Here is a 109,819-nt window from a genome sequence, read left to right as displayed (position 1 = left end):
AATCAGCGGCGATCACACGGACTTTTCGATCGTCGCGTGCCGCACAGCTGATAACGGTTTGATAGTCGATAGCGCAGGGCAGAACGAAGCCGTCGTTATAATCGGTATGTTCACCGATCAGGTTCACACGACCCGGTGCCTGAATAGTATGGGTGGCAGGGTAGCCAAATGTTTCAGCAAACAGAGATTGTGTTTTTTCTTTCAGACTCATTATTTAAACTCCGGATTCGCGAAAATGGATGTCGCTGACCGCACGCAGTCGTTCAGCCGCTTGTTCTGCCGTCAGGTCGCGCTGGGTTTCTGCCAGCATTTCATAACCGACCATAAATTTACGCACAGTCGCGGAACGCAGCAGCGGCGGGTAAAAGTGTGCGTGCAACTGCCAGTGTTGGTTTTCTTCACCGTTAAACGGTGCGCCGTGCCAGCCCATAGAATAGGGGAATGAGCACTGGAACAGGTTGTCATAACGACTGGTCAGTTTTTTCAACGCCAGCGCCAGGTCAGCACGCTGTTCGTCGGTCAAATCGGTAATTCGCAACACGTGCGCTTTCGGCAGCAGCAGCGTTTCGAACGGCCACGCGGCCCAGTAAGGGACAACTGCCAGCCAGTGCTCGGTTTCAACGACCGTACGGCTGCCGTCCGCCAGCTCACGCTGGACGTAATCAACGAGCATCGGCGCGCCTTGTTCGGCGAAGTACGCTTTCTGCAGGCGATCTTCACGTTCGGCTTCGTTAGGCAAAAAGCTGTTGGCCCAAATTTGTCCGTGTGGGTGCGGGTTTGAGCACCCCATCGCTGCGCCTTTATTCTCAAATACCTGCACCCAGGGATAGGTTTTGCCTAAGTCTTCAGTCTGTTCCTGCCACGTTTTCACAATTTCTGTTAGCGCAGGGACGCTGAGTTCCGGCAGCGTTTTGCTGTGATCGGGCGAGAAGCAAATTACACGGCTGGTACCGCGCGCGCTCTGGCATCGCATTAACGGATCGTGACTGTCCGGCGCGTCCGGGGTATCGGACATCAGCGCCGCAAAGTCATTGGTAAAGACATAGGTCCCGGTGTAATCCGGGTTTTTGTCGCCGGTAACGCGCGTATTGCCAGCGCACAGGAAGCAGTCCGGGTCATGTGCAGGCAGTACCTGCTTAGACGGAGTTTCCTGCGCCCCTTGCCACGGGCGTTTGGCGCGATGTGGTGATACGAGGATCCACTGCCCGGTGAGCGGGTTAAAACGGCGATGTGGATGATCGACAGGATTGAATTGCGTCATGATTGGTCCTTAATCCGAATATCCCTGCGGGTGGCGTGACTGCCAGTGCCAGGTATCTTGTGCCATTTCATCCAGTGTGCGGGTCACGCGCCAGTTGAGCTCGCGATCGGCTTTGCTGGCGTCAGCCCAGTAGGCCGGAAGATCGCCATCACGGCGCGGGGCGAAATGGTAATTCACCGGTTTACCGCAAGCTTTGCTGAAGGCGTTGACCACGTCCAGCACGCTGCTGCCGATGCCTGCACCGAGGTTGTAAATATGTACGCCCTGTTTGCCCGCCAGTTTTTCCATGGCAGCAACATGGCCGTCGGCGAGATCCATCACGTGGATGTAGTCGCGTACGCCGGTGCCATCTTCAGTAGGGTAGTCATTGCCAAATATGGCAAGAGATTCGCGACGGCCAACGGCAACCTGCGCGATGTAAGGCATCAGGTTGTTTGGAATACCTTGCGGATCTTCCCCCATATCTCCCGATGGATGAGCGCCAACCGGGTTAAAGTAGCGCAGCAGGGCAATGCTCCAGTCGGGCTGTGCTTTTTGCAGATCGGTCAGGATCTGTTCCACCATCAGCTTGCTTTTGCCGTACGGACTTTGCGGCGTGCCGGTGGGGAAGCTTTCAACGTAAGGAATTTGCGGCTGATCGCCATAGACGGTCGCGGAGGAGCTGAAAATGAAGTTTTTCACGTTGGCAGCGCGCATTGCATTCACCAGACGCAGAGTGCCGTTGACGTTGTTGTCATAGTACTCCAGCGGCTTGGCAACGGATTCTCCAACGGCTTTTAAACCGGCAAAATGGATGACCGTATCAATGGCATGATCGTGCAGAATTTCGGTTATCAGCGCTTCGTTACGGATGTCTCCTTCCACGAAGGTCGGATGCTTGCCGCCTAAACGCTCAATGACGGGCAGTACGCTGCGCTTGCTGTTGCAGAGATTGTCCAGGATCACCACTTCGTGACCATTTTTCAGCAACTGCACGCAAGTGTGGCTTCCAATGTAACCGCTACCACCTGTAACCAATACTCTCATAATTCGCTCCGTTAAGCCTATGGTATGCAATAACCATAGCATAACAAAGATGCGAAAAGTGTGACACGGAATAAATTAGTGGAATCGTTTACACTCCGGTGTTTTCACTCGATGCTGCCAGTTACTTTATTATAAATCATTATGTTAGGTTGTTATTTCAGCACTTGTCTGAAAAAAAAGCAGAAAAAAGGGCGTGATAAACGCCCTGGCATGAAAATTAACGCAGAGAGGTTTGTCGATAGGCGTAGATATCACCCTCGGGTACAAACTCTAGCCGATGGGTAATGCAGGCCGGGGCATCTTCGGCGTGATGAGAGACAAACAAAAGCTGGGTTTCACCTTCACCGATCAGGACATCCACAAACCGACGGATCAGTTGACGGTTGAGCGGATCTAATCCTTGCAACGGTTCATCGAGGATCAGCAACGTAGGATGTTTCACCAGTGCACGAACAATCAATGCCAGCCGCTGCTGCCCCCAGGAAAGACTATGAAATGGCGCATCCGCGGTACGTTTATCGATGCCCAGAATATCCAGCCACTGTTGTACCAGCTTGTGCTGCCTGTCGGAGACGGCCTGATAAATGCCGATTGAATCGAAATAACCGGAGAGAATAACGTTGCGAACTGTCGTACTTACCCGGTAATCCAGATGCAGGCTGCTGCTGACATAGCCAATATGTTTTTTGATATCCCAGATAGTTTCACCGCTGCCCCGGCGGCGGCCAAACAGGGTCAGGTCGTTGCTATATCCTTGGGGATGATCGCCGGTGATTAAACTGAGCAGGGTTGATTTCCCCGCACCGTTGGGGCCGATGATTTGCCAGTGTTCCCCCGGATTTACCCGCCAGCTCAGATGATGCAGGATAGGGCGATCGTTATACGAGACGGTGCCGTCGTTAAGCACAATGCGCGGCTCGTTATCTGACAGCGTGTGGCGCACCGAAGGCTCATCCGGTTCGGGTAACTGGATGCCTTCCAGCCGTTCGCTATGGGCAAGCTGAGCGATTAATGCCTGTTGCAGAAGGTCGGGTTTTGCACCGGTTTCCGTCAGCGTGCAGTCGGCAAGTACGCCAGCAAACTGCACGAATTCGGGAATTTCATCAAAGCGATTAAGCACCAGTACCAACGTTAAACCGGCCTGGTGCAACTCAGCGAGCAACTCTGCTAACTGGCGACGGGACGCCACGTCCAGCCCGTCAAAGGGTTCATCAAGGATCAGCAAATCCGGTGTGGACATTAATGCCTGGCAGAGCAGGGTTTTGCGCGTTTCACCGGTGGAAAGGTATTTGAAACGCCTGTTAAGTAGGGATGAAATGCCAAACTGCTGCGCCAGCGCAGCGCAGCGGGCGGGGTCGTGAACTTCGTCCTGAATGATTTCTGCGGTAGTGCGCCCGGTGTCGTCTTCACCGGGACTAAGAAGATCGGTGTTGTTTCGCTGCCATTCGTCGCTGACCAGCTTTTGGAGCTGCTCAAAGGAGAGTCGGGTAATACGTGTGAACTGGCTGCGGCGTTCGCCTTTCAGGAGCGGCAACTCGCCCGCCAGCGCGCGGGCCAGCGCAGATTTCCCGCTGCCGTTAGAGCCAACAAACGCCCAGCTATCGCCCGCGTTTAACGTCAACGCATCTAACTGGAGCGTTTTTGTGTCGCTAAGACGAAACGTGCCTTGCGAAATTTGCAACGATGACATTTTGTATCCCATTATTTGCAGCGATGAATAACAGGGATACGTGTTCTTCAGGCTGATGTCAATTAACTCAGCACAGTGTGGCGATAATCACCCTGTCCGCATTAAAATATGCTGTGACGTTAGCGCCTTCCGTTAATGTGTGGGTCTGCTCTATCGGCAAAGTCGCGCACAGCGTCTGGCCGTCTGGCAAGGTCATCAATACTTCACACTGCTCCGCTCCGCGTTCGATATGGCTAATCGTGCCCTGCAACTGGTTATCGGCGGCCTGAGCGATGGCGTCGTCCTGAGTGATTCCTACCCACGGTGCTTTCAACAGAATCAGTACTTCTTTGCCTTCCTCAAGCCCGAGACGCTCGCCGCTTTGTGCAGTGATTGCCACTTTCAGGCGCGTTTCGCCATCCGCCAGCAGCACGTCGACATGCTGTTGAACCTGATCGTGGTCGCGGGCGGTAATGGTGCCAAACCACTGGTTACGGGCGCTGGTTTGCAGCGAAAAGCGAGAGATCGCCGCCAGCAGGCTATTGAGCGGCAGTGCGTCGTCATCGCTCAAAACATCGAAGGCTTTCTGTTGGATTTGCGCTAATAAATCATACAGCTGGATTAAGCGTTGGCCGTAGCGCGTTAACACCGCGCCGCCGCCGCCTTTGCCGCCAGTGGCGCGCTCAACCAGCGTCTGCTCGCTGAGCTGATTCATTTCGTTAATCGCATCCCAGGCGCTTTTATAGCTGATACCTGCATCCTTCGCGCCCTGACTGATGGAGCCGGAAAGCGCAATGTGCTTAAGCAGAGAAATGCGACGGGGATCGGCAAACAGTTTTTGCTGAAGTTTCAGCGTAAGAAGGATTTCGGCCTGCATCACAAGCTCCTGGCAAAAGGGGTATTGTGACGGAAAACCGCGCGCGCGCAAAGCCAACCGCACAAAAGGGGAGTGCTTTTCTGTGTTATGTGGTTAGAATACAATTAAGGACTATATCTGGAGTTGACCATGTTAGAGTTATTGAAAAGTCTGGTATTCGCCGTAATTATGGTTCCTGTGGTGATGGCTGTCATCCTGGGGCTGATTTACGGACTGGGTGAAGTGTTCAACATCTTCTCCTCTATCGGTCAGAAAGACCAATCCAGACAGAATCATTGATTCCCCAAACGCCCGCTCAGTCGGGCGTTTATATTTTTTGCCTGCCAACTCGTTTTCTCAAGATCTTGCTTTCCCTGCCGATATTTTCTTTGTGTAACCTCTAATTGGTATCAATAACCACTGGGAAAATCCTGGTTTACTCGTTATATTTGCGCCTACATAACGAAACGCAAAGGAGTTACAGATGGCACGTACATGGTTACGCTTGTTTGCAGGGGCAACACTTTCTCTTACCGTTGCCGGGCATGCGCTGGCGGATGAAGGAAAGATTACCGTTTTTGCAGCGGCTTCGCTGACCAACGCGATGCAGGACATTGCAACGCAATATAAAAAAGAGAAGAACGTTGATGTTGTCTCCTCTTTTGCTTCTTCTTCCACGCTGGCGCGTCAGATTGAAGCAGGCGCACCGGCCGATCTGTTTATTTCTGCCGATCAGAAATGGATGGACTACGCGGTAGACAAGAAGTCGATTGATACCGCATCGCGTGAAACGCTGTTGGGTAACAGTCTGGTGGTGGTTGCGCCGAAAGCCAGCGCGCAGAAAGACTTCACCATTGACAGCAAAACCAACTGGACCAGTCTGTTGAATGGTGGACGCCTGGCTGTTGGCGATCCAGAACATGTTCCGGCGGGCATTTATGCCAAAGAAGCGCTGCAAAAACTGGGTGCATGGGATACCCTGGCCCCGAAACTGGCTCCTGCTGAAGATGTGCGCGGTGCGCTGGCGCTGGTAGAGCGTAACGAAGCGCCGCTGGGGATCGTCTATGGTTCCGATGCTGTCGCCAGTAAGGGCGTAAAAGTTGTTGCGACTTTCCCGGAAGATTCGCACAAAAAAGTGGAATACCCTATCGCGATTGTTGATGGGCACAAAAACGCAACGGTTAGCGCGTTCTATGATTACCTGAAAGGACCGCAAGCTGCTGAAATCTTTAAACGTTATGGATTTACGACCAAGTAATGATACTGACCGATCCTGAATGGCAGGCCGTCATCCTGAGCCTGAAAGTTTCTTCCCTGGCTGTGTTGTTTAGTTTGCCGTTTGGGATCTTCTTTGCCTGGCTGCTTGTGCGATGCAAGTTCCCGGGCAAAGCGCTGCTCGACAGCGTTCTGCATTTGCCGCTGGTTCTGCCGCCGGTCGTGGTAGGCTATCTGCTGTTGGTCGCCATGGGGCGGCGCGGATTCATTGGCGAATGGTTGTACGACTGGTTTGGCATTACCTTTGCCTTTAGCTGGCGCGGAGCTGTGCTGGCTGCGGCGGTGATGTCTTTTCCTCTGATGGTACGGGCAATTCGTCTGGCGCTGGAAGGTGTCGACGTCAAGCTGGAGCAGGCGGCCCGCACGCTGGGAGCCGGACGCTGGCGTGTATTCATGACCATTACGCTACCGCTGATGTTGCCCGGCATTATTGTCGGTACGGTGCTGGCGTTCGCGCGTTCCCTCGGGGAATTCGGCGCAACCATTACTTTTGTTTCCAACATTCCTGGCGAAACTCGCACCATTCCTTCGGCGATGTATACCCTGATCCAGACTCCCGGCGGCGAAAGCGCGGCGGCGAGGTTGTGTATCATTTCTATTGTGTTGGCGCTGATTTCGCTGCTGATTTCTGAATGGCTGGCGCGTATTAGCCGTGAGCGGACGGGGCGATAATTATGCTGGAACTCAATTTCTCCCAGACGCTGGGGACGCATTGCCTGACGCTCAACGAAACGCTGCCAGCCAGCGGCATCACCGCTATTTTTGGCGTTTCCGGCGCGGGCAAAACCTCACTGATTAACGCCATCAGCGGCCTGACGCAGCCGCAGTCAGGACGCATCGTGCTCAACGGTCGGGTCTTAAACGACGTCGAGAACGGTATCTGTTTAACGCCGGAAAAACGACGGGTGGGCTATGTTTTCCAGGATGCGCGCCTGTTCCCGCACTATAAAGTGCGCGGCAACCTGCGTTACGGAATGGCGAAAAGCATGGCCGGACAGTTTGATAAGCTGGTGTCGCTGTTGGGCATTGAACCGCTGCTTGACCGTTTGCCCGGCGGTCTTTCTGGCGGTGAAAAGCAGCGTGTCGCCATCGGTCGGGCGCTGCTGACCGCGCCTGAGTTATTGCTGCTTGATGAGCCGTTAGCCTCACTGGATATACCGCGTAAACGCGAACTGCTGCCTTACCTGCAACGCCTTGCACGTGAAATCAATATTCCGATGCTGTATGTCAGCCACTCGCTTGATGAGATTTTGCACCTGGCGGATAAAGTGATGGTGCTGGAGAACGGGCAGGTCAAAGCGTTTGGTTCGCTGGAAGATGTCTGGGGTAGCAGCGTGATGCACCCCTGGCTGCCTAAGGAACAGCAAAGCAGTATTCTGAAAGTCAGCGTGCTGGAACATCATCCACACTATGCGATGACCGCGCTGGCGCTCGGCGATCAGCATCTGTGGGTCAATAAGCTGGAGCAACCGCTGCAAACCGCGCTGCGTATTCGTATTCAGGCCTCTGATGTTTCACTGGTGCTCCAACCCCCCCAGCAGACCAGTATTCGTAACGTTCTCCGGGCAAAAGTCGCGCAATGTTATGACGATAACGGTCAGGTGGAAGTTCAGCTTGAGGTGGGCGGTAAGACGCTGTGGGCGAGGATTAGCCCATGGGCCAGGGATGAACTGGGTATCAAACCTGGCCTGTGGCTGTACGCGCAAATTAAGAGCGTATCGATTACCGCCTGATTACAGCAGGTGGGAGTAGATAAATTTCGCGATGCTGTCTGTGGTGTTGTCACCAATCACGATGTTGGCGCGGGCTTTGACCGCGTCATCCGCGTTGCCCATCGCCACACCGGTACCTGCGGCTTCCAGCATGCTGATATCGTTAAAGTTATCACCAAAGGCAATCACGTTTTCCATTGACCCGCCCTGTGCTTCAATCCACTGGGTAAGGCGTCGTCCTTTGCTGTTGCCTTTACGAGCAATGTCGACCTGATCATGCCAGGACCATTCACACTCCAGTCCCAGCTGTTGCTCAACGTACTGGCCAAACTGCTGCAGTTTCGGAATATCTTCGTCGGTCAGGGCAAATTTCCAAACGGCGTTGACGTCATGTGCGGCCTGCGCCAGCGAAGGAACCTGGGTGAAGGTCGGGCGCTGTTCCGGCGGCAGAGTTTGCGCCCAGTTAGCGGTACGCACCACATGCCCGGTTGGGCGCTCATACAGCATGGCCTCATCCACATACATCAGCCCGTGGATCTGATGTTCATCCAGCATTTCGATCAGCTGTAATGCCTGGTCTACCGGGAGGGGATCGGATTCCAGTACCTTTTTTGCCTGATAATCATACAAGTAGGTACCGTTACAGCAAATTGCAGGTGTATCCAGCGCCAGTGCCTGATAAAAAGGATGAATAGCAACGTGATGGCGACCTGTGACAATGATAAGTTGGTAGCCTGCTTCTCTGGCGCGCGAGAGCGCTTCGAGGGAGGATGGCAGCAAGGTTTTTTTCGGGGTCAACAGGGTACCGTCTAAATCCAGGGCAATCACGCGTGCGGTCATAGTTTTTTCCAGATTAAGGTTGAGAATTTTGTCTGCTGGAATGGTACACCGAGACGGGAGCCGGACAAAATTCTGAGCCTTAATTAAGCATTCACCGTTAAAAGCGTCTACCTTAGGCGTGTGTCAGGCAATTGCAGCCACCTGCCAAAAAGCAAAGGAGTATTCATGAAGCAAACCGTTTATACCGCCAGCCCTGAAAGTCAGCAAATCCACGTCTGGAGCCTGAATCACGATGGTTCTCTGACGCTGACGCAGGTGGTTGATGTACCGGGTCCGGTACAGCCGATGGTCGTCAGCCCGGATAAGCGTTACCTCTATGTTGGTGTGCGCCCGGAGTTTCGCGTGTTGGCTTATCGTATTGCGCCTGATGACGGAGCGCTGACCTTCGCGGCAGAGTCTGCGCTGCCGGGTAGCCCGACGCATATTTCTACCGATCATCAGGGACGTTTCGTGTTCGTAGGCTCTTATAACGCGGGTAGCGTGAGCGTCACGCGTCTGGAAGATGGCCTGCCGGTGGAACTGGTTGACGTGGTAGAAGGTCTGGATGGTTGCCACTCAGCCAACATCTCTCCGGATAACCGTACCCTGTGGGTTCCGGCGTTGAAACAGGATCGTATCTGCCTGTTTGACGTTAGCGATGATGGCCATCTGGTTGCTCAGGAACCAGCTGAAGTGACCACCGTTGAAGGCGCGGGCCCGCGTCATATGGCGTTCCATCCGAATAAGCAATATGCCTACTGCGTGAACGAGCTGAACAGCTCTGTTGATGTCTGGGAGCTGAAAGATCCGTACGGCAAAATTGAGTGTGTGCAGACGCTGGATATGATGCCTGCTGATTTTGCGGATACCCGTTGGGCAGCAGATATTCACATCACACCGGATGGTCGTCATCTGTATGCCTGTGATCGCACCGCCAGCCTGATTACGGTCTTTAGCGTCTCTGAGGATGGCAGCGTGTTGACCAAAGAAGGTTTCCAACCTACCGAAACTCAGCCACGCGGTTTTAATATCGATAACAGAGGTAAATACCTGATTGCAGCCGGACAAAAATCGCACCATATCGCGGTATACGAGATTGCTGGCGAACAAGGACTGTTGACGGAGAAAGGTCGTTACGCGGTAGGACAAGGCCCGATGTGGGTGGTTGTTAACGCGTACTAATATTGCGTCTAATGCCGGATGAGTATCCGGCACATTGCCCGGCAGAGCATGAATCTGCCGGGTTTACATCAGAGAATGACGTTTACTGCTTAGGTTCAGCAACCACTTTGCTACCGATACCGCGGTTGTTGTATTCCCACATACGGTTGAAGTTGGTGTCGTTCAGGTTACGCTGGATTTCACCTTTGTCATCTTCCGCACCGGTATTACCGGCAAACGGGCGTTTTGCGATAACGCTGTCAGCCCATGGTTTTGCCATGTTAAAGCCTTCGTTAATCACGCTGTCACGAATCACGACCTGACCGTTAGTGTTGGAATCGACATCCAGCGAGCGGCCTAACTGCGCCACGCCATCGCCACTTGCCGTGAAGCGGCTATTAATCGCCAGGAAACCGTAGTAGATGTTTGACAGGGTAGCCGGTGCGAACACATAGGCTTCCTGCTGGGTACGGGAGTTCACTACGCGGAAATCGGTGTTATCGAACACTACGGCACCGCGACCGGAAACGATATCCACATCGCCTTCAATGTAGCTGTTGGTAACCAGCGTACGCGGTTGACGATCGTTTTCCAGACGGTTTTGTACGCCGCTATTGGTCACGAAGAAGGTATTCTGGCGGCCAAGGATATTGACCTTGTTGATCTGTACTTTATCGCCATCGGTACGCAGTGCAACGGCTGGGTGGTTACCCGCATCAACGCTGTCACCCAGGTTGTTTTCGATGGTCAGGTTCTGCAATTGCAGACCGTTATTTTGCGACCAGACGACAGCAGAACACATCACGCCAATATTCGTGCCGCGTTTGTTCTGGCAATTATCAAACATATACCACGCAGGTTTACCCGGCATGTATTTACCGGCTGGGTTCACCGTACGACGCCAGTCCGCGGTGCTCATGTCACCGTCAATGGCCTGGCCAATTTTCACATCAAGCGGTTTTTCGCCCATGCCGTACAGCGTCAGGCTACCTGTTGCTGCCGGGATATATACCGTGCCCTGGTACTCGCCTGGCATAATCGCGATGTACTGACGTTTGTTAGTACGTTTGATGATTGCTGCATCAACAGCGGCCTGAATGCTGGTATGGGTGACGCCCTGAGTCCCTGCCGGGCCAACGACGAAGTCAGGCTGTGCAGGCAGAGAAATAGAAGAAGGGCTCCACGGCGCGGTGTTTGGCGTCAGCGCGGAAAAATAGTGCGCAGTAACGAAGTTTTTCGCTTCATTGGCCGACAAAATTGGGCGCGAAGAGGTTCCTGGCGCGGTTTGATCGGAAGGAATTTGATCGGGCGGCGTAGAGCTACAGGCGGTCAGCGTCACGCCAAAAGCCATTGCCAGCGCCAGACGGGAAACTGATGATATGTTCACAGGTTGCTCCGGGCTTTGAAAGTTATCCATTAAAGCCTGCTTTTTTATACTAAGTTGAACCTGAAAAAAAGCAAGCTACATCAAGTTGTTACAGTTGCAAGGTCACTATCAGTCAAAATTAAATCATTAACGTATTTCAATTTTGTCCCACTCCCTGCCTCTGTCATTGCGATACTGTGATGCCATGCTGTCCGACTTATGTCCGAGAAGGTGCTGAGCAAATTCCTTGCTGATCTGCTTCTCATAGAGCCTGGCTGACAAACTACGCAATTCATGAAAAGTCGGCGGCTCTCCATTGAACAGGAGCCCTGAAGCTTTTCGTGCGCGCATAAAATACCGTGATATCGTTCCCGATGAAAGAGATTCGCAACGTGTTGATGCGATAATGGTTTCACCTTTCAGTGATTCTTTGCATTTTTTAAGGGTTTCATCAAGAGATATCCCCAGCGATTCGGCATGTAACCCTACCGGAATGGCAAGTCTTGAACCCGTTTTCTCCTGTTCAACATAAATGTATCCATCCCTGATATCTTCCCATTTCATCCTGCACAAATCACCGACCCTTTGACCGGTTACCACCGCCAAATCCATAGCCAGAGTAACCCACGCTGGCAGAGACTTTGCCGCGTTGCGTATCTGTCGATACTCTTCAGTAGTGATTCGCGTTCGTTTAACTTCTGATTTAGCCGCCCGCGTTGCTGTGACAGGGTTAGTGCTAATGTGTCCCTCTGCTATTGCCTCTCTGAAAATGTCGCTCAGAGTTGACCTGATTAGCTTTGCTGTCGCATTTTTACCTTCTTCAACATAGCCGTTCAGAACCTCAGCTATGGTTTTTGTTGTGATTCCAGATACCGGAACATCACGCATCTTTTCTCGTATTGCCTTCAGCTTGCTGCCGTAATCGATGAGCGTCTTTTGCTTGAGACCTCTGGTTGAAAGAATGACCTCGTAACGATCGAGCCAGGAATGCAGTGTTACAACATTTTCAGCGTTGATTCGTACTGACAATGAGTTGCGTTCCTGACAAGAAAACAAGTCCATGTTAGCCTGTATTGCTTCAGATATAGCTATCCTCCTGTCTCTACCAAGCCCGTACTCCTTGCCCGTTTGCGGGTTTCTGAAGCAATAGTATCCATTGTTTCTGATGTACAGGTTTGGTGGTAAATCTCTCCGGCTATGGCTTCTGCGCCTTCCCATTCTTTATCCTCTTAACAAGACTTCCTGTTGCAACTTTATTGCGGTTAATTTTCACAGCCTTCTCATGGAACAAGTATTCTCTTCCATCCTTTTCAGGTGGTGGGTAGATAAGGCAATCGCGAACCCATCGGCGAACTGTTTCAAGGCTTCTTGGCCTGCGTTGTCTGGCGTTCCATTCAGGTAGGGTTAAGTACATAGCTTTTCCTTGTAAACATCACGCAACAAAAAATAATGCCCTCACACTGGAGGGCAAATGGGGGATAACGTGGCAGTGCATTCGCACCCAATAGCCAGCTCATAACTGGCTATCAGTTGCGTCAATCGTCTTCATCTTCGTCCCAGTCCTCGTCGTAATATGGCGAGGCGAGAAGTGGGTTGGTTGCTGAGAGAATCTCTCCGGCGGCGCCCTGCCGCTGAAGTCGACGAAGTGCTTCGTATAGCTCAAAGGCCTCGGTTCGCTCGTCACCTATATCGAGGGCGCATGCAACCTTGTGCGCCTCGGTGACTAGGGTTGATAGCTGGTTTCGGATGTCCTGAATGGTGCTCATAGTTCTCCTCATGCCGCACGCTGGGCGCGGAGCGATTTAATGTGCTCGCTCGTCTCCAGTTCGACGCGTATCTGTGCCGCCTCACGGTGATCGAGATGCTCAAAATCATTGTTGAATCGGTCGATTGAAGCGGTGTTGATCCGGCCCTGTCGCCAGTAGCGGACAACTTATGATGTGGTGGAATGAATAATTACGGGCCAGCCTGCTGAGTCAGCGAATATCTGACCCCGTTGAATTAGCTGGAACATTGGCAGTCTCCATGTAAGCACCAATGAAAGCGGCTGCCGCCTGTGCGTTTATGGCGTTACCGTAACCCTTAAGTCGGCCTGTGCGGTTGCTGCTTGCCACTCTTGCCACCCCGGACTCGACTCGTCCCAGGCGTGCGGCAGCCCCATCAACCAGCGGGAATGTGCCGGGTTCAACTGGACGCCATTGCCCATCTCGACAAAAGAGCCAGTCTGCATCACGCCAAAAACCGTTAACCTCAAGGGGCCGCATGTGTACGCCTGACGCGGCAACTGATCCAGCCTGTCCTTTCCGTCCCGCTGCGCCGTCATTCCCGAAGTGTCTTTCCAGTCGCGAGTTGTTGGCGTAATCCATCCCGCCAACGCCGCTGCCCACCCGATTTTGTTCGGAGTTGCTCGACCATCCCCGCTCATTTGCACGGTCGTCGCGTTGGTGATATTGCTCACCTGCGGAGTTGGCCAGCCCGACAGCCGCGCAGCTCCGGAGACATGTTGCAGGCCCCGTTTCGTCTCCGGTTGTGGATTCGTATTCGCCACTGGCGTTGGCCACCCAATAGGCCCGCTCTCTGATGTGCGGCGCACCGATGCTCGCTGACGTAAACGGCACAATCCCGAAGGCGTAGTCCATTCCTTCCAGGTCAGCTTGTACAAGGTCGAACCATGCGTTTGCGTTACCTGCTGCAACCTGTTCGCCAAAGATGTGCTGAGGTCTGCGCTCGCTGATGAGGTGGAAGAAGGCTGGCCATAAGTGCCGCTCGTCAGCAAACCCATCGCCTTTGCCTGCCGCGCTGAAAGGCTGGCACGGGCAGGAACCAGTCCAGGCTGGCTTATCGTCTGGCCAGCCTGCGAGGCGGAGGGAGTGGGACCAGACACCAACTCCGGCGAAAAAGTGGCATTGGGTAAATCCTCTGAGGTCGTCAGGTGTGACATCTTCAATACTCCGTTCGTCAACTTCGCCTGGGGCGATATGTCCGCCAGCGATCAGATTCCTCAGCCACTGCGCAGCGAAAGAATCAATTTCGTTGTAGTAAGCCGCCATCACCCGCCCCTCTGCTTATTCCGTAACTCGAAAATCTGAAGGCATGCCACGCACATCGTGCATCCCGGATACGCTTTCCGTCGCGCATCAAGTAACTTGTCGCCGCACTCAACACAGTGCGTTGCTGATACTGCTGAGTGGTTGAGTCTGTGCATGCTCAGTGCCGCGTCACGCTGCAAATCTTCAAGCTGTGATGCGTTATCAATAATGTCAGCCATGGTCAGTGCTCCCGAAACTGTTTGTTGATCATCCCAATGGTGTAAACGAACAATAAAAAAGGGACTCCAAGTCCCTTTATCTTCTCGTAATGTTTCGCCAGAAGTGGCCGGCTGACAGAGTCAAACTTCGGCTTAGGCTTCTGTGACATCGCTGCTTTCAGTTCGTCGTTGCAGCGCTTGGCAGTAGCTCGCAATGCGTTCTCCTGTTCGATAGTCATCTTCTTCATGCTGCGTCCCGGCGAGCGAGAAGTTTCGCTCCGAAAGTCATCAGTTCGTCCCGCTCCACAGTTGCGAAGTGGCAGTGTGTACGCGGGTACGGATGCCAGATAATGAGCATCGACCCTTTGTTGTTGCCGCTTACAGGCTTACCGGTGACCGGGTTGATAAATGCCAGTCGCCCGGCGGTGATAAAGCGAACCTCGCTGGCAGTCTGGATTGCCTCCCTGAACCAGCCGACAGACGTATCAGCCGGAACAAGCATTACGGTGCCGATCTGGTTCTTGCTCTCCGCTGCAGCTTTCTTCACGAACGGTGTGATATCGCTGTATGGCGGGTTCAGCCAGACGTAGCCGGGAATGATCAGGTAATCAGCCCATGGCGTTTCCAGCGTGTTTTGCTCGTCTGTGATGAACTTGCGGCACAGTGCATTGTGCGGTGCGGCGGCTGCGTCCAGTTGAAAGCAGAACTCAGCATCCAATGCGGCGAAGAGAGCAGGTGGTGTGCGCCACAAATCACGCTGATCCGCTGGAGTGTTGCTGCCGGTGTAATCGGTCATGAATCCTCCCGTTCAGGATTTCTCGCATCCCATCCATTCCGCTCGATATTCACAGCCAGCCGCTTATCTCCGACCTCTTCGATACTCCGACCGGTAATCTCTGCTACTTCTGCGTTGGTGTAGCGCATGAGTACAGCCAACTCACCTGCAGTCCATTCACGCATAGTTAATCCTCCGGAGCGGGCCAGTGCGTTACGCTTGCTTCTGACTGAGTAAATGGAGCGACCGGTTGCCGCGGCTATCTCTTCCTCTGAGAACCGGCCAAAGAGATGAAGCTCAGCTGGCGTCCATGGTCTGCCGGTCATTCGAGATGGTAGTGGTGCGCCAATGCGCGATGCCTGAGTGACTATGGCGCGTTCCGTGCGCTCAAGCTTTTCGGCGATAATAGGCAGAGGCATTGTTCTGCCAACTTCATGCAGGAACAGGTTTTCCCACGGTTGCCAAAGTTCGCTCATCGCTACCTCCACTGCTCTCCAAACGTGAAACCGATCTCCGCCAGCGCTTCGTCCATCTTCTCAATGAACTCCGGCACCATTTCGTCGAAGTCGGTCATGTACTGAGGATCCCGCTCAACGACGACATGGTGAATGCCTTCGCGTTTCATGCGCGGGTCGTAGTTTGCGAAATACCAGGCATCTTTACCTGTCACCCACATGCTGTACTGCACCTGGGCCATGTACTCTGACTTAATGGCTTCGAAGCCGCCGAGACGGAATTTCATGAAGTCGCGGGAGGTGAACGGGCATTTCAGCTCGAGGCCAAAATTGTTACTACAAAGGCCGTCAGGGGAGCACGCGGTGCGCATGCTCTCGTCACGGAACAGGATTGGAGACTCCGTGACTTTCACGTCGGTGGTGAACTCGAAGAGGGTGCGAGCGTCTTCCTCGTACTGCTTGCCCCAGGCCAGCGCCTTAGCATTAACCTCTGGCGCTACGCCGGTACATACCTCGGCGAGCAAGGTGTGGAAGTAGGACATCTTCATGCCAGTCCATTTGGTACCGGAGCGCGGTTTTGAGATGACGTTGTGTACTTCAGAAGCTGTTATGACTCCGAGGCGCAGCCGATGCCACGCCTCATCACCTTGCTCTATGGTGTTAACGTCAATACCGGTACGGGCCAGGATAATTTCTGGTGTCATAGTTTTACCCTGTATACGTTCTGTTTATTTGAACGGGTGCCATCGTGAAACCATATCGCACACCTGGTGACTTCTATCCATTTACGCCGCTCAAGCTCGGCGATGAACCATGAAACGCGAGACCTTGTAATGCCTAAAATCTTTGCCATGTCGCGAATGCTGTGTTTTCCGCTTCGCAACAATGAAAGTAGGGAAGGTGTCATGCTGCCGCCTTTTGCCTGAGGAACCCGAGAGCCTTAACACCTTCCAGCTCTGCCAGGTCGGCCGGCTGCGTGATAGGGCGTTTGAAGATTCGTGAGCAGAGAGGGAGAAGATCGGCGTCCCATGTCTTATCCAAAGAGACGAGCAGGTCGTTAATCTCTTTCTGCGTTGTTTCGCTAAGCGGCGTTATATCGCGCTCAGACTGGCGCTCTGCTGCAAAGTTGATACCTTCTTCGCCCTCGGTATTAACGTGGTCGATGGCGGCATCCAAGCGCTCACGGCGCGGCCAATACTTGGCAGCTTGCTTAACGACCGTCTTGAGGATCATCTGTTCTTCATCAGTGACCCACGGACATTTTTTGCTGCTGTCCTGTTTGTACTTCTTCCAGGCCTCAGAGCGGTCACGGATTGAGTAGATGGCATCGATGCGCATCGTATGGGTAAGGTAATCACCGTCGTCAGTTTTTACCGTTACATACGCGCCTACGATATCCCCGCGCTGCTCTTCAGTATCAAAGTCGTTGTAGATGTGGATCGGCGGCTTATCGAGACCTTCCCGGCGGAACTGGTCGTTTCTGCGAACAATTGCCGACTGACACCACTTAATGGCGCCAGACTGCTGCGCAATGTGCATCAGGCCCATGTAACTGATGTCGAGGCAAATAGCCCCTTTACGCGGGACCAGATAAGCCAGCTTCTGCGCAGGGTTTAGAGAAATTCCGATAGCAGCAACGTTGACGATCGCGTTCTGCGTACTGGTCTGGTTCTGGAATGCAACTTTGGCGAGGTAGTCGTTGTTCTGAAATAGCTGGATGGCGAACTGGCTTTCCTTTGCCCACACCATCCGCTCATCAGTGGCCGCCTTAATGAAAAGCGGCTCCTGTTGTTTGACGAAATCAACAAGAGTTAAGCTCATAATCCCTCCTTAGAACGGGCAGCCGGTACGGTGTTCCCAGTCGTGTTCCGCCTGGGCGTAAGCAACTGCCGAAATGAAGTCGTTGTAGGCCTCGCCAGCTTTATCGCTGCGAAGCCCATCGTATGGGCTGGAGTCAATCGGTACGGAGAAGTGAAAGAGGCCGGACGGCTCTTTTGGCATCATGTCGATGATTTGCTGCGCCCGGTCATCGATCCACTTTTCTTTCTCTTCTGTTAACTGCTGCTCGACCCAGCGACGATCCTCTATGTGGTCGTATGCGCGATACGCGGCCATGGGTCACCTCAGTAGTTAATTTGTGTTCTCGGCACTAGGCCATCCATCAGCGCTTTAAGGACTTCGATAGCCTGTTCGCGTGAGATGCTGGTATTAGCGGTGAGTGCGTTAACGATTTCAGTACCAACAGCCTTGCGGTGCTTAACATCTGCTTCACGCCTTGCCTTCTCATCAGCGATGCGTTTCTCTTCAGCCAGTCGCGCTGCTTCTTTCGCTTCAGCTTCACGCTTAATGCGATCTGCTTCTTCTTGTGCTTTACGCTTCTCTGCTTCGATAGCTTCCTGCTTTTCACGTTCTGCACGCGCAACTGCTGCTGCAGCCGCATATTCAGCGCGTTCCCGTTCTTGCTTAGCCAGTAATTCAGCCTGTGCTCTTGCTGCAATCGCATCCTCTTCACGCTTCTTCGCTGCCGCCAGTTCAGCAGCTGCTTTCTCTTCGGCTTCGCGCTTTGCCTGTTCTGCTGCCTGACGCTTTAACTCTTCTTCATGAGCAATGCGCTGGCGCTCTGCTTCCGCTTTCTTCTCTGCCACTTCACGGTCGAAAGCGTCGTTCATCAGCAGGGCCATTTCATGATCTGATTCACGTTGCTTTTTCAGAGCTTCGGCTGCTGCCTTTTCTTCAGCCTCAATACGTAGACGCTCTTCTTCAGCAGCTTTTTCTGCTGCAATACGTTCCTGCTCGGCTTCCCACTCGGTTAGCGGCCGGCGCACTTCATCTTTCAGCGCGTCCAGACGTTCACGAGCAATGCGGCGGCTCTCATCAATCTGCTTCGGAAGAGCTTTCAGTTCTGCTACAAGGTCTTTTCCGGCGTTGTCGATGTACGTTTTGGAACGTGCAACCTTGTGGGCCATTGACGCGATAGCATCACGACCTTTCTTGGTGGATACGTCCGGTACCAGGCTGCGAGCTTCTTTCTCGATTTTTTCAATGATGGGATCGAGCTGCTCGTTATTGGTGAATACAGCCATTGCGCTCGATTTTTCGATAACGACTAAATCCGTTACTTCACTCATGGTCTCTCCTGAAATTTGGTTGTGCGCTTCCCGTCTGCGATAGCCGGACGAGTAGGGGGAATGGGTTGGAATTAGTGCTGAATAGGATTGCCGCGTCCGTCGAGAAGGACGTCAATCACGCAGTCAGTAAGCCGGATAATTTCTGCATCTGTGTGCAGGTACACCCATTTTCGCTCCTGAATTACCGCTGAGACGCGATAGGTACGGCCTTCATGCATTGCCATCATCCCGGGCGTGACGCACTGGCGAATGAGCGGGGTGGTGCCGTAGTGGTTGATCATGCCTTCACCTCAACCTGTTTCAGGAGGCCAGCGATATTCATCTGTTGGCGGTTCAGCGTCAGCTTGTCGCGCGGTGCCGATACCGACGTCAGTTGCCACTCGTTATCGTTGAGCTTTTTGGCGGTGTACTGCTTGCCGTTGTGGGTGACTGTCATGATGCCTCCCGGGCTTTGGCGTTTGCCGCATTGATGGCGTCAATGTTCATCAGGCAGTAGATAGCGCATTCAGCGTCGTAATCACTCAACCCGCCGCTTGCCAGCTTATTAAGTGCGGTGCCAGTTAAGCCAATCTTGAAGCAGATAGAGCCGTGTTTAGGGCCATATCCATAGCGATGGTCTTCACGCTGATCGCTCCATTGGGCGTAGTTTTTTGTGCCAAAATAACGCTCGCTCAGACGGGTGAACCCCGACGCAATGTCGTTAATCGCGTCTTCAACACACCCGCGTCGCTCCGCGCTTTGTTTCGGGTCTCCGAAGTTAATGATCGTCATGCCATGCCGAACCATATCAACCGTTAGACCTTTATTGGCCAGGTTTATACCCTCAGACACGGCAATCAACTCCCTGCCGATGCGTGAGGTATCATCAGCAAACTTCGCCTTCAACTGAGCCAGTTCGGCTTCAATTGCCATTTTCTTTTTGGTCAATTCGATAAGAGTCATAATCATCTCCGCGCTTAAGCCGCGCCGCTGAACGTTAAGACCTCTGCATGCAATTTTCATCGCTGCAAGAAATTAAGCGGTGGATAGCCGCCATTCATAACTAAGCGTCCTCTTAGAAGCCGCTGAGGTATGAAAAAAGCCGCTTGTTAGCGGCTCATTGGGAAATTCAATCGTGCGAAGTTTTTGTTTAGTAGAAGAGCTTCTCTGTCATATGCTTTTGCTGCCTCCTCTTCTGAATCGAAGTAACCGATGTGCTTCTTTCTACCTCTTATGGTTATTTCTGCATTCCACTTTGAGCACTGTTTTTTCCACCTAACACCAATGAACTTTGAGCTGCTACCTCGTTTACTTTTCCTGTTTTGTTGATTCTCCTTCAGTGATGCCGCTCTTAGGTTGGCTATGCGGTTGTTCAAAATATCTCCATCAATATGATCAACAACTCGGGGCTGTTCTCCATAAACCAAGAAGAAAGCGATTCGGTGTGCTCTGAGGTTTTTTCCGTTGATTTTTATTAGAATATAACCCTGAGAGTTAACACTTCCGGCTGGCTGTCCAGATCTAACCTTTCCCCTACTTACCTTCCATGTAAACTTGCCTGAAGTTGGGTCATAATTAAGGATTTCATTTAGTTGCTCACGATTAGGAAGTTGGTTAGCCCCTCCCATGCCATTACCCTCTGCAATTACAAATGATGATTCAGGTTATGCGGCTTTAGCTTCAATATGTTGAATCAGCTTCCAGTCGTTGCTGGTTGAAGAGTGCTGGTAGTAGTCCCAGCACTCATCGTCTGCTGTGTTGGCATTACATGTTTCTGCGTAACTGATGGCTTCTTGCTCAGAACCAAAAACATCGTTTGAATACCGGCATTTGCCATCATCGTGGACAAACAAAACATCAAACCTTGGCTCGTCATAATCAGCAGAGATATCCCGAACATTGAAGCCCTTTAAAATCTCTTGTCCGCTACTTGTTTCCATCGCCTTACCCTCTGTTTGTATCGTGAGCTAATAAAAAGTCCGCCATCAGGCAGCCTCAGCTTGAATGAGTGCCGGGATTTTTAGCCGCGCCCGGCGCGCGCTTTCCCGCTATTCCCCAACAGCAAGAAATCGCTTACTCTTTAATCTCCCCAACAGTAGAAAGGATATATTCATGCAAACCATGCGGACCGTGTGCCCTGACTGTGGAAGTGAGATGTTCAACCAGCCCGATGATTTTGACTTTGAGACAAATTTCACCGTCGTCAGTTGTGCTGACTGTGGTCGAGAAATCACTAAGGACGATGTTGTCAATCAGGCCACGGACACGGTCAAAAAACAGCTCGACGACATGCTCAGGAATTCCCTCAAAGGAACTGGCTGGAAGTTCGACTAATTTCAAAAGCTCCCCAAACTGAGTAAGAACCTCACTGGCGTCTACGTTAAGCAGTAGTGGCGCCGTTTTTTTATCTGCCATACACACCCCTCTGTTTGTTTACCGTCAGCCCCTCGCAAAGAGCTGCTGGTAAATCGCTTTGCCATAATTGCCGCTCCTCCTGAGCCCGCCTATGGTCCGACGCATGGTTTACTGTCGCGCCGTTCGACTGACCGAAACGCTGTGTTGTTTCGATGGGTTAAAATTACAAGATAGTTTGTAATCTGTAAACAAGAAATATTGTAATTTTCGGCATGAAAAACAAATACCGTTGTTTTATAACGATATTTATTTTGTCAAAAGGTGGGGGGCTTTGCGGGCGGTTAGATGTATTTAATTCGACCTTCTACAACCACACCAATGATTTTGCAGTTGCCATCTATCGGGATGAGGGGCCAGGCAGGGTTGAGTCCCTTAAGGTATTGCTTGCCGCCATCAATCACCAGTTTCTTGAATGTGGCCTCATTGGCATCCATGAGCTTAGCTATAACAAGGCTGCCGTTTTTTGCCTCTCGTCCTGTATCGACAAGAACAAGATGGCCATCAGGAATGCTCTGTCCAACTGGAGACGTCATAGAGTCGCCTTCTACGCGCAGCCAGAAGCCATCACCAAGGAGGTGAGTGTCGCTCTCTATCCATTCGTTAATCTGACTAAGATCGTAAGGCTCGCAAGCCTCAGCCCATGCTCCAGCGCTTACCCAGCTAATCAATGGATATTTCCCCTTAGGCTCATTCTTTCCTGCGAATGTTACATTGGAATGCCCTGTCCCGTGAAGAAGCCATTCAGAAGATACCTCAAAAACGGATGCCAGCTCAGGCAGGTAACGTGGGCGCTTAGTTCTGCCGCCTTCAAGTTGCTCGATAGCCTGCTGGGAGGTTCCGACCTTATCTGCTAGCTCGGATTGGGTCAATCCAAGCTGTTCTCTTTTAGCCTTTACGCGGCTCGCGATACTCATAAATCACCTCATCGTTTAACCCTCCGATGCTTACAAGAAAACCTGTATTTGACAAACAAGTTAAATTGTTTTTAAATACAAGAAAGTTTGTTGGAGGAACAATAATGCAAACAATCAAAGACCGCCTCAAAAAGAAGCGAATCGAACTTGATATGACTCAGGCTCAACTCGCTGAAAAGGCTGGTGTAAAGCAACAAACAATACAGCTTATCGAAGCTGGTGAAACCAAGCGCCCTCGTTACTTAGTTGAGTTAGCAAATGCGCTGGGTTGCGAACCTTCATGGCTGCTGAACGGGAAAAAATCCACCAAAGCAGCTTAATCGTCAGAAATATTACCGAACGGCCCGGTATATGGTCGGGTGCCCGGCGTGGTCATGGATGACTGTCAATGGTGCACGATAAAAAGAACAAACATTTATCAATTAACTATTTCACACCAAAGGAATTATCACATATGGAAAACTCAATTAATCGCAACAAGGCCAATGCCCAGCGCATTTTGTCCTGGTTGCTTAACCAAATCGCCATGAAAGGTGGCAACAACGTAGCTAAAGAGATCGGCGTTGATAAAGCGCAGATAACCCGCTGGAAAGAAACGTGGCTTCCGAAGATGGCAATGCTGCTGTCAGTTCTGGAATGGGGTGTCGTTGATGACGATATGGCGCGGTTGGCAAGAGAAGTAGCTGCGGTGCTCACAAAGAAAAATCGCCCGGCGGCAACCGAGCGATCAGACCAAATCACGATGGATTTTTAAAGCAATTTACAGGAGTCATTTTAATGGCTAAACGCAAAAAGTACCAGGAAAAAGAAGAGATTCGACACCCTGATTCACCAGATGGTTTGGTCGTTGCTGCTTCTAAAAATAAGGCGTTCGCAGAGCGTCTTGTTGGCGTTATTCGTATCGCAATGGCTAAGGCAGGGGTGAAGCATGGGCGTCGTTAAGCAATTAGCAGACTACAGGCCATCACTGGAGGCCGTGGAGCGTCAGGTGGCAGATCTCGATGATGGGTATACCCGCATCGCTAACGAGCTGCTGGAAGCGGTTATGGCTGCCGATTTAACGGCTCGCCAGCTGAAGGTTGTTCTGGCGGTGATTCGCAAAACTTACGGGTTCGGTAAAAAGTTCGACCGCATTACCAATACTCAAATAGCGATGATGACCGGTATTCACCACACGCATGTTTGCAAGGCCAAGAACGAGATGATCGCCATGAACATCATCGTGACAAACGGTCAGTCAATTGGCGTAAACAAGGTGATTTCTGAGTGGAATTTTGAGATTAGCCAAGTTAGCGAATCATTAGCCAAAACAGCTAATAAAACATTAGCCAACTTAGCTAATGGGTATAAGTCAACTCAGCTAAACACAAAAGAAACTATTCAAAAGAAAGAAAGAAAAGAAAACACACAGTCATCTGGCGATGACCGCGAACTGGTTAAACCTGAAAAGCGAAAACCAGTGAAGTTCGATTACGACGAGTATCTCTCCACCTACAACGAGATTGTCGGCGATCGACTGCCTCACGCTGTCGAGGCCAACGAAGAACGCCAGCGCAAAATACGTAAACTGGTTAACTCTCTCGCTACCAAGAACATCGACGGATTCCGCGCCTACGTGAAAGCGTTCATGGCAGCTGCAAGACCATTCCATTTCGGTGATAACGATCGCGACTGGGTGGCAAATTTTGATTACCTGCTACGTCCGAAAGTTCTGGTGGCTATTCGTGAGGGAACACTATGAGACAGGATATCGAGGCCAGTGTGATTGGCGGATTACTTCTCGGCGGACTTACCCCGGCGGCAACTGACGTTCTCTCCCGGATTGATGCTGAAGCGTTCACCACCCCACTCTACCGGAAAGCCTTTGAGGTGATCCGCAAACAGGCAAGAAATCGCAAACTGATTGACGCTCTGATGGTCGCTGAGGAATGCGGTGATCAGCATGCTACCGATGTGATGATGACTGCCAGAGCATGCCCTAGCGCTGCAAACCTGACTGGTTACGCAGATATGCTGGCAGACCAACATCAGCGCCGATTGTTCCTGCATGCCATAGACGAGCTACGCGGCGATGTGAGCAACGGAACGCTGGACGGCGCAGCATCAGCAATGGACGAGTTAATGCGTCGCCTGAGCACCATCAGGAAGCCAAAAGGCGAGGTTAAGCCCGTTCGTTTAGGTGAAGTCCTGAATGACTATGCCGAAACGCTGGAGAACAGGCTTAAAAACGGTGAAGAGTCAGACACCATGAAAACCGGTATCGACGAACTGGATGCGATTACCGGCGGAATGAACGCCGAGGATTTGGTGATTATCGCTGCCCGTCCTGGTATGGGTAAAACGGAAATATCGCTGAAGATTGCCGAAGGTGTAGCGAGTAGACCGTTGCCGGGAACTGACACCTTGCGCGGGGTGCTTATTTTCAGCATGGAGATGAGCAACCTGCAGATCGCCGAGCGAAGCATTGCCGGACGCGAAAACATGTCTGTCAGCGTTCTGCGCAACCCGGCAAACATGGACGACGAAGGGTGGGCAAGGGTCTACAACGCAATATGTCACCTGAAAGACCTGGATGTCTGGATGGTTGACGCATCCAAACTTACAGTCGAAGAAATCCGCAGCATCGCCGAACGACACAAGCAGGAGAAACCGGCGCTATCACTCATCATGGTTGACTACCTTGGCCTTATCGAGAAGCCAAAAGCAGAGCGAAATGACCTGGCTATAGCGCACATCTCCGGCAGCCTGAAGGCGATGGCTAAAGACCTGAAGACGCCAGTTATTTCTCTCAGCCAGTTATCCCGCGAAGTTGAGAAACGGCCTAACAAGCGCCCGGTTAACGCAGATTTGCGCGACTCTGGAAGTGTAGAGCAGGACGCAGACTGCATCATCATGCTCTATCGGGAAGCGGTATACGACGAGCATAGCCCCGCGGCGAAGTTTGCGGAAATCATCGTTACCAAAAACCGTTTTGGCTCTCTTGGCACTGTGTATCAGCGATTCGTTAACGGTCACTTCATGCCATGTGATCAGGATGAAGCCCGCATGATTTCAACCAGCAAGCCTTCAACTGGAAAGCGTTATGCCAAAGGAGCAGATGTGTGAACAAAATACCATCACAAATCATTCTTGAGTTTATCAATAACCCTAGGTTTGTAACCGTTCTCGATCGCTGCCTTGAGGAAGAGGAGTTGATTGAACAGTTCGAGCGACTTTCAGGAGTAAAAAGACCAGCCGAGCGCCAGCATCCACTTGAGCGCATGGTTGATGAAGTGACCGGGTTTCGAAAATCACAGTGGAGTGATTTTTTCGAAGCGTTCATCCCGTTTATTTACGATTGCGTATGGCTTCGATGGGAAGGGCGCAACGATGAAAGGTGCTGGAAATGACCAATAAAGAAACGCTTAACACTCGCCAGATTATCGAAACTCAATACCCGGAATTCCCTGAAACCATCCTCCACGCAGAACTATGCCGCGCCTGTGCCCGCGTAGACGGTCGAAGCATCAAGCAGTCACTCAAGGCATTTGCTCTGGCACGTATCGAAAAGGTTGATAGCAAGCCACTTAAAGGCGCACTGGAGCAGATGGCATCCAGCATGTTTCCAGAGACAGAGATAGCCCGTATCCGCGCCTGTGTAGGTCGCACGGAGTCGGCACTGGTTAAGACATTCGGAGTTAAGCGAGCATGACTGAAGCCTACATAGCAGAGCTATCTGCAAGCGTGGCCGTGATAGTCGGCCTTTTTTATGCAATACGCAAAAACATCGATTAACAGGCTCGCAAATGCGGGTCTTTTTTATGAGGGTAGGATTATGAAACCGACATACGAAGAATTAGAGCGTCAACTTGAAGAGTCACGTCGCGAGTTCCGTGCAGCAGACGCGACTATTCACAATCTTGAACAAAAACTCACAGACCTTTCAGTACAACTCGCTAACGCCGAGAGCAAGTGCAGGGAGCTGGCGTCTGAAGTGAGTGAGTTAAACGAATGCAAAAATCTTCTGGAAAAAATTAAGTCAACGTCATGCCATGTTGATACATCGAAGGATGCGGTTATCCCTAACTCGCTGGATGCGTGGGGAAGACCGGTTCCGCAGTATTTGCCGTATGACTTCTCAGGAAATCCATGTGCAAGTGCGACTCAATACTGTAACGGCTGGAATGATGCCGGAGGTTACTGGCTAAACCACGTCAAATACCTACAAGAATGCATCCGCGCCGCTGGCATTGGCGTGAAGGGGGAGTGAGATGGCTGACGTAATCAAAATGGAGTGTGTTCATTCCAATAATCCTGAGTGGTTCTCACCAGGTGATATTTATGATTCCGGGAAACGCGGACCTGATATTTGTATTTGTGGTGACAACCTCGTGTCCGACCTTAACCCGGAAGACTGGTACGAGATGAGCCAGCGAGTCGATGGGCTATGGTTTCTTACCGGCTTTCAGCAATCAGTATTGTTTAGAACCGTGAGGACTAACCCATGACAACTAACCACCCTGCGCACGGTCCTGTATCACTCGATCGCCTGCACCAGATACGCGAAATACTCAGCAAAGCAGCAGCACAAAGCGACGGCGGTAATCTCGGCTACGCAATGGCTGATGCTGTGAAGGTGATTGATGGTTCGATTTCTGCGTTTGATGCTGATCCACAACGAAACCCCGTGCTGGCCTACGCGGACAGTTATCGCGATATGGCTAAGCGTGGGGTTGAATCCATTCCAGTCTGGAGCGTAATAACCGACCTTGAAAGAAATATCGCCCCTCTCTACGCCACACCCCCGTCGCCGGTAGTGCCGGATGATGTGCTGGACGCATTGCAGAAAGTGGCTCGTATACGCCTCGACCTGAATGACTTCGACGGCGATCGCCGTGGCATCGCTGATTGCCTGGGTAATGCCGAAGAGGCGTTAATCGAGGTAGTAAACCGCAGCGCCGCCATGCTTCAGGCAGAACCTGCAAGTAATAGTGATGAGTTACCGCTGGACTATCTGCAAGGACACAAAGACGGACTGGAGTGGGCTGCACAATTGGCAGAGGCTAATCATCCGCAAACAGGTGACTGGTTGTACGACGACCCAATCGAGCTTGCTAGGGCGATTCGCAAAGGTCCGGATATGCCTACCGTTCAGGATGGCAAGTCTCCAGTAGCTCCGGGTGCATGGATTCCGGTAAGCGAGCGGATGCCGGAAGCTGAAGGTCGTTATTGGTGCTATGTCGAAGAACAGAATTACCTTGGTAAAAGCCACTATCAGTGGAACTGCTCATGGAATGGTGAGCGGTGGTGGGTTGAAAGTGATAATGGCGGGCGCGTAACTCACTGGATGGAACTGCCAGCAGCACCGCAGCAAGATGTGAAGTCCGCGCTTGAACATGGAATGCAGCGTTACGCCGGAGCTATGCAAAAACTGTCAGAAGGGGATAATTGATGGCTAAATTTAGCACCATTCAGGAGTTAACTGGGTCTGACATGGAACAAGGTCGTGCGCTGATGAATCGTTACTGGCTCTCATCATCACTTCCAGTTCGAGAAAAGCGGCAAAACATGCCTAGGCTATGCGTATTTCGTAGGGATAGGATACTGCGTAAATTGATGAGTAATGAGATGAATGCTTTGGTTAATCGCATAACTGAATTCCAATCTTCTGCAACGTCAAGCAACATTACCCACTCTCAAAATTAGTGTTATAATTATGTCGCAGTCGGATTGAGCACCCGGCTGTGACCTCTGCATCTGATTGGGAAATTAGATGCGAAACACAAAGAGTACGACCTATCTTATGCCGTCAGTGTTATCTAATGCTGAGGGTTTTCTGCATTCTGCGTTACCTCTCGGAGGTGGCGTATGAATATCCCAGAGCAGGGTATCAAGCTGCATGCTGGCAACTTCGCCGCCATCGGTCAGCACCTGCAACCATATCTCAATGACGGACAATGCTATCGCCTCCAGTTAAAGCCATGGAGAGAGAAGCGTAGCCTGTCGCAGAACTCACTTCTTCATTTGTGGCTGGGAGAAATCAGCGAATACCTGGTTAAATCCGGACGCACAGACGCAACCCCTGAATGGGTCAAGCGCAACCTCAAAAAGACTTACCTCGGCTGCGAGGAAGTCACCTACACCGATTTCATCACCGGTGCCAAAGAAACCACCTGGGAACCTCGCCACACGTCTCAACTCGATACCGGAGAGATGCACATCTTTCTGTGCAAAGTCGAGGCGTGGTGCGCTCAGTTTGGTCTGGCGCTGACTATCCCAAGTAACTGCGAATTCCAGCAACTCCGCGAACAACAAGACCAGTAAGGAAAGCATATGGCACTCAAAAGAGACAAATACGACACCATTTTTTCTGAGCTGGTTCGCGAACGCGCTAACTGGTGCTGTGAAAGTTGTGGTCGTGATTTCAGCAGCAACCGTGCATCGCTGCATTGTTCACACATTAACGGACGCCGCCACACAGCTACTCGCTGGCACCCGTTTAACGCGCTGGCCCACTGCGTAGGTTGTCATCGTCGATTGGGTGAAGAGCCGATCCAGTTTGCCCGTCACGCCGAATACGAATATGGCGTGATGACCATCGAGCAGGTATCCCGCGCCGCGCTGCATCCGATGAAGATTAAGCCATGGCAGAAGGAAGAACTGTATCAGCACTACAAGCAGGAGTTAGTGCGACTCAAGCAATTGCGAATTACTGGCGTGTTAGGGCGTATCGAGTTCACAGCGCCTGACTGGTATCAGCAGAACATCACTTTGCGTATGGGGGAGGCAGCATGACCCGTGACCAGATAGCCCGATACCAGGCCGAAAGCGTCATGCGCGCCAAACAGCCGCCAGTAGCAAAGCACAGTCAGCAGACCAAAACCAAACAGCCGGAGAGGGCCGCAGCGTGAATCTTGAAAACACAGTGAAATACCACTTCGCGAAGTCAACGATGATTAGCGATGCTCCACGCGCAACAGCATCTGACTCATTAACCGGCACTGACATCATGGCGGCGATAGGAATGACACAGAGCCGAGCCGCTCTCGGGTTCAGTGCATTCCTCGGCAAGATGGATATCAGCGATTACGATCGTGAGCGAGCGATTGATCTGCTGACCAAATATGCAATTGAGCACTGCGATAAGGTTGCCGCCTTACGCAAGCTTGAGAGTGATGTTAAGCCAAAGGTAATGAAAGTTCTTGCAACTTTCGCCTTTGCTGATTACTCCCGGAGCGCCGCCAGCACCAGAACGTGCGACTGCTGCCATGGAAATAAGTTTGTCGAAGCTGAAGTGATGACAATGAAACACATAGGACGCCCGCACCTTAGCGAAAAAAGAGAGACGGTTAAGGTGCTTTGCCACAAATGCAAAGGGAAGGGAGTTCTGACCAACGCATGCCAGTGCAATGGCAAAGGAACAGTATTAGATAAAGAGAAAACTATTCTACAAAGTGGCGTTCCTGCATATAAAACCTGTTCACGCTGCAATGGGCGTGGTTATGCCAGATTGCTACCTGATAGCGTCCGTAAATACATCTGCGTAACGGTGATGGATATACCTGAAACCACGTGGCGCAGGTCTTACAAGGATTTCTTTGAAAGTCTGGTAGGCGAGTGCATCAAGCAGGAAGAGTACGCAAACCAGATGTTGAACAAAGTCACACGGTAGTGAATATTTTCTATGAAATAGGACTTATCTAGAAAATTACACTTTACAAAGTGGCGATTTCTGTTTAATCTAAACTCAATGATGGAGTAGTGCATTCATTCGATGGCCCTGAGTTGATAGCTCGGGGTTTTTTTGTATCTGCACAACAGGTAATTGCATTGGGGTGACCGGTTAATCCCGTTACGCTAACCGAAACAGGCGCAGTGCAATTATCGTTGTGGTGAATGCGCAGGCTGATGCGCTAACTTATCAGCTAGATGGTGAGGTAAAGGCTCACCATGGCGACGACGGGTAGTTCATTTACATGCGGGAAAAAACAGCACCCGTCACCACACGCCAAATACCTACCAGGACCATAAGAGCGAAAGCTCAACGCACCACCCTCATCTTGCCCACTTCGCGTGGGCTTTTTTATTCGCGCCCATCCATACAGCTAACCACTTACTCCTTGAACGCAATGGGTGAGGCGCTTCTCTACAAACACACAGCTCCCGCTTCACTTGCGAGGAGAGAGACTATGAAGATGCCTAACACTCCACATGGATGGGCAGACATCAGCGAAATTCTGGCGTCCTGGTGGCGCGGTGACGTTCCTATCGGTGGCGTCATTATGGCTATCGTGATGGCTGTCCTGCGAATGGCTTATTCTGGCAGCAGCTGGAAAGAAACGTTCTTTGAAGGATTAATGTGTGGCGCACTGGCGCTAACCACATATTCCGCTCTCGATTACTTCGATGTGCCGAAAGCACTCACTGTTGGCATCGGTGGATTTATCGGGTTCGTCGGTGTGAAGAAGCTCAGCACCTTCCTGTCTGGATATGTTGGAAATCGTTTCGGAGGTGGCAATGCAGATAAGCAATAACCAGCGAAAAGCGTTCCTCGATATGCTTGCCTGGTCAGAAGGTACGGATAAGCCAGAGCAGCCAACAAAAAACCACGGATACGATGTGATTGTCGGTGGCTCGCTGTTCACTGATTATTCAGATCACCCGCGCAAGTTAGTAACACTGAATCCGAAACTTAAATCTACGGCAGCCGGTCGATATCAGTTGCTGTCTCGTTGGTGGGATGCCTACCGCAAGCAGCTTGGTCTGAAAGATTTCTCCCCCAAAAGCCAGGACGCAGTGGCATTGCAGCAGATTAAAGAACGCCGCGCGCTGGAGTTAATCGACTCTGGCGACATCCGTCAGGCTATCGATCGCTGCAGCAATATCTGGGCATCACTCCCCGGCGCTGGTTACGGTCAGTTTGAGCATAAGGCTGATAGCCTCATCGCCAAATTCAAAGAGGCTGGCGGTACGGTAAACGAGCCAAAGTCATGAGTCGAGTAACTGCAATCATCATTGCCGTTGTCGTCTGCGTCATCGTGTCGCTTGGCTGGGCGGCTAATCACTACCGCGATAACGCCATCACCTACAAAGACCAGCGTGACAAAGCCACCAAGAATCTCAGCCTGGCTAACGCCACCATCAAAGATATGCAGGTACGCCAGCGAGATGTCGCTGCGCTGGATGCCAAATACACGAAGGAGCTAGCTGATGCGCAAAACACCATTAGCGATCTGCGTCGGGATGTCGATTCTGGCGCTAAACGGCTGCGTGTCGCCGCAACCTGCACTGGAGTGCATCAAGCCGCCACCGCCTCCGGCATGGATGCTCTTGCCGAGCCCGAACTTACTGGAGCCGCTCGACGGGATTATTTCACCCTCAGAGAGCGAATCGCCACCGTCACAAAGCAACTGACCGGCCTGCAGGAATATGTGCGCGAGCAGTGCCTGAAGTGATTCGTCACCCCAATAAACAAACAGAGCCTGACTTCGGTCGGGCTTTTTTATGCCCGCGCATCTCACGCGCACATCAACGAGAGCCTTTCAGTAAGCGAGCCTGAGAACAGCCGTTATAGGTGGCGACCTCTCTCGGGCGGCTTTTCTGTGAGACAGGCTCACTTTCTAAAAGGTAAAGACGCTATGAATAATCCGTCAGTTATTCCTGCCTTCGACTTCCGCGAAATGGTTACGACACTCGACAACAAGATAATCACCACATCGTTAAAAGTGGCTAACTATTTTGGTAAACGACACAAAGACGTTTTGCGTGCCATTCGTAACCTGAAATGCTCCGATGACTTCACCCAGCGCAATTTTGCGCCCATTGATTTCATTGATAAAAATGGCGATGTTCAGCCTATGTATAACATCACCCGCGACGGATGCATGATGCTCGTGATGGGATTCACGGGCAAAACAGCTGCCGCAGTAAAGGAGTGTTACATCAATGCCTTTAACTGGATGGCCGAGCAGTTAAACCGGCGCATGGCCATGGGTGAAGAAATGCAGCACCGCTACGCCATCAAAGAAACGCGCTCAAAGCTGAAAGGCACGATCGGAAGCCGGTTGATGAACGAGCGGAAGAAAGAGAAGCGCGTCCTGGAGCTCGAGCATGAGCACATCATGCAGGTAACGCAGCCGGAATTACTTATTGGCTGATCGCGGCATTACAGGAGCCCTTTACTGAGGGGCTTCGATAATGTCAACGTGAGGTAAGTATTATGGCAAAACCGGACTGGGGAGCACTGCAAGACCAGTTCCTCGCCGAGCATGCCAAAACAGGTATTTCCCCTAAAGACTGGTGCCAGGCTCAGGGACTGAATTACGCATCTGCGAAACGCTACATCAAAGTAACGTCGTATGGTGCGAAATCGCAGAAAGAAGCTGCGAAAAAAAATGCGAATTCGCAAAAGGGAAAGAGCGAGGCCAATAAATCCGGGAAGGTGAAAAAATCCGACCGTGAAACAGGCAGCACCAAAAATTCCCGAGACGCGAAACCGATACGCGGGTCACGCACCGCACCGCCGACAAACGCCTTCCGGCCTGGCAACCAGAATGCCCTTAAGCACGGCGGCTACGGTCGCAGGATGCTGCTCTCTGACGCAATCACCGAAGACGCAAAGTTGCTCACGCTCGACGATGAGCTGTTCTGGCTGCGCGCGGCGAACCTGACGGCGGCGGAGAACATTGGTCGCTGGCAGGCTGAGCTGGAGCTGGCCGATGATGACAAAGCGAAGGACCTCCACTCGCTGATTTCCTCTGCTGAAAAGGCTATGCACCGGAACACGCAGCGCATCGAGTCGCTGGAGTACACCAAAGGCTCGATAGAGAAACTACGGGTCGATGCTGCCTACCGCGAACGCGCCACTGAGAAAGTGGAAATGGAAATCGACATCATGAAGGACGGCGACAGCGACAACGCGATCGTCGTACACAATACCCTGCCGATACCTGGAAGATGATATGGCCGACATTTGCCTCCCGACGCTGCATGACGGGCAGTTAAAGGTCTGGTCCGATTCCTGGGAAGGTCAGCTGCATGCTGTCCGGTGTGGCCGACGCTGGGGTAAGACATTCATGCTGTCCAGCGCCGCCGTGACCTATGCCACTGCGCCGTTTAAGCGCCCGGGCATGGACATTGAACTCGGCGGCCGCGTCGGTATCTTCACCGCTGAGTATCGCCAGTATCAGGAGATCTACGACAAGCTCGAAGAAATCCTGCTGCCGCTGAAGAAGAGCTTCAGCCGCCAGGAGAAGCGCCTGCTGTTGAAGAACGGCGGGAAGATCGACTTCTGGGTCACCAACGACAACAAACTGGCTGGCCGTGGCCGTGAGTACGAAATCATCCTGATAGACGAGGCGGCATTTACCAAGTCGCCAGAGATGCTGAGGGAGATCTGGCCGAAGTCGATTAAGCCAACGTTGCTGACGACGAAAGGCCGCGCCTACGTCTTTTCAACGCCGGACGGGGTGGACGAAGAGAACTTCTTCTATGCCATCTGCCACGACAAGAATCTCGGATTCATCGAGCATCACGCGCCGACATCCTCCAACCCGTTCGTTCCGCCGGAAGAACTGGAGAAGGAGAGGGCCAACAACGACCCGCGCGTGTTCCGCCAGGAGTTTCTGGCCGAGTTCGTCGACTGGTCTGCCGCTTCGCTGTTCGACGTCCGCAAATGGTTCGAGGGTGAGAATCAGGATCAGCCTGTCGATTACCCTGAAATGTGCCAGGCCGTCTTTGCTGTCATGGATACCGCCGTCAAGGGTGGTTCAGAACATGACGGTACGGCTGTGGTGTATTACGCCGTCGACACCCGGCCCGGCATTCAGCGCCTCACCATTCTCGACTGGGATGTGGTGCAGATTGACGGCGCGCTGCTGGAGACGTGGATGCCGTCGGTATTTGACCGCCTCAACGAGCTTTCCGGCCAGTGTGTTGCCATCAACGGCAGTCTGGGCGTGTTCATCGAGGACGCCAGCATGGGCAGCATCCTCCTGCAGAAAGGTGAAAGCCTGGGATGGCCGGTCAACAAAATTGAGTCCGCCCTGACCAGCAAAGGCAAGGACGAGCGCGCCATTATGGCCTCCGGTTACCACTACCGCGGCCTGGCGAAAATATCCAGACACGCTTACGAGAAGACAGCCGTCTTCAAGGGCGAAACAGCAAACCATCTGCACAAGCAGGTATCCCGATTCCACCTTGCCGACAAGAAAGCGCATAAGCGCGCCGATGACCTGCTCGATGATTACACCTACGGGCTGATCATCGCCTTCGGCAGCGGCGACGCAATCTGACGAGAGAACCAATGAACGAAGACGATTTCGAAATCGGCAGCTGCTCTCACTCAGAGTTGATGGCATTGCTGGACAGTGACGACATCCAGCCCGGCTCTACGGCTGGCTATCAGACCTGCAAAACGGTTTACCTCTACCACCCGTTGGGCGGCAAGATGGTGGATCGCCCGATTAAAATGGCGATGAATGAGCCGCGCACCGTGCATGTTGCCCAGTCGTATGGGTTTGAGCAGCGCCTGCGCGACGCGTTCGAGCGCGAGTGGAAAGCGATGGGTGCTAACCAGCACATCGCCAACGCCGCGCGCATCGCCCGAATTTACGGCGTATCGGCGATCGCAATGCTGGTGGATAACCAGGAGCCGAATGAATCGCTGGACTACCGCACGCTGTACAAGCACAACGTCAGCTTTAACATCCTTGACCCGCTGAACACAGCGGGCAGCATCGTGCTGAATCAGGATCCGAACGCCCAGGACTTCCAGAAAGTCGACGGAATCCGGGTGGCGGGCAAGCCGTATCACAAATCTCGCTGTGTCGTCGTGCAGAACGAGGACCCGATTTACCTCGCATACAACCCGGCGGCGTTCGGCTTCACGGGGCGCAGCGTGTACCAGCGCGCGCTCTACCCGCTGAAGTCTTTCATCCAGACCATGCGCACAGACGATATGGTTGCGGTGAAAGGCGGCCTGCTGGTGACGAAAATCGCGGGTGCTGGCGCGGTCGTTAACAAAGTCATGCAGGCGCTTGGCGGAATGAAGCGCATGATGTTGAAGCGAGGGAAAACAGGAGAAGTTCTGCAGATTGGCCCGCAAGATGGAATTGAGTCAATCGACCTGAGCAACCTGGAAAAGCCTCTCGACTCTGCGCGTAAGCACATTCTCGAGAACGTGGCCGCCGCCGCTGACATGCCGGCAATCATCCTCAACTCCGAGACGTTCGCCCAGGGCTTCGGTGAAGGCACTGAAGATGCACGCGCTGTAGCGGTGTACATCGACAACATCCGCGAGTGGCTGGACCCGCTTTATGCGTTCTTCATCCGCGTGTGCCAGTACCGCGCCTGGAGCATTGAATTCTTCCAGTCGCTGCGTGCTGACTTCCCGGAGCTGAAAAACACCTACAGCCTCTATTTCTCGACGTGGATTAATAACTTTGAATATCGCTGGCCGTCCTCCCTGAAAGAGCCGGAAAGCGAGAAGGTGAAGGTCGACGAAACGCGCTTTAAGGCGATCGTCAGTATGCTGGAAGTGGTGCTGCCGCAACTCACGGCGGACCCTGAAAACCGGGCGACGCTTATCGAGTGGGCGTGTGAAAACGCCAATGCCAACGAGAACCTATTCCCTCAGCGGCTTAACCTCGATTACGACTCTCTGAAGGAAAACCCACCGCCTGAGCCGCCGAAAGCTGAAGAGCCTGGCGGCGGGATGATGCTATGAGCAAATTTTCCAGAACAGTAAGGGAGGCGGTTAAATTCTTCTTGCGCAATGGCTATACCTCGAGAGAGGAGCTGGAGCGATGGCAGGGAATTATTCGCCAGGCGGCGGAAAGCGAAACCCATGATGACTACATATCAAGGGTGTCAGATAAGCTTCGATCAACCTATGAAATGCAGATAAACAGGGCTAAGGCGCTGGATCGGCATCCAGGCTTGTCTCGATTTACTCTGAATTACATGGAGCCGAAGTTAAGAAGCGAGCTTGATAGACGAATCTTGGCTAGCGCCGACTTAATTAAGTTAAATCGTACAGGCGCGATAAACAAAACAGTCCAGAGATTTAGCGGGTGGGCTACCAGCATCCCTGTGCAGGATTACGTTGGAGGTGGACTATCTCCATCCTCCAAAAGCGGGGTTAATTACAACTGTGATCACATTCAGAAAAGCGCCTTGCAAATTGATTTTGAAGCGCGTCGGGTGATGATTGATCAGAACCATAAACTCATTGCAAATATCGACAACATCATAGCTGCCAGTAATAACGCCATAGCTGCAGAGTGGCATAGTCACTGGCGGCAGGCAGGTTATGACTACCGGGAAGATCACAAAGAGCGCGATAAGGTGGTCTATCTCATCCGCGGTAACTGGGCACAAAAAAACGGTTACGTGAAGGTGGGGCCTTCCGGTTATCTCGATGAAATTACGCAGCCCGGTGAAGAGGTTTTTTGCCGGTGTTACGTAACCTATCTCTACAACCTCCGGAGTATTCCTGAACACATGCTGACCCAGAAGGGGCAGAAGTTCATGGCGTCTATGAAATAAGCATAGGAGCATTAAAACGTGGCTATTTTGGGCAGCGGGATAATGTTCCGTCAGGGTAAGTTCGTCTTCCTGATCCAGCGCTCGGATGATGGCACGTGGTGCCAGCCTGGCGGAACGGTAGAGCCGGGCGAGCTGGCTATTGATGCCGCGCGCCGCGAGGTGCTGGAAGAGGTGGGCTATCAGTACGATGGCCCGCTGACTCCACACAGCGTATACGGCGATTATCTGACGTTTCGCGCCGAGGTGCCGGAGAGGTTCGAGGCGAAGCTTAACGACGAATCGCTTGCCGCCGGATGGTTCCACATTGACGACCTGCCCAAGCCGCTTCATCAGCCCTTCGCTGAGATGCTGGCGCAGCAGGCGCTCAATGAAACCGAGGTGGCCGCGCTCATCGCTGACGGGACGCTAAGCAGCCCGCAATTCTTTATCAACATGTGGATGTTCGCCATCCGGGTGACCGGAACAGGGGTTACCTGGCGCTCTGCAGATCAACAGATGGCCTTCCGTAACCCGGACGACTATCTCACTCCAGAGTTTCTCCAGCGGGTTGCCGGTGTACCGCTTATCTGGCTGCACCCGGAGAAAAACAAGCTCGATAGCGATGAATTTGCGAAGCGTGTTATCGGAACCATGACGAACAGTTGGGTTGCTGATAATGGCGAGGTCTGGGCTATTGCCCGGGTGTACGACGCCGAAGCCGCCGAAATTATGGCGACCAGGCAGTTAAGCACCTCACCAACCGTCACGTACAGCGAAATGCAGGACTCAATCATCAAAATCGACGGTCAGTCTCTATTGGTGGAAGGTTCCCCGGTATTGCTCGACCACGTTGCAATTTGTGAACAGGGCGTATGGGACAAGCTCCTTGCCCCTACTGGTGTTAAATCTGATTCCATTCCAAACGAGGCTGAAAAGATGGACGAGGAAAAAATCGTAGCGCTAATCAATAAGGCGATTGACGCACGCATGGCTAAGGCTGACGCAGAAGCAGCAGACCTGAAGGCCAAGGCCGATGCCGAAGAAGCAGCCAAGAAAGAAAAGGCTGATGCTGAGGCAAAAGAGGCCGAAGAGGCGAAAGCCAAAGCTGACGCGGAAGAGAAAGCCGCGAAGGAAAAAGCGGATGCCGAGGCAAAAGAGAAGGCTGATGCTGAGGCGGCAGAAGAAAAGGCGGCAAAAGAGAAAGCAGACTCTGAACTACGTCAGCAGATTGCCGATCTTAAAACGCGCATCCCAACCGAGTTAAGCGATGAAGAGCGCAACGAAGTCGCCGATGCGCAGGTGAAGGCCGATAGCGTGTTCTCCTGCTTCGGTAAGCGCGCGCCGGTGCCGCTGTCTGGTGAAAAGCCGCTGGCATATCGCCGCCGCCTGATGATCCAGTTGCAGGAGCATTCTCCTGATTTCAAAACCGTCGACCTGTCCTCTATCGCTGACTCAGCCCTGCTGAGCGTGGCCGAGAAGACGATCTACGCCGACGCGCAGAAATCGGCAAGCCTGTCTGTTGGCCCTGGCATGCTGCGCGAAATTAAACGCGCTGATGCGACCGGTCGCCAGATCAGCACCTTCGAAGGCGATCCTGCTGCCACCTGGGCTCCGTTCCAGTCCGGCAAGCGTCAGGTCACCAGTTTTAACAACCAGGCTTAACGGGAGCTCTCAAGCATGGCTAACTTATCTCTTAACCCGATGGCAACCACGAATGCGCTTGGCTCCTTCGGTGTGCAGTCCGACGGTTATATTCAGGGCGTGGCGCTTGATGACCCGGCTAACCGCTTTAACCTGGCGGCGGGTACTGTGGCGGCAACGGAAACCAAACCTCTCTGGGGCGGTCTGCCGGTTGCTGAGCTTCTGCCTGGCACCAGTTCAAGCCCTCGCGGTTCTTACATCCGTCGCGCTGTGTCTGTTGCCGAGCTGGAAGGCTTCACTGTCTTCAATCAGGCTCACAACGGCCTGACCACTCCGCAGTCACCGGTTCCGCTGTACGCATCAGGCATGAGCGTTTCGTACTACCGCCTGGGCTCCAACATGCGCGTTCCGTTGAAAGCTTCTGCGCAGGTTGTTGCGCTTGGCACCTCCGGCGCGTCAGTGAAAACGCCTCTGGCCTGGGACTTCGTGAACAACCAGATCACCACTGCGGCGGCGGCCGGTTTCGCCGGTTCTGATATTGCGACAACAGCAGTGACCTATGCCAATGGTGTGGCGACAGCGGTAACCGCTTCAGCTCATGGCCTGACTGCTGGTCAGTACGTGAAAATCAGCGGCGTCGCTCCTGCGGCGTACAACGGCACAGTAGTCGTGCTTTCAGTCGTGAACACAACGACCTTCACCTATGCACCGGCAACTGCACCAGGCGGCGCTGCAACCACGCAGGGCACCATCGGCGCAGTTACGCTTTCCGACATCACGCTGCCGGTAAAAGTGCTCGCCATCGAATCAGGCAACTCCAAGACTGTCAGCTATGACATCGCGACTGGTTTCCTGACCTGGAATAACACCGACAGCTGCGCGCTGGTCTTACTTTAATCGGGAGCTGAATTAAATGGCTGCAATTACCCCCAGCTACACCATCGTCAATCCGTCGTACATCGCGCCGGAGATGATCATTGGTTACCAGCAGGCATCAGGTGCGTTTGAAACCATCGCCAGCGGTAACCCGCAAGTCCGTCTAGGCGTAGGCGACCAGTACGTCTACATGCGCCGCCTGGATATTCGCACCCAGACCACTTCCAGCCAGTCCGGTAACGGTAACCAGCTGCCGAGCGTGGCGCTGGATGCGAAGATGATTTCAACCCCAACCTACCTGTTCCGCTGCCGTGGTATCTACGATCACCATGACATGGCGGCTGCCGGTAACTGGAACTTTGCACTGCCGGAAGCCCAGCGTCTGGGTATGCGTCAGGGCATCTTCCAGCAACTGCGCTCTGCTCTGCTGTATGGCATGAACCCTGCTGGTGGTGAAGGCCTGCTGAACACCGCTGGCGCGACTACCGAGTCCCTGCCTCCTGACAGCAACAGCAACACCACCGTGCTAACCTATGACCACGGGCAGATGGCGGTATATCTTCTGGGCCACGTGCAGGCAGCACTGACCCGCACCATGCAGCTGGGTCGCCAGCAGCGTGTTGTTATCCTGGGGCCGCAGCGCGTCCTCGGTGCCATGGAGATTCAGCAGATCGTTCAGCTGACTTCTTACCAGCGTCCTGGTGGTGGTACTGACACCGTCGGCGGCACGGTGAAAGAAGTGCTGAAAGGCGCAAACGTCCAAGTTGACTGGGTGTATGACGATACCCTGATCGGCGCTGGTGCTGGCGGTACCGATGCGGTGGTGATCACCATCCCTGAGGTCGAAGTGCCGATGGTCAACTCTACCGTGAACACCAACGAATTCGCCAAGCTGACCCCGTCTCTTGCCGCGAACGCGCTGATGTTTACCGACATGGCCGCGCCGCGCGAAATCCCGACGCCGATCGCTGGTGGCGCCATCGATGTTCTGTCCGAAATGCGTTCAACCGCAGGCTGGGCAGTTCGTCCGGAAGCAATCACCATCCTGTCCATGGCGTACAGCGCCTGATCCATTCTTTGAAGTGAAGTGGTTAAGCCTCTGCCGGGGAAACTCAGCAGGGGCTTTTTTACGAGGGTAACCAATGAAGCTCTATATCGCTAACACCACCAAACAGCGCCAGATTTTCGCCTATCGCAAGCTCGAGACCGGCCGCCTTATTCAGATCCCGATTAACCACGGCGATCAGATGATGGTGCTGGATGGCACAACTGAAGAGATTGAAGCGGTGGTGCAGCACCACCAGGTTTATGGTCTGGTTGACTCAACCAAAATCGACCAGAGCCAGGCGTTTGTCGGCTTGTGCTACAGCCTGAACAAGCCTGTATCAGCGTCGGTAATCGAAAAAGCAATCCGTGATAACGATATTCACCTGACCCGTGGCGCCCACGGCCGCCGCCAGGCATCTGTAGCGGCTCTGGATAGCGCGCTGCGTGAAAGCGGTACCGGATATTCCGGCGAGATGGAAGTCAGCGCGGAGCAGGCGAAAGGCCGAGAAGACAACGAAGACACTCCGACGGTCAACGAAACAATCGTGACTGAGCAATCCGGGAGAAAGAAAAAATGACAACGAGCCTGTCGGGATTCATCGAATTCGTTCGAACTGACATGGGCGTTACCGCCGCGCAGGTTCCCGACGACTCGCCGTCTTTCACCCTGGCGTATGGCGGCGCGGTTGAGTGGGTAAACCCTGATATCGCGTGCGTCACACCGAATCTGTACACCGTGGCCGTGTATAACCTCGGCGCATCGCTCCTGGTCAACTATGGTACCGAATCGGTATTTGCTGAATTCAGGAAAACGTATGGCCTGAACGATTTCAAAGCGGGTGTGATAACGGGGGCAGGGGACAATTCAACCAGCGCCCAGCGTCTGGTGCCGGACTTCTTCAAAGACCTGTCACTGGCTGACCTGCAGATGCTGCAGGACCCATGGGGCCGACGGTACCTGATGATTGCCCAGCAGTTCGGCAGTCTGTGGGGTCTGTCATGATCACCTTCCATCTTGGGGTGATTGACGTCCCGTATGAGGACGAGAACACCACGACCGGAGACGTCGCCGAGTATCTGGAGGAAAAGTACCAGATCATGCAGACGTTTTTCGACAGGTACAGCAACGACATTGCTGACCTGATGGCGAACGATCTGGCGGCGTCGCTTGAGAATATGATGGCCGGCGCGCCGCCAGCCAAAGACCCGCTGGCAGAGTCGATGTCACGGATTCATGACCTGTTTGTCGCCTTCCTCGACAACACCGAAATGAACGGATTGCCGGGCGTGCCTACGCGCCGCGCGCTGGACGGTATCTCCCGGCGATTCAAGAACAAAAAGGGGCCACCGCGCCCGTCATTCATCGATACCGGAACCTATCAGGCCGCGATGCGCGCCTGGGTGAGCGGGGTGCTAAATGCCTTCCCTGGATGAGTTGCAGCAAACTGCAAAAACCGAGCTTAACGCCACGCTGACGCAGGGTCTTGATGACCTGAGCCGTTTTCAGGTGGTCACGTTCACAAAGTATATCCGCAAGGTGCTGCCCCTCGATGGTTTCGTCTTCTGGGTAAAGGCTTCTGTTCTGTCGGACGACCCAAGCAGCGAGCCAGATACGGTCGATGTCAAAGGTTATTTGCACCTTACGACCGAGACCATACAGGACGATGAGCAACTCTATGACAGGAACGTCGTAACGTTTACCGCTCAGGCGGACATCGACCCGTTCAACGATATCGGATCTGATGTCCTGTATATCGGCGAGTTCTTTGGCCTTCAGTTTTCCTTCTCCCGGCGCACCGGGCTGAACGAACCGGCCAACCTCTACCACTACACAGGGGAGGCGATCTTCCCCTACATGCGATCGCAGATCATCAACTCCGCAGATGACATCGATCTGGCTGATGTGGTGGTTTCGAGTTCATTGCCGGTATGGCTGACGCTGAGCCAGTACATGCCGATGTTCCCGGCGATGCTTTCCACGCAGAACCTTTCGCCACCCTTCGCGACAATCCGGTGCAGTAACGTAACGCCGATCGCTGGATCGTTTTATGTCGATGAGCGTGATAACCAGTACCAGCTGGTATCAGAGGACGTGACGATTTCTGTTACCGGCCTGCGTAACGCAGCCGTTGAAGACTTTCTGCGTTACGTCCAGCAGCACACGCTACGCGACGATGCAGAAATGGGCGTAATGAATATCCCGGTTGTGCAGGATGAACGCGTTACGCAAAACGAGCTGAACGTCATTGCCATGCGCAAGACCATCAAATTCAAAGTCAATTATTACCAGCAACGGATGCGTGATGTATCCCGTGGGCTGATCCTGTCTGCAATCCCGTCCATTTATCCGGAGAAATAATTAAATGGCAATTGTTAACATTAACGTGTCGGTAACCAATCCGCCGAAGCCATCCCAGTTGCTGAAAAGCGGCGCGATGATCTCCGTGGGCGGGACAACGCTGAACGCAGGAGAGTCTAAATTACTGACCTCTAAATCAGACCTGGCAACGGTACAGGCACCGGAAAAAACTATCTCGTCAATTGCATGGGCGACCAACCTGGTAACAGTCACGTTGTCAGCACCGCACGGATGGACCGCCGGGCAGCAAATCCCTGTGGTTGTTTCGGGTGTTGTTCCGGCTGGATATAACGGCGCGTTTACCGCCACCGCGACCACCGCCACCGCATTTACTTACCCGCTCGCGTCCAGTCCTGGCGCTTCCACCACGATGGGAACGGTTAAGACAGTGATGGCGATCGAGCTGACGCAGATGAATGCGTCATACTGGGCTCAGGGAACTAACCGCGCTGTTTATGTACTTGAACTGGGAGAAAAACCGGCGGCGGAAGCTGTGGCAGAGCTGGCGACGTTTATTGATAATGACATCTCCCTGGGTAATACCTATCAGAAGTTCTTCTCATACCTGGTGCCGCGTGAGTGGGATTCTGAAGCGACTTTCAAAACCCTGACCGGACAGTACACATCGCCAGGATCGCTGGTTTATTTCTTTGTCACAACCACAATCGCCACTTACCAGTCATGGGTGGCAACCAAAAATAAATCAGTGTTTGCGGGTGTGGAAGCCCCTGAACTACCGGCTACTGAGTTTTCAATGGCTAAGGCGTTTCAGTCGGCTTTGTCCAATGATCCGGGCTCATCGAATATGGTCCCGCCGATGGCGTACCGCTTTATGTACGGCGCAACGGAATATTCCGTTGAAAACAATGGCACCCTGCTGAAAACGCTTCAGGACAATAACATCAATTACATTGGTTCCTCGGCTGAAGGCGGGCTCAGCAACAAGATGCTGGTGGCGGGCCATATGCTTGACGGCAACCCGTTTAACTACTGGTATGCGGTGGCGTGGGCGGCTATCAATCTTGAACTGGACCTGGCTAACGAAATAATCAACGGGTCGAACACCAATGTTAATCCACTCTATTACGACCAGAAAGGTATCGATCGCCTGCAAAATCGCGCGCTCAAGACGTTGCGTAACGGCATCAGTTACGGCCTTATTCTGGGTCGCGTTATCGGCGCAAAACTCATTCAGTCTGATTTCAACACTGAATACGAAAAAGGCTCTTACGCTGGTAACGCTGTGATCAACGCGGTCCCGTTTGCAAACTACTCCAGCCTGAATCCGTCTGATTATCAGGATGGGAAATACAACGGCCTGAGCGCTGTTATCACGCCGCGTCGTGGTTTCGAATCCATCACGTTTAACCTGAACGTCACCAATTTTGTAGGGGCATAAAATGGCAAACCCATTAGTACCACAGGGATTCCTCAACCGCGTCCGTGGCGCGGTTTCTGTCACTGATGTTCCGGCCCTGAACGTCACCGCGTCGTATCTCGGTAAAGACGGGATCAGCATGCGCCCGGATGGCCCGGCCACGGATATTCTTCCGACCATGACCGGCACAGTCGGCAGCCAAGTCCCATATCAGCAGGTCACTTTGACTGTTCACATGCTGCGAACTCAGGGACTGGCAGCGAGCTACCAGCAGCGTTTTGCGACAGATACAGCTCTGGGTGAGGTGGTTGTGACACCGGACGCCACCACGTTTGGCAACTTCACGCTCCTTAACTGCTACCTGATTAACTTCAACGAAATGCCGTTTAACGGTATGGATGCCGGATATGTGGTAACCATCAGCGGCTACCTAGTCACTAACGACAACATGTGGATTTAACCGTGAAAATCGATAAAAAACTTAATCTGGTTTGCACAGTCAGCCGTGATGACGGCTCGCTGGTTTACGTCCATACGTCACCGTTTCCTTACGAGGTTGTCGAAGAGCATTGCCTGATGCTTGGCAGCCTGTTTACCAGCTTTATCGCGCAGGTTGGCGGTCTCGGAGCGGCGCGCGTGGCCGCTATGATGCTTCGCAAGAAAATCAAACAGGAGCAGGCTGTCACTGGCCAGACCGGGCCGAATATTGTTGATGAAATCCAGCGACAAACCACTGTGATTTTTAATGAGAACGGGCAATGGAAACCATCCCCGTTAGAAACAGCAATGAAGCTTGGCATCATCACCGCTGACGAGTTTCGTGAGGTGGAGGGTGAAATCGTTTTTTTTATGGTTTCCTCTGCCATTCAGAAGCCGGAACTCATCAAGCCGACAGTGGGGAGCGTGATCGATATGTTCGGTGGTCAGTTAACCTTATCGACCGCTACGGAGTGGCGCGATTCTTTACTGACGTCGAAAACGGATACCGCTACCCAACCCCAGAATGCCCCGCAGGTAACGTCGTTTATACCCTCCTAGACTGGGCGTCTAATGAGGGGTTCAGGGATATCGTCAGGGAAGTGGCTGGCGAGGAATACGCCAGCCCTTCACAGTTCCGCCAGCGCTTTATTATCTCCGCCTTAAAAGAAAGGGGCTATTTCAATGGCAGCTAAATCCATTATTGAAGTTGATGTAAATGACGAAAAATTTCTGTCGTTTATGGACAAGTTCAATGAATACCAGGCTGCCCTTAATGACCTGCCGGCTGCGTGGCGTGCGTCCGCTCAGGGCATCAACGACAGCGCCCGTGAAACGACTAAAGCCTCAGCCGAGGCTGGCGGAATGGCTAAAGCGTTTTCGGATGGTGTCGATGCGCTTAACGCAATGGTAAATAACCTCGATCGTATCAACGGTAACCTTGAAGACGCTAACAAACGCCAGGACGACCTGAACAAGAAAACAGCGGGTTCTTCCGGTATTTTTGGCAAGCTGAAGAAAGACTCGAAAGAGTTTGCCGGACACATCAAAGATGCCACGGTGAGCCTGCTGTCATGGGGCGGAATTGTGGGCCTCTTCACCGGCGTTCTGGGTGCCGGTGGGTTGTTTGGCCTGAATCGACTGGCATCCACAGCCAGCGCCCAGCGCTTTACATCAATGGGGCTTAACACGTCCATTGGTGCGCTTGATTCCACTGCCATTAACTACCAGCGTGCTGTTGCTAATCCGACGGCAACACTGGGCGCGATTCGTGACACCCAGGCTGACTTATCCCAGCGCTGGAAGTTCCAGGCGATGGGTATTAATAACGCCGACCGCTCTCCGGACCAGTTACTGCCGGAAATGATCCGCGCAGCCCGTGATATTTTCAAACAGACCGGCGGCACGTTACAGGGCGCTAATGCTTACGGCCTGACCAGTTTCTTCAGCATTGATGACCTGAATCGCTTTAAGAACATGAGCGACGCAGAAATCGAGGCAATGGATAAACGCGCCAGACGAGACGCTCAGTTATTACAGATAACTGACGAGCAGGCGCGGCAGTGGCAGGACTTCAATATTCAACTCGACTACAGCAGCCAGAGCATTAAAAACACTTTCATTCGTGGTCTCGGACCGCTGACGCCGGGGCTGACGAAATTGTCCGATGCACTGTCTGGTGCCATTGATACCGTAATGCGCTCACCAGAGTTGGGTAAATGGATTGACGGACTCGCTGGTGGTATTCAGCGATTTGGTGATTACCTGGCCTCTCCCGACTTTAAAAATGATGTCGAAGATTTTATGTCCGGGCTCAAAAAGCTGGGACAAACAATCGGAAGAATCATTGACCTGGCAACCGGGAAGATAACGGCGACAGAGTTTTTTTCCGCTTCTTCCTCCATCCTCAGTAACGAGACCGTTAAAGACCCGAACGGCGGCCCTGATTATGTACCGGGAAGCGAGAGCGACCCCAATGTGTTGGGGTGGCTGAAGGGGGCCAAAAAGTTATCAGGCGTGGCACCAACCCAGTACGACCAGTATTTCGAAGAGGCCGCCAGAAAAGAAGGTCTTGATGCTAAATGGTTGAAAGCCGTTGCGGGTGCAGAGTCGTCATTTGATAAAAATATTGAAGGTCCGGTAACCCGTTCTGGAAAACGGGCTCAGGGTTTGATGCAGGTTATGCCGGATAATTTTCTGCCAGGAGAAGACCCTTTCAACGCCCGGGATAACATCATGGCAGGCGCAAGAGTCATGGCCTGGGCTAATCGACAAGCTGGTGGTGATTTCGACGAAATGCTGCGCTGGTATAACGGTGGAAAGAACAGGGGTAGCAAAGAAAATAATGAATACCCGGGGCGCGTTAAGGAGCAATACGCGGCCATTTATGGAACGCAGCCAAACCCAGTTTATACAACCTCCCCGGAAACCTCTGAAATCGCAAGAAACACGGCAAGAACGAATCAACTTCTCCAGCAGTCCATTGATAACAGCCGTAACTCTGGTGGCAACGGGGTAATTGTTTACAACAACACTGGCGGTAATGCGGTCGTAACAAGCGCTCAACTCGGAGCACGATAATAATGGGATTTTCACGCGAGATGTACAAACTGGGGTTTGAAATATCCCCGGTTATCCTGTGCGAAGGCATCGCTCAGGCAATCCCAGGTGGTATGCTGCCGATTGTTGCCCTGACCCAAAGTGCCAGTTTTGTTACTGGTATTTTGGGGGGCGCAATAAACCTTACAGACCTGGATAAGTATTTCTGTCACTGGAAACCAGTGCAGGGCGCGACGATAGTAGATTATGACATTGCCCGCTATCCTTTTGCTAACCAGGTTGTGGCCGCGAATGCCTTGCTGGCGCAACCGCTGCGTGTCTCTCTGGTTATGGAGGCTCCTGTTAACGAAAATACAGGCGCAATGACCAAGCTGGTAACAATAAGCGCATTACAGTCAGTGCTACAGGCCCACGCAAATCTCGGTGGAACCTTTATCGTTGCCACCCCGTCAGTTATCTATAACCGATGCATTTTGCGCACCGTGAAGGACGTCACCGCCGGCAACGATGCGTTACCGCAACGGACGTGGATGTGGGACTTCGAACAGCCGCTGATTACCTTAACTGGTGCGGAGAAGGCAGTTAATAACTTCCTGAATAAGATTGGCGCTGGAGACGTGGTAACCGAGCCATCATGGACAAACACGGTCAATGCTCTGGGCAACACCTCTCTTGGTGGTTCTGTTTCAGAGGCTATAACGGGCCTTCTTGGCAAACTTGGAATAGGCTCATGACAACTCAATATTTCCCATTCTCAGGTAATGAGCGTCAAAGTATAGCTTTTACGCCTGTTCTTGATGGTGCAGTTTATAACTGCCAGATTAAATGGAATATTGCCGCTCAGCGCTGGTATTTGTTTATTACTGATAATTCAGAAAATGCAATTATTAACACAGCCCTGGTTGGATCGCCTGCCGCTGGTGGTATTAATCTCATCTCTGGTGTATTCAGATTCACAACTATGTACTGGCGGGAAAAGAACGGGCAAATTGAGGTAATAAGTTAATGCGTTATTACGATATCCAGATTTTCGATCCGTCAAAAGACGGAAAATCTGATGTGTTATTGAAGCAATATAGCAGCCACAAAAATGGAGCTTATAATCCCGGCGCATTAATGATTGAGTTTGACATTCTCAGGTTTGGTGAATCAACCCCACAGGGTGAAACGCACCTGACTATATGGGGTATTGGACCGAAAGAAATGCAGCAGGCCAGACAGGACCTTTTCGGTAAAAGAATAAAAATCTTTCTCGGTATGAAGCAAGGTCTACCACTAGCTGGGAACTTCAAAGCGCCAGGACTGGTGCTTGATGGTACGATTAATCAGGTTTTTGGTAACTGGCAGGGTACGGATTTAAGGTTGGATTTTGTGATTGTAACTGGTCCAGTAACGTTAAACCCTGATGAGAAACCAGCACCACTGCCGTTAACGTTTGACTGGAAAGTTGGGCAAAAATTATCTGTCGCCTTAACTAACTGCTTCCAGTTGATAGGCGGTTATACATTTAATATTAATATTAGTGATCGGCTGGTTCTTAATCATTACAGAGGGCTGTTTTGTCGCGATATAGTTTCTCTGGCAAAGGACCTTAATGCCTTTTCTCGCTCATGGATTAAGGACTCAGGTTACACTGGTGTTGAAATAGCCATAGTTAACGGAAATCAAATTCGAGTCTGGGATAATGATGTCAATTACCATCCTGAAGGTTCAGAAGTAACAAGTATAACCGAGTTGAATTTTACTGATTTAATCGGACAGCCGACATGGGTAGCCTTTAAAACTATTAGCCTTATATGTGTTATGCGCAGTGATATTCAGGTCGGCGACCATATAATCATGCCTAAAAAAACCGCTCCAGTAATTAGAGCGTCATCATATTCTCAGTATCGAGAAGATTCCGCTTTTACAGGTGAGTTTGTTGTTAGTTCGGTGCGTCTCATTGGTAATAGTCGACAGCCAACTGCCGATGCGTGGGTAACAATTATTGAGGCATATCCATTTGTTAAGGCTGGTGGTAAATGAGCATCGATCAAAAGCTTAATTTTGGCAGCAGCATGAATCGTTTTGCTGAAAGAAAGGTCGAAGATGCCCTGCAAAAGGCGGGGAAGGTGCTTCCGGCGAGTGTGGTCAGACAGGATGGAAACATGATAACGGTAGCCTTTGAGCTGCGTGATATCCCTTATGTGCTTCCTCAGGTCACCATCCCGCTGTTTGGCCCTCAGTACATCCGATATCCAATGCAGCCAGGCGACAAAGGCGTTGTTATCCCGGCGGATACCTATCTTGGTGGGGTCAGCGGGCAGGGTGGTGGTATTGCTGACCTGACGCCGCCGGCGAACCTTAGTGCGCTGGTATTCCTTCCAGTAAGCAATACAGAGTGGGAACCTGTGGACGGTGAGGTAGTAACTATATACGGTCCCGAAGGCGTCACCATCCGCGATGCGGGCAGTAACACTACTTTTTTGCTCACGCCTGACAGCGTAACAATCGCCACGCCGGGACACTTTGAAGTTACCGTTGGATCGACCGTTTTCACGCTCACAGACGGTATGTGGAGTCTGACGGGGCAGGCCGGGAAACTGGAGGATGCCACAGCCAGTACAAGTCCGGCAATCATGCATGCCGGCTGGCAGGCCCTCACTTCATGGTGCAATAACCATCGGCATTCAAACGGGAACGGCGGTAGCAACACCGGGACAACGATAACGCCATTTAACGGGAATATCACCGAATGAGAAGCTACGGCAGGAATTCAGACGGGAAATGGGTGCAGGTTGATACGGATGAAAACGGGTTTAATGATTCAGTTTATCTGACAACGCTGGTACAAAACCTGAAGTTAGCTCCGCAGGAATCGCCATTCTTTGCGAATAATGGCATCCCTGCTAACGGGTCAGTAATACAGCAGGTTTTGCCAACGTATTACGTTAACCGCCTGCAACAGCAGTTCAGCCCCTATTTCTCATCGCTGCAAATCGCGTTAGTCAGTGATGATCCGCCTGTTTACAACATCTCGGCGATAACCAACGCCGGTTCGAAAATTATTGCAACGGTGAATGTATGAGTGATTTATCGGTTAGCTACACAGCTGCTGGTCCGGTACCGCAAAGCCCAGAAAGTCTGCGCGATCAACTTGTGGCGCAAGCTGTTCAACTGGCACCCGGTATCACAACCGAGTTACCCGGGTCACTGATCGAGGATATCGTTAGCACGGACGTAGGCGCGTTGCTGATATGCGATCAGGCGCGAGTTGACCTTATTAACTCAGTTGGCCCACTAAAAGCCAATATCTACATGCTCAATTTACTGGCCCAGCAGTCTGGCATCGCACCGCAGAAGACCCAGGGAGCAACGACGGTTCCAGTACAGTTTTCTGGACCTCCTGGTTTTCCCGTTCCGCAGGGGTTTATGGTTTCCGACGGGACGTACTCTTATACGCTGAACGATACCACCATTATTCCGGTGTCAGGCATATCATCCCAGGCGACGTGTACCGCCACTATTACCGGATCATGGGCTGTTCCGGTCGGGACCGTCAACAAGATAATCACCAGCGTTCCTGAGGACATCACTCTTACCTGCAACAATCCGGTTGCTGGCGTTCCGGGTCTGGAGCCTGAAACCAACTACCAGTTTCGTGATCGGGTGTGGGAAGCGCAAATGTCCACAGTCCAGGGTTATCCGGGCTTCATCCGACAGAAATTGACTGATGTGGATGGCGTTCAGGCGCGACTGGTATCAGTGGTGCAGGACGGGAATAGCTGGGTCATCATGTGCGGCGGCGGTGACATTTATGAAATGGCCGGGGCCATATTTAAAGCAGCAGGGGATATCAGCAGGCTGAAAGGCACAACTGTAGACGTTACTGGCATAACAAATGCCAATCCTGGCGTTGTTACGACAGGGATCACGCATGGGCTTACCACAGGTCAGGTGATTAACATCAAAGACGTTAACGGGATGGCTGGCGTTAATAATGTTCCGTTGACCGTGACGGTGCTCACGCCACATACGTTTTCAATTGGGATAAACACTACGGCAGCTGGCCCATGGACTGGAGGTGGGGAGGTAACACCAAACGTAAGAAATAATGTGGTTACTATCAATGACTGGCCGGATAATTACCTTATCCCGTTCGTTATCCCTTTGCAGCAGCAGGTAGCGGTTCGGTTTGAGTGGGGAACTGAAGGTGCAAACTATCTCACTGACGCCACAGTATCCACGCTTATTTCTGGGCCAGTTATTCAATACATAAATGGAATTTACGCCGGAAAACCGCTGAACATTAACAGCCTAAAAGATACGTTTCTTCAGTCAGTTAATTCTGTTCTTGATATGAGTTTAATTACGAAGCTGAATGTTATCGTGACTGTTAATGGTGCGATTACTCCCGTTGACCCAAACACGAATATCATCAGTGGTGATCCATTCAGTTATTTTTATATCGCGTCTGATGGCGTAACCGTTGACGGAGCCTAGAATGCTTGAGGATATTATCCGTTCGTACCTGTACACGCAGTACAATGATGATGACAATATCCGTGCTACCGTGACTGCGTATAACGCGATGGCAAAAAATATTTATGACCGGATGAAAAATGCGAATCTGCCAATATTCGTGGGCGGTTATAACGCAGGAGACCAACTCAGGTGGATAGCCAGGGGGATTTATGGCGTTAAGCCACCAGTCCTGTCGAGTGGACGCCAGATAGTCACTGGCCCGTTTAATACGGTCATGTTCAACCGTGCGCCATTCAACTCCCGCACTGTGATTAATCAGTCTGAACAGGTCGTGGTTTCAGATGACCTGTTTAAGCGAATTATGACGTGGAATTTCTATAAGGGCGATGGGTTCTACTTCACAATCCCCTGGCTGAAACGGCGCATTCTCCGCTTCCTGACTGGTGTTGACGGCGTCGATATTGCCAATGATCAGCACTGGAGTATTTCAGTGCTTTTCTCGGGTGGCGGTGCGAGCATATCGATAATCAAAGGCTTCAGGAAACTCACAACCTCATCCATCTACAATACGCAACCATTCAACAGCCGGGAATACAATCAAAAAACAAGCGTGCTCATCAAAAGCAACGAGTATGAGTATGCATCGCTTTTCAAGCAGGCTTTCGACAGTGGCCTGCTCCACATGCCGTTTTATCAGCCTGTGAGCGTGACTATCGTTGGTTGAGTGGTGTAAAATCAGGCATCTTTTATAGACTTTTAGGGATGAATATGAAAATTATCGCCAAGGCCTTGTTTCTTTGTTTTTTCCTTTCAGGATGTGGAACTACTGCATATCAAAAATCTAGTGATTTTTCCTCAGCTTATACTTTGCAACAAAAAAGAGATGTTTTGATAAAATGGCTCCCATCTTATAATGGGATGCAAAAAAACTTCCCCAAAATACGTAACGAATTGATTGAGAGCGTAGGTGAAGATAATGCGTTTTTAAATGGTCTTGTATTGGAGTGTTATAATAATAGAAATGATGAGTGCGTATACCATTATTACATTAATGCCATAGATGAATACAATGACAAAAAGTGCGAAGAAAATCCATCTTGCCTTAAAGAAAGAAATCTTAATGAAGCGATAAACAAGCTAAATAGCACTTATTATCTCGTAATGGCTAGGAATCAATACCATCAATCAGAATTTGATCTAATTATAAGAGAGCTATGTAAGTCTGCCGGAATAGGCCAGAGAGGTGGGATATCACTCATGCAGATTGAAAATGACGTAAACCAAGCATCAGGCCTATCCCCTGAAGTAAGAGGGCAGTTCAGAGATATAGCAATGGAATGTTGGAAATTAAGTTCATATGGTATTAACGATGGAACTACTAAAATAAAAAATATCTACTAACGAAACAAGATAAACTACTATTCAGTAGCAGTCAATATGCCCCGCTTTGGCGGGGTTTTTTATTGCCAAAAATCCCGGAGGAAAAATGGCACTATCTCTTTTAGCCGCTAACAATGCTCAGACAGTGCTTGCGGCTGGAATTAGCTCAACGGCAACATCTCTTACTGTAAACGCTGGAACAGGAACGCTTTTCCCGCCCCCTGTAGCAGGAACCAGCTTTTTTAAACTGACGATTATTGATGCTGCAACCGGTTCTCTTACGGAGATTGTTCATGTTACTGCCCGGGCTGGTGATGTCTTTACTATTCAGCGTGGGCAGGAAGGAACTGTCCCACGAGCGTGGTCAGCAAATGACATTGCGGCAAACATGATGACGGCCGGAACGCTGTCCTACATCCTTGGGAACTTCCAACCGCTGGATCCTACATTGACGGCGTTAGCCGCGTTAGTGGGCGTTGCGAATAAATTACCGTATTTCAACGGGGATGATACTGCAGCTTTGACCGACCTCACTCAGGTAGGCCGTGACATCATCGGGAAGAGCGATATCGCTGCGGTTCTCCAATACCTTGGTCTTGAAAACGTCCTGCGAGCTGACCACGCATCATTTGCCGGATTTGAATCAAACAATCCCGCAATACCATACATGCGGCATGTCACAACAGATGCAGTAATTAGATTAGCCACTACCACCGCATTGCAAAATGGTCTGAACGACAAACAAGATAAAGATGCGACTCTGACAACACTGAGCGGGAAAGATGCGAATGGCATTCTCCAGTATTTGGGGTATGAAAGTGGTTCTGAGTGGGTGAAGCTGCCTGGAGGATTGATTATTCAGCGCGGACGAATTGGACACCAAGTTGGCATCACATCCGTTCTGGTTACACTGCCGAGGGCATTTACCAGTCTGGAATATTCTGTCGCACAGTCCTGGAGTGACGTTCAGAATATAGCAACCGGAGATACTCAGAACCCTGCGAGCAACGGCACTCAATTTTCTTCCCGTACATTGACTACATTTCAGTCATGGCAGGCAGGTCCAGGTGGATTCAATACTGACTATATAGCTATAGGATATTAACGATGGATTATATCTGGAGTGCAAAAAAAAATGGCTTCTATCCCTTAAGTGAACAAGATAGATATAAATCGCTGGGATTATGGCCTGATGATGGGGTTGAGGTTACCGAGGAGCAACATGCAGCGATTTTCCTCAATCCCGCTCAGGGAAAGGTGATTGGCACCGAGAATGGGAGGCCAGCCTGGATTACCCCTCCACCACCGACAGTCGAGGAGTTGCAGGCCGGAGTGCAGGCGAAAATTAACGCGCTGCGCGCCGAGGCTGATTCAGTTATCAGTCCATTGAAAGACGCCATGGAGGGTGGATATATAGATGATGCGGATAAGCCAAAACTGACCGCATGGCAGAAATATCGCTATGCACTAACAAAGGTTGACTTAGCAAACCCTGTCTGGCCTGAGATGCCAATATAGGAACCTTTGATGGAATGGGCCGCGTGCAGTCATATTGGTTGCGCTAGCTCGGCCCACTGATTTTTCATATTGCCGATGGCATGCGTAACGGCGTGCCATATAAATTTATCGGTCAATAGAATTTTGTTAGAGAGATAAAAGCGGGATGCACAAAACTATGCATAGGTTTGCAAGGCTTTGCGTGCTTCTGGTGGGAGATGTGATGGGGCATGGATGTGGCAAAAAATTAGCGCAAGATGACGAATGCCGCCTTGCGCTAATGCTCTGCTTCAGGTCACTAATTCGGCGTAAGTAATTGATTGTTAGTGACTGGAACTGTCATGTTTTACAGTGTTTTGTAGTATATTAATTAAGCTAAAACACTTTCATCTCATTGATTATATTAAATATTACCTTGTTTCATCCTGCTTTTTTATACTAAGTTGAGCGAAACGGGAAGGCGAAAAGGTAAAAAGTTGTTTTTTATCGCAGCAATGTCTGGCGCGGAGAGTCTTTATATCACAAATAGATAACAATTATGGTTCTTCAGGTTGACAACATCCCTATAATCAAAAATAAATGTCTATACAACCTATGACAAGTGGTGAGTCGAATGCAGCAATTCTTCCCTGATGATGTTATCTGGCGCAATGTTCGTCTGGCGACTATGGACCCTGAACGTGGTACCCCATATGGGCTGTTGGATGGTCACGCGCTGATCGTCCGCCAGGGCAAGATTCGCGATATCGTCCCGGAATCATCGTTATATCTCACGCATGACAATACTCTTGATATGCAGGGCAGGCTGATTACGCCTGGCCTGATTGATTGCCATACGCATCTGGTCTTTGGCGGAAACCGCGCAGGTGAGTGGGAGCAGCGGCTAAATGGTGTCTCCTACCAGCAGATAAGCGCTCAGGGTGGGGGGATCAATGCCACCGTATCGGCGACCCGCAGCGCCACGGATGAACAACTCTTACACGTAGCTCATCAGCGGATGGAACAGCTGATCAAAGAAGGTGTTACGCTGCTGGAAATAAAATCCGGCTACGGCCTGGATTTGCCGACAGAAGAGAAAATATTGCGCGTGGTGGCAGCGCTGGCGGCAGAGAGTATCGTTGAAATCAGCCCGACGCTGTTGGCCGCGCATGCAACTCCAGCGGAATACCGGGATGATCCTGACGGCTATATTACGCTGGTGTGTGAGACCATTTTGCCGCAATTGTGGGAACAAGGGCTGTTTGAGACCGTCGATCTGTTCTGTGAAAGCGTTGGTTTTTCGTTGGCGCAGAGCGAGCGGGTGTTTCAGGCTGCACAGGCGCTGGGCATCCCGATTAAAGGCCATGTCGAACAACTGTCATTGCTTGGCGGCGCACAGTTGGTAAGCAGCTACCACGGACTATCCGCCGATCATATTGAATACCTCGATGAAGCGGGCGTGGCGGCGATGAGCCAAAGCGGTACGGTCGGTGTGCTGCTGCCCGGCGCATTCTATTTCCTCAAAGAGCAGCAGCGCCCACCGGTGGCGTTGCTGCGTCAATATCAGGTACCGATGGCGGTAGCGACAGATTTTAACCCCGGTACCAGTCCGTTTATCAGCCTGCACTGGGCGATGAATATGGCCTGCGTTCAGTTTGGCCTGACGCCGGAAGAAGCATGGGCGGGCGTAACCCGTCATGCGGCCCGGGCGCTGGGGCGTCATGCCACCCACGGTCAATTGAAGGCCGGGTTTGTGGCCGATTTTGTGGTGTGGGATGCAACCCTCCCGGTCGAGATCCTGTATGAACCCGGGCGCAATCCGCTCTACCAACGCGTATTCAAAGGACAAATAGCATGACCAACTGGCAACCAGCCTCACCTGCGCTGTGGCAGGGACGTGATGACCGCGCCGAATCGCCAAATGCGCTGCGCCTGTTTCAGACTATCACGCAAAGCCCGACGTTTAGCCCAGAAATGTACCGCGAGCAGATAGCGTTACTCGGGTTTGCCTGCGACGAAGGCGTTAAACGTAATCAGGGGCGCACGGGCGCCGCCGGAGCACCCGATGAGCTGCGCAAGGCGCTGGCGAATTTAGCCAGCCACGATGGGCACAATCGGCTGGTGGATCTGGGAAATATTGTGGCGCAGGCTCCCGATCTTGAGGGCGCGCAGCAGGCGTTACGTAATGCGGTACAGCGCTGTCAGCAGGAGAACATGCGTACCTTTGTTTTGGGCGGAGGACATGAAACCGCTTTTGCACACGGCGCTGGCGTACTGGATGCGTTCCCGCAGGCGAAAGTGGGGATAGTCAACTTCGATGCGCATCTCGATTTGCGCAAAGCTGAACAAGCCACATCCGGTACGCCATTTCGCCAGTTGGCGCAGCTTTGCGATGAACAGCAGCGTGAATTTCACTATGCCTGTATCGGCGTCAGTCGGGCGGCAAACACCCAGGCGCTTTGGGATGAGGCCCAGCGGCTCGGTGTTACCGTGGTGGAGGATCTGCATTGCGATACGGCGCAGGCGCAGTTAGCGCAGTTCATTGCCAATCTGGATGTCATCTATCTGACAATCGACCTCGACGTGCTGCCGGTGTGGGAAATGCCCGGCGTGTCGGCCCCCGCCGCGCTTGGCGTACCCTTGGCGACGCTGCTGAGACTGATTGAGCCTCTGTGTCGTAGCGGTAAACTCCTGGCGGTGGATATGGTTGAATTTAATCCACGCTTTGACGATGATGGCAGAGCAGCACGCGTGGCGGCGCGATTAGGCTGGCAAATCGCCCACTGGTGGCACTGATATACCTGATGGCGTTGCGCTTATCAGGCTCGGGTAATGCCTGTAAACTCTACCCACTCACATTTTCAGCTTAAGGAAGGCTCACGCATGCTCCCATCCCGTTCTGCTCCGGCTCCTTTTTACGAAAAGGTCAAACAGGAGATCAGCGAAAAAATTGCCAGCGGTATCTGGCAGCCTCACGATCGCATTCCTTCTGAGGCAGAGCTGGTGGCGCAGTATGGTTTCAGCCGCATGACCATCAACCGGGCGCTACGTGAGTTAACGGATGAAGGTTTACTGGTGCGTTTGCAGGGCGTGGGGACGTTTGTCGCCGAGCCAAAAGGCCAGTCCGCACTGTTTGAAATCCGCAGCATCGCAGATGAAATCAACGCCCGTCAGCATCAGCACCGGTGCGAAGTGCTGACGCTGGAAAAAACCCAGGCCAACGCGCAGCAGGCTTTGGTGTTAAACGTCAAAGAAGGCACCTCCATTTTTCACTCTGTCATGGTTCATTACGAGAACGATCTGCCGGTACAGATTGAAGATCGCTGTGTGAATGCCGAAATTGTGCCGGAGTATCTGGCGCAGGATTACAGCCAGACCACGCCGCACGCATACCTGTCACTGATAGCCCCGCTGACGGAAGGTGAACATATTGTTGAAGCGGTACGTGCCAGCGCTGAAGAGTGCGCGCTGCTGAATATCAAAGAACACGATCCCTGCCTGCTGATTCGTCGTAAGACTTGGTCTGCGTCGTCCATAGTCTCTCATGCCCGTTTGCTGTTCCCGGGTTCCCGCTATCGCCTGCAAGGACGGTTTATGTCCTGATACAGGACATGAAAACCGTGATTGCTGACGCAATATAATAAAAATGTATCCTAATTGTTAAAATCACCCTTGCGATGACTTGTATAGACAAGTATATGTTTCTTATCTATCCGACGTTCGCGAGGAGTTTTCTGTCATGTCCCATAGCAAATATCGTCAGCAGGATATTCGTGCCCCACGCGGCACCACCTTAACGGCCAAAAGCTGGCTGACCGAAGCGCCGCTGCGCATGTTAATGAATAATCTGGATCCCGATGTGGCGGAAAATCCGCATGAGCTGGTGGTATACGGTGGGATTGGCCGCGCCGCGCGGGACTGGGAATGTTATGACGCCATCGTCAATGCGCTGACCAAACTGGAGACCGATGAAACTCTGCTGGTCCAGTCTGGTAAACCGGTAGGCGTATTCAAAACTCACGACAACGCACCGCGCGTGCTGATTGCCAACTCCAACCTGGTGCCACATTGGGCTACCTGGGAACACTTCAACGAACTGGACGCCAAAGGGCTGGCGATGTACGGCCAAATGACCGCCGGAAGCTGGATCTACATCGGCAGCCAGGGCATCGTGCAGGGGACTTATGAAACCTTCGTTGAGGCCGGACGTCAGCATTATCAGGGTAACCTCAGCGGACGCTGGGTGCTGACCGCCGGGCTGGGCGGCATGGGCGGAGCACAACCGCTAGCCGCTACACTTGCGGGTGCGTGTTCGCTGAACATTGAATGCCAGCAAAGCCGAATTGATTTCCGTCTGCGTACCCGTTACGTCGACGAGCAGGCGACATCGCTTGACGATGCGCTGGCGCGTATCGACAAATACACCCGCGAGGGTAAAGCCGTCTCCATTGCGCTGTGTGCTAATGCCGCCGACGTTGTGCCGGAACTGGTGAAGCGCGGTGTGCGCCCGGATATGGTCACCGACCAGACCAGCGCCCACGATCCGCTGCATGGTTATCTGCCGTCCGGCTGGAGTTGGGAAGAGTATCAGGCAAAAGCGGTGTCCGATCCGCAGGGCACGGTGCAGGCGGCGAAACGTTCAATGGCAACGCACGTTGAGGCGATGCTGGCGTTTAGCAAAATGGGTGTGCCGACGTTTGATTACGGCAACAACATTCGCCAGATGGCCAAAGAGATGGGCGTGGAAAACGCCTTTGATTTCCCCGGCTTCGTACCTGCTTATATTCGCCCCCTGTTCTGTCGCGGTATAGGCCCGTTCCGTTGGGTGGCGCTGTCGGGCGATCCGCAGGATATTTATAAGACAGATGCCAAAGTGAAAGAGATCGTGGCTGATGATAAGCACCTTCATCACTGGCTGGATATGGCGCGTGAACGGATCAACTTCCAGGGCTTACCAGCGCGTATCTGCTGGGTCGGCCTGGAGTGGCGACAAAAGCTGGGGCTGGCGTTTAATGAAATGGTGCGCTGCGGTGAAGTATCCGCGCCGATTGTTATTGGCCGTGATCATCTGGACTCCGGTTCTGTTGCCAGCCCAAACCGCGAAACAGAAGCTATGCGCGACGGTTCAGACGCCGTATCCGACTGGCCGCTGTTGAACGCGCTGCTTAACACCGCCAGCGGAGCAACCTGGGTGTCGCTTCATCATGGCGGCGGGGTTGGCATGGGCTTCTCTCAGCATGCCGGGATGGTGATTGTTTGCGATGGTACCGATGAGGCCGCGGCGCGCATCGCCCGGGTATTACATAACGATCCGGCTACCGGGGTGATGCGCCACGCCGACGCCGGGTATGACATTGCGGTGGAGTGCGCCGTTGAAGAAGGGCTGAATTTGCCAATGATTGCTGCGACGCAGGAGAAACGCTGATATGAACACCATGACACTCACGCCGGGCCATCTGAGTTTTACCCAGCTACGTGAAATCTGGCAGCAGCCGGTCAAACTGAGCCTGGATGCCGGGGCGATTGATGCAATCAACGCCAGCGTCGCCTGCGTCAATAATATTGTCGCTGAAGGCCGTACGGCGTATGGCATTAATACCGGCTTTGGCCTGTTGGCTCAGACCCGTATCGCCACGGAAGATTTGCAGAATTTACAGCGTTCGCTGGTGCTTTCCCATGCGGCAGGCGTTGGCGAGGCGCTGGATGACGCAATGGTTCGCCTGATTATGGTGCTGAAAATCAACAGCCTGGCGCGCGGTTTTTCCGGCATTCGTTTGAGCGTGATTGAAGCGCTGATTGCGCTGGTGAATGCCGAGGTATATCCACTGATCCCGGCGAAAGGGTCGGTGGGCGCATCGGGCGACCTGGCGCCGCTGGCACATATGTCGTTGACGCTACTGGGCGAAGGTAAAGCGCGCTGGCAGGGGGAATGGCTCCCGGCTACCGACGCGCTGAAAAAGGCCGGACTGGAGCCGATCACGCTAGAGGCGAAAGAGGGACTGGCGCTGCTCAACGGCACTCAGGCTTCCACCGCCTTTGCACTGCGCGGGTTAATTGAAGCTCAGGAACTGTTTGCGTCTGCGACGGTGTGCGGGGCGCTGACCACAGAAGCCGTGCTGGGCTCCCGTCGTCCGTTTGACGCGCGTATTCATGCCGCGCGAGGGCAGCGTGGGCAGATTGATGCCGCAACGCTATACCGTCATGTGTTGACCGACTCCAGCGCGCTTTCGCAGTCGCATCATAACTGTGAAAAGGTGCAGGACCCGTATTCTCTGCGCTGTCAGCCACAGGTGATGGGGGCGTGTCTGACACAAATGCGCCAGGTGATGGATGTTCTGCTGGTTGAAGCCAACGCGGTTTCCGACAACCCGCTGGTGTTTGCCGAAGAGGGCGATGTGATCTCCGGTGGGAATTTCCATGCTGAACCGGTGGCGATGGCGGCAGATAATCTGGCGCTGGCGATTGCGGAAATCGGCTCGTTGTCAGAGCGGCGCATTGCGCTGATGATGGACAAACATATGTCGCAGTTGCCGCCGTTCCTGGTGAAAAATGGCGGGGTTAACTCCGGTTTTATGATTGCTCAGGTAACCGCCGCCGCGCTGGCGAGCGAGAACAAAGCGCTGGCGCATCCGCACAGCGTGGACAGCTTGCCGACATCCGCCAACCAGGAAGATCATGTTTCTATGGCTCCGGCGGCGGGACGCAGACTGTGGGAGATGGCAGCAAATACGCGCGGTGTGATTGCCGTGGAGTGGCTGGCGGCGTGTCAGGGGATTGACCTGCGTGAAGGGTTAACCTCCAGTCCGTTGCTGGAGCAGGCGCGACAGGCGCTGCGCGAGCAGGTTGCACACTACACGCAGGATCGCTTTTTTGCCCCGGATATTGAGTGCGCGACCGAGCTGTTAGCGCAAGGAACGTTGCTGCAATTGCTGCCTGAATTTCTGTAGAAAATTGCCTGATATCGACGCTGACGCGTCTTATCAGGCCTACGGTCTGCTTTGTAGGCCGGATGAGGCGAAGCCGACATCCGGCACAACACAGCTTAGCTAAACATCGCCGTAATCGAGGCGCTGGCGAGCGAGTGGAAATGGACGTTAAATCCAACCATCGCGCCGCTGGCACCTTCATCGACATCAATACGCTCCACATCCAGGGCGTGAACCGTAAAGATATAGCGGTGGGTTTCACCCTTCGGCGGCGCAGCGCCGCCATAACCGGCTTTACCAAAATCTGTACGGGTCTGAATCACCCCATCCGGCAGTGCAACCAGCCCGGAGCCGAATCCTTGCGGGAGTACGCGGGTATCAGCCGGCAGATTTACCACCACCCAATGCCACCAGCCGGAGCCGGTTGGCGCATCAGGATCAAAGCAGGTCACGACAAAGCTTTTGGTTCCTGCGGGTACGTCATCCCACGCCAGGTGGGGGGAAATATTATCCCCGTCATACCCCATGCCGTTAAAGACGTGGCGATGCCCAAGCTTATCGCCATCGCGTAAATCGTTACTGATTAGTTTCATGCTGACTCCTCTCGTTAGCCAAAAAGTGTAGCCAGAAACCGCAGAGCTTACCGCTGATTAATCGCTAAAAAATGTTGCATTGCGCACAGCCTCGTTCACGGCCTGCGTCAGGCGACGTAACTGATCGGGCTGGATAATGTACGGCGGCATCAGGTAGATGAGCTTGCCAAACGGTCTTATCCACACGCCCTGTTCGACAAAGAACTTCTGTAACGCTGCCATATTCACCGGATGGGTGGTTTCGATGACGCCGATGGCGCCGAGCACGCGTACGTCCGCGACCCAGCAGGAATCTACCGCCGGGGCGAGTTCTGCCCGCAGTTGCGCTTCAATGGCCGCTACTTGTGCGCGCCACTCGCCGGTTTCGATTAACGACAGGCTGGCGGAGGCGACGGCGCAGGCCAACGGATTGCCCATAAAGGTCGGGCCGTGCATGAAGCATCCGGCTTCACCGTTGCTGATGGTTTCCGCAACCTGGCGGGTGGTGAGGGTTGCAGAAAGGGTCATTGTTCCGCCGGTTAACGCTTTGCCCAGGCATAAAATGTCCGGAGTGATGTCGGCATGCTCGCAGGCAAAAAGCTTGCCTGTACGACCAAATCCGGTGGCGATTTCATCGGCAATCAGCAGGATCCCTTCACGGTCGCACATCTTACGGATGCGTTTTAACCATTCGGGATGATACATGCGCATACCGCCAGCGCCCTGTACGATTGGCTCTAGGATCACTGCCGCAATTTCGTGGCGATGCGCGGCCATCAGACGGGCAAAAGGCACCATATCCAGTTCGTCCCACTCGCCGCCCATGCGGCTTTGTGGGGCTGGGGCAAACAGGTTCTCCGGCAGGTATCCCTTCCACAGACTGTGCATTGAGTTGTCAGGATCGCAGACCGACATCGCGCCGAAGGTATCACCATGGTAACCATTACGAAATGTCAGGAAACGCTGGCGGGATTCGCCTTTAGCCTGCCAGTATTGCAGTGCCATTTTCATTGCAACTTCTACGGCGACCGACCCTGAATCTGCGAGAAAAACGCACTCCAGCGCCTCTGGGGTCATCGCCACCAACTGGCGGCACAGCGCAATGGCCGGGGCATGGGTAATGCCGCCAAACATTACATGCGACATGGCATCAATCTGCGTTTTCATCGCGGCGTTCAGCTGCGGGTGATTGTAACCGTGGATTGCCGCCCACCAGGATGACATGCCGTCAATCAGCTTCTCACCGCTGGCTAAGATCAGTTCGCAACCTTCGGCACGCGCCACCGGATAAACCGGCAACGGGGAGGTCATGGAGGTGTATGGGTGCCAGATATGGCGTTGGTCAAACGCAAGATCGTCCGTTGTCATAATCGACTTGTAAACCAAATTAAAAAGATTTAGGTTTACGAGTCTACACCAAACTAACAACGAAACGTATACCAATATGGCTCATTCTTCTCGCTGGACAATGTCGCAAGTCACCGAATTATTTGAAAAACCGCTGTTGGATCTGCTGTTTGAAGCGCAGCAGGTTCATCGTCAGCATTTCGATCCGCAGCAGGTACAAGTTAGTACGCTGCTGTCGATTAAGACCGGTGCTTGCCCGGAAGATTGCAAATACTGCCCGCAAAGCTCCCGCTATAAAACCGGTCTGGAAACAGAACGGTTGATGGAGGTTGAACAGGTACTGGACTCGGCACGTAAGGCGAAGCAGGCCGGTTCAACGCGGTTTTGCATGGGCGCGGCGTGGAAGAACCCGCATGAGCGCGATATGCCGTACCTGGAACAAATGGTTCAGGGCGTGAAAGAACTGGGGCTGGAAGCCTGTATGACGCTGGGCACGCTGGACGAATCTCAGGCCCAGCGCCTGGCCAATGCGGGTCTGGACTACTACAACCACAACCTCGACACCTCGCCGGAATTTTACGGCAATATCATCACCACCCGCTCGTACCAGGAGCGCCTGGATACGCTGGATAAAGTGCGCGAGGCGGGCATTAAAGTTTGCTCCGGCGGGATTGTTGGGCTGGGCGAAACGGTGACCGACCGCGCGGGTCTGCTGCTGCAATTAGCGAATCTGCCGACGCCGCCGGAAAGTGTGCCGATCAACATGCTGGTGAAAGTGAAGGGCACGCCGCTTGCCGATAACGACGACGTAGATGCTTTTGATTTTATTCGTACTATCGCCGTGGCGCGTATCATGATGCCGACCTCATACGTGCGTCTTTCTGCCGGGCGCGAGCAGATGAACGAACAAACCCAGGCGATGTGCTTTATGGCCGGGGCCAACTCGATTTTCTACGGCTGCAAACTGCTGACCACTCCGAACCCGAACGAAGATAAAGATTTGCTGTTATTTCGCAAGCTGGGTCTTAACCCGCAGCAAACGGCGGTACTGGCGGGCGATAACGAACAGCAACAACGTCTGGAACAGGCGCTGCGTACCCCGGATACCGACGATTACTACAACGCGGCAACCGTATGACCTGGCAGCAAAAAATTGACGATGCGCTAACAGCGCGTCGTCGTGCTGATGCCCTGCGTCAGCGCTATGCGGTGACGCAGGGAGCCGGGCGCTGGCTGCAGGCCGACGGTCGCCAGTATCTGAATTTCTCCAGCAACGACTACCTCGGCTTAAGCCACCATCCGCAGATTATCTGCGCGTGGCAGCAGGGCGCTGAGCGTTTTGGCGTCGGCAGCGGCGGCTCGGGCCATGTCAGCGGTTATTCCGTTGCTCATCAGGCTCTGGAAGAAGACCTGGCGCAGTGGCTCGGCTATTCCCGGGCGCTGTTGTTCATCTCTGGTTTTGCCGCCAATCAGGCGGTCATTGCCGCACTGATGGGAAAAGATGACAAGATTGTTGCCGACAGGCTCAGCCATGCCTCGCTGCTGGAGGCTGCCAGTCTTAGCCCTGCCGTGTTACGTCGCTTTACTCATAACGACTCGCAACATCTGGATCGTCTGCTGACAGCCCCCTGTCCGGGGCAGCAGCTGGTGATCACCGAAGGCGTGTTCAGCATGGATGGCGACAGCGCGCCGCTGGCAGAAATCCACGTGGTGGCGAAACGGCAGGGCGCGTGGCTGCTGGTGGATGATGCGCATGGGATTGGCGTAAGCGGTGAGGAAGGGCGTGGTTCGTGCTCCCGACAGCAGGTGAAACCTGAGCTGTTGGTGGTGACATTTGGCAAAGGGTTCGGCGTCAGCGGTGCGGCGATCCTGTGTTCTGATAGCGTGGCCGATTATCTGCTGCAGTTTGCCCGTCATCTGATCTACAGCACCAGCATGCCGCCAGCCCAGGCTCAGGCCTTGCGCGCCGCGCTGGCGGTGATCCGCAGCCGCGAAGGCGATGAGCGCAGAGAAAAGCTGGCGATGCTGATCCAGCGTTTTCGCGCAGGGGTGAATACTACGGATTTGACGCTGGCACATTCAGACAGCGCTATTCAACCGCTGATCGTTGGCGACAATCATAAAGCCTTGCAACTGGCACAGACGTTACGGCAACAGGGGTGCTGGGTGACGGCGATTCGTCCACCGACGGTGCCGGTTGGGACGGCCAGGCTGCGGATTACGCTGACCCAGGCGCATGAAGTCCAGGATATCGACAACTTACTGGAGGTGCTGCATGGCGCAGGTCAATAAGCAGGCGATTGCCGCTGCGTTTGGTCGCGCGGCCACGCACTATGAGCAACATGCGGAGCTTCAGCGTCAGAGCGCCGATGCGTTACTGGCGCAACTCAATGGCCGGGCGTTCTCACGGGTTTTGGACGCGGGCTGTGGGCCTGGGCGTATGAGTCGTTACTGGCGGGAGCAGGGGAGCGAGGTCTGTGCGCTGGATCTGTCGGCGCAAATGCTTACGCAAGCGCAGCGTCACGATGTCGCCCATCACTATCTGCTGGCGGATATCGAAGCCATTCCACAGGCCGCTGCCACTTTTGACCTGGCCTGGAGCAATCTGGCCGTGCAGTGGTGCAACGACCTGCGCGGCGCGTTACGCGAGCTATACCGGGTGGTGCGTCCTGGAGGGGCGGTGGCGTTTAGTACGCTGGCGCAAGGGTCGATGCCGGAACTTCGTCAGGCGTGGAGAGCGGTTGATGATCGGGAGCACGCCAACCGTTTTTTGCCCGTGGAGCAACTGGAAAACGCTCTGTGCGGCTGGGACGTTGAATACCAGTCTCATGCCGTCACGCTGTGGTTTGACGATGCGCTGAGTGCCATGCGCTCGCTAAAGGGCATTGGCGCGACGCATTTGCATGATGGACGTGAGCAGCGTGTGCTGACCCGCTCGCAGTTGCGCCAGTTACAGCTCGCCTGGCCCTGTCAGCAGGGGAAATATCCGCTGACCTATCATCTTTTTTTGGGAGTAATTCAACGTGACTAACACGTATTTTGTCACCGGGACGGACACCGAAGTAGGTAAAACTATCGCCAGCTGTGCGTTGCTTCAGGCGGCGGGACAGCTGGGGTTGCGAACGGTCGGCTATAAGCCGGTGGCGTCAGGCAGTGAAATGACGGCTGAAGGTCTGCGAAACAGCGATGCGCTGGCTCTACAGCGCAACAGCGTTGTGGCAGTGGATTATGCGGCCATCAATCCGTATACCTTCGCCGAACCTACCTCACCGCATATCATCAGTGCTGACGAAGGACGCCCCATTCAGGCTTCAGTGATGTCTGCGGGTTTACGCTTGCTTGAAGAACAAGCTGACTGGGTATTGGTGGAAGGCGCAGGCGGATGGTTTACGCCACTTTCACCAACGCTGAGTTTTTCTGACTGGGTAAAAGCGGAACAACTGCCGGTGATTCTGGTGGTTGGTGTTAAGCTCGGTTGTATCAACCATGCCATTTTGACCGCCCAGGCGGTGCAGCAGGCCGGGCTGACGCTCGCCGGATGGGTTGCCAATGATGTGCTGCCACCTGGCAAGCGTCATGCTGAATATATGGCGACGCTAAAGCGTGCGCTTGCGGCTCCGCTACTGGGGGAAATACCCTGGCTGGCAGAAGAGCCGGAACGAGCATCGACAGGTCGTTATATCGATCTTAGCGCTTTGTCTCCGGCATCCACCAGTCGTTGATTAGCGGGTCGCTGAATTGTGTTATTTGTCCTTGAGCCACGTTGCGTCCACGATGTAACAAGCAATAGCAGTCGGCGACCCGACGAATGAACGGCAGGCTCTGCTCCGCGAGCATAATGGCGATGCCAAGCTCCTGGCTTAGCCTCACAATCAGATTCCCCAGTTTGTGGATATACGCCTGGCCACTTCCTCGCGTCGGCTCATCGAGAATCAGCAGGCGCGGGCGAGTGACCAGCGCACTGGCGAGTGCAAGCTGGTGCTGATTTTCCTCTGACAATGCCACCCCTTTGGCCTGACGCAGTACAAACAGCTGCGGAAACAGGCGATAAATATCGCTGCTGTTCATCGCTTCGCTTTCCTCAACCGCCTGGCGCGCAATGTGCAGATTTTCCTCTACCGTCAGCTGCGAAAAAATTCGCCGTTCCTGCGATACACAGTTAATACCCAGCGCAATGCGCTTTGCCGCCGGAATCTGAAGCAGATCGCAAGGTGGTGCGCCAGCCTGATGCCAGAACATGGTTCCGCTCTCAATCGGTAAATTGCCGATGATGCAATTGGCCAGCGTGGTTTTTCCCATCCCTGGAAGACCCAGCACGGCGGTACATTTGCCGGGCAACAGGTCGAGATCGACATCCCAAAGCGAGTGTTGATTACCGTAATAGTGATTCACTGCACGAAGACTCAACATAGATTTCTCCCTCATGATGATATCCGCCTCGCGGGCTGATGGTCGGGAGAAAACTGCAAATCTCTTGCCAGAAGCGGAATTAGGGGAAAATACAGCAGAATAGCGTATTGAGCGGGTTGCGGTATCCGGCTTGTTGTGGATGAGCGCCGCAGTGTGCACATTGTCAGTGCCTGGTGGCGTTGTGATGGTGCAGGCAGGAAAATGATGAAAATGCGAGCAAGATCTCGGCCATCCCAGGTCGCTTCGTTAGCTGATAAATATCAAAAAATAGCGATAATTTTTTTTTATCCCACCAGAAAAGATCATCAGGACGTTTTTGCCAGGCTACAGTCCGTACGGGCTGGAGGCAGTTATCCACTATTCCTGTGGATAACCTTGTGTATTAGAGTTAGAAAACACAAGGTAAGCGAGAGAAGACGCGGCCTGCGACTAAATTGATGCGAAAGACGGCTTGAGATAATAGTCATTAAATTACAGTGTGTTAGATAAATGCAATGGCTGTCGCAGAAGTGTCATGTGTTGCCACAAAACTTTCATCGGGTAGCTTGACAAATGTTAAAAAAGTCATTGGTTTGGGGATAACACATTTTTGCTGGTGTTTTATCTTGCCTGCGGACAAATTTTAGCCTGTAGTCACGGCCATTTTGCTGGCGTAACAGAAATATTCTGGCGCGTTACTGTTTTTTCATCCAGTATATTTTACTGGCAAAATATACTGCTGCGAGTAAAATTACACACCTGCCCGCCCATTGCTTCAGGTAGCTGCTCATGAGTAAACCGTTCAAACTAAATTCCGCTTTTAAACCCTCAGGCGATCAGCCTGAGGCGATACGTCGCCTGGAAGAAGGTCTGGAGGATGGTCTGGCGCATCAGACGTTGCTGGGGGTGACGGGGTCGGGGAAAACATTCACCATCGCGAACGTGATTGCGGACCTACAGCGCCCCACCATGGTGCTGGCCCCCAATAAGACGCTTGCCGCGCAGTTGTACGGTGAGATGAAAGAGTTCTTCCCGGATAACGCGGTGGAGTATTTCGTCTCCTACTACGACTATTATCAGCCGGAAGCCTACGTGCCAAGTTCTGACACCTTCATCGAGAAGGATGCTTCGGTTAACGAACACATTGAGCAGATGCGTCTGTCAGCAACCAAAGCGTTGCTTGAGCGACGGGATGTCGTCGTCGTGGCGTCGGTTTCCGCGATTTATGGTCTGGGTGACCCGGATCTGTACCTGAAAATGATGCTGCACCTGACGGTGGGGATGATTATCGACCAGCGCGCGATCCTGCGTCGTCTGGCGGAGCTGCAATATACTCGTAACGATCAGGCATTCCAGCGCGGGACCTTCCGCGTGCGCGGTGAAGTGATCGACATATTCCCGGCGGAATCTGACGACATCGCGTTGCGCGTGGAACTGTTTGATGAAGAGGTCGAACGTTTGTCGCTGTTTGACCCGCTTACCGGACAGGTCGAATCCACTATTTCGCGCTTTACCATCTATCCTAAAACGCACTACGTGACGCCGCGCGAACGTATTGTACAGGCGATGGAAGAAATTAAAGTTGAGCTGGCAGAGCGGCGAAAAGTCCTGTTGGCAAATAACAAACTGCTGGAAGAACAGCGCTTAAGTCAGCGTACCCAGTTCGATCTGGAAATGATGAACGAGCTGGGTTACTGCTCGGGGATTGAAAACTATTCCCGCTATCTGTCCGGGCGTGGTCCGGGCGAGCCGCCGCCGACGCTGTTTGATTACCTGCCTGCCGATGGCCTGCTGGTGGTGGATGAATCTCACGTGACTATCCCGCAAATTGGCGGCATGTATCGCGGTGACCGGGCGCGTAAAGAAACCCTGGTCGAATACGGATTCCGTCTGCCGTCGGCGCTGGATAACCGTCCGCTTAAATTTGAAGAGTTTGAAGCGCTGGCCCCGCAAACCATCTACGTTTCGGCGACGCCGGGCAACTATGAGCTGGAGAAATCCGGCGATGATGTGGTCGATCAGGTAGTAAGACCGACCGGCCTGCTGGATCCGGTCATTGAGGTGCGCCCGGTGGCGACGCAGGTTGACGATCTGCTATCTGAGATCCGCACCCGTGCGGCGATTAACGAACGTGTGCTGGTCACCACGCTCACCAAACGGATGGCGGAGGATCTCACCGAGTATCTTGAAGAGCATGGTGAACGGGTGCGTTATCTGCACTCTGACATCGATACCGTGGAACGTATGGAAATCATTCGTGACCTGCGTCTGGGCGAGTTTGACGTGCTGGTGGGTATCAACCTGTTACGTGAAGGTCTGGACATGCCTGAGGTCTCCCTGGTGGCGATTCTGGACGCAGACAAAGAAGGGTTCCTGCGTTCTGAACGGTCGCTTATTCAGACCATCGGTCGTGCGGCGCGTAACATCAACGGTAAGGCGATTCTATACGGCGATAAAATTACCGCCTCTATGGCTAAAGCGATTGGTGAAACCGAACGTCGCCGTGAGAAGCAGCAGCTCTATAACGAAGAACACGGTATTACGCCGCAGGGGCTGAACAAGAAAGTGGTCGATATTCTGGCGCTGGGTCAGAATATTGCGAAGACCAAAGCGAAAGGCAAAGGGAAGTCACGCGCAGGCGCGAAGTCTGAGGTTGTCGAACTGGATATGACGCCAAAAGCGCTGCAGCAGAAGATTCACGAGCTGGAAGGGCAGATGATGCAACACGCGCAGAATCTCGAGTTTGAAGAGGCCGCGACAATCCGTGACCAGTTGCATCAGTTGCGCGAGTTGTTTATTGCGGCATCGTAAGGCGGTGTCGGATGCGGGGTAAACCCTTATCCGACCTACGGGGTAGATTGCGTACGTAGGCCGGATGCCGGAGCAGAGCGTTTTGTAGGCCTGATAAGCGAAGCGCATCAGGCATTGTTTGATGGCGGAGCAATTCGTTTTGTAGGCCTGATAAGCGTAGCGCATCAGGCAAATCCGTTCAGCCCAGCGCCTGCACCGCTTTCTCCAGCGCACTATGCAATAGCTGGCGGTCATGACGGTAGGGAATATCGCTGGCTTCCAACACTTCCTGGATCACAACGCGGTCGGTAACGGCGGAAGCATCCACTTTCGGCCCCACAACCACCGCATCAATCACTTTCTTCCCGACGTACTGTTCAATAATGGTCAGCTTATCGCTAAGCGTCAGGCTGGCTGCTGGCAGGCTTAATTCGCGCCCAAGATTGCCTATGTAGACCATCGGAGCCGGTGTGCGACGTAATGCCTGTGACATTTCATCGAGTAAAAGAATCGGCATCAGGCTGGTGTAAAAACTGCCGGGGCCTATCAAAATTAAATCCGCTTCAGCGATAGCCTCAACGGCCTCCCGTGTAGTCGGGACTTTTGGCGAAAGCATCAGTTCCTGAGGTGGGACGGTGAGCTGATCGATATTCACTTCGCCATAAACTTCGTGCCCCTGGTCATCAATGGCCATCAGATCCACCGGCAGCTCCGACATCGGAATTAAATGTGCGTCAACTTTCAGCAGGCTACGAATTAAATTGATAGCTTCCAGAGGCCGCACGCTGAGGTGATCGAGCGCCTTTAACATCAGATTTCCGAGGTTATGCCCGGAAAGTTCGCCATTACCGCCAAAACGATACTCAAACATAGCGGATGCAACGCTGGGTTGGGTAATTAACTGGTTCAGACAGTTACGCATGTCTCCCCAGGCAATCCCTCCTTCAGAGCGACGAATACGACCTGTCGACCCGCCGTTATCGGTGGTGGTGACGATACCCGTCAGGCGGGAACCTAATGGGGAAAGAGAGGAGAGAACGCGTCCTAATCCATGCCCTCCGCCGAGAGCGACAACGCGGTCCAGATCTGCCAGCGTGCGAGTGCGCATATATTTTCCTGATATCAATTGATCGGCGCTACAGTAACGTAAATAGCGTGTTTTCAGCAATTATCCAGTCGGCATCTGCCGTAATTTTTTTCTGCGATCTACTCCTTTCTGACGACACTCACCTGATGGCAAGATGATGTATATCAATGCAAAACTGTGATTTTTGCTTATTCTGTAGCGAAATTGCACGATCATGTCGCTATATACATATTTATACAGCGAAAGTGTACATGGCAAAAGCGCCATTTACACGCTAGTATCGGCATAACCACAAAGTACTCTTAAAAATTTGAGTTGCCGTAAGCCAACGCATCTGCAACTCGAAGTATGATGAGTATAAACACTCTAGCCTCTGCACCTGGGTCAAATGATACGGTGCTTTGGCCGTGACAAGACTTGAAAAAGTTTGTCACCAGGGCGCAGGAAGAAATGACTACGTCTCCCGTATTTGGAAAGGTGTACATGGGCTCTCAACTTACCGATGCTTTCGCACGTAAGTTTTACTACTTACGTTTGTCGATTACCGATGTGTGTAACTTTCGTTGCACCTACTGCCTGCCGGATGGCTATAAGCCCGGCGGGGTCACCAATAACGGCTTTTTAACCGTTGATGAAATTCGCCGTGTCACGCGTGCGTTCGCCAGTCTGGGAACGGAAAAAGTGCGTCTGACGGGGGGCGAACCTTCACTGCGTCGCGACTTCACTGACATTATCGCCGCCGTGCGCGAAAACGACGCCATTCGCCAGATTGCGGTAACCACCAATGGTTATCGTCTGGCGCGCGATGCCGCCGCCTGGCGCGATGCCGGACTGACCGCGCTCAACGTCAGCGTCGACAGCCTCGACGCCCGTCAGTTTCACGCCATTACCGGACAGGACAAGTTTCAGCAGGTGATGGCAGGCATTGATGCCGCCTTTGATGCCGGTTTTGAAAAAGTGAAAGTCAACACCGTGCTGATGCGCGACGTAAACCATCATCAACTGGACACCTTCCTGGCGTGGATCCAACCTCGACCAATCCAACTGCGTTTTATTGAACTGATGGAAACGGGCGAGGGCAGCTCTCTCTTCCGTAAACACCATATTTCCGGACAGGTACTGCGCGATGAGCTGCTGCGTCGCGGCTGGATCCACCAGATCCGACAGCGTAGCGACGGCCCGGCTCAGGTTTTCTGTCATCCTGATTATGTTGGCGAAATTGGTCTGATCATGCCTTATGAGAAAGACTTCTGCGCCACCTGTAATCGTCTGCGCGTTTCCTCTGTCGGCAAGCTTCATCTGTGTTTATTTGGTGAAGGCGGCGTAAGCCTGCGTGATTTGCTGGAAGACGATGCTCAGCAACCGGCGCTGGAAGAACGTATTTCAGCCGCGCTGCTGGAGAAAAAGCAGACCCATTTCCTGCATCAGAACAATACCGGTATTACGCAAAACTTATCTTACATTGGCGGCTGATCGCTAAAAGGAGTTTTTCATGAGTCAGGTAAGCGCTGAATTTATCCCGACACGCATTGCTATTCTTACTGTTTCCAACCGTCGCGGCGAAGAAGATGACACCTCCGGCCATTATCTGCGTGACTCGGCGCAAGAAGCGGGTCATCAGATTGTCGATAAGGCGATTGTCAAAGAGAACCGCTACGCCATCCGCGCCCAGGTTTCTGCCTGGATTGCCAGTGACGATGTACAGGTGGTGCTCATTACCGGTGGCACTGGCTTAACCGAAGGGGACCAGGCGCCGGAAGCGCTGCAACCGCTGTTCGACAGAGAAGTCGAAGGGTTTGGCGAAGTATTCCGTATGCTGTCGTTTGAAGAGATTGGCACCGCGACGCTGCAATCCCGCGCGATTGCCGGGGTGGCCAATAAAACGCTGATTTTTGCCATGCCGGGTTCGACCAAAGCGTGTCGTACTGCCTGGGAAAATATCATTGCGCCGCAGCTTGATGCCCGTACGCGTCCGTGTAATTTCCACCCACATTTGAAGAAATAAGTATGTCGCAACTGACTCATATTAACGCCGCTGGCGAAGCGCATATGGTGGATGTCTCCGCCAAAGCGGAAACCGTACGCGAGGCGCGTGCAGAAGCATTTGTAACCATGCGTAGCGAAACGCTGGCGATGATCATCGACGGCAGTCACCATAAGGGTGATGTTTTCGCCACGGCGCGTATTGCCGGTATTCAGGCTGCCAAACGGACCTGGGATCTTATCCCTCTGTGTCACCCACTGATGTTGAGCAAGGTCGAAGTCAATTTGCACGCCGAGCCGGAGCACAATCGCGTACGTATTGAAACGCTGTGTCGCCTGACCGGTAAAACCGGCGTTGAAATGGAAGCGTTAACGGCAGCCTCCGTGGCGGCGTTGACCATCTACGATATGTGCAAAGCGGTGCAAAAGGATATGGTGATTGGTCCGGTGCGTTTGCTGGCAAAAAGCGGCGGCAAATCGGGTGATTTTAAGGTGGATGCACATGATTAAGGTTCTTTTCTTTGCTCAGGTACGGGAACTGGTGAACACCGATGCGTTAGAAGTTGCCGCCGAGTTTGCAACGGTAGAAGCGCTGCGCAAGCATCTGGCGGCGCAAAGCGATCGCTGGGCGCTGGCGCTGGAAGACGGCAAGCTGCTGGCGGCGGTGAATCAGACGCTGGTCAGTTTTGACCACCCTCTTAACGCGGGTGATGAAGTCGCTTTCTTCCCGCCGGTAACCGGAGGCTAAAATGGCTGAAACGCGAATTGTTGTTGGCCATGCACCGTTCAGCGTCGGGGATGAGTATCCCTGGCTGGCAGAGCGCGATGAAGACGGCGCGGTAGTCACTTTCACCGGTAAAGTGCGCAATCACAATCTCGGTGACAGCGTTAAGGCGTTAACGCTGGAACACTATCCGGGAATGACCGAAAAAGCGCTGGCGGAGATTGTCGACGAAGCGCGTTCGCGCTGGCCGCTGGGTCGGGTGACGGTGATCCATCGCATTGGCGAACTGTGGCCGGGTGACGAAATCGTTTTTGTTGGCGTGACCAGCGCGCATCGCAGCAGCGCGTTTGATGCCGGGCAGTTCATTATGGATTACCTGAAAACCCGCGCGCCGTTCTGGAAGCGCGAGGCCACGCCGGAAGGTGAGCGCTGGGTTGATGCCCGCGACAGTGATAAGCTAGCAGCAAAACGCTGGTAGAGTACAATTGTTGTAGGCTCATACTGATTCAGGAGATTGTCATGGACCGATTCCCACGATCCGATTCTATTGTACAGGCCCGTTCCGGCCTGCAAACGTATATGGCGCAGGTGTACGGCTGGATGACCTGCGGACTATTGCTGACGGCGTTTATCGCCTGGTATGCGGCAAATACGCCCGCGGTGATGATGTTTGTCTTCTCCAGCAAAATCACCTTCTTTGGCCTGATCATCGCTCAACTGGCGCTGGTGTTTGTTCTGTCCGGCATGGTGCAAAGGCTGAGCGCGGGTATGGCGACCACGCTGTTTATGCTCTATTCGGCATTAACCGGGTTGACGCTATCAAGCATCTTTATTGTCTATACCTACTCGTCTATCGCCAGCACCTTCGTGGTCACTGGCGGGATGTTCGGGATCATGAGTTTGTATGGCTACACCACCAAGCGCGATCTGAGCGGCTTCGGCAATATGCTGTTTATGGCGTTGATCGGTATTGTGCTGGCTTCGCTGGTTAACTTCTGGCTGAAGAGCGAAGCGCTGATGTGGGCGGTGACCTATATCGGGGTGATAGTGTTTGTCGGTCTGACCGCCTATGACACGCAGAAGCTGAAAAATATCGGTGAGCAGATCGACCTGCGAGACAGCTCCAATCTGCGTAAATACGCGATTCTTGGGGCCTTAACGCTGTATCTGGACTTCATCAACCTGTTCCTGATGCTGCTGCGTATTTTCGGCAATCGTCGTTAATTGTCTGTTGCCGAATGGTATAAAAAGTAGGCCGGATAAGGCGTTAAGCCGCATCCGGCACTATAAGCACCATCATTTCGCCATCGCCTTCTCGTTTTTTACCCGCAGCTTTTTCGCCCGACTCTCCAGCAGCAAAAAACACACCAGCGCCAGCAGTAGCGGAATAAAATAGTACAGCACGCGATACGCGAGCAGCGCGGCAATGATCGTGCCCTGAGACGTGTCCTCTCCTGCCAGCAGCGCCATAAACACCGCCTCCAGCACGCCAATTCCCGCCGGAATATGTACGATAACCCCGGCAATACTGCTTACCAGCAGCACGCCAAGCACGAAGAAATAGTTAATATTCTGACCCAGCAACAACCAGATAATCGCCCCCATAACCATCCAGTTAGTCCCGGATATCGCCATCTGCGCGAGGGCAAATTTCCAGGAGGGGAGCACCAGCTTTTGGCCCTTGATGGTGATGTGACGATGTTTAGCGAAGGTGCAAAACCACAGATAAACAACAATAATCAGCAGCAGCGCTATGCCTAAAATGCGCAATGTGCCTTCATCGATATACCAGTGAGCGGGCAGTTCGACGACGCCGAAGGTAAATATAAAACCGCCCAGCAGAATATAGCCCAGCCAGTTAGTGGTAATGCTCAGCGAAAAAATCCGCGTTATTGTGCCCCCCGGCAACCCGAGACGCGAGTAGAGCCGATATCGCATTCCAATACCGCCCACCCAGGTGCTTAACGTCAGGTTAAACGCGTAACAGATAAACGACACCAGCATGACCTGGCGTTTTGCCAGTTTGTGACCGCAGTAGTAGCGCCCGAGCAGATCATAACAACCGTAAAGTAAATAACTGACGATCACCAACCCCACGGCGCTGAGCAGGGCGATCCGGTTGTAATCGCGAATTACCGTCCACACTTCCTGCCAGTTGACTTTGCTGGCATAAACGACCAGCAACACGATCACCGCAATAAAAAATAACCATGTGAGGATCTTTTTCGCTAACCGCCAGCGTCGGTGATTTTTTGCCATCAGGTTTTCCCTCCTGCATCCTCAGTTTGTATACGGTCCTGAGTTTCCAGAGCGGGCTGCGCGGGCGGCTCTACCTCGGCCAGATGCGGGGTATGCGCCGGAAGCCAGCCGACCAGCGCCGGGAAGTGGCGTAAAAAGTGGAAGGCCAACACGCTTTTAGTCAGGTTCCACCAGGTGCGTTTTGGCAGCATGGATTCATCTACCCGCTTGCAGTCCTGCGCAATAATAGGGTTCAGGTTGTCGCGCAGGGTCTGGTTAAACGTGCGGTCATGAATAATCAGATTCGCTTCCAGATTCAGTGACAGGCTCAGCGGATCAAGATTGCTGGAGCCCACCGTCGCCCAGTGATCGTCCATCAGCGCCACTTTGCCATGCAGAGGTTTACGGCGGTATTCGTAGACATGGACACCACCTTTAACCAGATAGTTGTACAGCAGGCGGGCACCCACTTTCACAATCGGCATATCCGGTTCACCCTGCACAATGAGTTTTACCCGAACGCCGCGTCGTGCTGCTTTACGCAGGGCATGCAGCAGGCGATAACCGGGAAAGAAATAGGCATTGGCAATGATCACTTCCCGTCGGGCCTGGGTCAGCATTTTAAGATAATGGCGTTCAATATCATCGCGATGCTCTTCGTTATCGCGCCAGACAAACAGCGCCTGCGCTTCGCCGGGGCGATGATTGTCGATTGCCCGGTGATGACGTCGCCACCAGCGTCGTACGGCGCTTTGCCCGGGCAGGTTTTCCAGTACAAAGTTCAGAATGTCAGCAACGACTGGACCTTCAACGCGCACGGCGTAATCCTGCTTGGCCTCCGGACCGTAATCCGACATATGTTCAGCGGAGTAATTGATGCCGCCGACAAAGGCAACACGGTCATCAATGACCACTATTTTTCGATGCATACGGCGAAAGAGATTGGTGCGCATTCCAAAAAGACGCGGACGCGGATCGTAGTAGCGGAAAACAACACCGGCTACGGTCAGCTCTTCAACAAAACTGTCGCTCAGATCCGGCGAGCCGTAGCCATCCAGCAGCACCTCTGCTTTGATTCCTCGTCGGGCGGCTTCGAGCAACGCGGCATGCAGCTGTTTTCCTACCGCATCTTCAAACCAGATAAAAGTCTCAAGGATAATTTTTTGCTGTGCCTGCTCAATGGCGTCAAAGACGGCGGGATAGAATTGATCGCCGTTTTCCAGCAGTTGAATTTGATTGCCTTCACGCCAGCCATATTTCATAAATGAATCTCCGCACTCAGGGGGGCATGATCGGACAAATGTCGCCAGTGACGCAGCGCAAGCGTCGTTGGGGTACTGGCATTCGCGTTTTTCACATAGATCCTGTCCAGGCGCAGCAGGGGAAACTGCACCGGAAACGTTCGCGCCGGGCGACCGTGGGCGCGGGTAAAAATCTCGTCAAGGCCAGCTTTGGCTTTCAACGGGCGATTGGCCGTTTGCCGCCAGTCGTTAAAATCTCCAGCAATCACCACGGGCTCCGCGTTGGGCAGGGCGTTAACCCAGTCTGCCAGCATCGAGAGCTGGGCCTGGCGGTGAGCTTCACGTAGGCCGAGATGCACACACATCACATGAATGGGGTGGGAGAGCATTGGCGGTACAATGCGGCAGTAAAGGACTCCGCGCTTTTCACTCGCGCCGACTGACACATCACGATTTTCATAATGCTCAATGGGATACCGCGACAGCACCGCATTACCGTGATGTCCCTGCGGGTATACGGCGTTACGCCCGTAGGCGAAGTCGCTCCACATCGTGTCCGCCAGAAATTCGTAGTGGCTGGTATCCGGCCAGTTCTCAATGTGCAGCGAATGCGCTTCGTGCGCTCCCATGACTTCCTGCAGACACACAATGTCTGCGCCGACAGTTCTGACGGCTTCCCGTAGCTCAGGCAAAATAAAACGCCGGTTGAAGGCGGTAAACCCTTTGTGAGTATTAATGGTGAGCACATTGAATGAAAATTGAACTCTCGATCCGCTCATGGACCTCCCGTTGGCGTCACTTCCTAAATAAAATAGTGTAGTCGTCGTCACAAAAAGATGCGGTGTTACGGAATTTTCCGTAAAGTCCGGTACTCTTAACAATTAGTCGAAAATCCTTCAGGAGAATAGCCATGAGGTGGCAACAACGTGTTCGTGTCGCAACGGGTCTAAGTTGCTGGCAGATAGTGTTGCATTTACTGGTAGTGGCGTTGCTGGTAATGGGCTGGATGAGCGGCAGACTGGTGCATGTCGGCCTGGGATTGTGCGTCGTGTACGGCGTTACCGTTTTATTGATGCTTGCATTGCAACGTCACCACGAACAGCGCTGGCGCGACGTGGCTGATGTGCTGGAAGAGTTGACCACGACGTGGTATTTCGGTGCCGCCATGATCGTACTGTGGCTGCTGTCACGCGTGCTGCAAAACAACGTATTGCTGGCACTGGCGGGGCTGGTCATCCTTGCCGGACCCGCCGTGGTCTCGCTGCTGGCGAAAGACAAAAAGCTACATCACCTTGCGTCTAAACATCGCATACGCCGCTGATCCGGTCGTGGCCGCTATCACTAATAGCGGCCACAAGCTTCCCCAGACAATCTGCAGACTCGCATCTTTCAGGTAAATCTGTTTCGTGATGTCCGTAAAATGGCGGATCGGGTTTATCCACGTCAGATTCTGCAACCAGACCGGCATGTTTTCTACCGGTGAGACATAGCCCGAGAGTAAAATCGCCGGCATCATAAACACAAACACCCCGATAAACGCCTGCTGCTGGGTGGCGCACAGTGACGAAATCAGCAGACCAAAGCCGACCAGCGACAGCCCGTAAATTACCATCGTGAAATAAAACAGCCCCAATGAACCGGCAAACGGAATGTGATAAGCCCAGATACCAATCGCCAGCACAATGGTGGCCTGAAAAGTTGCCACAATTAACGCAGGCACCGCTTTGCCGATGAAAATCTGCCAGGTGGTAAGCGGGGAAACCAGCAGTTGATCCAGTGTGCCTTGCTCGCGCTCGCGGGCAACCGAGAGCGAGGTGACGATCATTACGCCGATGGTGGTGATCATGGCGATCAGCGACGGAACCACAAACCATTTGTAATCCAGATTCGGGTTATACCAGTTACGCACTACCAGCTCGCTGTTGTTCGGTTTCGGCTTGCCGTCCATCAGCTCCTGCTGATACTCCTTAACGATTTGCTGCAGGTAATTCGCGGCAATTTGTGCGCTGTTGGAGTTACGTCCGTCGAGGATAATCTGCATGGGAGCCTGCTGGAAGGTATCCAGATTACGCGAAAAATTGGCTGGGAAACGCACCAACAGCAGGGCTTTTTGCGTGTCGATGGTGGGCTGGATCTCCTGCGGACTTTTCAACAGAAGAACATGCGTAAAGGCGCTGGCGCGGGCGAAGCGCTGGGTAAGCTCAACCGAATGTTTACCGTTGTCTTCGTTATAGATAGCGATAGTGGCGTTGGTCACTTCCAGCGTTGCCGCGAACGGGAACAGGATAACCTGAATCAGCACCGGTAAAATCAGAATGGCTCGCGTCTGCGGTTCGCGTAATAGCGATTGCAGCTCTTTGCGAATTAATGTCCATAAGCGATGAAACATGCCTGTCCTCTCAGTCCAGTTTGTAGGCCTGATAAGCTAAGCGCATCAGGCATAATGCCGTATGGCGACGTGAACGCCTTATCCGGCCTACGGCTACAATTTCCATACACGAATTTAATCCAGCCGACGTTTGGTTTTAAGCCACGTCAGGCCGATAAACATCACCGCCGAAGCGATTAAAAACAGCACGTTGATAATCAGCACCACCGGAATATTGCCCGCCAGGAACAGGCTTTGCAGGGTGCTGACGAAATAACGCGCCGGAATAATGTAGGTTACCGCCCGGATAATCGCGGGCATGCTGTCTATCTGGAAGATAAAACCCGACAGCATAATCGAGGGCAGAAAGGCGGCGTTCAGCGCAACCTGCGCGGCGTTAAACTGGTTGCGGGTGATGGTGGAAATAAGCAACCCCATACCGAGTGTACTGAGCAGAAACAGGCTGGTAATGAAAAACAGGATCAGCAACGAGCCGCGGTAGGGCACGCCAAGAATAAACACCGACACCAGCATACACAGCAGCATCGCCAGCATGCCCAGAAAGTAATACGGGATCAGTTTGCACAGTAGGAGTTCGGCGCGGGTGACTTCTGTCGACAGCAGCGCTTCCATGGTGCCGCGCTCCCATTCGCGCGCCACCACTAATGAGGTGAGGATGGCGCCAATGACCGTCATGATGATGGTGACCGCTCCGGGAATAATAAAGTGCTGGCTGATGGCCGCCGGGTTAAACCAGTAGCGGGTTTGCACGTCGATCAAAGGTTTGAACGATTCCCCGCGATCTTCTGCCCGCTGTTGCTGCCAGATTTGCCAGATGCCTTCGACATAACCCTGCACAAAGTTGGCGGTATTCGGTTCGCTGCCGTCGGTGATCACCTGGATCGGGGCGACATCGTTAGGTCGCGCCATTTGCTGGGCAAAATCCACTGGGATCACCACCAGACCGCGAATGCGCCCGGCCTGCATTTTCTCAATCAGTTCCTGACGATTATCGCTGATAGTGGCGTCAATATACGGCGAACCGGTCATGGTATGGGTAAAATCCAGCGCCTCTTCACTCTGTTGTTCGAGCAAAATCCCTACCCGCAGCTTGCTGGAGTCGAGGTTGATCCCGTAGCCGAAGATAAACAGCAGCAGCAGCGGGATCACCACCGCAATCAGCCAACTGCTGGGATCGCGGACGATCTGGCGCGTCTCTTTCACGCACAGCGCGCGGACGCGACGCCAGGAGAGAGCGGAGTTACTCATGCGTATGCTCCTTATCCCAGTCATTGATTAGCGTGATGAACGCCTGTTCCATGGTCGGGTCCGGCGTGTCGCTGTCGGCAGCCTGAGCCTTCAGGTCGTCTGGCGTACCGCTGGCTATCAGTTTGCCGCGATACACCAGCCCGATGCGATCGCAGTATTCTGCCTCATCCATAAAGTGGGTGGTCACCATCACCGTGACGCCTTTTTCCACCATACTGTTGATATGCAACCAGAACTCACGCCGGGTGAGGGGATCGACCCCGGAAGTGGGTTCATCAAGGAACAGAATGTCGGGTTCATGCATCAGCGAGCAGGCCAGCGCCAGACGCTGCTTAAATCCCAGCGGCAGTTCATCGGTGGCATGGGAAGCGATACTCTTCAGGCCAAATGCTTCGCTCATACGATCGATTTTCTCTTTCTGCGCCCGACCGCGCAGGCCGTAGACGCCGGAGAAAAAGCGCAGATTCTGTTCAACCGTCAGGTTACCGTACAGGGAGAATTTCTGCGCCATATAGCCCAGATGCTGACGCGCTTTACCGGAGCTAACTTTCAGGTCCATATCCAGCACCAGCGCTTTGCCGGAAGTGGGGACCAGCAGGCCGCACATCATTTTAAAGGTGGTGGATTTGCCAGCGCCGTTGGGTCCTAACAGACCAAAAATCTCGCCGCGCTGCACGGCAAAGTCTACGTGGTCGGTAGCGGCAAAATCGCCAAATTTCTTGGTCAGCGCTTTGGCTTCGATCACCGTTTCGCCAGGCGTGCCTTCCACGGTATGCAGGATAGCGCCCAGTGGGGACTCCGATGTTCCGGCTCCGCCGAGTAAATCGATAAAGGCATCTTCGAAGCGGGGGGCTGTTTCGTTGATGGTTATCTCCGGCATGCCGTCAGCGTTTTGGATCTGCTGAGCAGTAGCCTCTTTTTTCAGGATTAAACGGACGGATTTGCCCTGAATCATTCCGTCGCTGACCAGCGGCAGTTTTAACGCGCGTTGCAGCAGTCGGCGGTTGTTTTCCTGTGGACTGCTCATCAGGAAGCTGCGACCTGCCATGGTTTGCGTAAGCTGGGTGGGATCGCCCTGGTATAACAGTTCACCTTCGTTCATCAGCAGCACATCACGGCATTGCTCTGCTTCATCCAGATACGACGTACTCCAGAGGATCAGCATGCCGTCCCCGGCCAGCTCGTGGACCATTTGCCACAGTTCGCGACGGGAAATAGGATCGACACCTACGCCTGGCTCATCCAGCAGCAACACTTTGGGTTCGCCAACCAGCGTACAGGCAAGCCCGAGCTTCTGCTTCATGCCGCCAGAAAGCTTGCCAGCCAGTCGTCCGGTAATGGTCCCAGCGAGGTGAATTCCAGGAGTCGGGCAAAGGTTTTTTCTCGCGCTTCACCGGTGACGCTGCGTAAGTCGGCATAGAGATTGAGGTTCTCCATGACGGTTAAATCTTCGTACAGACCAAATTTCTGCGGCATATAGCCCAGCACCGCATGTAGTGCGCTGTCGTCTTTGATGGGGTCAAAACCAATCACTTCAGCACTTCCGGCATCAGGTTTTAATAATCCCGCCAGCATTCGCATCAACGTAGTTTTGCCCGCGCCGTCCGGCCCGACAAGCCCGGTCACGTAGCCTGCATGAACGGTACAGTCGAGCGGGGCGACGGCCGGTTTTTCCATTCCGGCAAAGTTTTTCGTCAGCCCTTTAAGCGTAATGACGGCGTCATTCATGCCGTGCCTCATCGCCAAACTTTATCGTTACCGGCATTCCCTGGCGCAGCGCATCGTCCGCGTCGGTCACCACAATTCGCAGGCGATAAACCAGGTCGGTACGCAGGTCAGGAGTCTCGACCGTTTTCGGGGTAAATTCGGCGGTAGGAGAAACGAAGCCGATTTTGCCGTGATACGGTTTGTCCGGGCGGCCATCGGTATAGAGCAGGATCTCACGTCCTGGCTGCGCCTGGCTCAGATTTCGTTCGTCAACGTAAGCACGAACCCAAACCGGACGCGTGAGCGACAGCGTCAGTACCGTGCCCCCTTCGTTCAGCATGCTACCGGGTTCAACTGCACGGGTGAGAAGCGTGCCGTCAGACGGCGAGGTCAGCGTGGTGTCATGCAAATTCAGCTCTGCCTGTGCCAGCTCGGCCTGAGCTTGTTCGAGCGTGGCTTTTGCCTGCTCGATGTCCTGCACACGATTACCGCTGCGATACTGCGTGAGTTTATCCTGTGCGGATTTCAGCGAAGCTAACGCCTGATCGCGAGATGAACGGGCGTTTTCCAGATCGTTGGCTGAAATGGTGCGGCTTTTCCACAATCCGACCTGCCGATTGTAAAAGTTCTGTGCGTAATCATAGGCGGCCTGTGCCTGTTTGACTGCCGCCGCGGTTTGCGCGATCTCTTCTTCGCGATACCCTGCCAGCATCAGATCGTATTGTGCCTGTGCGGCGGCAACGTTGGCTTTTGCCTGCATCAATGCGTTTTCATACGGTGCGCGGTCCAGTTCACCCAGCACCTGACCGGCGGTAATCGCATCGCCTTCGTCAACCGCCAGCGAGGCCAGCCTGCCGCCGACACGAAAACTCAGGTTGACGCTACGGATATCGACATTGCCGTATAGCGTCAGGCCGTTATCTTGCCGACTCTGATACCACCACGTTCCACCGGCAATCACGGCAACGAGGGCCGCGATAACCAGCCCGAGAACGACAGGTTTTTTCATGACTCCAGACTCCTTTGCGTTAAACCTTGCAGAATAAGATCGATGTGACAGGTGATCGTTTGGTCAATCAGCGCGGTTTTATCCTCATCAAATTGTGACCAGCCTGTACGCAACAGAATGGTTTCTTTCCCCAGACGAAAAGCCAGCACCTCGCCGAGTATGGCGTGGGTGTGCAGAATCATTTGGGTATCATTGGCATCGCCGCCCGTATAGGCGGCAATCAGGCGCGTCAGATGTGTATGTAGCGGATTGATAACCTGGTCGTGCACCAGTTGATAAGCCGCGGTGGGGGAAAGCTGTTCGCGCGAGATAAATTTGCTCAGGTTAACGGTGTCGTCCTGAGTTAACAGCATGATCATATTTTTGCAGGCGCGCAGGATCAGTTCGCGCATCGCGCCACGGTCCGGCTCAGGCTGGGCGAATAAACGCTCGGCCTCTTCAGCGTGCGGGCGAAACTGTGCACCGATAAAATCCGCAATCCACTGGGCGCAGGCGAGATATAAATCCTCTTTTGAGCCAAAATAGTAGGTGATAGCCGCAATGTTTTGCCCGGCCTGTGCAGCGATATCGCGCGTCGTGGCGTGCAGACCATACTCACCGAATTGCGCCAATGCGGCGGCAATGAGCTGGTTCTTCGCCTGTTCACCTTTGGTTGTCATGGTGGGTGTATTCATGGCACGACTCTGATCTTAATCAATCGATTGATTAAGATTATGACTGATGTGCAGCCTTGTCCAGTCCGGAGCGTTATTTTCCAGTGAAGGGATAATTTATGCGGCACATCACAAAAACTGCTACACTCCGCCCCTTCATGACATTGTGGTTTTTGTCATCTCTATTGTATGTATCTCCCTGAAAACGACACCGGTAACGGTCAGGGCGGTTCGGAGTTGTTATGTCTTTTGATTCCCTTGGTTTAAACCCTGAAATTTTACGTGCCGTTGCCGAGCAGGGTTACCGTGAACCTACCCCTATTCAGCAGCAGGCTATTCCTGCCGTGCTGGAAGGCCGCGATCTGATGGCCAGCGCCCAGACCGGTACGGGGAAAACGGCAGGTTTTACCCTGCCGCTGTTGCAGCACCTGATCACCAATCAGCCGCATGGTAAAAGCCGTCGTCCGGTTCGTGCGCTGATCCTCACGCCAACCCGCGAACTGGCGGCCCAGATTGGCGAAAACGTCCGTGATTACAGTAAGTATCTGAATATTCGCTCGCTGGTGGTCTTCGGCGGCGTCAGCATTAACCCGCAGATGATGAAGCTGCGTGGCGGCGTAGATGTGCTGATCGCCACTCCGGGTCGTTTGCTCGATCTGGAACACCAGAATGCGGTGAAACTGGATCAGGTTGAGATCCTGGTACTGGATGAAGCTGACCGCATGCTGGATATGGGCTTTATTCACGATATTCGTCGCGTTCTGGCAAAACTGCCGGCAAAACGTCAGAACCTGTTGTTCTCGGCAACGTTCTCTGATGACATTAAATCGCTGGCCGAAAAACTGTTGCACAACCCGCTGGAAATCGAAGTGGCGCGTCGTAATACCGCGTCAGAGCAGGTTACTCAGCACGTTCATTTCGTTGATAAAAAACGTAAACGCGAACTACTGTCGCAGATGATTGGTCAGGGCAACTGGCAGCAGGTGCTGGTGTTTACCCGTACCAAACATGGCGCGAACCATCTGGCAGAGCAGCTGAATAAAGACGGCATCCGCAGTGCGGCTATCCACGGTAATAAATCTCAGGGTGCGCGTACGCGTGCGCTGGCTGATTTTAAATCCGGTGATATTCGCGTGCTGGTAGCGACCGATATTGCCGCGCGAGGTCTGGACATTGAAGAGTTACCGCACGTGGTGAACTACGAGCTGCCAAACGTCCCGGAAGACTACGTGCACCGCATTGGTCGTACCGGTCGTGCGGCCGCTACCGGCGAAGCGTTGTCTCTGGTGTGCGTCGATGAACACAAGCTGTTGCGTGACATCGAGAAGTTGCTGAAAAAAGAGATCCCGCGTATTGCAACGCCAGGCTATGAGCCAGACCCGTCCATTAAAGCTGAGCCGATCCAGAACGGTCGTCAGCAGCGTGGCGGCGGCGGTGGTCGTGGGCAGGGCGGAGCAGGGCGCGGACAGCAGCCGCGTCGTCAGGATGGCGGTGCGCCAAAAGCGAAGCCGCGTAATGGCGAAGGCAAACCGGCAGGTGATAAACCTCGTCCACCGCGCCGTCCGCGCAAACCGTCTGCAGCGCAGTAATTGCGAGCCCGGCCGAAAGGTCGGGCTTTTCTTTTTGCGACACGGGATAGAAAGTGCCACAATAGTGGCTGTTTATACAGTATTTCAGGTTTTCTCATGGCACTTACCGCCGCGCTAAAAGCGCAAATCGCCGCCTGGTACAAGGCGCTTCAGGAACAGATCCCCGACTTTATCCCCCGTGCGCCGCAGCGGCAGATGATTGCTGACGTCGCGAAAACGCTCTCCGGGGAAGAAGGGCGGCATCTGGCGATTGAAGCACCGACCGGAGTGGGGAAAACCCTGTCGTATCTGATTCCCGGTATTGCCATCGCGCGTGAAGAACAAAAAACGCTGGTGGTCAGTACCGCCAACGTCGCTTTGCAGGACCAGATCTACAGCAAAGATTTACCGCTGCTGCGCAAAATTATCCCCGACCTGCGTTTTACCGCTGCGTTTGGTCGCGGACGCTATGTCTGCCCGCGTAACTTAGCGGCGCTGGCCAGCACTGAACCCAATCAGCAGGATCTGCTGGCTTTTCTCGACGATGACCTGACGCCCAACAACCAGGAAGAACAAAAGTGCTGCGCCAGGCTAAAAGGCGATCTCGACAGCTACAAGTGGGACGGGCTGCGCGACCACACCGATATCGCTATCGACGACGGACTCTGGCAGCGTCTGAGCACCGATAAAGCCAGCTGTCTGAATCGCAACTGTCACTACTATCGTGAATGCCCTTTTTTTGTCGCCCGCCGGGAGATTCAGGAAGCTGAAGTGGTAGTGGCTAATCATGCGCTGGTAATGGCGGCCATGGAAAGCGAAGCCGTTTTGCCGGAGCCGAAAAACCTACTGCTGGTACTTGATGAAGGCCACCATTTGCCGGATGTCGCGCGCGATGCGCTGGAGATGAGCGCAGAAATCAGCGCCCCCTGGTATCGACTTCAGTTGGATCTATTTTGCAAATTAGTGGCTACCTGCCTGGAGCAGTTTCGCCCGAAGACCACGCCGCCACTGGCAAATGCCGAGCGTCTGAACGGTCACTGTGAGGAACTGTATGAGCTGATTTCATCGCTCAATAACATTCTTAATCTGTATATGCCCGCTACCCAGGAGGCAGAACACCGCTTCGCGATGGGCGAATTGCCTACGGAAGTGATGGAGATTTGTCAGCGTCTGGCAAAGCTAACAGAAATGCTGCGCGGTCTGGCGGAACTGTTCCTCAACGATCTCAGCGAAAAAACCGGCACTCACGATATCGTGCGTCTGCATCGGGTTATTTTGCAGATGAATCGGGCGCTGGGCATGTTTGAGGCGCAAAGCAAACTGTGGCGGCTGGCATCGCTCGCGCAATCGTCAGGCGCGCCGGTGAGTAAATGGGCGACGCGCGAGGTGCGTGACGGGCAGATCCACGTCTGGTTCCACTGCGTGGGGATCCGTGTGAGCGATCAGCTCGAACGACTGCTGTGGCGTAGCGTCCCGCATATTATTGTCACTTCCGCAACGCTGCGCTCGCTCAACAGCTTCTCGCGTTTGCAGGAGATGAGCGGTCTGAAAGAAAAAGCAGGGGACCGGTTTGTCGCGCTGGATTCACCGTTTAATCACGTTGAACAGGGCAAAATCGTCATTCCGCAAATGCGCTACGAACCGTTAATTGATAACGAAGAGCAGCATATCGCGGAAATGGCCGCCTATTTTCGTGAACAGCTGGAGAGTAAAAAGCATCAGGGCATGCTGGTACTTTTTGCCAGCGGTCGGGCGATGCAGCGTTTTCTTGAGCACGTTACCGATCTGCGCCTGCTGTTGTTGGTGCAGGGCGATCAGCCGCGCTACCGTCTGGTGGAGTTGCACCGCAAACGGGTGACCAACGGCGAGCGCAGTGTGCTGGTTGGGCTGCAATCTTTTGCTGAAGGTCTGGACTTGAAAGGCGACCTGCTGACTCAGGTGCATATTCACAAAATTGCTTTTCCGCCTATCGACAGCCCGGTGGTGATCACTGAGGGCGAGTGGTTGAAAAGTCTGAACCGCTACCCCTTCGAGGTGCAGAGCCTGCCTGCGGCGTCGTTCAATTTGATCCAGCAGGTTGGGCGACTCATCCGTAGCCATGGCTGCTGGGGAGAAGTGGTTATTTATGACAAGCGTTTATTGACCAAAAGCTATGGCAAGCGTTTACTAAACGCGTTACCCATATTTCCGATAGAGCAACCTGCTGTGCCAGACGTTATAGTAAAACCAAAAGAAAAAGCGAAACCCACGCGCCGCCGTCGGCGTTAACGATGCGAGCAACAGGCAAGGAGTTATCGATGGATTACCGCAAAATCATTAAAGAGATTGGGCGAGGAAAAAATCACGCGCGTGACCTGGACAAGGATACTGCTCGCGGACTGTATACCCATATGATGAATGGCGACGTACCTGACCTTGAGATGGGCGGGGTACTGATTGCGCTACGTATCAAGGGCGAAGGTGAAGCGGAGATGCTGGGTTTTTACGAAGCGATGCAAAACCACACCATTCGCCTGACTCCGCCGGTAGCCAAACCCATGCCGATTGTCATTCCCAGCTACAATGGTGCGCGCAAGCAGGCGAATTTGACTCCGCTGCTGGCGATTTTACTGCATAAACTCGGTTTTCCGGTGGTGGTGCACGGCGTCAGCGAGGATCCAACCCGCGTACTGACTGAAACCATTTTCGAACTGATGGGGATTACGCCAACGCTGCATGCCGGGCAGGCGCAGGCAAAGCTGGATGGTCATGAGCCGGTGTTCATCCCGGTGAGCGCGCTGTGCCCTCCGCTGGAGAAACAGCTGGCGATGCGCTGGCGCATGGGGGTGCGTAACAGTGCGCACACGCTGGCTAAATTAGCCACGCCGTTTGCTGAAGATGCCGCGCTGCGTCTTTCCAGCGTGTCCCACCCGGAATATGTTTCGCGCGTGGCGAAGTTCTTCGGCGATATCGGTGGGCGCGGCCTGTTGATGCATGGTACCGAGGGCGAAGTGTATGCCAACCCGCAGCGCTGCCCGCAGATAAGCCTGATAGATTCATCCGGTGTGCGAGTGCTACAAGACCGACAGAGCGAGATGCCTGACGAGCCGGTACCCCTACCGGTAGCAAAAGACCCGGAAACCACCGCGCGCTGGATTGAGCGTTGTCTGGCTGGCAGTGAGCCTGTTCCGGCATCGTTGAAAATCCAGATGGCCTGCTGCCTGGTGGCAACCGGTGAGTCCGCCTCACTGGCTGAAGGACTTGCCCGCGTCGAGCAAAGTTTCTAAACCATTTGTTATCCCGACGGGCCTGTTGCCTGGCCTGTCGGCTCTCTCTGTTCGGCAATGTGAAATTTCTGCACGTTTATTGACCTCCAGCGCACCGTGGCGCAGCATAGTTTGTTGAAAAATAAGAAACACAACAAACACGCGACACAACAGGAGATAACAATGAACAGTGGACATCGCTTCCATGTGCCAACGCTGCACGCCTTTATCCAGGCCGTTTTTCATCAGATGGGAAGCAATGATCGGGAGGCGCGGCTGGTGGCCGACCATCTGATAGCCTCTAACCTCGCCGGTCACGACTCCCATGGCATCGGTATGATCCCAAGCTATATTCGTTCATTCTCGCAGGGGCATCTGCAGATCAACCGTCATGCCAAAGTGGTAAAAGATGCGGGGGCGGTGATTACGCTTGACGGCGACTGTGCGTTTGGTCAGGTGGCAGCGCACGAGGCAATCACGCTTGGAATCGAAAAAGCGCGTCAGTACGGAATCGCTGCCGTGGCATTACATAATTCGCACCATATCGGCCGTATTGGCTACTGGGCGGAGCAATGTGCGGCGGCAGGTTTTGTCTCGGTACACTTTGTGAATGTGGTGGGGATCCCGATGGTCGCACCGTTTCATGGGCGCGATAGCCGTTTTGGCACCAATCCTTTCTGCGTCGTGTTTCCACGTAAAAATACCTTCCCACTGTTGCTGGACTATGCAACCAGCGCCATCGCGTTTGGCAAAACACGTGTGGCATGGCATAAGGGCGAGCCGGTGGCTCCAGGATGCCTGATTGATGTGGCGGGTGTTCCCACTACCGATCCTGCGGTAATGCAGGTTTCTCCGCTGGGGTCGTTGCTGACCTTTGCCGAGCACAAGGGGTATGCGCTGGCGGCGATGTGCGAAATTATGGGCGGTGCGCTTTCTGGTGGTAAAACCACACATGAAGAGAGCCTGCAGACCAGCGCGGACGCCATCATTAACTGTATGACCACCATCATTATGAATCCACAACTGTTCGGCGCGCCGGACTGCGACAACCAGGTCGCGGCATTTGCTGAGTGGGTGAAAGCGTCCCCGCATGCTGAAGATGCCCCGATCCTGTTGCCTGGGGAGTGGGAGGTGAACACTCGCGAGGAACGGCTGGAACACGGTATTCCGCTGGATGCCGGAAGTTGGCAAGCGATTTGTGAGGCGGCACTGCAAATTGGGATGCCAGACTCCGTGTTGCAGGAATTCTGTCAACGGCTGAAACAATAGGCAAAAAAAAGCCCGTCCAGTGGCGGACGGGCAAACAAAGGGTAACAAACAGGGTCAATGAGGGTTGGAGCATTGGGTCGTACAGGTAATCTTTCGGTTATTTATAGATAACCGCGGTGCCGCTCATTTTGTCTTTGCCGATAGCGGAAGTGATGCTGTACCCAGTTGCACCAGCAGCATTCGCTTTCTCAGCCAGTTTGGCTTCCAGGCCGTCCAGCGTAGTGGCGCCGTCAGCAGATACCACACCAATTTTGTTCATGTTTTGCGCCTGAGTAGAGGAAACCGGCTCGGCAGCGAAAACGCCAAATGACAGGGTGGACAGGGCGATGGCAGCAACAGCAAATTTGATATTTTTCATGATTAATCTCTCGCAGGGTTGTTCTGTTAGTCAGTGTTCTTTAAGAAGACGTTGTTCCGTCGATGTGATAAGTATCACGTTTTTTTTGGTGAGAGAAAATCGAATAGAATTGACGACATCAATCAAAAAAATTGAATGACAAATAACTTATTGAATATTAATAAATTCGAGTAAGGGATTTACAGTTCTTGTCATTGCGCTTTACAGAGAAGGCGACAACGGCACATTTTGCTACACAGGGTGCAAAAAAGCATGCTCGTAAAGGAAATCGTATGCGCTGAAACTTTTGGTAAAGATAAGTCAACGTAGCTGGCTGTCTTTCGAACCCCTGCGATTATATCCTGAAAATGCTGAGTTATGTGAATCTTTATCCTGTTGGCAGGTGATGCATAAGCGTACCCCTGGCACGGCCTCACGTCTGGCCTGAGGGATAGGATTGCCGCATTCTTCGCATTCATACAGACTTTCCCCCGTCGGTAACTCACCGCGAGCGCGGGCAACAGCATCTTCAATAGTATTGTTGATCTGTTCGTTAACCGCGTCGTCATTTGCCCATCCGGATGCCATGTGTACCTCCTGCTGATGTCTACAGACTAAGTATAGCGAAGGTGATGGCTGAAAAACGACCACGCGCCAGCAGTATCAGATTTCAGACCATTCACGCAGCAGGTTATGGTAGAGATTGAGTAATGACAGGATCTCGCTGCTCTCCCCATGGCGAGCCTTCAGGGATTGAATGTTTTTATCCAGTTCAAAAAGCATGGCGCGATTTTTGTCGTCACGGACCATCGACTGTATCCACATAAAAGACGCCACACGAACGCCATGGGTCACTGGCGTGACGCAATGTAGGCTGCTGGAAGGGTAAAGCACCAGATCGCCTGCCGGAAGCTTCACCGCATGCTGGCCGTAAGTATCGTTGACCAGCAGTTCTCCCCCTTCATAATCATTCGGGTTACTCAGGAATAAAGTTGCGGAAAGGTCCGTGCGCATCCAGCCGTTTTGCGGATGGCTACGCACCGCACCGTCAACGTGAAAACCGTAGGTCTCGTTGTCCTGGTAGCGATTAAACAGCGGTGTGGAGAGCGTTTTCGGTAGTGCTGCGGCGAAGAAAAGCGCGCTGTTATTTATCGCAGTCTGTACCGCCTGTTGTAAAACGCCGTAGCGTTCACTTTGCGTATTCACCTGCTGGTTGTTTTTAACCTGCGCCCCCTGAGCGCCGGTGGTTGCGCGGCCATCAACCCAGTCGGCAGCGTCCAGTTGTTCGCGAAACCAGGCTACATCCTGCGCCGACAGAACGCCGGGAATGTGGTACATCATCAGTGTTTCTCCTGAAAGTGGGGCTTACGCCCCACGCGATGGATTAGAAATGCATATTGGCGGTGAGCAGGAAAGTTCTTGGTTCGCCCGGATGATAACGGTATCCACTCTTGTTTATGGAGGATACATAATCGGTGTCGAACAGGTTATAGACGTTTAGCTGGAAATCGAGATTGCGATTCACGCGATAGCCCAGTTTGGCGTCAGCGACCCAGTAACCTTCAGTGTAGGATGGCGTACCCACCGCACCGTCGGAACCGCGATGCATACTGCCCACGTAGCGAGCGCCTGCGCCAACGGAGATATCATCGGTAGCCTGATACTGGTTCCACAGCGTGAATGCATGTTCCGGTGTATATGGCAGGGAAGAGGATCCATCTTGAGCAACGTTTTTACCGCTGTGGATGGTCGCGCGTTGCTGGGTGTAACCCCCAATAATCTGCCATGCGGGAGTGATGTTACCTGCTACCGAGAGCTCGTAGCCTTCAACGCGTTTCTCTCCGTACTGGGAATAAGTACCGTCGTCGTTCTGCTCAACTTCATTCTCAATATCTGTGCGGAAAATCGCGGCGGTTAACAGCAGGCGCTTATCCAGCACCTCCCATTTGGTGCCGATCTCGCTGGTTTTCGCTTTCTGCGGTTTGAAATCGGTACGGTTCGCACTGTTACCGCTGCCGCCCTGAGCAAGAGCAAAGTTGCTGCCGCCCGGCGGTTGCTGAGAAACGGCATAGTTGATGTACACGTTACCGTTATCGGTCAGGTGATACAGCGCGCCAGCTTTCCAGTTCACCAGATTGCCTGATTTGGCAGTATCTACAGTGGTGACCGGGGAACCTTTGGCCACGCCTGTCGGGCACGCGACTGCGCCGCGACCGGAAGCGCCACAAGCGGTGGCGCTGTCATATTCCGTGCGGTAATTGTCGAGGCGAATACCACCGTTCAGCTCGAATTCACGGGTAATTTGTAGCGTATCAAAAGCGTATACACCGAAGGTGTCTGTTTGCCCGTTAGCGTTGGCGCCGTTACGAGACAATCCGCCGATATTCACATTGCTGTCGGGGTGATAGATATTCACCGGTGGTGGGGTGATCGGCGCCACGCCATAGTTGGTTTGTGTTTCGCGCGTCAGCTCCACGCCGGTGCTGATGTCGTGACCGATGGATCCCGTGTAGAACGTTGAGGTCAGGTTGGTCTGGTTGGTCAAGATCTTATTGCTGACATCCTTGGTATTTGCCAGGCGTGACCAGGTCCAGCTGTCGACGCTGCTGGTGGGTTGGGTGATGTTAGACGCGCCGCCCATCACCGCCGTCATCAGATAATCCTGTTTAATGCGCGACCAGCGGGTGGTGTTGCGAATAGTGGTGCTGTCGTTCAGGTCATGTTCAAAACGCATCGTCGCGGTATCGGTTGTCGAATCGTCATAATCCGAGTTGGTACCGTAGAAATTATGCGTGTCCACTTTGCCTGAATGATTCAGTGCAGAAGTCCCCGCAGAAGGTGCGGAGTATCCCGGCAGGCCAATGGTAGGGATGCCGCCATCCGGTGTGTTGTGTTGGGTGACATGCAGATAGTTCAGGTACAGTCGGTTCTCAGTCCCTAAGCCAAAAGCGAGAGAGGGGGCCACACCGTAACGTTCATTCTTAACATTATCGCGACCAGCATCATGCGTTTTTTCACCCATCAGGTTTAAACGTGCGGCGGTGGTCTCGCCGATGACCTGGTTAATGTCCAGCGTACCACGGCGGAACCAGGCGCTACCGACGCTGGCCGATGCATCGATTCCTGAGTCGGTGCGTGGCTGCTTGCTGATCATATTGATAGAGCCAGTCGGTGCGCTACGTCCATAGTCGGTACCGGAAGGACCTTTGATTACTTCCACCTGTTCGGTATTGAAGGTGTCGCGCGTGACGCTGCCAATATCACGGATACCGTCGATATAAATACTGTTCGAGGTATCCGCACCACGCATGTAAACCGCGTCACCGGTGCTGGAGTTACCGTTCTCACCGGCGAAAAATGCGCCAACGCCCGGGACGTTTTTCAGCGCGTCGGTCAGATTTGTTGCGCCTTGATCCTTAATCACCTGCTCAGAAATCACCGTCATGGTGCGGGTTGTATCCGCCACCGGACGGGAGAATTTAGGGTCGGCAGACTGTGTTGGGGCGTACAGCGAAGGTTTGGCCGCTTCAACGATCAGAGTGTCTTCTTGTTTTTTATCCTGGTCGTCCGCAGCGACAGCCTGAGCTATAGGGGACAGGCCAATGCACAGACCGGCAAAAAAAGTCAGTGAGTGAAAGCTACTGGACGGCAAGTTGCGATTTTTATCCATGTTAATGAGTGACTTATTATTTTTTGAGTGGACGGTTTCACTCGCGCGAAGGGACATCTCTATGGATGTTATACCCTGCAGGCCTCGCGGAAATGAATGTGTAATTGATAATGATTTTGATAAGCATTACTAATCAGTGCGACGTTTTAGCATTCATTAATTCAAAAATAAATACATTTATTTACATTGGATTCAAAATGCCAACATATTGATTACAAATTGAACTGCAATGAAGTGAACAGCGCGCAGAAAACTGCATTCGGGATGAATGCAGTTGGGCTGAGAAGGGGTTACTTATAGATGGTTGCGGTGCCGTACATCTGATTTTTACCGCCTGCAGAATTAACGACAAAGCCTTTTGCGCCTTGCTCTTTCGCTTTCTCCGCCAGCTTGTCTTCCAGGTCGCTCAGATTAGAGGCGCCGGTAGCGGATACGGTGCCGGAAGCATGTAGCTGACCGGTTGCAGGGCTAGTGTTGGGCTGTGCAGCAAAGGAGGCAAATGTCATGCCGGAAAGTACGGTAGCAGCAAGTAATGTGAGGCATTTCTTCATGGTGATGTCCTCTGAAAAACAACAGGTGTGCCTGATAAGTTTAGGTCGTCAGCGGATGACATTTACCGCAAAAAATTGGTGATGAACTGTCTGTTTTTTGAACAATCAGCAAGGCGTCAAACAGGTGTAAAAAATCAAATTTCCTTGTTGTGTGTGTTTACCGCGTGGCGTTATGCGGGTATCTTACGCCGCTGTTAAAAGGAGAATGCTATGTCCCCCCAGAAACCGGGATTACACCCACGCAACCGCCACAATGGCCGTTATGATCTTGCGACTTTATGCCAGGTTACGCCCGAGCTGACGCAATTTCTCACCCTCACGCCCGGCGGCGAGCAGAGTGTTGATTTCGCGAATCCGCAGGCAGTAAAGGCGCTCAATAAAGCACTGCTGGCGCATTTTTATGCGGTGAAAAACTGGGATATTCCAGATGGTTTTTTGTGTCCGCCGGTGCCTGGTCGTGCTGACTACATACACCATTTGGCCGATCTGTTGGGTGAAACAAGCGGAACCATTCCGGCAAATGCGAGCGTGCTGGACGTGGGAGTGGGGGCAAACTGTATTTATCCACTGATCGGCGTGCATGAATATGGCTGGCGATTCACGGGTAGTGAAACCAGTAGCGAAGCGTTTAACAGCGCTCAGGCGATCGTCAACGCCAATCCGGGATTAACCCGTGCTATTCGTCTGCGTCGCCAGAAAGATGCAACGGCAATCTTCAACGGCATCATTCACAAAAATGAGCAGTATGAAGCCACATTGTGTAACCCGCCATTCCATGATTCTGCGGCCTCAGCCCGTGCCGGAAGCGAGCGCAAACGCCGTAATCTGGGACAGGACAAAGACGATGCGCTGAACTTTGGCGGACAGCAGCAGGAGCTGTGGTGTGAAGGCGGTGAAGTGGCGTTCATCAAGAAAATGATTGCTGAAAGCCAGGCCTTTGGTCGCCAGGTGATGTGGTTTACTACACTGGTTTCTCGCGGCGAGAACTTGCCTCCGCTGTACCACGCGTTAACGGATGCGGGCGCGGTGAAAGTGGTCAAGAAAGAGATGGCCCAGGGACAAAAGCAGAGTCGCTTTATTGCCTGGACCTTTATGGATAACGATCAGCGTCGTCGTTTTATGGCGCGTAAACGCTAAAGCGTTGGCTCGGTTGGCGGTAGCGGTTCGCTTGCCGCCGACGCGGGGCCATTCCCTGGTGCTGGTAACACTTGATATGTCTGTACCGGGGCGCGTATGTTGGCCAGATCGAAGTATTTCTTCACCTGGCTGTCGAGCGCAAAACGTACCGTCCACTGCTTCAGCGGCAAGGTGGTAAACGAGACCCGTAGCGTGAATGCCGTATTGGTTAATCCTACAATCCCGGCAAACGACGGCTCGCCGATAATCAGCCCGCGAATATCATCTTTTTCCATCACCGCAGCAACCGCGTCTTTCAACGCCTGATTTGCTTTATCCGCATCCTCATGGCGGTCTACGTCGTAATTGGCGACGACCGATCCAATTCCACGCACAAAGTTGGCGAAGGTCGTTATTGATGACCAGGGAATGATATGGTACGCCCCAGTGTCCTGACGCACGCCCACAGAACGAATGGACATTCGTTCAACCGTACCGGTGAGTGGGCCGATGGTCACCAGGTCGCCGGTGTTCATGCCATTTTCAAACTGAATAAAAATCCCGGTAATAATATCTTTTACCAGCGTTTGCGAGCCGAAAGAGATTGCCAGCCCCAGCGCCCCGGCCCCGGCCAGTAAAGGGGCGATATTAACGCCAATTTCGGACAGCACAATCATGATGGTGATCGTGCTGATGATCACCGCCAGCGCGTTGCGAAACAGCGTCAACAGGGTGCGGGTACGAGCGCTGGGTAGCGGGCGTCCGTGAATATCGGAAGCCAGACGATTTTCAATCAGGCTGGCAAGGATCGTCCAGCCGATGGCGGAGAAGAATAAAATCAGCGCGATACGGATCAGAATATCCACCGTTTTTTCTCCTGCGCCGTAATGCAGCCAGTTCCAGAAGTCGAACAGTCCCCAGGCATTCAATAGCAGCATCACCGCAACGCACACCGTCAGGATCCTGGCCACGCTTAACGCCGTCGACAGCCAGCCATTCAGCCGCTTTTGGAGTTCCGGATAGCTGCGCTGGGTGTGTGGCGAAAGGGTAATAGTTTTGGCTATCCAGCGGGAAAACATGCCGGAAACAAAGGCGGCAATTCCAATGATTACCAGGCTGCGCAGCGTAGCGCCCATCATGAATTTCAGGCTGTTGCCCGGATCAAACAGCGAAAAGAAAAACAGCACAATGAAATAGGCGCTGGCCAGCCAGTACCATACCAACGCAAAGGCGCGGATAAACAGGCTGAAAAAAGCTAACGATCTTTCTGCCAGATTCTGTAAATGCAGCGTTATCTCTTTCTTATTTCTGAAAATCAGGTACAGCGCCCATAGCGTGATACACAGCATGATGATGACGTTGGCCATCGCGCCGACCTGCACATTGACCTGATTGGAGATAATGGGAACGGCAACTATAAGCCCGTAACCAATCAAACTGCTTAATGAACTCAAACGCCGATTCCAGTAGCGCGCACCGGTATCCTGAATGTTAAACGGACGCAGTTCGGCCACCGTTGGGCAAAATATCAGACGCAGAATGGCTTTGAAGAATTCAATCAGGGCAAAGGCATTGAGAAACAGGCTTTGCTGAAAGGCGATGGTGCGACTGCCGGCGTTCATTCTGTCGCTCAGTATCTGCCCGACAAACAATGTCAGCGCCAGCAGAAGCAAATCAATAATGAATGCGCCAACGATCATCGCCGGAAGCTGCAGCCAGTTGCTGCGTTCGCGGTTTTTCCGCCGCGCCCATTGCCCCATTTTGCGATACAGCGGCAGCGCGCACAGGCGGATCAGCCAGTAAAACCCGAACACTGACGCCGCCAGCATTAAAAAATGAGTCAGGGCATTGGTGAACGTTTGCGGGTTAAAGGTCTTGTGCGGTGCATCGGTAATATTGCGATAAAGCTGGGCAAAGCGGCTGGAGAGCGCCTCACCGTAGTGTCGGGTGACATCGGTGACGTTTTCCAGCACCGTTTTTTCTTCCGTTAACGTGGGTGGGACAATGATTGGCACCGGTTCGGCTGGAGGAGTTGTCGCCACTTTGCGTAACTGATCGATCAGTTCTTTCCGCGAGGTGTCATTTTCCAGCACATCAGCCAGTGCGCCGTAGGCCGCTTTCTTCTGTTCAACATCCGGCTCCTTTGCCGGGGCGGTTTGTGCGTTGGTTGACGTTGGCGTGGTGACGCCTGGTATCGTCACTGCCTGAGTCGGAAGACTCAACAGACAAACAAAGATGAACAGGATCCAGCGCATGACTCCTCCCATGAGAAAATAAATTCAAAAGGATAAGTATAGATGTCAGAGCGGGAGGGAATTGAAATGAGAGGATTCTGGTGAAAAACCTCCCTTCGGGCGAAGGGAGGTTGAGCTATCAGGAAACGTGCTGCAAGAATTCTTGTAAGCGTTGGCTGGGGGGATTTTCAATCAGGGCCTGCGGATTACCGTCTTCGGCAATTCGTCCCTTATCAATGAAAATCAGGCGTGAAGCCACTTTTTCGGCAAAGCCAATTTCGTGGGTCACAATCACCATGGTCATCCCTTCTTCCGCCAAATCCTGCATCACTTTCAGAACTTCATGACGCAGTTCCGGGTCGAGTGCTGAGGTTGGCTCATCAAACAGCATCATTTTCGGTTTTACTGCCAGCGCACGGGCAATAGCCACACGCTGTTGTTGACCACCGGACAGTTCAGAAGGGTAGTGATGTGCACGTTCGGCCAGACCCACTTTTGCCAGCAGCTCTTTCGCCAGTTTCTCGGCCTGTTCTTTATTCGCCCCGCGTACGCGCTGCGGTCCGAACATGACGTTTTCCAGTGCCGTCAGATGTGGGAACAGGTAGAACTGCTGAAACACCATTCCGGCTTCCTGACGGATTAAGCGCTCGTCTACCTTCGGATCGTTTACTTTCAGACCATCGACGATCAGATCGCCGGAGGTTATCTCTTCCAGCTTGTTAATGCAGCGCAGCAGGGTAGATTTACCGGACCCGGACGGACCGATAATCACCACCACTTCGCCCTGCTGAATGTTCAGGTCAATATTGTGCAGCACCTGAGTTGGACCAAAGTGCTTAGAAACGTTTTTAAATTCAATCACAGGATTTTCATCCTTCTTTCCAGACGACGCAGAATGAAGCTCAGCACCAGCGTAATGATCAGATAGAACACCGCAACGGCGCTCCAGATTTCCAGTGCGCGGAAGTTACCGGCAATGATTTCCTGGCCCTGACGGGTCAGTTCAGCGACGCCAATGACAATAAACAGCGAGGTATCTTTAATGCTGATGATCCACTGGTTGCCCAGCGGTGGCAGCATACGACGCAGTGCGAGGGGTAAAATAACGTGGCGGATAGTCTCTGTGCGTGAAAGTCCAAGCGCCAAACCGGCTTCGCTGAAACCTTTATGGATTGAGAGCACCGCACCGCGGGTGATTTCCGCAATATAGGCCCCGGAGTTGATCATGATGGTGACAACGGCGGCGCTAAAGGGGTCAATGCGTAAATCGTTAAATGCCATTGGCAGAGCGAAGTAAATAAACATTACCTGCACAACGATTGGCGTGCCGCGAATGACTTCGATAAACACCAGCGCTACGTGGTTGGCGATCCAACCGCCGAAAGTGCGCGCAAACCCTGCTGCAAGTCCGATTATCAAACCGCCAGCCAGACCGAGGACCGAGATCCACAGGGTCATTTTGGCGCCTTCAATCAAAAGCGGGATGGCGGGCCAGATGGCACTCCAGTCAAACTGCATATGTCGTTCCTGTTACCGTGGTGTAAATATTCAAATGCCCGTTTTGCCGGATGTGCTGTGCTTATCCGGCCTACAGGTCTCAAAAATCCAGGCGTAGGCCCGGTAAGCATCACGCCACCGGGCAACGCTGCCGGTTATTATTTAGGTTCAGTACCGAACCATTTTTTGTAGATTTCGTTGTAAGTACCGTTCTCTTTCAGCGTTTTCAGCGCGCCGTTCACTTTTTCACGCAGGTCATCGCTGCCTTTCGGGAAGGCGATACCGTACTGCTGGGCTTCCAGCGATTCGCCTACAGCTTTGAACTGACCATTGCCAGCTGTTTTGATGAAGTAAAGAATGTTTGGTGTGTCGTGCAGTACAGCGTCTGCGCGGTTGGTGCCCAGTTCCATATATGCGTTATCGATATTCGGGAACTGACGCAGGTCTTTGGTTTTGATATTCGCTTTCGCGTAATCAACGGAACCGGTGCCGCTCTTAACTGCAACGACTTTACCGTCCAGATCTTTTACGCTTTTGACGTCGTTGTTATTCGCTTTCACCATCACTAACAGACCGCTTTTGTAGTAGCCGTCGGAGAAGTCGATCGCTTTTTTACGCTCATCGGTGATGGTGATACCTGCCAGTGCCAGGTCGATATTTTTGGTTTGCAGAGCCGGGATGATGCCGCTGAAATCCATCGGTTTCAGTTCATAATCCAGTTTCAGTTCTTTGGCCACGGCAGCCCACAGATCCACATCAAAACCAACGTATTTGTCACCCTGTTTGAATTCAAACGGTACAAACGCGGTGTCGGTTGCGACAACCAGTTTCTTATCTGCGGCATGGGAGGACACCGCAAAAGCCAGGGTAAGTGCAGCCAGTGAAACTTTTAATACAGACTTCATAGGATTTCCTTTTATATCCACGGGGCGATCCCCTGCGAGAACATATGGCTTAATGAAAAAATCGTGCCAATTTTGCAACTCATTGTTTTAACAAGAGGGTGTCTCGTTTTTCTGCACAATAAGTAGGGCATAGCGAATAATCTGCACTGTTTTGGGGCACTCATTTGGTGCGAACCAGTCACGGTGCAAACGGTATGACTATTTAGCGTAAAAATTGTTGATAAAACAATCTTTCGTTAACGATTGTGTGAGGTGATTATTACAAATAATTTACTTTGGAGTGACGAATGATCAATGTTATGCACCATAGATGTGCAAAACCCCCGCCGAAGCGAGGGTTATATAGGTAATTCTTATGTCTGCTGTTACTCAATGTTGGCTTCGATAAACCACAGGAATTTATCGAGGTCGCGAGAAGCTGCGGTAAAGATATCCGCGGTATCTTCGTCTTTTGCTTCGCTGATAGCTTTACGTACGCTGTTTGCAACTACGGCATAACGTTCGGCCAGCTCTTTTAAGTGGTCCTGTACGCTATGGATATCCAGCGGGTAACTTTTCAGAGGCGTTTTGCTGTTAATAACCTGAGTTGTGCCCAGTGCCACACCGCCCAACTGTACGGCGCGTTCAGCCATGGTGTCGAGGTGATCGGTAAGGGCTGTACGGAAGCCATCCAGCATTTCATGTACTGCAATGAAGTTTGCACCGCGCATGTTCCAGTGAGCCTGTTTGGTGATCAATGACAGGTCAATGAACTGGATTACTTGCTGATTCAGCAGTTCTACGGTCGCTTTCTTTTCGCTATCAGACACATCGTTGCGGGTATAAAGGAGGGCGGATGCTTTTGTTTTTACCAGTTTCGCGGTACTCATATTTTCATATCCTCTTGATATTTATGTCCCAACTCTTCAACGGAATTAAGTATAGCGCTAAATTTGGATTTTTGTTTCCGGTGTTGCCTATCACTTTAATAGCGAAGAAGAGGGTAAATATAAAATATCAAATAAAATCAATGTAATGAGTGTTTTGTTACTTGCGTGGTGTTATTTTTATGTTAATTTTAAGATTAAATGAAATATGCGGATGAGAAAATTATATTTATTAGAATTATTATCACGCAGATTTACAATTGGATATTCTGCATGATTATGCAAACCATGCAGAATAATACGTGGTTAATTCACGTCGACTTGTTTTATTTGTGGCTCTTTACGAATAGTGAGTGTAGAGCCCATTGATGCGACAATAATGGCGCCCAGAGCAAGCGTCTGGATAAGCGTCAGCGTTTCACCGAGGAAGATCATTCCGGAAACCGCTGCCAGCGCGGGTTCCATGCTCATCAATGTACCGAAAGTACGTGTAGGCAGGCGCGTCAAAGCAATCATCTCCAGCGAATAGGGAAGCGCAGTAGAGAGGACTGCAATGGCCAGACCTAACGGCAGAATGGACCAGTGCCACAGGGCATCTCCGGCCTGGAGTGCGCCGATTGGAACAAATACCAGTGCTGCAATGAATGACCCTACCGCGACGGTTGCCGGACCGTGTTCCGCCCCGGCTCGCTGCCCGGTAAGAATATAGATGGCCCAGCAGGCGCCAGCCCCCAGCGCCAGCGCTGCGCCGGTTAAATCTACGTGAGAAACGTCCTGACCCAGAGGCAGCAGGAACCAAAGCCCGAGCACTGCCAACGCAACCCAAATGAAATCCACCGGGCGTCGGGATGAAAACAGCGCTACCGCGAGCGGGCCGGTAAATTCCAGCGCCACGGCGATTCCCAGTGGGACGGTTTGGATTGACAGGTAGAAAAGGTAGTTCATCCCGCCCAGAGACAGGCCATAAAACAGTAGCGGCAGGCGTTGTTCTTTGGCGAATCGTAAATGCCAGGGCTTAAAGAAAGCGATAAGAATGAGCGTACCCAGCGCAAGGCGCAGCGCGGTAACGCCCGGCGCACCGACGAGTGGGAACAACGATTTTGCCAGTGATGCTCCGCTTTGAATGGAGGACATAGCAATAAGCAAAACCAAAATAGGCAACCAGACTGGCGCTTTACGTGACAACCCCGGCATCCTTTCTCCTGTCAAATGATGATTACACGTCTCCATCTGTGCCACGCTTCAGCATTGTTACGACGCAGATGACTTTATGTATAGAAAAGTAAAACAGCGAGTGTAATGGAATTACGCTCAACTGGTTGAGTATTCGTTGAAAAAAAAATTGCTCAGTTCCGTACAATGGCATGAAAATGATGGATTAATAATCTGTGTGATTAGGAATGTTCTGGATGAATGTGCCATATTGTGCGCGCAATAATGGTATTTTCAGTTGAAAAAGTGATGTTAATTGAAAGAGATAGCGGGTTTTTGAAATGTTCTGTTACATGAAAGACCCCATTAGACATCGCGAATCGCAAAGAGTTTCCCATCAATTTTTGGTATATTTAAAACTTAAGATTTACTTGAAGCACATTTGAGGTGGTTATGAAAAAAATTGCATGTCTTTCAGCACTGGCCGCTGTTCTGGCTTTCTCCGCAGGTACTGCTGTAGCTGCTACTTCTACCGTTACCGGTGGTTACGCTCAGAGCGATGCTCAGGGCGCAGCGAACAAAATGAACGGTTTCAACCTGAAGTATCGCTACGAGCAGGACAACAACCCGCTGGGTGTTATCGGTTCCTTCACTTACACTGAAAAAGATCGTACCGATGCTTCTGGCGACTACAACAAAACCCAGTACTACGGCATCACTGCTGGTCCGGCTTACCGTCTGAACGACTGGGCAAGCATCTACGGTGTAGTGGGTGTTGGTTACGGTAAATTCCAGAACGCAGCATCTCCGGCTGACAACCACAGCACCAGCGACTACGGTTTCTCTTACGGTGCTGGTCTGCAGTTCAACCCGATCGAAAACGTTGCTCTGGACTTCTCCTACGAGCAGAGCCGTATTCGTAGCGTTGACGTTGGCACCTGGATTGCTGGCGTGGGTTACCGCTTCTAATCACTTCGGTGATATGAAAAATCCGCCTCTTGGGGCGGATTTTTTTTGCGTGTAATGCAGGAAGGAATGTCGTTGTAGGCCTGATAAGCGCAGCGCATCAGGCATCGGTAGCAAAATGCCTTATCCGGCCGACAACGTATTATTTGGTTGAGAAAATATCGGTACCCAGATGGTTGTAATCCACCTTCTGCAGTTTGAAGTTGGTGATGTACACCGGCCCGGCTTTTTTCTCTGAGATAAAGCGGTAGTTGTTGGTGATTTCTTTTGCGCTTATCCCCGTCCACTGCGAGAAAAAGCTGAGGAAATCATTGGCGGAGCGACGGGCTTTAATCACCCGATGCGCTTTATCATCGCTCGACAGCACCATGAAAGGCACCTGGAAATTCTGCTGGAACTGATCGTCATGCGCCAGGTACTGCACCTCTTTCCCCCGCTCTTTAAACGCGAGGCCATGATCGGAGAAATAGACCATCGAGAAGCTATTACCGCTGTTACGTAACTGCTCGTAAAGCTGGCGCAGCAGGTCATCCGTCTGCGTCATGGTGTACAGATAACAAGATGTCTCTTTTGACTGGACGAAAGTCTCGTATTTACCCTGCGTTCGGTCACAGGCCTGCGGATGCGAGCCCATTAAATGCAGCACGATGAGCTGTGGCTGGGTGCGCTCGGTTGCCAGCACCTGGGCAGTCATCTTCAACAGCGCTTCGTCACGGGTGTTTTTATCCGCTTCGAAGTCACCGCTTTTGAGGAACTGAACCTCATCAGCGCGCTTCGCAATGCTGGCGATGGCCGTATCGTATTCACCAATCTGTCCCTGATTGGAAAACCACCATGTCTGAAAGCCCGCGCGGTTAGCCAGGGTGACAAAGTTATCCTGGAACTGGGGTTTATTATCCACTACCCGATTAAGCGTTAAGCCGAGCGATTTTTGCGTTGAACCGCTGGCAGCAATGTAATCCGCGAAGATATAGCCGTTAACGGAGCTGGCAAACGGGGTGTTATCCCAGTGACCGCCAAACGCGCCTAACGCATCGCGGCGGGCGCTTTCACCGATTACCACGACGTAGGTGTGATACTTCGGTTTAACGGCGGTTACCGTCCAGCTGTCTTTTACGCTCGACAGTTTCGCCATGCGCTCTTGTTCGTCGAGCACTTCGTTGTTATTGACGATAACGTCCTTGGCGAAACGGAAAACCGGATAGCCGGTATCTTTCAGCTTAAACACGCCGCCCCAGGCCAGGTTTTGTACCGGGGTAACAAAGAATGCGACAACGCTAAACAGCAAACAAATGCTGTCGAACTTATTCCAGCTGCGCTGCTGCACATCTTTTTTACGGCGTACGGCGATAACGCCAAGGGCAAAAATAAACACTCCAACCAGATAACTGTACCAGGGGAAGATGGTCAGGATCTCGGTTGACTCTTCCATATTGGTTGAGTGCAGCGCCAGCAAGGTATTGAAGTTCGGTGAACCATAAGCCTGGCCGAACGGAAAGTACATTGCTGCAATGAGTGAGCAAATGCCAATCAGTGCTTTCTGCGCGCGCGGCGCGCTACGCCACAGCAGCATCAATATGCAGGTGAAAGCAACGCTATAGAGCAGGCTAAGCGGATAGCCCAGTGCAAGGTTTATTAGCAGAGACTGTAAGAAATAGAGGCCAGTCCACGGACTAATTGCCCGGCTACGAGCAATGATTGAATCTTTGAGGGTTAAATTCATATGCCACTGTTACAAAAACGCCATGTGCTTACCCTGGCGCTAAGGGTCATTGCCTGCCTGAGAGAGCGAGAAGAGGGATAGGGTCCGCATCCGCGAGCCGCAATATACGCAGGGCTGCGAAAAGATAGAGTGTGTGCAAGAGAAGGTCAACTACTACAAAGAAATTGTTTTGCGAGGGACGTGGCAAAACTGACAAAAAGAAGGGTTATTGAGACGAAAACCACCACCGTACCCGAATGACGGCAGGAAAATGAAGCGGCGTACCGCGACGCCGCATTATTTTTCTGAAGGTTTATTCTGCTCTGGTTTGCTGTTAATCATGTCACACAGCATAGAGATCAGCATCAACCGTACTTTAAAGGGAGAGTGACTAAACACGCGTATGCACCTCTTAAATTCATTCATGTAAACCTCCTGACCTCACAATCCCATCAGTCCTTGAGGGATGTCTTTATTATATACAGATATAGCACAGGCTATATTATATAGCTATTGCTAAAACGTTAATTTTTTGTGCCCACGCAACTCTGGTTTACAATGAGCGCTCTCTAATCAGATGCCGTTAACGCGTCACAGTAACGAGGAAGCAGAATGAGTCGTCGCGCAGGTATGCCAACAACAAAAAAAGTGACGCAATTGGTGAATGTCGAAGAACACGTTGAAGGATTTCGTCAGGTCCGGGAGGCGCATCGCCGCGAACTGATTGATGACTACGTAGAGCTGATTTCCGATCTCATTATTGAGGTGGGTGAAGCGCGCCAGGTGGATATGGCCGCGCGACTTGGGGTTTCCCAGCCGACGGTTGCTAAAATGCTTAAGCGCCTTGCTTCAGTCGGATTGATTGAAATGATCCCGTGGCGTGGGGTGTTTTTAACCGCAGAAGGTGAACGACTAGCCCAGGAGAGCCGGGAACGTCATCAGATTGTGGAAAATTTCCTGTTGATGTTAGGCATCAGCCCGGAAATTGCCCGTCGCGACGCGGAGGGGATGGAGCATCACGTCAGTAAGGAAACGCTGGAGGCTTTTAGCCGGTTTACGCAACAGCAAGGAACTGGCTCTGAATGAGTTTTCCTTTATTACGTGCCTTACAGCGCGATCGTTTTTTCCAGCTGTTAATCATCGTTGGGGTTGTACTGAGTCTGTTCACGCCATTTACGCCCCGGTCCTGGCCAGGGGCAATTGACTGGCACACGATTATCACGCTTAGCGGCCTGATGTTACTGACCAAAGGCGTGGAGCTAAGCGGTTATTTCGATGTGTTAGGGCGCAAGATGACCCGCCGCTTCAAAACAGAGCGCCAGCTGGCGATATTTATGGTGCTGGCGGCGGCGTTGTTGTCGACGTTTCTGACCAACGACGTTGCATTGTTTATTGTTGTTCCGCTGACCATCACCCTGAAAAAATTATGTGCCATTCCGGTGAATCGCCTGATTATCTTTGAGGCGCTGGCGGTAAACGCCGGATCGTTGCTCACGCCAATAGGTAATCCGCAAAACATTCTGATGTGGGGACGCTCAGGCTTATCGTTTACCGCGTTTACCTGGCAAATGGCGCCGCTTGCGGGGGCCATGATGCTGACGCTGGTGGTGCTGTGCTGGTTCAGTTTCCCGCATAAAGCGTTGCACTATCATACCGGTACGCGCGCGTCTGACTGGCAACCACGCCTGGTATGGAGCTGTCTGGCGCTGTATATCATCTTCCTGGCGGCGCTGGAGTTAAAGCAAGAGCTGTGGGGTCTGGCTATTGTGGCGGCAGGGTTCATGGTGCTGGCGCGTCGCGTGATCCTCAGCGTGGACTGGACGTTGCTGTTAGTGTTTATGGCGATGTTCATTGATGTGCATTTGTTGACGCAGCTCCCGGCCTTGCAGGGGATTACCCACCAGATTGGCACGCTCTCAGCGCCGGGACTTTGGTTGACGGCTATTGGCCTGTCGCAGTTTATCAGTAATGTGCCGAGTACGATTTTGCTGCTGAACTATGTCCCGCCGACGCTGCTGCTGGCCTGGGCGGTTAATGTGGGCGGCTTTGGTCTGTTGCCGGGATCGCTGGCGAATCTCATTGCGTTACGGATGGCAAACGACCGACGGATCTGGTGGCGTTTTCATTGGTATTCGATACCGATGCTGATATGGGCGGCGCTGGTGGGGTATGGTTTGCTGCTGTTGATGTAATTGATGTGATGTGCCGGATGGCGGCTGGCGCCTAATCCGGCCTACTGCGTTGGTAGGCCCGATAAGCGTAGCGCCATCGGGCATATATAGCAGATTAGTTCAAACGAACCGGCATACCTGAACGGTTCTGTACCGCCTGCTCAACGACGGCCTGATCGACGTCAGACTGACCGGTGATGCTGGTAATGCTCTTGGTCAGGGTAATCGGTACGATTTCTCCGCCTTCGAACTGTGCTTCAGTCGTAGACAGTGGGTTATGTACTTCGATGTAACGGCTGCCGTCTGGTTCGGTAGTGGCTTTTACCGGCTCATCGATAAACTGTACGCGGGTGCCGACTGGCACATTTTCAAACAGGAATTTGATGTCGTCGTTACGCAGACGCACGCAACCGTGGCTGACGCGTAAGCCTACGCCGAAGTTAGCATTGGTGCCGTGGATAGCATACAGGCGACCGATATACAGCGCGTACAGTCCCATCGGGTTATCCGGACCTGCCGGAACAACGGCTGGCAGCGGTTCGCCCGCAGCGCGGTATTCCGCATGCATTTTCGCCGTTGGCGTCCAGGTTGGGCCCGCTTTTTTACGTTCTACTTTGGTGGTCCAGTTGATTGGCGTGTCTTTGCCCAGCTGTCCGATACCGATCGGCAGAACAATTACGGTGTTGGTGCCTTTCGGGTAGTAGTACAGACGCATTTCAGCGCTGTTGATAACAATACCTTCATGCACGGTATCCGGCAGGATCAACTGCTGAGGAATGTTCAGCACGGTGCCGCCTTTCGGCAGGAAGGTATCCACGCCCGGGTTGGCTTCCAGCATGTTAGACAGACCCATCTGATACTCTGCCGCAAAATACTCCAGCGGTTGGGTGTTGCCTTCAGGAATAGTAATGACCTGGTTTTGGCCAATCAAACGGCTACCATCAGTCGGCAGCGGGTACGTGACGGCTGAAGCGGTATTACAAAAACCAACTATTGCGAGTGCCGCCGCGAAAAGCGTTGTTAATTTCATATTCATATTCATGTATGCGAGATTCAGTGCCAGGCAGGCTAGTGGGTTGAGATTTATGTAGTGTTGGGCACGCATTATATGTGCAATCTGAGCAACAAGGAATTCGGATGTGTACTAAATCACATTTTTTTCCTTTTGGTTTCACTTTTTCCCTTCCGCATGAAGACGCGATCTTCTTGCAGACTTATGGCATAATAAGCGGTTTGTCACATATTTCTTTCTCTTTCAGGATACGCCAGTGTTAGTTTCCAGCAACGTCACCATGCAGTTCGGCAGTAAGCCGCTGTTTGAAAATATTTCCGTCAAATTTGGCGGCGGCAACCGTTACGGCCTGATTGGCGCGAACGGTAGCGGTAAATCCACTTTTATGAAAATTCTCGGCGGCGACCTCGAACCGACGCTGGGTAACGTTTCCCTCGATCCTAACGAGCGCATTGGTAAGCTGCGCCAGGATCAGTTCGCCTTTGAAGAGTTCACCGTGCTCGACACCGTGATCATGGGTCACGCTGAACTGTGGGAAGTGAAGCAGGAGCGCGATCGCATTTACGCTCTGGCCGAGATGAGCGAAGAAGACGGCTATAAAGTTGCTGACCTCGAAGTTCAGTATGGCGAAATGGACGGCTACTCTGCGGAAGCGCGTGCGGGTGAACTGCTGCTGGGCGTAGGTATTCCGGTAGAACAGCATTACGGCCCGATGAGCGAAGTCGCACCCGGCTGGAAGCTGCGTGTGCTTCTGGCGCAGGCGCTGTTCTCTAACCCGGACATTCTCCTGCTCGACGAACCAACGAACAACCTGGATATCGACACCATCCGTTGGCTGGAGCAGACGCTGAACGAGCGTGACAGCACCATGATCATCATTTCGCACGACCGTCACTTCCTGAACATGGTCTGTACGCACATGGCGGATCTGGACTACGGCGAACTGCGTGTTTATCCGGGTAACTACGACGAATACATGACGGCGGCAACCCAGGCGCGTGAACGTCTGCTGGCCGATAACGCCAAGAAGAAAGC

At 52.8% G+C, this 109,819-nt stretch carries 126 protein-coding genes, 1 pseudogene and 1 riboswitch (2 of these 128 cut by a window edge); of the genes and pseudogenes, 74 read left to right on the top strand and 53 right to left on the bottom strand.

Annotated features, from left to right (window positions below):
* The 5 genes from galK to modE form a co-directional block, all read right to left on the bottom strand.
* Window positions 1-211 carry the 5' end (the start) of a galactokinase gene (galK, locus tag ACHHZ7_RS01425; protein ID WP_032942744.1) on the bottom strand. 938 nt of this gene lie to the left of the window's left edge, so the window shows 211 of its 1,149 coding nt (coding positions 1-211); its start codon is at window positions 209-211; the stop codon falls past the left edge of the window.
* A 3-nt stretch (window positions 212-214) separates the two neighbouring features.
* A complete protein-coding gene (gene galT, locus ACHHZ7_RS01420) occupies window positions 215-1,261 on the bottom strand; it encodes a galactose-1-phosphate uridylyltransferase (protein ID WP_032942745.1) in 1,047 nt (348 codons plus the stop codon).
* Window positions 1,262-1,270: 9 nt separating this feature from the next.
* Window positions 1,271-2,287: a UDP-glucose 4-epimerase GalE gene (galE, locus tag ACHHZ7_RS01415; protein ID WP_003831462.1), complete on the bottom strand. Its 1,017-nt coding sequence runs from the start codon at window positions 2,285-2,287 to the stop codon at window positions 1,271-1,273.
* A 217-nt stretch (window positions 2,288-2,504) separates the two neighbouring features.
* Window positions 2,505-3,977, bottom strand: a complete 1,473-nt coding sequence (gene modF / locus ACHHZ7_RS01410) for a molybdate ABC transporter ATP-binding protein ModF (protein ID WP_057066494.1) — start codon at window positions 3,975-3,977, stop codon at window positions 2,505-2,507.
* A 67-nt stretch (window positions 3,978-4,044) separates the two neighbouring features.
* A complete protein-coding gene (modE, locus tag ACHHZ7_RS01405; protein WP_003831465.1) occupies window positions 4,045-4,833 on the bottom strand; it encodes a molybdenum-dependent transcriptional regulator in 789 nt (262 codons plus the stop codon).
* A gap of 129 nt (window positions 4,834-4,962) precedes the next feature.
* On the opposite strand from modE, the gene ACHHZ7_RS01400 reads away from it, so the two are divergent.
* The 4 genes from ACHHZ7_RS01400 (at window position 4,963) to modC (ending at window position 7,820) form a co-directional block, all read left to right on the top strand.
* Complete coding sequence (locus ACHHZ7_RS01400; protein ID WP_020996536.1) at window positions 4,963-5,112, top strand: AcrZ family multidrug efflux pump-associated protein; 150 nt, start codon at window positions 4,963-4,965, stop codon at window positions 5,110-5,112.
* Between the two features lie 184 nt (window positions 5,113-5,296).
* Complete coding sequence (gene modA / locus ACHHZ7_RS01395) at window positions 5,297-6,070, top strand: molybdate ABC transporter substrate-binding protein (protein ID WP_003831470.1); 774 nt, start codon at window positions 5,297-5,299, stop codon at window positions 6,068-6,070.
* Window positions 6,070-6,759: a molybdate ABC transporter permease subunit gene (modB, locus tag ACHHZ7_RS01390; RefSeq protein WP_008784169.1), complete on the top strand. Its 690-nt coding sequence runs from the start codon at window positions 6,070-6,072 to the stop codon at window positions 6,757-6,759. The genes modA and modB overlap by 1 nt, the downstream gene beginning before the upstream one ends.
* A 2-nt stretch (window positions 6,760-6,761) precedes the next feature.
* Window positions 6,762-7,820 carry a molybdenum ABC transporter ATP-binding protein ModC gene (gene modC, locus ACHHZ7_RS01385; RefSeq protein WP_048235822.1) on the top strand — a complete coding sequence of 353 codons (1,059 nt, stop codon included), beginning with the start codon at window positions 6,762-6,764 and terminating at the stop codon, window positions 7,818-7,820.
* Here modC and ACHHZ7_RS01380 read toward each other — a convergent pair whose 3' ends face one another.
* A complete protein-coding gene (locus tag ACHHZ7_RS01380; protein ID WP_003831476.1) occupies window positions 7,821-8,639 on the bottom strand; it encodes a pyridoxal phosphatase in 819 nt (272 codons plus the stop codon). It abuts the gene before it with no gap.
* A 165-nt stretch (window positions 8,640-8,804) separates the two neighbouring features.
* On the opposite strand from ACHHZ7_RS01380, the gene pgl reads away from it, so the two are divergent.
* Window positions 8,805-9,800, top strand: a complete 996-nt coding sequence (pgl, locus tag ACHHZ7_RS01375; RefSeq protein WP_060682556.1) for a 6-phosphogluconolactonase — start codon at window positions 8,805-8,807, stop codon at window positions 9,798-9,800.
* A gap of 82 nt (window positions 9,801-9,882) precedes the next feature.
* Here the strand turns inward: pgl and ACHHZ7_RS01370 are convergent, their stop codons facing one another.
* The 21 genes from ACHHZ7_RS01370 to ACHHZ7_RS01270 all read right to left on the bottom strand — a co-directional run bounded on the left by ACHHZ7_RS01370 (window position 9,883) and on the right by ACHHZ7_RS01270 (window position 22,058).
* Window positions 9,883-11,166: a putative acyl-CoA thioester hydrolase gene (locus ACHHZ7_RS01370; protein ID WP_060683743.1), complete on the bottom strand. Its 1,284-nt coding sequence runs from the start codon at window positions 11,164-11,166 to the stop codon at window positions 9,883-9,885.
* Window positions 11,167-11,292: 126 nt separating this feature from the next.
* Complete coding sequence (locus tag ACHHZ7_RS01365) at window positions 11,293-12,363, bottom strand: tyrosine-type recombinase/integrase (RefSeq protein ID WP_060682555.1); 1,071 nt, start codon at window positions 12,361-12,363, stop codon at window positions 11,293-11,295.
* A complete protein-coding gene (locus ACHHZ7_RS01360) occupies window positions 12,341-12,559 on the bottom strand; it encodes an excisionase (protein ID WP_060682554.1) in 219 nt (72 codons plus the stop codon). Before ACHHZ7_RS01360 ends, ACHHZ7_RS01365 begins: the two co-directional genes overlap by 23 nt.
* A gap of 121 nt (window positions 12,560-12,680) precedes the next feature.
* Window positions 12,681-12,911: a hypothetical protein gene (locus ACHHZ7_RS01355; protein ID WP_045288376.1), complete on the bottom strand. Its 231-nt coding sequence runs from the start codon at window positions 12,909-12,911 to the stop codon at window positions 12,681-12,683.
* Between the two features lie 210 nt (window positions 12,912-13,121).
* Window positions 13,122-14,195 carry a DNA cytosine methyltransferase gene (locus tag ACHHZ7_RS01350; protein ID WP_395148513.1) on the bottom strand — a complete coding sequence of 358 codons (1,074 nt, stop codon included), beginning with the start codon at window positions 14,193-14,195 and terminating at the stop codon, window positions 13,122-13,124.
* On the bottom strand, window positions 14,195-14,413 hold the full coding sequence (locus ACHHZ7_RS01345) for a TraR/DksA family transcriptional regulator (RefSeq protein ID WP_395148511.1): 219 nt from the start codon (window positions 14,411-14,413) through the stop codon (window positions 14,195-14,197). The genes ACHHZ7_RS01350 and ACHHZ7_RS01345 overlap by 1 nt, the downstream gene beginning before the upstream one ends.
* A 2-nt stretch (window positions 14,414-14,415) precedes the next feature.
* On the bottom strand, window positions 14,416-14,640 hold the full coding sequence (locus ACHHZ7_RS01340) for a hypothetical protein (RefSeq protein ID WP_233599543.1): 225 nt from the start codon (window positions 14,638-14,640) through the stop codon (window positions 14,416-14,418).
* Window positions 14,637-15,188, bottom strand: a complete 552-nt coding sequence (locus ACHHZ7_RS01335) for a phage N-6-adenine-methyltransferase (protein ID WP_284302191.1) — start codon at window positions 15,186-15,188, stop codon at window positions 14,637-14,639. The genes ACHHZ7_RS01340 and ACHHZ7_RS01335 overlap by 4 nt, the downstream gene beginning before the upstream one ends.
* Window positions 15,185-15,643 (bottom strand): hypothetical protein, encoded by a 459-nt coding sequence (locus ACHHZ7_RS01330; protein ID WP_395148574.1) that lies wholly within the window; start codon window positions 15,641-15,643, stop codon window positions 15,185-15,187. The genes ACHHZ7_RS01335 and ACHHZ7_RS01330 overlap by 4 nt, the downstream gene beginning before the upstream one ends.
* Window positions 15,644-15,645: 2 nt before the next feature.
* Complete coding sequence (locus ACHHZ7_RS01325) at window positions 15,646-16,326, bottom strand: lambda exonuclease family protein (protein ID WP_149381366.1); 681 nt, start codon at window positions 16,324-16,326, stop codon at window positions 15,646-15,648.
* Entirely contained in the window at window positions 16,323-16,529 is a 207-nt protein-coding gene (locus ACHHZ7_RS01320) for a winged helix-turn-helix transcriptional regulator (protein ID WP_074165348.1), read from the bottom strand. Before ACHHZ7_RS01320 ends, ACHHZ7_RS01325 begins: the two co-directional genes overlap by 4 nt.
* On the bottom strand, window positions 16,526-17,443 hold the full coding sequence (locus ACHHZ7_RS01315) for a recombinase RecT (RefSeq protein ID WP_171847605.1): 918 nt from the start codon (window positions 17,441-17,443) through the stop codon (window positions 16,526-16,528). The genes ACHHZ7_RS01320 and ACHHZ7_RS01315 overlap by 4 nt, the downstream gene beginning before the upstream one ends.
* A gap of 9 nt (window positions 17,444-17,452) precedes the next feature.
* Window positions 17,453-17,737, bottom strand: coding sequence for a host nuclease inhibitor GamL (gamL, locus tag ACHHZ7_RS01310; RefSeq protein ID WP_060682548.1), 285 nt, complete (start codon window positions 17,735-17,737; stop codon window positions 17,453-17,455).
* An 8-nt stretch (window positions 17,738-17,745) separates the two neighbouring features.
* The gene (locus ACHHZ7_RS01305) at window positions 17,746-18,750 is read right to left on the bottom strand and encodes a hypothetical protein (protein ID WP_395148507.1); all 1,005 of its coding nucleotides are present in this window, start codon (window positions 18,748-18,750) and stop codon (window positions 17,746-17,748) included.
* Between the two features lie 71 nt (window positions 18,751-18,821).
* Window positions 18,822-19,031, bottom strand: coding sequence for a cell division protein FtsZ (locus tag ACHHZ7_RS01300; RefSeq protein ID WP_395148505.1), 210 nt, complete (start codon window positions 19,029-19,031; stop codon window positions 18,822-18,824).
* Window positions 19,028-19,186 (bottom strand): hypothetical protein, encoded by a 159-nt coding sequence (locus tag ACHHZ7_RS01295; protein WP_032652782.1) that lies wholly within the window; start codon window positions 19,184-19,186, stop codon window positions 19,028-19,030. The genes ACHHZ7_RS01300 and ACHHZ7_RS01295 overlap by 4 nt, the downstream gene beginning before the upstream one ends.
* On the bottom strand, window positions 19,183-19,692 hold the full coding sequence (locus tag ACHHZ7_RS01290; RefSeq protein WP_284882969.1) for a hypothetical protein: 510 nt from the start codon (window positions 19,690-19,692) through the stop codon (window positions 19,183-19,185). Before ACHHZ7_RS01290 ends, ACHHZ7_RS01295 begins: the two co-directional genes overlap by 4 nt.
* A 146-nt stretch (window positions 19,693-19,838) precedes the next feature.
* On the bottom strand, window positions 19,839-20,357 hold the full coding sequence (locus ACHHZ7_RS01285; RefSeq protein ID WP_126327800.1) for an AP2/ERF family transcription factor: 519 nt from the start codon (window positions 20,355-20,357) through the stop codon (window positions 19,839-19,841).
* A gap of 36 nt (window positions 20,358-20,393) precedes the next feature.
* Window positions 20,394-20,669 carry a hypothetical protein gene (locus tag ACHHZ7_RS01280; RefSeq protein ID WP_126327801.1) on the bottom strand — a complete coding sequence of 92 codons (276 nt, stop codon included), beginning with the start codon at window positions 20,667-20,669 and terminating at the stop codon, window positions 20,394-20,396.
* 133 nt (window positions 20,670-20,802) lie between these two features.
* Window positions 20,803-21,144: a hypothetical protein gene (locus ACHHZ7_RS01275; protein WP_395148501.1), complete on the bottom strand. Its 342-nt coding sequence runs from the start codon at window positions 21,142-21,144 to the stop codon at window positions 20,803-20,805.
* 281 nt (window positions 21,145-21,425) lie between these two features.
* The gene (locus ACHHZ7_RS01270; protein ID WP_213314358.1) at window positions 21,426-22,058 is read right to left on the bottom strand and encodes a LexA family transcriptional regulator; all 633 of its coding nucleotides are present in this window, start codon (window positions 22,056-22,058) and stop codon (window positions 21,426-21,428) included.
* Window positions 22,059-22,162: 104 nt separating this feature from the next.
* Here ACHHZ7_RS01270 and ACHHZ7_RS01265 point away from each other — a divergent pair, with 104 nt between their 5' ends.
* From ACHHZ7_RS01265 to hutH, 48 genes are all read left to right on the top strand, one after another.
* Window positions 22,163-22,378, top strand: a complete 216-nt coding sequence (locus ACHHZ7_RS01265; protein WP_213314357.1) for a helix-turn-helix transcriptional regulator — start codon at window positions 22,163-22,165, stop codon at window positions 22,376-22,378.
* A gap of 134 nt (window positions 22,379-22,512) precedes the next feature.
* Window positions 22,513-22,812 carry a CII family transcriptional regulator gene (locus tag ACHHZ7_RS01260; protein WP_395148497.1) on the top strand — a complete coding sequence of 100 codons (300 nt, stop codon included), beginning with the start codon at window positions 22,513-22,515 and terminating at the stop codon, window positions 22,810-22,812.
* Window positions 22,813-22,835: 23 nt separating this feature from the next.
* Window positions 22,836-23,000, top strand: coding sequence for a hypothetical protein (locus ACHHZ7_RS01255; RefSeq protein ID WP_181627122.1), 165 nt, complete (start codon window positions 22,836-22,838; stop codon window positions 22,998-23,000).
* Window positions 22,987-23,799 carry a replication protein gene (locus tag ACHHZ7_RS01250; RefSeq protein WP_395148495.1) on the top strand — a complete coding sequence of 271 codons (813 nt, stop codon included), beginning with the start codon at window positions 22,987-22,989 and terminating at the stop codon, window positions 23,797-23,799. Before ACHHZ7_RS01255 ends, ACHHZ7_RS01250 begins: the two co-directional genes overlap by 14 nt.
* Window positions 23,796-25,163 carry a replicative DNA helicase gene (locus ACHHZ7_RS01245; protein WP_395148493.1) on the top strand — a complete coding sequence of 456 codons (1,368 nt, stop codon included), beginning with the start codon at window positions 23,796-23,798 and terminating at the stop codon, window positions 25,161-25,163. The genes ACHHZ7_RS01250 and ACHHZ7_RS01245 overlap by 4 nt, the downstream gene beginning before the upstream one ends.
* Window positions 25,164-25,168: 5 nt before the next feature.
* The gene (locus ACHHZ7_RS01240) at window positions 25,169-25,447 is read left to right on the top strand and encodes a hypothetical protein (RefSeq protein ID WP_071701417.1); all 279 of its coding nucleotides are present in this window, start codon (window positions 25,169-25,171) and stop codon (window positions 25,445-25,447) included.
* Window positions 25,444-25,749: a hypothetical protein gene (locus ACHHZ7_RS01235; protein ID WP_395148491.1), complete on the top strand. Its 306-nt coding sequence runs from the start codon at window positions 25,444-25,446 to the stop codon at window positions 25,747-25,749. The genes ACHHZ7_RS01240 and ACHHZ7_RS01235 overlap by 4 nt, the downstream gene beginning before the upstream one ends.
* Window positions 25,750-25,872: 123 nt before the next feature.
* Window positions 25,873-26,307: a hypothetical protein gene (locus ACHHZ7_RS01230; RefSeq protein WP_060682535.1), complete on the top strand. Its 435-nt coding sequence runs from the start codon at window positions 25,873-25,875 to the stop codon at window positions 26,305-26,307.
* Between the two features lies 1 nt (window position 26,308).
* Entirely contained in the window at window positions 26,309-26,545 is a 237-nt protein-coding gene (locus tag ACHHZ7_RS01225; RefSeq protein WP_395148489.1) for a hypothetical protein, read from the top strand.
* Window positions 26,542-27,489 carry a DUF551 domain-containing protein gene (locus ACHHZ7_RS01220; RefSeq protein WP_395148487.1) on the top strand — a complete coding sequence of 316 codons (948 nt, stop codon included), beginning with the start codon at window positions 26,542-26,544 and terminating at the stop codon, window positions 27,487-27,489. Before ACHHZ7_RS01225 ends, ACHHZ7_RS01220 begins: the two co-directional genes overlap by 4 nt.
* A gap of 416 nt (window positions 27,490-27,905) precedes the next feature.
* Entirely contained in the window at window positions 27,906-28,361 is a 456-nt protein-coding gene (locus ACHHZ7_RS01215) for a YbcN family protein (RefSeq protein ID WP_395148485.1), read from the top strand.
* Between the two features lie 9 nt (window positions 28,362-28,370).
* The gene (locus ACHHZ7_RS01210; RefSeq protein WP_395148483.1) at window positions 28,371-28,832 is read left to right on the top strand and encodes a hypothetical protein; all 462 of its coding nucleotides are present in this window, start codon (window positions 28,371-28,373) and stop codon (window positions 28,830-28,832) included.
* Window positions 28,829-28,948 carry a hypothetical protein gene (locus ACHHZ7_RS01205; RefSeq protein ID WP_354689314.1) on the top strand — a complete coding sequence of 40 codons (120 nt, stop codon included), beginning with the start codon at window positions 28,829-28,831 and terminating at the stop codon, window positions 28,946-28,948. Before ACHHZ7_RS01210 ends, ACHHZ7_RS01205 begins: the two co-directional genes overlap by 4 nt.
* Window positions 28,945-29,709, top strand: a complete 765-nt coding sequence (locus ACHHZ7_RS01200; RefSeq protein ID WP_395148481.1) for an antitermination protein — start codon at window positions 28,945-28,947, stop codon at window positions 29,707-29,709. Before ACHHZ7_RS01205 ends, ACHHZ7_RS01200 begins: the two co-directional genes overlap by 4 nt.
* 517 nt (window positions 29,710-30,226) lie before the next feature.
* The gene (locus tag ACHHZ7_RS01195) at window positions 30,227-30,571 is read left to right on the top strand and encodes a phage holin, lambda family (protein WP_185654536.1); all 345 of its coding nucleotides are present in this window, start codon (window positions 30,227-30,229) and stop codon (window positions 30,569-30,571) included.
* Window positions 30,555-31,031 carry a glycoside hydrolase family 104 protein gene (locus ACHHZ7_RS01190; protein ID WP_192464053.1) on the top strand — a complete coding sequence of 159 codons (477 nt, stop codon included), beginning with the start codon at window positions 30,555-30,557 and terminating at the stop codon, window positions 31,029-31,031. Before ACHHZ7_RS01195 ends, ACHHZ7_RS01190 begins: the two co-directional genes overlap by 17 nt.
* Complete coding sequence (locus ACHHZ7_RS01185) at window positions 31,028-31,492, top strand: lysis protein (protein ID WP_192464054.1); 465 nt, start codon at window positions 31,028-31,030, stop codon at window positions 31,490-31,492. The genes ACHHZ7_RS01190 and ACHHZ7_RS01185 overlap by 4 nt, the downstream gene beginning before the upstream one ends.
* Before the next feature lie 183 nt (window positions 31,493-31,675).
* Window positions 31,676-32,194, top strand: a complete 519-nt coding sequence (locus ACHHZ7_RS01180; RefSeq protein WP_192464055.1) for a Rha family transcriptional regulator — start codon at window positions 31,676-31,678, stop codon at window positions 32,192-32,194.
* 62 nt (window positions 32,195-32,256) lie between these two features.
* Window positions 32,257-32,997: a hypothetical protein gene (locus ACHHZ7_RS01175; protein ID WP_192464056.1), complete on the top strand. Its 741-nt coding sequence runs from the start codon at window positions 32,257-32,259 to the stop codon at window positions 32,995-32,997.
* Window position 32,998: 1 nt separating this feature from the next.
* Window positions 32,999-34,330 (top strand): terminase large subunit domain-containing protein, encoded by a 1,332-nt coding sequence (locus tag ACHHZ7_RS01170; protein ID WP_234116733.1) that lies wholly within the window; start codon window positions 32,999-33,001, stop codon window positions 34,328-34,330.
* An 11-nt stretch (window positions 34,331-34,341) separates the two neighbouring features.
* Window positions 34,342-35,763, top strand: coding sequence for an anti-CBASS protein Acb1 family protein (locus tag ACHHZ7_RS01165; protein WP_395148477.1), 1,422 nt, complete (start codon window positions 34,342-34,344; stop codon window positions 35,761-35,763).
* Window positions 35,760-36,584, top strand: a complete 825-nt coding sequence (locus ACHHZ7_RS01160) for a hypothetical protein (RefSeq protein ID WP_016152534.1) — start codon at window positions 35,760-35,762, stop codon at window positions 36,582-36,584. Before ACHHZ7_RS01165 ends, ACHHZ7_RS01160 begins: the two co-directional genes overlap by 4 nt.
* A gap of 18 nt (window positions 36,585-36,602) precedes the next feature.
* Entirely contained in the window at window positions 36,603-38,225 is a 1,623-nt protein-coding gene (locus tag ACHHZ7_RS01155; RefSeq protein WP_395148475.1) for an NUDIX domain-containing protein, read from the top strand.
* Between the two features lie 15 nt (window positions 38,226-38,240).
* A complete protein-coding gene (locus ACHHZ7_RS01150; protein ID WP_134411784.1) occupies window positions 38,241-39,101 on the top strand; it encodes a hypothetical protein in 861 nt (286 codons plus the stop codon).
* Window positions 39,102-39,117: 16 nt separating this feature from the next.
* Window positions 39,118-40,149 carry a hypothetical protein gene (locus ACHHZ7_RS01145; protein ID WP_000719054.1) on the top strand — a complete coding sequence of 344 codons (1,032 nt, stop codon included), beginning with the start codon at window positions 39,118-39,120 and terminating at the stop codon, window positions 40,147-40,149.
* Between the two features lie 73 nt (window positions 40,150-40,222).
* Window positions 40,223-40,705, top strand: coding sequence for a hypothetical protein (locus ACHHZ7_RS01140; protein ID WP_113073259.1), 483 nt, complete (start codon window positions 40,223-40,225; stop codon window positions 40,703-40,705).
* Window positions 40,702-41,130 (top strand): hypothetical protein, encoded by a 429-nt coding sequence (locus ACHHZ7_RS01135; RefSeq protein WP_395148472.1) that lies wholly within the window; start codon window positions 40,702-40,704, stop codon window positions 41,128-41,130. The genes ACHHZ7_RS01140 and ACHHZ7_RS01135 overlap by 4 nt, the downstream gene beginning before the upstream one ends.
* The gene (locus tag ACHHZ7_RS01130) at window positions 41,127-41,561 is read left to right on the top strand and encodes a hypothetical protein (RefSeq protein WP_023327269.1); all 435 of its coding nucleotides are present in this window, start codon (window positions 41,127-41,129) and stop codon (window positions 41,559-41,561) included. Before ACHHZ7_RS01135 ends, ACHHZ7_RS01130 begins: the two co-directional genes overlap by 4 nt.
* Entirely contained in the window at window positions 41,545-42,486 is a 942-nt protein-coding gene (locus ACHHZ7_RS01125; RefSeq protein WP_395148470.1) for a hypothetical protein, read from the top strand. The genes ACHHZ7_RS01130 and ACHHZ7_RS01125 overlap by 17 nt, the downstream gene beginning before the upstream one ends.
* 4 nt (window positions 42,487-42,490) lie before the next feature.
* Window positions 42,491-43,885, top strand: coding sequence for a hypothetical protein (locus tag ACHHZ7_RS01120; protein ID WP_192464067.1), 1,395 nt, complete (start codon window positions 42,491-42,493; stop codon window positions 43,883-43,885).
* Window position 43,886: 1 nt separating this feature from the next.
* Window positions 43,887-44,324 (top strand): hypothetical protein, encoded by a 438-nt coding sequence (locus tag ACHHZ7_RS01115; protein WP_192464068.1) that lies wholly within the window; start codon window positions 43,887-43,889, stop codon window positions 44,322-44,324.
* A gap of 2 nt (window positions 44,325-44,326) precedes the next feature.
* A complete protein-coding gene (locus ACHHZ7_RS01110) occupies window positions 44,327-44,902 on the top strand; it encodes a hypothetical protein (protein ID WP_192464069.1) in 576 nt (191 codons plus the stop codon).
* A gap of 123 nt (window positions 44,903-45,025) precedes the next feature.
* Complete coding sequence (locus ACHHZ7_RS01105) at window positions 45,026-46,921, top strand: lytic transglycosylase domain-containing protein (protein ID WP_395148468.1); 1,896 nt, start codon at window positions 45,026-45,028, stop codon at window positions 46,919-46,921.
* 2 nt (window positions 46,922-46,923) lie between these two features.
* The gene (locus tag ACHHZ7_RS01100) at window positions 46,924-47,634 is read left to right on the top strand and encodes a hypothetical protein (RefSeq protein WP_395148466.1); all 711 of its coding nucleotides are present in this window, start codon (window positions 46,924-46,926) and stop codon (window positions 47,632-47,634) included.
* Window positions 47,631-47,906 (top strand): hypothetical protein, encoded by a 276-nt coding sequence (locus tag ACHHZ7_RS01095; protein ID WP_113073254.1) that lies wholly within the window; start codon window positions 47,631-47,633, stop codon window positions 47,904-47,906. The genes ACHHZ7_RS01100 and ACHHZ7_RS01095 overlap by 4 nt, the downstream gene beginning before the upstream one ends.
* The gene (locus ACHHZ7_RS01090; protein ID WP_395148464.1) at window positions 47,906-48,925 is read left to right on the top strand and encodes a hypothetical protein; all 1,020 of its coding nucleotides are present in this window, start codon (window positions 47,906-47,908) and stop codon (window positions 48,923-48,925) included. The genes ACHHZ7_RS01095 and ACHHZ7_RS01090 overlap by 1 nt, the downstream gene beginning before the upstream one ends.
* Complete coding sequence (locus ACHHZ7_RS01085; RefSeq protein WP_192464073.1) at window positions 48,922-49,638, top strand: hypothetical protein; 717 nt, start codon at window positions 48,922-48,924, stop codon at window positions 49,636-49,638. Before ACHHZ7_RS01090 ends, ACHHZ7_RS01085 begins: the two co-directional genes overlap by 4 nt.
* A complete protein-coding gene (locus ACHHZ7_RS01080) occupies window positions 49,635-49,967 on the top strand; it encodes a hypothetical protein (RefSeq protein ID WP_192464074.1) in 333 nt (110 codons plus the stop codon). The genes ACHHZ7_RS01085 and ACHHZ7_RS01080 overlap by 4 nt, the downstream gene beginning before the upstream one ends.
* Window positions 49,964-51,382: a ubiquitin-activating E1 FCCH domain-containing protein gene (locus ACHHZ7_RS01075; RefSeq protein ID WP_192464075.1), complete on the top strand. Its 1,419-nt coding sequence runs from the start codon at window positions 49,964-49,966 to the stop codon at window positions 51,380-51,382. Before ACHHZ7_RS01080 ends, ACHHZ7_RS01075 begins: the two co-directional genes overlap by 4 nt.
* 1 nt (window position 51,383) lies before the next feature.
* Window positions 51,384-52,088 (top strand): hypothetical protein, encoded by a 705-nt coding sequence (locus ACHHZ7_RS01070; protein WP_395148461.1) that lies wholly within the window; start codon window positions 51,384-51,386, stop codon window positions 52,086-52,088.
* A 44-nt stretch (window positions 52,089-52,132) separates the two neighbouring features.
* The gene (locus tag ACHHZ7_RS01065; RefSeq protein WP_152402857.1) at window positions 52,133-52,765 is read left to right on the top strand and encodes a hypothetical protein; all 633 of its coding nucleotides are present in this window, start codon (window positions 52,133-52,135) and stop codon (window positions 52,763-52,765) included.
* An 85-nt stretch (window positions 52,766-52,850) separates the two neighbouring features.
* A complete protein-coding gene (locus ACHHZ7_RS01060; protein ID WP_395148459.1) occupies window positions 52,851-53,849 on the top strand; it encodes a hypothetical protein in 999 nt (332 codons plus the stop codon).
* Between the two features lie 2 nt (window positions 53,850-53,851).
* Window positions 53,852-54,262: a tail fiber assembly protein gene (locus ACHHZ7_RS01055; protein WP_192464148.1), complete on the top strand. Its 411-nt coding sequence runs from the start codon at window positions 53,852-53,854 to the stop codon at window positions 54,260-54,262.
* Between the two features lie 592 nt (window positions 54,263-54,854).
* On the top strand, window positions 54,855-56,078 hold the full coding sequence (gene hutI, locus ACHHZ7_RS01050) for an imidazolonepropionase (RefSeq protein ID WP_060682517.1): 1,224 nt from the start codon (window positions 54,855-54,857) through the stop codon (window positions 56,076-56,078).
* Entirely contained in the window at window positions 56,075-57,016 is a 942-nt protein-coding gene (gene hutG / locus ACHHZ7_RS01045; protein ID WP_060682516.1) for a formimidoylglutamase, read from the top strand. The genes hutI and hutG overlap by 4 nt, the downstream gene beginning before the upstream one ends.
* An 87-nt stretch (window positions 57,017-57,103) precedes the next feature.
* On the top strand, window positions 57,104-57,823 hold the full coding sequence (locus ACHHZ7_RS01040; RefSeq protein ID WP_003831502.1) for a histidine utilization repressor: 720 nt from the start codon (window positions 57,104-57,106) through the stop codon (window positions 57,821-57,823).
* A 136-nt stretch (window positions 57,824-57,959) separates the two neighbouring features.
* On the top strand, window positions 57,960-59,645 hold the full coding sequence (gene hutU / locus ACHHZ7_RS01035; RefSeq protein WP_060682515.1) for a urocanate hydratase: 1,686 nt from the start codon (window positions 57,960-57,962) through the stop codon (window positions 59,643-59,645).
* A 1-nt stretch (window position 59,646) separates the two neighbouring features.
* Window positions 59,647-61,167 (top strand): histidine ammonia-lyase, encoded by a 1,521-nt coding sequence (gene hutH, locus ACHHZ7_RS01030; RefSeq protein WP_032942757.1) that lies wholly within the window; start codon window positions 59,647-59,649, stop codon window positions 61,165-61,167.
* Between the two features lie 95 nt (window positions 61,168-61,262).
* Here the strand turns inward: hutH and ACHHZ7_RS01025 are convergent, their stop codons facing one another.
* Complete coding sequence (locus tag ACHHZ7_RS01025) at window positions 61,263-61,739, bottom strand: kinase inhibitor (protein ID WP_008784178.1); 477 nt, start codon at window positions 61,737-61,739, stop codon at window positions 61,263-61,265.
* 57 nt (window positions 61,740-61,796) lie between these two features.
* Window positions 61,797-63,086, bottom strand: coding sequence for an adenosylmethionine--8-amino-7-oxononanoate transaminase (bioA, locus tag ACHHZ7_RS01020; protein WP_060682514.1), 1,290 nt, complete (start codon window positions 63,084-63,086; stop codon window positions 61,797-61,799).
* 76 nt (window positions 63,087-63,162) lie between these two features.
* Here bioA and bioB point away from each other — a divergent pair, with 76 nt between their 5' ends.
* The 4 genes from bioB to bioD are packed head-to-tail and all read left to right on the top strand — an operon-like array spanning window position 63,163 to window position 66,787.
* Complete coding sequence (bioB, locus tag ACHHZ7_RS01015; RefSeq protein WP_008784180.1) at window positions 63,163-64,203, top strand: biotin synthase BioB; 1,041 nt, start codon at window positions 63,163-63,165, stop codon at window positions 64,201-64,203.
* On the top strand, window positions 64,200-65,357 hold the full coding sequence (bioF, locus tag ACHHZ7_RS01010) for an 8-amino-7-oxononanoate synthase (RefSeq protein ID WP_060682513.1): 1,158 nt from the start codon (window positions 64,200-64,202) through the stop codon (window positions 65,355-65,357). The genes bioB and bioF overlap by 4 nt, the downstream gene beginning before the upstream one ends.
* Window positions 65,341-66,096 (top strand): malonyl-ACP O-methyltransferase BioC, encoded by a 756-nt coding sequence (bioC, locus tag ACHHZ7_RS01005; protein WP_032942762.1) that lies wholly within the window; start codon window positions 65,341-65,343, stop codon window positions 66,094-66,096. Before bioF ends, bioC begins: the two co-directional genes overlap by 17 nt.
* Entirely contained in the window at window positions 66,089-66,787 is a 699-nt protein-coding gene (bioD, locus tag ACHHZ7_RS01000; protein WP_060682512.1) for a dethiobiotin synthase, read from the top strand. Before bioC ends, bioD begins: the two co-directional genes overlap by 8 nt.
* Here the strand turns inward: bioD and ACHHZ7_RS00995 are convergent.
* Window positions 66,753-67,475: an ABC transporter ATP-binding protein gene (locus ACHHZ7_RS00995; RefSeq protein WP_008784184.1), complete on the bottom strand. Its 723-nt coding sequence runs from the start codon at window positions 67,473-67,475 to the stop codon at window positions 66,753-66,755. The genes bioD and ACHHZ7_RS00995 overlap by 35 nt on opposite strands.
* Before the next feature lie 768 nt (window positions 67,476-68,243).
* Between ACHHZ7_RS00995 and uvrB the strand changes: the two genes are divergently transcribed.
* Entirely contained in the window at window positions 68,244-70,265 is a 2,022-nt protein-coding gene (gene uvrB, locus ACHHZ7_RS00990) for an excinuclease ABC subunit UvrB (RefSeq protein ID WP_008784186.1), read from the top strand.
* Between the two features lie 178 nt (window positions 70,266-70,443).
* Here uvrB and yvcK read toward each other — a convergent pair whose 3' ends face one another.
* On the bottom strand, window positions 70,444-71,352 hold the full coding sequence (yvcK, locus tag ACHHZ7_RS00985) for a uridine diphosphate-N-acetylglucosamine-binding protein YvcK (RefSeq protein WP_060682511.1): 909 nt from the start codon (window positions 71,350-71,352) through the stop codon (window positions 70,444-70,446).
* A gap of 329 nt (window positions 71,353-71,681) precedes the next feature.
* Window positions 71,682-71,827, top strand: a riboswitch (molybdenum cofactor riboswitch).
* Here yvcK and moaA point away from each other — a divergent pair.
* The 6 genes from moaA to ACHHZ7_RS00955 all read left to right on the top strand — a co-directional run bounded on the left by moaA (window position 71,815) and on the right by ACHHZ7_RS00955 (window position 75,262).
* On the top strand, window positions 71,815-72,804 hold the full coding sequence (moaA, locus tag ACHHZ7_RS00980; protein ID WP_032934386.1) for a GTP 3',8-cyclase MoaA: 990 nt from the start codon (window positions 71,815-71,817) through the stop codon (window positions 72,802-72,804). It overlaps the preceding riboswitch by 13 nt.
* A 19-nt stretch (window positions 72,805-72,823) precedes the next feature.
* Entirely contained in the window at window positions 72,824-73,336 is a 513-nt protein-coding gene (moaB, locus tag ACHHZ7_RS00975; protein WP_003035187.1) for a molybdenum cofactor biosynthesis protein B, read from the top strand.
* A 2-nt stretch (window positions 73,337-73,338) separates the two neighbouring features.
* A complete protein-coding gene (moaC, locus tag ACHHZ7_RS00970; protein ID WP_003035188.1) occupies window positions 73,339-73,824 on the top strand; it encodes a cyclic pyranopterin monophosphate synthase MoaC in 486 nt (161 codons plus the stop codon).
* Entirely contained in the window at window positions 73,817-74,062 is a 246-nt protein-coding gene (moaD, locus tag ACHHZ7_RS00965) for a molybdopterin synthase sulfur carrier subunit (protein ID WP_003831530.1), read from the top strand. The genes moaC and moaD overlap by 8 nt, the downstream gene beginning before the upstream one ends.
* 1 nt (window position 74,063) lies before the next feature.
* The gene (gene moaE, locus ACHHZ7_RS00960; RefSeq protein ID WP_008784190.1) at window positions 74,064-74,516 is read left to right on the top strand and encodes a molybdopterin synthase catalytic subunit MoaE; all 453 of its coding nucleotides are present in this window, start codon (window positions 74,064-74,066) and stop codon (window positions 74,514-74,516) included.
* Between the two features lie 41 nt (window positions 74,517-74,557).
* A complete protein-coding gene (locus ACHHZ7_RS00955; protein ID WP_003831536.1) occupies window positions 74,558-75,262 on the top strand; it encodes a Bax inhibitor-1/YccA family protein in 705 nt (234 codons plus the stop codon).
* 72 nt (window positions 75,263-75,334) lie between these two features.
* Here the strand turns inward: ACHHZ7_RS00955 and ACHHZ7_RS00950 are convergent, their stop codons facing one another.
* The 3 genes from ACHHZ7_RS00950 to ACHHZ7_RS00940 are packed head-to-tail and all read right to left on the bottom strand — an operon-like array spanning window position 75,335 to window position 78,296.
* Window positions 75,335-76,297 carry a YbhN family protein gene (locus tag ACHHZ7_RS00950; RefSeq protein ID WP_060682510.1) on the bottom strand — a complete coding sequence of 321 codons (963 nt, stop codon included), beginning with the start codon at window positions 76,295-76,297 and terminating at the stop codon, window positions 75,335-75,337.
* Window positions 76,297-77,538: a cardiolipin synthase ClsB gene (gene clsB / locus ACHHZ7_RS00945; RefSeq protein ID WP_032942766.1), complete on the bottom strand. Its 1,242-nt coding sequence runs from the start codon at window positions 77,536-77,538 to the stop codon at window positions 76,297-76,299. Before clsB ends, ACHHZ7_RS00950 begins: the two co-directional genes overlap by 1 nt.
* Window positions 77,535-78,296 (bottom strand): endonuclease/exonuclease/phosphatase family protein, encoded by a 762-nt coding sequence (locus ACHHZ7_RS00940; protein WP_060682509.1) that lies wholly within the window; start codon window positions 78,294-78,296, stop codon window positions 77,535-77,537. Before ACHHZ7_RS00940 ends, clsB begins: the two co-directional genes overlap by 4 nt.
* A gap of 131 nt (window positions 78,297-78,427) precedes the next feature.
* Here ACHHZ7_RS00940 and ACHHZ7_RS00935 point away from each other — a divergent pair, with 131 nt between their 5' ends.
* Window positions 78,428-78,838, top strand: coding sequence for a YbhQ family protein (locus ACHHZ7_RS00935; RefSeq protein WP_003831542.1), 411 nt, complete (start codon window positions 78,428-78,430; stop codon window positions 78,836-78,838).
* Here ACHHZ7_RS00935 and ACHHZ7_RS00930 read toward each other — a convergent pair.
* From ACHHZ7_RS00930 to cecR, 5 genes and pseudogenes are all read right to left on the bottom strand, one after another.
* Window positions 78,800-79,906 carry an ABC transporter permease gene (locus ACHHZ7_RS00930; RefSeq protein ID WP_008784194.1) on the bottom strand — a complete coding sequence of 369 codons (1,107 nt, stop codon included), beginning with the start codon at window positions 79,904-79,906 and terminating at the stop codon, window positions 78,800-78,802. The two genes, ACHHZ7_RS00935 and ACHHZ7_RS00930, sit on opposite strands and share 39 nt — an antisense overlap.
* A 114-nt stretch (window positions 79,907-80,020) precedes the next feature.
* Complete coding sequence (locus ACHHZ7_RS00925; protein WP_060682508.1) at window positions 80,021-81,154, bottom strand: ABC transporter permease; 1,134 nt, start codon at window positions 81,152-81,154, stop codon at window positions 80,021-80,023.
* Window positions 81,147-82,882: pseudogene (locus tag ACHHZ7_RS00920) on the bottom strand (ATP-binding cassette domain-containing protein). The gene ACHHZ7_RS00925 and the pseudogene ACHHZ7_RS00920 overlap by 8 nt, the downstream one beginning before the upstream one ends.
* Window positions 82,875-83,870: a secretion protein HlyD gene (hlyD, locus tag ACHHZ7_RS00915; RefSeq protein ID WP_008784196.1), complete on the bottom strand. Its 996-nt coding sequence runs from the start codon at window positions 83,868-83,870 to the stop codon at window positions 82,875-82,877. Before hlyD ends, ACHHZ7_RS00920 begins: the two are co-directional and overlap by 8 nt.
* Complete coding sequence (gene cecR / locus ACHHZ7_RS00910; RefSeq protein WP_003831550.1) at window positions 83,867-84,544, bottom strand: transcriptional regulator CecR; 678 nt, start codon at window positions 84,542-84,544, stop codon at window positions 83,867-83,869. The genes hlyD and cecR overlap by 4 nt, the downstream gene beginning before the upstream one ends.
* Before the next feature lie 221 nt (window positions 84,545-84,765).
* Between cecR and rhlE the strand changes: the two genes are divergently transcribed.
* The 4 genes from rhlE to ACHHZ7_RS00890 all read left to right on the top strand — a co-directional run bounded on the left by rhlE (window position 84,766) and on the right by ACHHZ7_RS00890 (window position 90,605).
* On the top strand, window positions 84,766-86,112 hold the full coding sequence (gene rhlE, locus ACHHZ7_RS00905; protein ID WP_060682506.1) for an ATP-dependent RNA helicase RhlE: 1,347 nt from the start codon (window positions 84,766-84,768) through the stop codon (window positions 86,110-86,112).
* A 96-nt stretch (window positions 86,113-86,208) separates the two neighbouring features.
* Window positions 86,209-88,359 (top strand): ATP-dependent DNA helicase DinG, encoded by a 2,151-nt coding sequence (gene dinG / locus ACHHZ7_RS00900; protein ID WP_192463918.1) that lies wholly within the window; start codon window positions 86,209-86,211, stop codon window positions 88,357-88,359.
* Window positions 88,360-88,388: 29 nt separating this feature from the next.
* Entirely contained in the window at window positions 88,389-89,357 is a 969-nt protein-coding gene (gene ybiB / locus ACHHZ7_RS00895) for a DNA-binding protein YbiB (RefSeq protein ID WP_048226020.1), read from the top strand.
* A gap of 162 nt (window positions 89,358-89,519) precedes the next feature.
* Entirely contained in the window at window positions 89,520-90,605 is a 1,086-nt protein-coding gene (locus ACHHZ7_RS00890; RefSeq protein ID WP_060682504.1) for a malate/lactate/ureidoglycolate dehydrogenase, read from the top strand.
* A 97-nt stretch (window positions 90,606-90,702) separates the two neighbouring features.
* Here ACHHZ7_RS00890 and ybiJ read toward each other — a convergent pair whose 3' ends face one another.
* The 5 genes from ybiJ to mcbA all read right to left on the bottom strand — a co-directional run bounded on the left by ybiJ (window position 90,703) and on the right by mcbA (window position 95,163).
* Window positions 90,703-90,963, bottom strand: a complete 261-nt coding sequence (gene ybiJ / locus ACHHZ7_RS00885; RefSeq protein ID WP_003831561.1) for a DUF1471 family protein YbiJ — start codon at window positions 90,961-90,963, stop codon at window positions 90,703-90,705.
* 300 nt (window positions 90,964-91,263) lie between these two features.
* Window positions 91,264-91,530, bottom strand: coding sequence for a DksA/TraR family C4-type zinc finger protein (locus tag ACHHZ7_RS00880; RefSeq protein ID WP_032942775.1), 267 nt, complete (start codon window positions 91,528-91,530; stop codon window positions 91,264-91,266).
* Window positions 91,531-91,605: 75 nt separating this feature from the next.
* The gene (gene ybiX, locus ACHHZ7_RS00875) at window positions 91,606-92,283 is read right to left on the bottom strand and encodes a PKHD-type hydroxylase YbiX (RefSeq protein WP_032942776.1); all 678 of its coding nucleotides are present in this window, start codon (window positions 92,281-92,283) and stop codon (window positions 91,606-91,608) included.
* A 43-nt stretch (window positions 92,284-92,326) separates the two neighbouring features.
* Window positions 92,327-94,612 (bottom strand): catecholate siderophore receptor Fiu, encoded by a 2,286-nt coding sequence (locus ACHHZ7_RS00870; RefSeq protein WP_060683740.1) that lies wholly within the window; start codon window positions 94,610-94,612, stop codon window positions 92,327-92,329.
* 290 nt (window positions 94,613-94,902) lie between these two features.
* Window positions 94,903-95,163, bottom strand: coding sequence for a DUF1471 family periplasmic protein McbA (gene mcbA, locus ACHHZ7_RS00865; RefSeq protein ID WP_048235782.1), 261 nt, complete (start codon window positions 95,161-95,163; stop codon window positions 94,903-94,905).
* Window positions 95,164-95,373: 210 nt separating this feature from the next.
* Between mcbA and rlmF the strand changes: the two genes are divergently transcribed.
* Window positions 95,374-96,300, top strand: coding sequence for a 23S rRNA (adenine(1618)-N(6))-methyltransferase RlmF (gene rlmF / locus ACHHZ7_RS00860; RefSeq protein ID WP_016152368.1), 927 nt, complete (start codon window positions 95,374-95,376; stop codon window positions 96,298-96,300).
* Here rlmF and ybiO read toward each other — a convergent pair.
* The 6 genes from ybiO to rhtA all read right to left on the bottom strand — a co-directional run bounded on the left by ybiO (window position 96,297) and on the right by rhtA (window position 102,975).
* Window positions 96,297-98,534, bottom strand: a complete 2,238-nt coding sequence (ybiO, locus tag ACHHZ7_RS00855) for a mechanosensitive channel protein (RefSeq protein WP_060682503.1) — start codon at window positions 98,532-98,534, stop codon at window positions 96,297-96,299. The two genes, rlmF and ybiO, sit on opposite strands and share 4 nt — an antisense overlap.
* Window positions 98,535-98,652: 118 nt before the next feature.
* Entirely contained in the window at window positions 98,653-99,375 is a 723-nt protein-coding gene (glnQ, locus tag ACHHZ7_RS00850) for a glutamine ABC transporter ATP-binding protein GlnQ (RefSeq protein WP_003035246.1), read from the bottom strand.
* Window positions 99,372-100,031 (bottom strand): glutamine ABC transporter permease GlnP, encoded by a 660-nt coding sequence (gene glnP / locus ACHHZ7_RS00845; protein WP_003035248.1) that lies wholly within the window; start codon window positions 100,029-100,031, stop codon window positions 99,372-99,374. The genes glnQ and glnP overlap by 4 nt, the downstream gene beginning before the upstream one ends.
* Window positions 100,032-100,168: 137 nt before the next feature.
* A complete protein-coding gene (glnH, locus tag ACHHZ7_RS00840; protein WP_003035251.1) occupies window positions 100,169-100,915 on the bottom strand; it encodes a glutamine ABC transporter substrate-binding protein GlnH in 747 nt (248 codons plus the stop codon).
* Window positions 100,916-101,280: 365 nt separating this feature from the next.
* Window positions 101,281-101,784, bottom strand: coding sequence for a DNA starvation/stationary phase protection protein Dps (dps, locus tag ACHHZ7_RS00835; protein ID WP_003035253.1), 504 nt, complete (start codon window positions 101,782-101,784; stop codon window positions 101,281-101,283).
* Window positions 101,785-102,087: 303 nt separating this feature from the next.
* A complete protein-coding gene (gene rhtA, locus ACHHZ7_RS00830; protein WP_060682502.1) occupies window positions 102,088-102,975 on the bottom strand; it encodes a threonine/homoserine exporter RhtA in 888 nt (295 codons plus the stop codon).
* A 411-nt stretch (window positions 102,976-103,386) separates the two neighbouring features.
* Between rhtA and ompX the strand changes: the two genes are divergently transcribed.
* Window positions 103,387-103,902, top strand: coding sequence for an outer membrane protein OmpX (ompX, locus tag ACHHZ7_RS00825; RefSeq protein ID WP_048214619.1), 516 nt, complete (start codon window positions 103,387-103,389; stop codon window positions 103,900-103,902).
* A 139-nt stretch (window positions 103,903-104,041) separates the two neighbouring features.
* On the opposite strand, the gene ACHHZ7_RS00820 is transcribed toward ompX, so the two are convergent.
* Together ACHHZ7_RS00820 and mntS are read right to left on the bottom strand one after the other, a co-directional pair.
* Window positions 104,042-105,622 (bottom strand): phosphoethanolamine transferase, encoded by a 1,581-nt coding sequence (locus ACHHZ7_RS00820; protein ID WP_048235776.1) that lies wholly within the window; start codon window positions 105,620-105,622, stop codon window positions 104,042-104,044.
* A 276-nt stretch (window positions 105,623-105,898) separates the two neighbouring features.
* On the bottom strand, window positions 105,899-106,027 hold the full coding sequence (gene mntS, locus ACHHZ7_RS00815; protein WP_060682501.1) for a manganase accumulation protein MntS: 129 nt from the start codon (window positions 106,025-106,027) through the stop codon (window positions 105,899-105,901).
* Between the two features lie 186 nt (window positions 106,028-106,213).
* On the opposite strand from mntS, the gene mntR reads away from it, so the two are divergent.
* Together mntR and ACHHZ7_RS00805 are read left to right on the top strand one after the other, a co-directional pair.
* Window positions 106,214-106,687: a manganese-binding transcriptional regulator MntR gene (gene mntR, locus ACHHZ7_RS00810; protein WP_003831586.1), complete on the top strand. Its 474-nt coding sequence runs from the start codon at window positions 106,214-106,216 to the stop codon at window positions 106,685-106,687.
* Window positions 106,684-107,793, top strand: a complete 1,110-nt coding sequence (locus ACHHZ7_RS00805; RefSeq protein WP_060682500.1) for an anion transporter — start codon at window positions 106,684-106,686, stop codon at window positions 107,791-107,793. Before mntR ends, ACHHZ7_RS00805 begins: the two co-directional genes overlap by 4 nt.
* Before the next feature lie 94 nt (window positions 107,794-107,887).
* Here ACHHZ7_RS00805 and ldtB read toward each other — a convergent pair whose 3' ends face one another.
* Entirely contained in the window at window positions 107,888-108,808 is a 921-nt protein-coding gene (gene ldtB, locus ACHHZ7_RS00800) for a L,D-transpeptidase (RefSeq protein WP_008784213.1), read from the bottom strand.
* A 232-nt stretch (window positions 108,809-109,040) separates the two neighbouring features.
* On the opposite strand from ldtB, the gene ACHHZ7_RS00795 reads away from it, so the two are divergent.
* Window positions 109,041-109,819, top strand: the beginning of a protein-coding gene (locus tag ACHHZ7_RS00795; protein WP_008784214.1) for an ABC-F family ATPase. 814 nt of this gene lie beyond the right edge of the window; 779 of the gene's 1,593 nt are visible here — the first part of the coding sequence; it begins with the start codon at window positions 109,041-109,043; the stop codon falls past the right edge of the window.

It is taken from the genome of Citrobacter freundii complex sp. 2024EL-00216 (assembly GCF_043945515.1).
In the GTDB taxonomy this organism is placed as follows: domain Bacteria; phylum Pseudomonadota; class Gammaproteobacteria; order Enterobacterales; family Enterobacteriaceae; genus Citrobacter; species Citrobacter portucalensis.
Note: the sequence above shows the minus strand (reverse complement) of the source record. Positions and strands in the feature narration are given on the sequence as shown.

What these genes read in the sequence shown, in the direction of transcription:
- ACHHZ7_RS01275 (WP_395148501.1), bottom strand. Translation starts at nt 21,144, where the DNA reads ATGGCAGATAAAAAAACGGCGCCACTACTGCTTAACGTAGACGCCAGT.
- ACHHZ7_RS00880 (WP_032942775.1), bottom strand. Translation starts at nt 91,530, where the DNA reads ATGGCATCCGGATGGGCAAATGACGACGCGGTTAACGAACAGATCAAC.
- ACHHZ7_RS01245 (WP_395148493.1), top strand. Translation starts at nt 23,796, where the DNA reads ATGAGACAGGATATCGAGGCCAGTGTGATTGGCGGATTACTTCTCGGC.
- ACHHZ7_RS01330 (WP_395148574.1), bottom strand. Translation starts at nt 15,643, where the DNA reads ATGAGCGAACTTTGGCAACCGTGGGAAAACCTGTTCCTGCATGAAGTT.
- ompX (WP_048214619.1), top strand. Translation starts at nt 103,387, where the DNA reads ATGAAAAAAATTGCATGTCTTTCAGCACTGGCCGCTGTTCTGGCTTTC.
- glnH (WP_003035251.1), bottom strand. Translation starts at nt 100,915, where the DNA reads ATGAAGTCTGTATTAAAAGTTTCACTGGCTGCACTTACCCTGGCTTTT.
- dps (WP_003035253.1), bottom strand. Translation starts at nt 101,784, where the DNA reads ATGAGTACCGCGAAACTGGTAAAAACAAAAGCATCCGCCCTCCTTTAT.
- ybiJ (WP_003831561.1), bottom strand. Translation starts at nt 90,963, where the DNA reads ATGAAAAATATCAAATTTGCTGTTGCTGCCATCGCCCTGTCCACCCTG.
- hutI (WP_060682517.1), top strand. Translation starts at nt 54,855, where the DNA reads ATGCAGCAATTCTTCCCTGATGATGTTATCTGGCGCAATGTTCGTCTG.
- ACHHZ7_RS01080 (WP_192464074.1), top strand. Translation starts at nt 49,635, where the DNA reads ATGAGAAGCTACGGCAGGAATTCAGACGGGAAATGGGTGCAGGTTGAT.
- ACHHZ7_RS01185 (WP_192464054.1), top strand. Translation starts at nt 31,028, where the DNA reads ATGAGTCGAGTAACTGCAATCATCATTGCCGTTGTCGTCTGCGTCATC.
- ACHHZ7_RS01270 (WP_213314358.1), bottom strand. Translation starts at nt 22,058, where the DNA reads ATGAGTATCGCGAGCCGCGTAAAGGCTAAAAGAGAACAGCTTGGATTG.
- bioB (WP_008784180.1), top strand. Translation starts at nt 63,163, where the DNA reads ATGGCTCATTCTTCTCGCTGGACAATGTCGCAAGTCACCGAATTATTT.
- ACHHZ7_RS01180 (WP_192464055.1), top strand. Translation starts at nt 31,676, where the DNA reads ATGAATAATCCGTCAGTTATTCCTGCCTTCGACTTCCGCGAAATGGTT.
- ACHHZ7_RS01325 (WP_149381366.1), bottom strand. Translation starts at nt 16,326, where the DNA reads ATGACACCAGAAATTATCCTGGCCCGTACCGGTATTGACGTTAACACC.
- ybiO (WP_060682503.1), bottom strand. Translation starts at nt 98,534, where the DNA reads ATGCGCTGGATCCTGTTCATCTTTGTTTGTCTGTTGAGTCTTCCGACT.
- pgl (WP_060682556.1), top strand. Translation starts at nt 8,805, where the DNA reads ATGAAGCAAACCGTTTATACCGCCAGCCCTGAAAGTCAGCAAATCCAC.
- ybiX (WP_032942776.1), bottom strand. Translation starts at nt 92,283, where the DNA reads ATGATGTACCACATTCCCGGCGTTCTGTCGGCGCAGGATGTAGCCTGG.
- ACHHZ7_RS00950 (WP_060682510.1), bottom strand. Translation starts at nt 76,297, where the DNA reads ATGGCAAAAAATCACCGACGCTGGCGGTTAGCGAAAAAGATCCTCACA.
- ACHHZ7_RS01085 (WP_192464073.1), top strand. Translation starts at nt 48,922, where the DNA reads ATGAGCATCGATCAAAAGCTTAATTTTGGCAGCAGCATGAATCGTTTT.
- moaE (WP_008784190.1), top strand. Translation starts at nt 74,064, where the DNA reads ATGGCTGAAACGCGAATTGTTGTTGGCCATGCACCGTTCAGCGTCGGG.
- ACHHZ7_RS01100 (WP_395148466.1), top strand. Translation starts at nt 46,924, where the DNA reads ATGGGATTTTCACGCGAGATGTACAAACTGGGGTTTGAAATATCCCCG.
- ACHHZ7_RS01115 (WP_192464068.1), top strand. Translation starts at nt 43,887, where the DNA reads ATGGCAAACCCATTAGTACCACAGGGATTCCTCAACCGCGTCCGTGGC.
- ACHHZ7_RS01070 (WP_395148461.1), top strand. Translation starts at nt 51,384, where the DNA reads ATGCTTGAGGATATTATCCGTTCGTACCTGTACACGCAGTACAATGAT.
- rhtA (WP_060682502.1), bottom strand. Translation starts at nt 102,975, where the DNA reads ATGCCGGGGTTGTCACGTAAAGCGCCAGTCTGGTTGCCTATTTTGGTT.
- ACHHZ7_RS01300 (WP_395148505.1), bottom strand. Translation starts at nt 19,031, where the DNA reads ATGATCAACCACTACGGCACCACCCCGCTCATTCGCCAGTGCGTCACG.
- ACHHZ7_RS01170 (WP_234116733.1), top strand. Translation starts at nt 32,999, where the DNA reads ATGGCCGACATTTGCCTCCCGACGCTGCATGACGGGCAGTTAAAGGTC.
- moaB (WP_003035187.1), top strand. Translation starts at nt 72,824, where the DNA reads ATGAGTCAGGTAAGCGCTGAATTTATCCCGACACGCATTGCTATTCTT.
- ACHHZ7_RS01040 (WP_003831502.1), top strand. Translation starts at nt 57,104, where the DNA reads ATGCTCCCATCCCGTTCTGCTCCGGCTCCTTTTTACGAAAAGGTCAAA.
- ACHHZ7_RS01340 (WP_233599543.1), bottom strand. Translation starts at nt 14,640, where the DNA reads ATGAAGAAGATGACTATCGAACAGGAGAACGCATTGCGAGCTACTGCC.
- ACHHZ7_RS01315 (WP_171847605.1), bottom strand. Translation starts at nt 17,443, where the DNA reads ATGAGCTTAACTCTTGTTGATTTCGTCAAACAACAGGAGCCGCTTTTC.
- rhlE (WP_060682506.1), top strand. Translation starts at nt 84,766, where the DNA reads ATGTCTTTTGATTCCCTTGGTTTAAACCCTGAAATTTTACGTGCCGTT.
- modC (WP_048235822.1), top strand. Translation starts at nt 6,762, where the DNA reads ATGCTGGAACTCAATTTCTCCCAGACGCTGGGGACGCATTGCCTGACG.
- moaD (WP_003831530.1), top strand. Translation starts at nt 73,817, where the DNA reads ATGATTAAGGTTCTTTTCTTTGCTCAGGTACGGGAACTGGTGAACACC.
- ACHHZ7_RS01215 (WP_395148485.1), top strand. Translation starts at nt 27,906, where the DNA reads ATGAATATCCCAGAGCAGGGTATCAAGCTGCATGCTGGCAACTTCGCC.
- mcbA (WP_048235782.1), bottom strand. Translation starts at nt 95,163, where the DNA reads ATGAAGAAATGCCTCACATTACTTGCTGCTACCGTACTTTCCGGCATG.
- ACHHZ7_RS01295 (WP_032652782.1), bottom strand. Translation starts at nt 19,186, where the DNA reads ATGACAGTCACCCACAACGGCAAGCAGTACACCGCCAAAAAGCTCAAC.
- hlyD (WP_008784196.1), bottom strand. Translation starts at nt 83,870, where the DNA reads ATGAAAAAACCTGTCGTTCTCGGGCTGGTTATCGCGGCCCTCGTTGCC.
- ACHHZ7_RS01305 (WP_395148507.1), bottom strand. Translation starts at nt 18,750, where the DNA reads ATGAGTGAAGTAACGGATTTAGTCGTTATCGAAAAATCGAGCGCAATG.
- modB (WP_008784169.1), top strand. Translation starts at nt 6,070, where the DNA reads ATGATACTGACCGATCCTGAATGGCAGGCCGTCATCCTGAGCCTGAAA.
- ACHHZ7_RS01335 (WP_284302191.1), bottom strand. Translation starts at nt 15,188, where the DNA reads ATGACCGATTACACCGGCAGCAACACTCCAGCGGATCAGCGTGATTTG.
- moaC (WP_003035188.1), top strand. Translation starts at nt 73,339, where the DNA reads ATGTCGCAACTGACTCATATTAACGCCGCTGGCGAAGCGCATATGGTG.
- ACHHZ7_RS01130 (WP_023327269.1), top strand. Translation starts at nt 41,127, where the DNA reads ATGATCACCTTCCATCTTGGGGTGATTGACGTCCCGTATGAGGACGAG.
- bioA (WP_060682514.1), bottom strand. Translation starts at nt 63,086, where the DNA reads ATGACAACGGACGATCTTGCGTTTGACCAACGCCATATCTGGCACCCA.
- ACHHZ7_RS01025 (WP_008784178.1), bottom strand. Translation starts at nt 61,739, where the DNA reads ATGAAACTAATCAGTAACGATTTACGCGATGGCGATAAGCTTGGGCAT.
- hutH (WP_032942757.1), top strand. Translation starts at nt 59,647, where the DNA reads ATGAACACCATGACACTCACGCCGGGCCATCTGAGTTTTACCCAGCTA.
- modA (WP_003831470.1), top strand. Translation starts at nt 5,297, where the DNA reads ATGGCACGTACATGGTTACGCTTGTTTGCAGGGGCAACACTTTCTCTT.
- modE (WP_003831465.1), bottom strand. Translation starts at nt 4,833, where the DNA reads ATGCAGGCCGAAATCCTTCTTACGCTGAAACTTCAGCAAAAACTGTTT.
- ACHHZ7_RS00995 (WP_008784184.1), bottom strand. Translation starts at nt 67,475, where the DNA reads ATGTTGAGTCTTCGTGCAGTGAATCACTATTACGGTAATCAACACTCG.
- ACHHZ7_RS01365 (WP_060682555.1), bottom strand. Translation starts at nt 12,363, where the DNA reads ATGGGAAGGCGCAGAAGCCATAGCCGGAGAGATTTACCACCAAACCTG.
- hutU (WP_060682515.1), top strand. Translation starts at nt 57,960, where the DNA reads ATGTCCCATAGCAAATATCGTCAGCAGGATATTCGTGCCCCACGCGGC.
- ACHHZ7_RS01195 (WP_185654536.1), top strand. Translation starts at nt 30,227, where the DNA reads ATGAAGATGCCTAACACTCCACATGGATGGGCAGACATCAGCGAAATT.
- ACHHZ7_RS01120 (WP_192464067.1), top strand. Translation starts at nt 42,491, where the DNA reads ATGGCAATTGTTAACATTAACGTGTCGGTAACCAATCCGCCGAAGCCA.
- ACHHZ7_RS00820 (WP_048235776.1), bottom strand. Translation starts at nt 105,622, where the DNA reads ATGAATTTAACCCTCAAAGATTCAATCATTGCTCGTAGCCGGGCAATT.
- bioF (WP_060682513.1), top strand. Translation starts at nt 64,200, where the DNA reads ATGACCTGGCAGCAAAAAATTGACGATGCGCTAACAGCGCGTCGTCGT.
- ACHHZ7_RS01090 (WP_395148464.1), top strand. Translation starts at nt 47,906, where the DNA reads ATGCGTTATTACGATATCCAGATTTTCGATCCGTCAAAAGACGGAAAA.
- ACHHZ7_RS01285 (WP_126327800.1), bottom strand. Translation starts at nt 20,357, where the DNA reads ATGGGAGGGGCTAACCAACTTCCTAATCGTGAGCAACTAAATGAAATC.
- ACHHZ7_RS01255 (WP_181627122.1), top strand. Translation starts at nt 22,836, where the DNA reads ATGGCTAAACGCAAAAAGTACCAGGAAAAAGAAGAGATTCGACACCCT.
- ACHHZ7_RS01160 (WP_016152534.1), top strand. Translation starts at nt 35,760, where the DNA reads ATGAGCAAATTTTCCAGAACAGTAAGGGAGGCGGTTAAATTCTTCTTG.
- ACHHZ7_RS01360 (WP_060682554.1), bottom strand. Translation starts at nt 12,559, where the DNA reads ATGTACTTAACCCTACCTGAATGGAACGCCAGACAACGCAGGCCAAGA.
- ACHHZ7_RS01220 (WP_395148487.1), top strand. Translation starts at nt 26,542, where the DNA reads ATGACAACTAACCACCCTGCGCACGGTCCTGTATCACTCGATCGCCTG.
- ACHHZ7_RS00940 (WP_060682509.1), bottom strand. Translation starts at nt 78,296, where the DNA reads ATGAGCGGATCGAGAGTTCAATTTTCATTCAATGTGCTCACCATTAAT.
- ACHHZ7_RS00925 (WP_060682508.1), bottom strand. Translation starts at nt 81,154, where the DNA reads ATGAGTAACTCCGCTCTCTCCTGGCGTCGCGTCCGCGCGCTGTGCGTG.
- ACHHZ7_RS01205 (WP_354689314.1), top strand. Translation starts at nt 28,829, where the DNA reads ATGACCCGTGACCAGATAGCCCGATACCAGGCCGAAAGCGTCATGCGC.
- modF (WP_057066494.1), bottom strand. Translation starts at nt 3,977, where the DNA reads ATGTCATCGTTGCAAATTTCGCAAGGCACGTTTCGTCTTAGCGACACA.
- ACHHZ7_RS01075 (WP_192464075.1), top strand. Translation starts at nt 49,964, where the DNA reads ATGAGTGATTTATCGGTTAGCTACACAGCTGCTGGTCCGGTACCGCAA.
- ACHHZ7_RS00930 (WP_008784194.1), bottom strand. Translation starts at nt 79,906, where the DNA reads ATGTTTCATCGCTTATGGACATTAATTCGCAAAGAGCTGCAATCGCTA.
- ACHHZ7_RS01355 (WP_045288376.1), bottom strand. Translation starts at nt 12,911, where the DNA reads ATGAGCACCATTCAGGACATCCGAAACCAGCTATCAACCCTAGTCACC.
- clsB (WP_032942766.1), bottom strand. Translation starts at nt 77,538, where the DNA reads ATGAAATATGGCTGGCGTGAAGGCAATCAAATTCAACTGCTGGAAAAC.
- hutG (WP_060682516.1), top strand. Translation starts at nt 56,075, where the DNA reads ATGACCAACTGGCAACCAGCCTCACCTGCGCTGTGGCAGGGACGTGAT.
- ACHHZ7_RS01320 (WP_074165348.1), bottom strand. Translation starts at nt 16,529, where the DNA reads ATGACACCTTCCCTACTTTCATTGTTGCGAAGCGGAAAACACAGCATT.
- ACHHZ7_RS01175 (WP_192464056.1), top strand. Translation starts at nt 32,257, where the DNA reads ATGGCAAAACCGGACTGGGGAGCACTGCAAGACCAGTTCCTCGCCGAG.
- ybiB (WP_048226020.1), top strand. Translation starts at nt 88,389, where the DNA reads ATGGATTACCGCAAAATCATTAAAGAGATTGGGCGAGGAAAAAATCAC.
- ACHHZ7_RS01230 (WP_060682535.1), top strand. Translation starts at nt 25,873, where the DNA reads ATGAAACCGACATACGAAGAATTAGAGCGTCAACTTGAAGAGTCACGT.
- ACHHZ7_RS00870 (WP_060683740.1), bottom strand. Translation starts at nt 94,612, where the DNA reads ATGGATAAAAATCGCAACTTGCCGTCCAGTAGCTTTCACTCACTGACT.
- ACHHZ7_RS00890 (WP_060682504.1), top strand. Translation starts at nt 89,520, where the DNA reads ATGAACAGTGGACATCGCTTCCATGTGCCAACGCTGCACGCCTTTATC.
- mntS (WP_060682501.1), bottom strand. Translation starts at nt 106,027, where the DNA reads ATGAATGAATTTAAGAGGTGCATACGCGTGTTTAGTCACTCTCCCTTT.
- dinG (WP_192463918.1), top strand. Translation starts at nt 86,209, where the DNA reads ATGGCACTTACCGCCGCGCTAAAAGCGCAAATCGCCGCCTGGTACAAG.
- ACHHZ7_RS01400 (WP_020996536.1), top strand. Translation starts at nt 4,963, where the DNA reads ATGTTAGAGTTATTGAAAAGTCTGGTATTCGCCGTAATTATGGTTCCT.
- ACHHZ7_RS00955 (WP_003831536.1), top strand. Translation starts at nt 74,558, where the DNA reads ATGGACCGATTCCCACGATCCGATTCTATTGTACAGGCCCGTTCCGGC.
- ACHHZ7_RS01345 (WP_395148511.1), bottom strand. Translation starts at nt 14,413, where the DNA reads ATGGCTGACATTATTGATAACGCATCACAGCTTGAAGATTTGCAGCGT.
- ACHHZ7_RS01165 (WP_395148477.1), top strand. Translation starts at nt 34,342, where the DNA reads ATGAACGAAGACGATTTCGAAATCGGCAGCTGCTCTCACTCAGAGTTG.
- ACHHZ7_RS01055 (WP_192464148.1), top strand. Translation starts at nt 53,852, where the DNA reads ATGGATTATATCTGGAGTGCAAAAAAAAATGGCTTCTATCCCTTAAGT.
- ACHHZ7_RS01210 (WP_395148483.1), top strand. Translation starts at nt 28,371, where the DNA reads ATGGCACTCAAAAGAGACAAATACGACACCATTTTTTCTGAGCTGGTT.
- ACHHZ7_RS01280 (WP_126327801.1), bottom strand. Translation starts at nt 20,669, where the DNA reads ATGGAAACAAGTAGCGGACAAGAGATTTTAAAGGGCTTCAATGTTCGG.
- ACHHZ7_RS01225 (WP_395148489.1), top strand. Translation starts at nt 26,309, where the DNA reads ATGGCTGACGTAATCAAAATGGAGTGTGTTCATTCCAATAATCCTGAG.
- ACHHZ7_RS01260 (WP_395148497.1), top strand. Translation starts at nt 22,513, where the DNA reads ATGGAAAACTCAATTAATCGCAACAAGGCCAATGCCCAGCGCATTTTG.
- gamL (WP_060682548.1), bottom strand. Translation starts at nt 17,737, where the DNA reads ATGGCCGCGTATCGCGCATACGACCACATAGAGGATCGTCGCTGGGTC.
- ACHHZ7_RS01290 (WP_284882969.1), bottom strand. Translation starts at nt 19,692, where the DNA reads ATGACTCTTATCGAATTGACCAAAAAGAAAATGGCAATTGAAGCCGAA.
- uvrB (WP_008784186.1), top strand. Translation starts at nt 68,244, where the DNA reads ATGAGTAAACCGTTCAAACTAAATTCCGCTTTTAAACCCTCAGGCGAT.
- ACHHZ7_RS01135 (WP_395148472.1), top strand. Translation starts at nt 40,702, where the DNA reads ATGACAACGAGCCTGTCGGGATTCATCGAATTCGTTCGAACTGACATG.
- ACHHZ7_RS01235 (WP_395148491.1), top strand. Translation starts at nt 25,444, where the DNA reads ATGACCAATAAAGAAACGCTTAACACTCGCCAGATTATCGAAACTCAA.
- ACHHZ7_RS01250 (WP_395148495.1), top strand. Translation starts at nt 22,987, where the DNA reads ATGGGCGTCGTTAAGCAATTAGCAGACTACAGGCCATCACTGGAGGCC.
- ldtB (WP_008784213.1), bottom strand. Translation starts at nt 108,808, where the DNA reads ATGAATATGAAATTAACAACGCTTTTCGCGGCGGCACTCGCAATAGTT.
- glnP (WP_003035248.1), bottom strand. Translation starts at nt 100,031, where the DNA reads ATGCAGTTTGACTGGAGTGCCATCTGGCCCGCCATCCCGCTTTTGATT.
- ACHHZ7_RS01095 (WP_113073254.1), top strand. Translation starts at nt 47,631, where the DNA reads ATGACAACTCAATATTTCCCATTCTCAGGTAATGAGCGTCAAAGTATA.
- rlmF (WP_016152368.1), top strand. Translation starts at nt 95,374, where the DNA reads ATGTCCCCCCAGAAACCGGGATTACACCCACGCAACCGCCACAATGGC.
- ACHHZ7_RS01265 (WP_213314357.1), top strand. Translation starts at nt 22,163, where the DNA reads ATGCAAACAATCAAAGACCGCCTCAAAAAGAAGCGAATCGAACTTGAT.
- ACHHZ7_RS01150 (WP_134411784.1), top strand. Translation starts at nt 38,241, where the DNA reads ATGGCTAACTTATCTCTTAACCCGATGGCAACCACGAATGCGCTTGGC.
- bioC (WP_032942762.1), top strand. Translation starts at nt 65,341, where the DNA reads ATGGCGCAGGTCAATAAGCAGGCGATTGCCGCTGCGTTTGGTCGCGCG.
- ACHHZ7_RS01105 (WP_395148468.1), top strand. Translation starts at nt 45,026, where the DNA reads ATGGCAGCTAAATCCATTATTGAAGTTGATGTAAATGACGAAAAATTT.
- ACHHZ7_RS01140 (WP_113073259.1), top strand. Translation starts at nt 40,223, where the DNA reads ATGAAGCTCTATATCGCTAACACCACCAAACAGCGCCAGATTTTCGCC.
- ACHHZ7_RS01145 (WP_000719054.1), top strand. Translation starts at nt 39,118, where the DNA reads ATGGCTGCAATTACCCCCAGCTACACCATCGTCAATCCGTCGTACATC.
- ACHHZ7_RS01065 (WP_152402857.1), top strand. Translation starts at nt 52,133, where the DNA reads ATGAAAATTATCGCCAAGGCCTTGTTTCTTTGTTTTTTCCTTTCAGGA.
- cecR (WP_003831550.1), bottom strand. Translation starts at nt 84,544, where the DNA reads ATGAATACACCCACCATGACAACCAAAGGTGAACAGGCGAAGAACCAG.
- ACHHZ7_RS01380 (WP_003831476.1), bottom strand. Translation starts at nt 8,639, where the DNA reads ATGACCGCACGCGTGATTGCCCTGGATTTAGACGGTACCCTGTTGACC.
- ACHHZ7_RS00935 (WP_003831542.1), top strand. Translation starts at nt 78,428, where the DNA reads ATGAGGTGGCAACAACGTGTTCGTGTCGCAACGGGTCTAAGTTGCTGG.
- galT (WP_032942745.1), bottom strand. Translation starts at nt 1,261, where the DNA reads ATGACGCAATTCAATCCTGTCGATCATCCACATCGCCGTTTTAACCCG.
- ACHHZ7_RS00805 (WP_060682500.1), top strand. Translation starts at nt 106,684, where the DNA reads ATGAGTTTTCCTTTATTACGTGCCTTACAGCGCGATCGTTTTTTCCAG.
- yvcK (WP_060682511.1), bottom strand. Translation starts at nt 71,352, where the DNA reads ATGCGCACTCGCACGCTGGCAGATCTGGACCGCGTTGTCGCTCTCGGC.
- mntR (WP_003831586.1), top strand. Translation starts at nt 106,214, where the DNA reads ATGAGTCGTCGCGCAGGTATGCCAACAACAAAAAAAGTGACGCAATTG.
- ACHHZ7_RS01190 (WP_192464053.1), top strand. Translation starts at nt 30,555, where the DNA reads ATGCAGATAAGCAATAACCAGCGAAAAGCGTTCCTCGATATGCTTGCC.
- ACHHZ7_RS01350 (WP_395148513.1), bottom strand. Translation starts at nt 14,195, where the DNA reads ATGGCGGCTTACTACAACGAAATTGATTCTTTCGCTGCGCAGTGGCTG.
- ACHHZ7_RS01060 (WP_395148459.1), top strand. Translation starts at nt 52,851, where the DNA reads ATGGCACTATCTCTTTTAGCCGCTAACAATGCTCAGACAGTGCTTGCG.
- ACHHZ7_RS01125 (WP_395148470.1), top strand. Translation starts at nt 41,545, where the DNA reads ATGCCTTCCCTGGATGAGTTGCAGCAAACTGCAAAAACCGAGCTTAAC.
- moaA (WP_032934386.1), top strand. Translation starts at nt 71,815, where the DNA reads ATGGGCTCTCAACTTACCGATGCTTTCGCACGTAAGTTTTACTACTTA.
- galE (WP_003831462.1), bottom strand. Translation starts at nt 2,287, where the DNA reads ATGAGAGTATTGGTTACAGGTGGTAGCGGTTACATTGGAAGCCACACT.